Source organism: Sphingobacterium sp. DR205 (genome assembly GCF_011064245.1).
Lineage (GTDB): Bacteria > Bacteroidota > Bacteroidia > Sphingobacteriales > Sphingobacteriaceae > Sphingobacterium > Sphingobacterium athyrii.
This window is the reverse complement of record NZ_CP049333.1, coordinates 7,035,920-7,151,262: the sequence shown is the minus strand read 5'-3', so window position 1 is coordinate 7,151,262 and position 115,343 is coordinate 7,035,920. Positions and strand designations below refer to the sequence as shown.

Here is a 115,343-nt window from a genome sequence, read left to right as displayed (position 1 = left end):
CGCCCACCGAAAGACCAAGGTTTCCTGATCAACGTTAATCGGATCAGGGTCAGTCGGGACCTAAGGCGCACCCGAAGGGGGCAAGCCGATGGACAACTGGTTAATATTCCAGTACTCTTCATAACTGCGATGTGGTGACGGAGTAGTGACACTGCCGCGAACTGACGGAATAGTTCGTTGAAAGGCGTAGGTATTGGGGTTGTAGGCAAATCCGCAACTCTAGCTGAAACCCAATAGTACAGCAAAGCTCCGGTGGCGCTGATAGAGCAGGTAAACAGACTTCCAAGAAAACCCGCTAAGCTTCAGGTTATGAAGACCCGTACCGCAAACCGACACAGGTGGTCGAGGAGAGAATCCTAAGGTGCTCGAGTGAGTCATGGCTAAGGAACTCGGCAAAATGGCCCTGTAACTTCGGGAGAAGGGGCGCTGTCTCAGCGATGAGCAGCCGCAGTGAAAAGGCCCAGGCGACTGTTTAACAAAAACATATGGCTTTGCAAAATCGCAAGATGAGGTATAAGGCCTGACACCTGCCCGGTGCTGGAAGGTTAAGAGGGGATGTCATCGCAAGAGAAGCATTGAATCGAAGCCCCAGTAAACGGCGGCCGTAACTATAACGGTCCTAAGGTAGCGAAATTCCTTGTCGGGTAAGTTCCGACCTGCACGAATGGTGTAACGATCTGGGCGCTGTCTCAGCCATGAGCTCGGTGAAATTGTGGTATCGGTGAAGACGCCGATTACCCGCAACGGGACGGAAAGACCCCATGCACCTTCACTATAGCTTAACATTGAGATTGGGTACAGGATGTGTAGGATAGGCGGGAGATGTTGAAGCGGCTTCGCCAGGAGTCGTGGAATCAACCTTGAAATACCGCCCTTTCTGTATCCGGTTTCTAACTCGGCTATGTCCGAGGACATTGTTTGGTGGGTAGTTTGACTGGGGTGGTCGCCTCCAAAAAGGTAACGGAGGCTTTCAAAGGTAAGCTCAGTACGCTTGGTAACCGTACGCGGAGTGCAATGGCATAAGCTTGCTTGACTGTGAGACCAACAAGTCGAACAGGGTCGAAAGACGGACATAGTGATCCGGTGGTTCTGTATGGAAGGGCCATCGCTCAAAGGATAAAAGGTACGCTGGGGATAACAGGCTGATCTCCCCCAAGAGCTCATATCGACGGGGAGGTTTGGCACCTCGATGTCGGCTCGTCACATCCTGGGGCTGGAGAAGGTCCCAAGGGTTGGGCTGTTCGCCCATTAAAGTGGCACGCGAGCTGGGTTCAGAACGTCGCGAGACAGTTCGGTCCCTATCTGTTGTGGGCGTTGGAAGTTTGAGTGGATCTGACCTTAGTACGAGAGGACCGGGTTGGACAGACCTCTGGTGAACCTGTTATGCCGCCAGGTGTACGGCAGGGTAGCTACGTCTGGAATAGATAAGCGCTGAAAGCATCTAAGTGCGAAACTAGCCACGAGATGAGACTTCCTTATAGGGTCGTAGGAGATGACTACGTTGATAGGCCATAGGTGTAAAGGTTGAGAGACCAAAGCCAAGTGGTACTAATAGCCCGAAGCTTTCTCAAGCAGACAGACACTGTTGTCTTCCTCTTTAATTTTTGAAGTAATCTTTCAATATATATGTCATTATGGTTTAAGCTATAAGATGGGTATTTTCCTACAAAGGAATCTAACTACTAATATCTAACTACTTAATACTATAAAAAAACTTTAGGTGCCTATATCGGCGGTGTCTACCTCTTCCCATTCCGAACAGAGCAGTCAAGCCCGCCAGAGCCGATGGTATTGCCGTAACAGGTGGGAGAGTAGGTCGGTGCCTTTTTTTACACGGAAGCCCTTGCTGGAAACAGTCAAGGGCTTCTTTCGTTTAGTTCATATCTCCTTTCCAAAGGATCTTTTATTTGTCCCCCGGTTCTTTTATCTCCCTTTGCCGATACTATGCTTCCGGCCGATGTTCTCTATGAAGAAGCGCCGGGCGGGGAAACCTAGGGGAACAGGCTCGGAACTCCTGAGACCGGACGGTCACGTACTGTACACACTCAGCAGCCGGATAAACCGGCCGATGTTCTTTAAGAAGAGATATAAGATTATAATGGCTTTGAAAAACGTGTTCTATTATATTCTTCTATATCGATTGACATCTCATCAGCTTTTTTCTTGACCTACTATGGTGATCTCCCCCGAAAGAACGCCGACAATCTAGAAAGTGAAAGGTACAAAAACTAGGCTGTTCTTTTAGCTAAAGAGCCCAAGGGGCCTTATAATGGAATGTTAGAGAGCTTAAAAAGACCTTATCGCAAGGGAAGTTTTCTGTTTTCGGTATCGGAGAAACAATTCGGGCAAAGGCTACATGTTTTTATTAAATAAAGTAAAATAAAAGCCTAGTTTAAAAAACTAGGCTCTCTGAAGATATTCATAAAAATTAATCTTCTTCCGTATAGAAATCAATTAGGGAAGAAATATAGGGATCTTCCCAACCTTCAGCAATATTTTCGTAATCTTCATCTGGTATATTGGTTTGCCTAATCTCCAGTGATGTCCCTTTTTTGTGCTCATGCAACTTTAATGTAACAATTGAAGGGTGATCAGTTTCTCCAAAATACCATTCCTGTACGATTTTCGTAGAAGGTTCTAATTCCAGGAACCGACCTGCAATCGCCCCATCCCACAAGGAAAATTCACCATTTACTGTCGCATCTATCGATACAAGATCGCCAGTCCAAAGACGGGCTGTAATTTCGGTTGTTAAGGCGAGATACAGTTCTTCTGGTGTCGCCGGGATAATAGCGTATTTCTTGAGATCTTTCATGACACAAATTTACTCTTTCCCGTAATTTACTACTTATTTTGACTTCATTTTTATTTATATTAATTTTAGCACAAACTATTAGGACACATGAGTAATTTTCTGCCAAATTCATTAGTGAAAAAACTGGGGGTAAATCCATTATTCGATACTGAAGGATTTATTAGAGTACACGAAGAGGGCAAACGGGCAACGGCAATACGGTTAAATCCTCAAAAATTGAGGGAATGCCCCTTTTCCAGTAGCGGCATGGTACCTTGGTGCGAGAGTGCTTTTTATCTCGAGGAACGCCCCCTATTTACGCTTGATCCTTTGTTTCACGCTGGTGGCTATTATCCCCAAGATGCATCGTCTATGTTCATAGACCATATTATCCGTAAGTTGGAGATAAAAGCTAAGCCAGTTTATGCGCTGGATCTCTGTGCAGCCCCCGGGGGAAAGTCTACTTTGCTAAACAGTAGTTTACATCCTGAAAGCCTACTAGTTGCCAATGAGATTATTAAGACACGTGTCAATATCTTACAGGATAACTTAACAAAATGGGGAAACGTAAATACGGTGGTTACAAATAATGATCCTTCGGCTTTTGACCGATTACCGGGATACTTTGATCTTATGGTTGTGGACGCACCTTGCTCTGGATCGGGAATGTTTAGAAAGGATACGGATGCAATAGATGAGTGGTCGGAAGCGAATGTTAAACTTTGTAGTGAAAGACAACAACGAATATTAGCAGAAAGTATCGCTGCATTGAAAACAGGCGGATACCTCCTTTACTCAACCTGCTCTTATTCTGAAGAGGAAAATGAAGATGTAGCAGATTGGTTAATAGGGACGGGAGATTTTGAGTCAATAGAGATTGCAATTGATGATAATTGGGGGATCGAGCATACAAGGTCGGTTGAATACACAGCACATGGATACCGTTTCTATCCCCATAAATTAGGCGGAGAAGGCTTTTTTATTACTGTTTTGCGCAAAATAGCTGAGCAATCTACATTTAATAGGAAACGGATAAAACCGGAAAAATCAGACGTTCCGAAGGGAATTTTAGACCCTTGGATATCAGATGTGGATGAGTTCTTTCCGTTTATCCATCACGATGATCTTTATATATTCCCAAAAAAATATGAAAATGATTTGAAGTATCTCCAGAATGTGCTTTATCTAAAGAATGCTGGAGTCAATATAGGAAAGCTCAATCGAAAGGAACTGATTCCAAGCCACGCATTAGCATTAAGTAATGTATTGAACCCTGATGTGCAAAGCCTTGAATTTACACTCGAGGAGGCTCAAAATTACCTTAGGAAGGAAAACCTGACACTAGAGGTAGGCTCTCCCATTATTAAGGGCTGGGCCCTGGCAAAATATAAAGGGATGTCATTAGGGTGGATGAAAATCTTACCAAATAGGATCAATAATTACTATCCGAAAGAACTAAGAATTATGAACCTTTAGTAGAATAAGACGTGACCTATTCCTTGGAATTATAAGATCAATTTTCGAGGGGAATATGCTGCACAATGATCGAACAAATATCTTTTGCAACATCTTTCTTCGATTTCAAAGCAAATGTTTTGTTTTCGCCCAAACGATTGATGATTGTGACTTTGTTTGTATCTGTGGCAAATCCAGCACCTTGATCCTGCATGGAATTGAGCACGATAAAATCGAGATTTTTTCGAACTAATTTGTCTTTTGCATTCTCGAGTTCATTATTGGTCTCTAGAGCAAATCCAATTAGTAATTGATTTTTCTTCTTTTTTGCACCTAAAGTTGCTAGAATGTCGGTTGTTTTCTTCAAAGCGATAGAAAATTCATTTTCTTTCTTCTTTATTTTCTGAGATGCCACTTCGATAGGGGTATAATCCGCAACTGCGGCGCTCATGACAATGATAGAAGCATCGTCGAAATATTTTTCACAGGCGCCAAGCATTTCGGCCGCGGAAGTGACAGGGACGACTGTCATTTGTTGGGGATGTGGAAGTGCAGTAGGTCCAGAAACTAATGTGACATCGGCTCCGAGTTCCTTTAATTGTTGGGCAATGGCAAAGCCCATCTTTCCACTGGAATGATTGCCAATAAAGCGGACAGGATCTATGGCTTCATGGGTTGGTCCAGCTGATACGAGCGCCTTTAGACCCGATAGGGGACGTTTTTCGTCGGCAAAATCTGCTAAAAAGCGTAAAATTTCCTCTGGTTCGGCAAGACGCCCTTCTCCTATTAATCCACTGGCTAATTCACCTTTTTCAGGAGGTATGATTATATTGCCGTAAGTTCCAAGTTTGGCGATATTGGATTGTGTAGATGGATGTTTCCACATATCTAAATCCATTGCCGGAGCAAAGAACACTGGACACTTTGCCGATAAATATACTGCCATAAGTAGATTGTCACAGAGTCCGTTAGCCATCTTAGCGATGGTATTTGCCGTTGCAGGAGCTACGAGTATATAATCAGCTTCCAAAGCAATTTGCACATGATTATTCCATTCACCTGTGTTGGGTTGGTAATAGTCAATTAAAACTGGATTTTTGGATAGTGTCGAAAGCGTAAGAGGGGTAATGAAAGCTGTGGCTTCCTCAGACATAATCACTTTAACCCGGGCATCCGCTTTTATGAGCAGACGAATTAGATTTGCAATTTTGTATGCGGCAATACTGCCGCATACAGCAATTACAATATTTTTCCCAGCTAAAGCCATCGTTGAATTTGGGATTAGTCTTGCTCTTTCGAAGGATTTCTGTAGTACACTTTGTCGTGTAAAAACTCATCGATTGCTACCAAAGTAGGTTTGGGCATGCGCTCGTAGTGCTTAGAAATCTCTATTTGTTCGCGGTTTTCGAATACCTCTTCCAAGTTATCGTTGTTGCTTGCAAACTCAGCAAGTTTTCCGTTTAGTTCTTCTTTAATATCTACTGCAATTTGATTCGCGCGTTTAGAAATAACTACAATGGATTCATAGATATTGTCAGTTCCTTTGTCCAATTGTCTTAAGTCACGTGTAACTGTAGAATTTGGAATTGAATTGTTATTTTTTTGACTCATCTTTTTGGGTATTTTCTTTTTCTTTTTTCGCCTTTTGTTCTTTTATATAAGCTTCCTGCTCAGCAACCGCTTTGTTATATTCTTTCATGTGAGAAGCGGCTGTTTTAATTCCTTTTTCCGAATCTTCACGGATAGATTCCGCTTCTTTCATATGCTTGCTATTGGGATAAGCGCTAGCAAAGCTACGGTAATAATCCAATGTTTCGTCATACCTGCTTTCCTGTTTTTGCAGAATACTTTTCGAAGCGAAGATGTATTGTGCTTTTAGCGTTAAGAATTCGATTTCTTCAGCATATTTCGTATCAGGATATTCTTTTAGTACATTTTGTAACGCAATGACAGCAGCTCTATAATCATCATTCAATCCCATGTCATAATAGAGCCTAGCATTGGCAAAAGCCTTAAGCTCGAGTTTGTCCCGTAGTTTTTGGATAAGATCTGCAGCTTCTTTGGAGCGTTCAGATTCTGGATACAGGTTGACAAAAAGCTGTAAGGCATCTATTGCCTTCTTGGTGTTTGCCTGATCCAGTGTTGACCGAGGTGAATCCAAATAGTAACAATAGGCATGCATGAAACGACATTCTTCTGCCCGCGCGCTATTCGGGTAAACATCGGCAAAGTCCTTAAAGTGATATGCTGCTGAAGTATAATCTTTTAGACGGTAATTGGCAAAAGCCAAATAGTAGTAGATATTTTCTGCTTCAGCTTGTCCGCGGAATTTTGTCCGCAAGTCATCAAACAAAACTAATGCCTTTGTATATTTCTTTTTCTCATATAGTTTTACGGCTTCTTCATACTTTTGAGCGATATTATTGCTTGCGCGCAATTTCTCAAATTTACTCTTGCAACCGGTAAACACCAATAGAAACATCATGCCGGCACAGATAGCCGCTATACGCCTATTTAAAAACATTTTACAAAGATAAGTGAATTTGTTATACTAATCAATTAAATTTTACTGTGCAATATAGTTTAATAATTATTTGATCCCAAAAACAACATTTTTTATTAACATTCTTTAACTCGTTGAATGCAATTTAGTAGCAGTATTGTCATGATCTTGTTGTTTTTCTCTTGCGTAAGAAGAGGAAAAATACAGATTTTAAAATATTTGATTATCTTTACATATACAATCATTGAATTTAATAAAGAGTATGACTTTAAAAGAAAAAGTGGAGCAAGCATTGGATACCTTGAGACCTTATTTGGAAACTGATGGCGGAAATGTGAGTGTTGAAGAGATTACAGCGGATAATGTCGTGCGATTAAAACTATTGGGCGCCTGTGCTTCATGTTCAATGAGCATCATGACTTTTAAAGCGGGATTGGAGCAAGCGATCAAGAAAGCTGTACCGGAGGTTACTGCGGTAGAAGCAATCAACCTTACCGATCCGGATTCTCCTGATGCGACGATGCCTTCGGCCAATTAGTTTATCTATTAACACAATTTAACGGCTAACTCAGCTGGTTTTGTGTAAATTTGTTCTATGAAGTTGCTGATCCCTATATTATTAGTTCTATCTATATTTTTTGACTCTTCGGTTTTGAAAGCGCAAGAAAAGAAGATTATTCAATATTCCGGTATTGTAACTACCGTGGGATCTGGGCTTCCTGTTGGTTATGCCACAGTAACCAACTTATCTTTCCGTAATGAGGCCGTTGCTGCGAATAATGAGGGGTATTTTTCTTTTGTGGCTCACGTAGGGGATACAATTCGTTTTACTTCTGTCGGATTCGATCCGCTCACCATAACTATTCCTGAAGTTTCCGGAGACAAATACACGGCTAGTATCGTCATGCAAAATTTGGTAACTGAGTTGCCTATGGTAACCCCCTATCCTTGGGCAAGTATCGAAGAATTTAATATTGCATTTATGAATCTAGATGTATCTGAGGATAATATAGTGCGCGCAAGGAGATCGCTCTCCTATGAATCGTTGTCCGCCATGGCCGCTGTTGTACCTCGTGATGGCAATGAGATGCGTTCGATCAACAACGCTCAGAGTTTTAACACAATGAATAATAAAGTTATCAACCAGCGTTATGCAAACCCATTGTTAAATCCTTTTGCTTGGGGGAGTTTAATTCAACAGATTACGAAAGGTAGTCAAAGCCGTTCCAAAAGTACACGCTATTAATCCGTTGCTTTTAGTTTGTTCAGCTCTTTTACGCTCACTTTTGCAGAGAAATAGGACACTAACCCCGAAATACCGGTAACAGTAGTGAATACCAATGCATAGTCGCTCCATCTGCTGACCATGGGATAACTGTCTAAAATTGTGTTCGCTCCATCTTCAACTCGTATAATACCATAGGTCGACTGAATATAATTAAATATTGCGCCGATCAATAAACCCAAAACGCAACCGATAATTGCAATCATTAGTCCTTCATAAAAGAAAATACGTTGAATTAAACTGTTATTTCCGCCTAGACTTTTTAAGACTGTCATATCTTTTTGTTTGTCCAATACCAACATCGTCAATGAACCCACAATATTAAAAATGGCGATAACACTAATTAATGTTAAGATAAAAAACACAACCCATCTTTCTACACGCACGTTTTTATATAACGTTGGATTTTGTTCTTCGCGGTTCTTAACGATGTAATCTGTGCCTAACTTTTTTTGAAGATCTTGTTCAAATAATTTAATATTAGTACCGGTCTTCAGATAGAATTCAATGGATGAAACCCGATCATATTCACCGAGCACTTCTTTAGCAAATGAAATGGGTGTAATAATAAAATTATCGAAGTCCTGTTGATATCTAAGAACTCCACTGGGGCTGATAGCTCTAATATTAAACTCTTCTGCGGGATTGGAGCTGTTTTTGACTCCCTTTCTCGGTGAGTAAACCTGGATTAGTTCGGGTTCATTTTGCATTGATATACCAAGATTGGCCTGAACGCTTGCTCCAAGTATAGCTAAATTGGTCGAGTCATGCATGAGTCGATATGCTCCATCCACGAGGATACTATCGCCGATACTTTTATTGAGCGATTGAGGCTCGACTCCTTTTATCGTTGAAATATATTGTCGATTTGCATATTGGAGTAATACTTTTTCCTCTAACACTTCAGTATAATGAACTACATTTGGATCCTTTCGAAGCTCATTAAAAATCGGTTTATTTGTTGTAAAAAGCTTTCCTCTGTGAGGCTCTATTTTTATTTCGGGAGCGAATTTACTATACATAGATAGAATCAGCTCCTCCATGCCATTGAATGAGGATAGGAGTATAATCAATGCGGCACTACTTACCATAACTCCGATCACACTAATTGACGAAATGATATTGATTGCGTTAACCGATTTTTTTGAAAAGAGGTATCTTTTGGCAAATAGAAGAGGCAGGTTCATATCTTATCCTTGTATGAATGGATTGGAGTTCTTTTCAAATCCTATCGTTGTTGATGGACCATGACCGGGATAGACAACAGTATCATCAGGTAGCGTATAGAGTCTTTGTTTGATGCTATCCAAAAGTTGTTGATGGTTCCCTCCAGGGAGGTCAGTGCGGCCAATACTGTTGCGGAAAAGCACGTCCCCACCAATTAAAAATTTTTGTGCAGCAGAATAGAAGCAGATATGTGCAGGTGAATGACCGGGCGCTAGGATCACTTCCAATTCGTCATTGTCTAACCGGATGCTGTCTCCATCATTTAAAAATGCTTCTCCAATAGGAGAGATGTCATAACGGAATCCCATTTGAGGGGCATAGTTCTGAACCGCTACCAAAATAGATAGCTCACCCTCGTGAAATTTAGGGAGAAGACCAAACCGCTCATGAATGAAATAATTGCCCAATACATGATCAATATGACAATGCGTATTCAATAACGATTGGGGACTGAGATTATGTTGATCGACAAATGTCAAAAACTCCGTCTGCTCTTTTTCACCATACATCCCAGGATCGATAATAATGGCATTTCTCTGCTCATTATATAATACGTAAGTGTTTTCTTGGTATGGATTGAATGTGAATGTTCCGATCGTTAGCATAAGGTAAAATTACATTTTTTATTGTTCTCTAAATAGGGAAAGATTCGCTATTCCAAATTTCCCAATTCTTCTCTGCCTGAAGCAGTAACATTTCATACCCATTTTTAGTTCGAGCACCTTTTTCTTTGCCTTTCTTTAGGAAGGTTGTCTCTTCTGGATTATAGATAAGATCATAAAGCAAATGATGATCATTTATATATTCATAAGGTAAGTGGGGAAATTCTGCTATATTGGGAAAGGTGCCTACGGGAGAACAGTTGATAATTAATGTATAGTCAGCTAATATTGCGGCATCTAACTCATCATAGGTATAGTTGTCTATGTGTTTGGTTCTGCTTACAAGTTTGTATGCGATGCCCAATTGATCCAAAGCATAGATTACGGCTTTTGCCGCTCCACCGTTTCCTAGAATCAGGGCTTTTTTATCGTGAGGAACCAAAAGTGGTTTTAATGAAGCTTCAAAGCCATAAGCATCTGTATTGTAACCTTTAAGATGGGGCCTGCCATCAGATAGGTGCCGAATACGGATACAGTTTACTGCTTGTATGGCCTCGGCCTCTTCTGACAGTTCGTCGAGATAATCCATGACTTCTATTTTATAGGGAATAGTAACATTTACTCCATAAAAGTCCTTATTCGTAAAAATTGCAGGAAAATCTGTTATGCGTTCAATTGGATATAGATCATAATCTATATGTTCAATATGTTCCTTTTCAAATTTTTCTAAATAGTATTTCTTGGAAAACGAATGTCCTAGCGGATATCCTATCAGACCTAATTTTTTCATCGAATGGTTTAATACTTCTTTGAGCTTTACGCTCAATCTAATTGTATACCTTCAGTTATATCTGAAAGATTGACTAAGGGTATAGCTATGTTTCCTGTTTTAATTTTTTGGTTTTGTGTATTTTTTTACAATCTCAGTAATGATTTGATTTCCCTGTAATTGGGGGAGGTAATCAAAGAGAATGTAATGCTTTTCGGGATTTGTAGCTAAGCCTAATTCCAAAAAGTTTAAAGCTTCATTGTATTGTCCATTAGCAAATAGATAAGCCACTACACGATAGTATAATTCTGCTGCTTCAGGATTTTGCGTGATCGCATCCGACATCACATTGATGGCTTCATCCATTTTGCTCTGTTCGAATAAGATAGACGAATAATCGAGCCAAGCATCAATATCGGATGGATTTAATGCAACAACTTTCTTATAGGCTTCCTCAGCTTGATCAATTTGCTGTAGCTTATACCTTGCATCTGCGATGGCAAACCAGTAATCTGGATTTGTGTCTTCCAATTCCAAAGCTTTTTTGTAGAAATGAAGCGATTCAAAATAACGTTCTTCAAAATCCAGTGTAACTCCGATACCAAACCAGGCATCCGCTAGTTCGGCATCTAGCTTCACAGCTTTTTTATAGTAGTTTCGAGCTTCTTCCATTTGTTCGAGCTTTTCGTAGCATTCGCCTATTGCACAATAAGTGTCGGCGCTAGGCTGTTCATATTCGAAGGTTTGCTTATAGACATCCAAAGCTTCCTGATAGCGGTCTAAGTTGACAAGTGCATTCCCTTTGTTGAAATAAGCCGACGAGAAATCTTCTTTGATCAATATGGAATAGTCATAAGCGTCCAATGCTTCTTCGAATTTGCTGATTTTATGATACGAATTACCCAAATTGTACCAGGCATAATACGAATACGGATCTGAGTCAATATATTTTTTATAAAAAGATATACTTTCTTCCTGTCTGTCAAGCACATCATAGCAATAAGCCAGTTCATAGAGAGCTTCCTGATAGTCCATATTAAGTTCAAGTGCTTTCTTTAAATAGACAATAGCTTTGTCATAATTCATTTGCGCCTGAAAAATCATCGCAACATGAAAGTAGACTTCATCCTTATTGTCCAATAAGGGCAATGCTTTGAATAGCTGATCCAATGCTTCATCAAACTGTCCTATACTTCCCAGTATACCACCTCTAATCAAAAATATATCGCCTTCTGAAGCTTCCAGTAGTTCCGCTTTGTCCAGAGCTGCCAATGCATTCCGGTATTGCTGAATTGTTGAAAACAATTGGGCCTGCTTTAACAGAAAGGTAATATCAAAGGGATGTTGGCTTATCGCAAATTCTGTTACTTGTAAAGCCTTTACAGGGTCATTTTTTTCAGCGTAGTAGTCTATTATTCCTTCGAAAGCCTTGGAGTCAAAAAAATACTGATCCTCGTTTCGAAGCATTTCCTCATATCTGTCCACCGAGATTTTTCTTTCTTCGGGGTTTTCAAATTCAAAATCCTCTTCCATTCTCAAAAGTTTAAAACCAGTATTCTGTTCCTTAAATCAAAATACTAATTTCTTATCTAATTTGCTTGAATAAATTTTCCACAAATTGGATATCATCCACAAAGTTAAGGATAAATACTGTCAAAATAAAAAAGCCGGCTCTAGAGCCGGCTTTTAATATAATGGTATAAATTATATACGATTATTTTTTGATCTCAACACGACGGTTTTGAACACGACCTTCTTCAGTTGAATTAGAAGCAACTGGGTTTTTCTCTCCGTAACCGTTAGCAGTGATGCTTGATGAAGAAACACCAGCATTTACCAAATATTGTTTTACAGAGTTAGCACGGTCTTTAGACAAAGTCAAGTTGTAAGCTTCAGAACCTTCTGCAGATGCATAACCGTCTAAAGTTACAGATGAATTGTTATCACGTACTTCTTTAGCCAATTTGTCTAAAGTTGAGTATGATGAAGTCTGTAATACTGAGCTATCAAATTCAAATTGAATTGGCGCATAGTAACCGTTAGAAGTAACGTTGTTAACAACTGGCTCTGGGAATTTGATTGGACATCCTGAACCATCTACTGGAGTACCAGCTGGTGTGTTAGGGCATTTATCAAATTTGTCAGATACACCGTCACCATCAGCATCAGCACTTAATGTGTTAACAGTACCTTCTAAAGTGCTTACACGTTGTTTCAATGCTTCAACTTCGTTTCTCAATGAAGGATCTTTCAATTCATCATACATTGTAGCAACTGGGTTAGCAAAAGTCAAGTTTTGTTTGTCTTTTGAACCTAAAGTGAACTCTAAACCACCGTATACGTTAGCGAAACGTTGTTTCGTAGTAGTGTTTCTACCTGGTCCGTACAATAATGCTTCATCAGTGAAGTTCATTGTGTAACCTAAGTTCAACGCAACAACTTCAGATAATTTGAATTTAGCACCAACACCCACAGGAACGATCATACCTAAGCGGTACTCCTTATCTTGAGGTTCTGAAGGAGAACGATCTCCTAATACGTCTTCACCCCATTTTTGATTATAAACAACAGTTCCACCAAAATCATTGTTAGAGTACTGAATAGGATTGTAAGCGAATGCACCGATACCTACTTTAGCATAGAAATTAACTGCGTTTTCTCTTCTCAAGAAGTCAATAGTACCTAATTGGAACACACCGTTTAAGCTAGCCGCCCAGTTTACCTTTGTTTCTGCTGATTGAGCACGTCCTAATTTAGAGCCAGAACCAGCTTCAAAAGCAGGACCAGACTCATCGTGGTTGTAAGTTTTGATCTTACCACGGTTCGCTTCAACTTCTAAACCGAATAGGTGAGAGAATTGTTTACGTACTGTCAAACCATAGTACTCACCTACTTTGTTTTGGAAGTAACCAACTTTTTGACCAAAGTTGTTGTTACCACCGATAACAGCATTAGGAGTAGTAATACCGCCTTGAACTCCGATAGACCAAGTTCTGTATTGTGATCTACCACCGAATACTTGTTGAGCTTGTGCTGTATCAGCGAAACCTAAAGCGGCAACTAATGTAGCAGCAACAGCTGTTTTTTTAATTGTAGAATAGTTCATACTCTTGTTTTTAAGGTTATTATTAATTTTAATTGTTTTCAAACTTTAAATTCTCTTGTCTTAACACATGGAACAGTACAATTGCCGTGCCAAAGTCTTAAAATTATGTTAAATTTTTGTTTTTGCTATATTTTGCACTAAATTAAGTATTTAATGTGAAACAACAAAACAAAAATTCGGTACGAAAGTACCAAATTTTTGTTTTGTTTCAATAGCTTTAAGAAAAAAATTAAGAAATTCTTTCTAAAGTAAATAATGAACGATAACTAAAGACAGCCCGCCAAGCAATGCCGACACCGGAATTGTCAGTATCCAGGCCCATAATAAACTGATGGTAACACCCCAACGGACAGCCGATACACGCTTGACAACACCGACACCGATAATGGCACCTGTGATTGTGTGTGTTGTAGATGCCGGAATCCCGAAATGTTCGGTTATCCCTAAGGTAACGGCTCCCGCGGATTCAGCACAAACCCCTTCTAATGGTGTTACTTTCGTGATTTTCGTTCCCATTGTTTTCACAATTTTCCAGCCACCACTCATTGTTCCGGCTGCTATTGCTGCGTAACAAGTCAACGGAATCCATTCAGGCATATGTTCCGTGTTTTCCATATAGCCACCAGCTACCATGGCTACAAGGATAATACCCATTACTTTTTGTGCGTCATTACCTCCATGGGCAAAACTCAAACCCGCCGAAGAAACCAACTGTAGTACTTTAAACCATTTTTCGGCAACACTAGGACGGGAGTTTTTCGCCAAGTTGATTACTATGAGCGTAATGATAATGGATATGGTCATACCAATGATTGGGGCCAGAACGATGAAAGCGATAATTTTTAAAGTCGCATCGATATTAATGGCATGAATAGGATCTGCTCCAAGAATGAAAGCATAGGCCATTCCTGATCCCGCAAAACCTCCAATTAGGGTATGTGATGAACTCGATGGTACTCCGTAATACCAAGTAAACAAGTTCCAGCCAATTGCTGCGAGCAAGCCCGCAAAAATGACCTCAAGGGTAATATATTCTTCCAATACCGTTTTGGCAATGGTGTTGGCCACTTTATGGTCTGTAAAGTAGAAATAAGCAGCAAAGTTGAATATGGCAGCCCATAATACAGCCATTGCCGGTGTGAGAACTTTTGTTGATACAACTGTCGCAATTGAGTTGGCGGCATCATGGAATCCATTGATGTAGTCAAATGCAATCGCTAGGACAATCACAACAACGAGTAATGTTGACATCATAATCTCGTAGAATTTTTATGCACTAATGATCGAATGATTATGCGTTTTTAACTAGAATACTTTCTAAGACGTTAGCAACATCCTCGCATTTGTCTGTTGCATCTTCCATTGCGGATAATACCTCTTTGTGTTTGATCAATGAGATCGCATCTTTTTCAAATTCAAAAAGATCAGCCACCGCTTTGTCAAAAATATAGTCTGCTTTGTTTTCAACACTATTGATACGTACGCACGAATCAGTAATGTTGCGAATGTTTTTTAAGTCACGAAGTTCGTGGATTGCTTTTGAGACATGCTCCGTAGCTTCTACCAATAGATCCGCGATTTCGATCATTGGCTCTGTTGCTTTTTCTACTTTGTATAAATCCATTCTGTTGGCAGCGCCATGTATAAAGTCCGCTACATCATCCAATGAACTTGCTAGTGAGTGTATATCTTCACGGTCAAAAGGTGTTATGAAGTTTTTGCCTAGTTCCAAATGAATTTGATGGGTGATGTTGTCACCTCTGTGCTCCAAGTCTTCCATCTTGCGTGTGAACTCCTTCTTCTTCTCGGGATTGTTTGAGTTAACAATATCTTTTAACAACTGAGACATTTCGATCAAATTGTTGCCTGCTTGTTCAAACAAAGGAAAGAATTTTTTGTCCTTTGGAACGAAGTATTGAAAAATGCTATTTAAAGACATATCTTAAATTTATTTTTGCAAAAGTAACACCCTAATGTTAAGTTAATGTTAACATTGGTTTTGTTTAAACACAAAAGTGTCATCAATTGTTTAATCTCCGGTCTGAACTTTTTGTAAAGTAAAGCCAAACGTGGTTCCAATACCCTCGGTACTGCGGACATTAACATTTTGCTGATGGGCTTCAATAATATGTTTTACAATAGCTAGACCTAGGCCAGAACCGCCAATATCTCTCGATCGACTTTTGTCTGTTCGAAAGAATCGCTCGAATACGCGGCTCAGATTTTTTTCTTCAATACCATAACCATCGTCAGTGATTTCAATGAGCACTTGCTCAAATAGTGGAAAAATTTTGATTTTTGTGGTCCCTCCTTCCTTCCCATATTTCAGGGAATTGTCTATTAGATTATACAGCACCTGATGTACTTTGTTGCGGTCGGCTTTGACCCAGTGCGGTGTGCCAGCTTTAGGTTTAAACTCAATTTTGATATTGTGTTGTTTGGCCTTGTCTTCTAACGAATATGAGGTATCTTTAATCAGGTCTACAATGTCAAATTTTTCAATGTTCAAGACCATTTTCCCCGATTCCAATTTGGATATTTCATCTAAATCCTGAATGAGATAATTTAATCTATCAAGATTGCGGGCAGCTTTATCCAAGAAATTTTTTGCCATTTCCATATCCTCCTCCATTAATCCATCTTGCAGGGTTTCGATGTAACCCTGGGTGGCAAAGAGGGGTGTTTTGAATTCATGTGAGATATTGGATAGGAATTCACGCCGAAATTTCTCCTGAGATTTTAATTGTTCAATTTCATTTTTTTTATCTTTCGCCCAAGCTTTGACATCGTTCTCGGCATCTGTGATGGGATCTTCACTGACGTGTTCACCAATTGCATCTTTAAGGTCCTTGCCAAGCTTGAGGTTGTGAATTAGCTTATACATGGTATTGAGACGGCGATAGATGTATTTCTCGAACAGATAGTTGAATAGCAGAAAGCAGACCACAAGCGCAACAAAAAATATAATCAGCGCGGTCTGAAGATCGTGTTTATAATAAAAGCTGATGGTGGATATTGCGATACCAACGCCAGCGGAGTTTGCCAATAATAATTGTCTAAAATTCATCTGTTGAATAAAAAAGGCCCCTAATTGGAGCCTAAGTTACTTATTATGGTATTAATAAATTGTTAAAATTTTCCGATAATGGTCTTGGCCCCAGTAACTTTATCGCCAATATTCACATTGATTTCTGTTCCCAGCGGTAGAAATAGATCGACACGCGAACCAAATTTGATAAAACCGAACTCGGTTCCTTGAACAACCTGATCATTTTCTTTTACATACCAAACAATGCGGCGGGCTAATGCGCCGGCGATTTGACGAAAAAGAACTTCTCTTCCTTCTTTATCTTTCACCACGACAGTCGTTCTTTCGTTATCTGTAGAGGATTTTGGATGCCAGGCAACCAAAAATTTCCCCGGATGGTATTTGAAAAAAGTGACCAGACCACTGATGGGGTTTCGATTCACATGCACATTGACGGGAGACATGAAAATAGAGACCTGGATCCTTCTGTCATGAAAATACTCGTTTTCTTCGGTTTCTTCGATAACTACAACTTTTCCATCTGCGGGGCATAAGATTGTACCATCTTGTGGACTAACGACTTTCTTGGGGCTTCTAAAAAACTGGACAACAGTGATGAATAGGAATGCTGATAGGGCATATATAAACCATTTTACATACTGTGACGCATCATAATAATCCGCAACGGCATTGATGATAAAGATAATAAGTATAGCAATCGCTAAGGTGGTATATCCTTCTTTATGGAATTTCATATCTATTTATTTCTGCAAAGATAATTATTTACTCGAATTGTCGATTTCTCTTTCAATTTTAATTGAATGCGTATAGACCTTTCCATCACCTGCTGTTGCAATACTCCCAGAAACTTTAATCGTATCGTCCTGAGGTTGATCTTGTTTGTAGGTTGGAAAATAAAAATCTATGCTTTTGGCAATGCGATTCAAAATATTAAGATAATTTTCATTATCTGAGTTTACATTCAATTTGAGGCTCCGTAAATTGGCTATCCCTGTTTTCTTGACCTCAACATCATAGGAAAAGTTTAATTGACCGGTAACTTCAATTCCACTTTTATTGAAGCCATCGGTAAAGCGTTTGGCAAGAAACGTATAGAAATTTGAATAGTCATCAAAATTACAGGATTTACCCTGTAATAATTCTGCACGGACAAAATAATCGTAGGGCAAAATGCTCAACGACTGAAAATCTTCGCTTGGGAGTTCTCCATTATCATCGTAGGTTGCGGTGATTTTTCCATTGACAAATCGCTGTGTCATTGCGTAAATGGGTTGCTGCCCCACATTGTAAAAGTAGGTGTTCCAATTTCCCTGTGGTTTACCACCTTTTACTTTACCTTTGCGAAGATAAAAATCGTAACCAAATTCAGTGAAGCCTTCAAAAGGTATTGCAAATTCATAGTTTCCTTCACCTTCAACAACTTCCTGTTTTCCCCGGTTATCCCAGTAATCTTTGATGAAATAACCAAAATCACCATAAGAGATCGTCAATAATGGTTTGCCATCAGGATAATAATATTTCCAATCGCCAACAGGATAGTTATCTTTAAAATTTATCTCCCATTTCAGCACACCATTTGGGTGAAAAGCCTGAAATAAACCCTCCTTTTTACCATCTGTATAGTTTCCCACCAGTATGCGATCGCCATTGGGGGCAAAATCACGAAATTCCCCGTCGAAAATCTGTTTTGTGAAATCAAATTTGCTGACGCGTTCAATTGTTTTGAATTCGCAATCTTTTGTTGCCAGATAATAATATTTATCAAAATAGAAACGAATCAATCCCTGATCTAATTTTTCGTAAAATACGGGTTTACCTTCTTGTGCTAAAATAGATTTAAAGCAAAACGATGATAAAAACAACAGTATATAAATGAATTTTTTAGTCATAACAAAAATTAATGTGCCTCAAGCCAATTTTTACCTTCTCCGATTTCAACGACTAATGGGACCGTCGTTTTTATAGCATTTGTCATTTTGTCCAGAATAATGGTTTTGAATGCTTCGATTTCTTGTTTCGGAACATCAAAGACCAGTTCATCATGAACCTGCATAATCATTTTGCCCTTGAGTCCCTGTTGTTCGATTTCTTGTTGTATTGCAATCATGGCAATCTTGATTAGATCTGCTGCTGACCCCTGAATCGGTGCGTTGATTGCATTTCGTTCAGCAAATCCGCGAACCGTCATGTTTGCCGAATTAATATCTCTCAAATAACGTCTACGCTTTAAAATTGTTTCAACGTAACCTTTCTCTTTCGCAAATTCAACAGCATCGCTCATATACTTTTTTATACCCGTATATTGGTTGAAGTATTCATTAATAATGTCCGCTGCTTCTTTGCGTGAGATACCTAGATTTTGGGATAGACCAAAGGCGGATTGACCATAAATAATGCCGAAGTTGACTGCTTTCGCATTGCGTCGTTGTTCGGACGTTACTTCGTCGAAAGCCATGTTATAAACTTTCGCTGCCGTAGCACGGTGGATATCATGTCCTTGACTGAAGGCCTCCAGCATATTTTGATCTTTACTCAATTCCGCAATTAGGCGCAATTCGATCTGTGAATAATCGGCGGATAAGATCACATTGTCCGCTGAGCGGGGAATAAAGGCTTTTCTCACTTCCCGGCCTCTTTCCGTGCGAATCGGGATATTCTGCAAATTGGGATTGGTAGAGCTCAGGCGGCCAGTGGCTGCGACGGCTTGATTGTAGGATGTATGAATCAGACCGGTTTCTGGATTGATCAACTCCGGTAATGAATCTACATAAGTTGATTTTAATTTCTGTAATTGTCTAAAATTCAAAATATCCTGAACGATATCCGATTTGTGCGCTAAAGCTAATAGAACATCTTCACCCGTTTTATATTGCCCTGTTTTTGTTTTTTTTGCCTTTGGATCCAATCGGAGTTTATCGAACAGTATTTCACCTAATTGTTTGGGAGATGCAATATTAAAATTAACTCCTGCCTTTTCAAATATAGACTCCTCGAGATTGCGAATGTCCTGTTCTAAGATTTTTGAAAATTCACCGAGGGCAGGTACATCCACTTTTACGCCGTTACGCTCGATTTCGGCAAGTACGTAAACAAGTGGAAATTCGACATCCTGAGCTAATTGCAGCGTGTCTGTCTCTACCAGAAGTGGTTGAAATATGTTTTTTAGCTGCAAAGTAATGTCCGCATCTTCTGCAGCATATTCTTTGATTTTTTCGAAATCAACATCCCGCATATTTCCTTGCTTTTTCCCTTTTTCTCCAATGAGTTCGGTAATTGAGACTGGGGTGTAATTTAGATAGTTCTCTGCAAGTACATCCATGCCATGACGTGTATCAGGGTCAATGAGGTAATGCGCCAGCATGGTATCGAATAAGGTCCCCTGGACCTTAACACCATATCTTGCCAATAGGAGAATATCGTATTTTATATTCTGACCTATTTTTTCAATGGCTGGATTTTCAAGCACTGGTTTAAAAATGTCGACGATTCGCTGTGCTTCTTCCCGATTTGCTGGCGTAGGGATATAATATGCTTTTGCTGTTTCAAACGAAAAAGATAGTCCGACAATATCAGCGAGATTCGCGTCTAATCCTGTTGTTTCGGTATCAAAGCAAAAGCTGTCCTTTGTGGCTAGCTCCTTGGCAAGTTTTTCTTGTTCATCACGAGTATCCACTAACCTGTATTCGTGTGTCGTATTATGGATATTGTTTAGAACAATATTTTCACTAGATGCTTCTATTTCTATAGCTGTACTTGTGGTTATAGTTGTTGTCTGTACAGCAAATAAATCCATCTGCCCATTTACAGGAGCACTTTTCTCAAGGATGGAGAAATCTTCTCCAAATACTCTTTTCCCAAGCGTTCTAAATTCCAGTTCAGCAAAAAGCGGCTCGAGAATCTCTTTATTCGGATCCTCAAGTTCCAATGCTTTTTCGTTAAGTTCAACTGGAACATCCAATAGAATTGTTGCTAGTTTTTTTGAGATCAGCCCCTGTTCGGCAAAATTTTCGACATTTTCACGCATTTTGCCCTTAAGCTGATCCGCATTGGCTATAATGCCTTCAACGGAGCCAAATTCCTGAACAAGTTTCTTTGCCGTTTTCTCTCCGATGCCGGGAATTCCCGGAATATTATCTACAGCATCTCCCCATAGACCCAAAATATCAATGACCTGGCAGACATCGGTAACTTCCCATTTTTCGAGAATTTCTTTGACTCCTTGTACTTCAGCCCCATTGCCCATGCGTGCCGGTTTGTAAATAAAAATATTGTCCGAGACAAGCTGACCAAAATCTTTATCCGGTGTCATACAGTAGACTTGGAAGTTTTCTTGTTCTGCTTTTTTCGCCAATGTTCCGATAATATCATCCGCTTCATAGCCGTCCATTGTAATAATTGGAATATTAAATCCTTCAATCAGACGGTAGATATAAGGAATAGAGGCCGCAAGGTCTTCCGGCATTTTTTCGCGATGTGCTTTATAGGCTTCAAATTCAATATGGCGTGCGGTAGGAGCATCCGTGTCGAACACTACTGCTATATGAGAAGGTTGCTGATTTTTCAATACCTCCAATAGTGTATTGGTAAATCCCATGATTGCCCCTGTATTCAACCCTGTCGAGGTGATGCGTGGGGTCTTGCTCAATGCAAAATATGCTCTATATATAAGAGCCATTCCATCTAAAAGAAATAGTTTTTTCACAAAATTGAATTTTAGTCTCCTTACAAAGGTAAGAAATTCATCAAACCGTAAGTTTAATAAATTTTTCCGATTTTTGTGCTATGACACATTTAATGCAACAGGTTCTATGAGAGGATTGGTAACTAAGTCTACGGGTAGTTGGTATCAGGTTTTGGGCGAAGACGGCAAAAGATATGATTGCCGGATCAAAGGGAAATTTCGTACCAAGGGAATTAAAACAACCAACCCGGTAGCTGTGGGCGATTGGGTGCATTTTGATGTAGAGCCGGATCTTGAAAGTGCTGTCATTCGCGAGCTGGAGCCCCGTCGCAATTACATTATTCGAAAGTCGGTGAATCTTTCTAAACAAACGCAAATTATCGGAGCTAACTTGGACCAAGCCTTACTGGTGGTCACTTTGGCTTCTCCACCAACTTCTTTGGGTTTTATTGATCGTTTTTTAGTAACGACCGAAGCTTACGGCATACCAGCGGTGCTTATTTTTAATAAACTCGACCTTTTTAGTGATGAGGGGCTAGAGATATTGGCCGAGTATAAAGCTATTTATGAACGAATAGGTTATCTGTGTTATGAGGTGTCTGCCCTAACAGGAAAGAACATTGATGTTGTCAAGGGGTTGCTTCAGGATAAGATTACATTGGTTTCGGGACATTCCGGTGTGGGTAAATCCACATTGATCAACGCAATTGTACCTGAATATGGTCTGAAAACGGGTGAAATTTCAGACTGGTCTGACAAAGGCAAGCATACCACAACATTTGCGGAGATGTTTGATTTGCCATTTGGGGGAAAACTGATTGATACGCCCGGCATTCGCGAATTGGGGATTGTGGATATCGAAAAGCAAGAACTGTCCCATTTTTTTCCTGAGATGCGCGCGTTGATGAACCAGTGCCGATTCAATAATTGTAGACATATCAACGAGCCCGGCTGTGTTATTATGGGAGCCGTGGAGGATGGGGAGATTGAATCTTCACGTTACGATAGTTATCTCAGCATATATCATAATGAAGATAGTAGAGCTTAATACAGAAGAGGCTTCCACATATGGAAGCCTCTTCTGTATTTAAAAGGACGAGCGGGTTTATTTTATGGCTTGTGTTAGATTCAGGTAGTCCCTTAGATAGGTACATTCCTTTGAAGCCATATTGAAAAAAGGCGTGTCCTTATAATGCGTATTTAGCTCTTTAAAGTATTTATTCTGCAGCGAAAAGCGGTAGAACGGATTTTTCAAAGGGGAGTCATAGTATTGCCAGCGTGTTTCATCTGTATAAACAAAATCCTTCTGTTCACATTTTGCAAGCATGAAGGTACATTTGGCCTTAAATTCTTTATCTGCGCTCAGTGAACGGGCTTTGGAATACCATTCTTTTGCTGATTTTGTCTGTAAATAATTCCGTTGCCAGTGAATTGTTGTAGCGGCATGACTGTCTGAGGATGCCCAATCGTACGACACCAGGGACCAGGCATTTCCGTAGGTGCTGGTCTGATAAATTCCTGTAGCCATCTGAAAATAATAGTCTGCTTTCTTCTGATTGTTTTTTTCGCTTTTTATGGCATTTTCCAATCGCGCCATACGTTCAGCATATTTTAGCTTGGTTGTATTCTCTTTTCCGTATTTCTTGGGATAATCATTGATGGTGACGATGAATGGGCTGGGTATAACATTATTTTCATCTTCGCTGTACGAGTTCTTTATTTCTTTTGTTTTGTGGTCTTTAGGAAGCGTCTGTAGTGTTTTGGCGGCGTTTTGGAAGTCCAGTTCCCGTAAATATGCTGTCCCTAAAAGCTCGGTCAGATAGTCTCTATTGAAATGCTTGATATCCTCCAATAAAAAACGGGATAATGTGTTTTGCTGTGTGTTGTCGGACAATAAAGTTCTTATTTTTATTAATGTTTTGGGTGTAAGACTATTTTCCCAAAAGTGCATGGTGGACCATTGCATGTTGTCTTCAAGATAATCCTTTGCGACACCATAATTATAGAAAATATCTGCTTTAACAGCGGCTAAACTCGCCATGGCAGTATCCTGCGTGCTGAGATAGTGTTTGACGACGAGATTCTGGAGTATGTTTCTGGCGATTAAACTATAGTTGCTGTATTCGAAAGCACTATAGCTCCATTCGTTTTTCTTGCTTGAACTTTTACCGTCTTCTTTGGCCTTCTCTTCCAACCATGCCAATGTTTTGACAAGCTTTGGTTGGTCTATCTGTTTGCTGGTTTGCCAATCGGCTAACTGCGCAAGTAATGCCGTAATCTGATATTGATCTGCCAGCTTAGGGTTCAGATCACTTTCCTTGACCAGGGCAAGATATTTTTTTGCAAGATCATTTTCTTTGTTCATCCAGCTTAAATAGGCTGCAGTAATCAAGCCGAGCTGTGGTTGGACGTATTTTTTGTCTTGATAAAGGTTTAAAGCAAAATTACGAAGGGAATCCAAGTGTTGTTTAACCGTGTTTTTGTCCTCGTTTCGGGAATAATAATTATAGTTTTCGCCGTAGCCGATGTAAAACGACTCGTTCATGTCACCTTCTATTTTATTCACTTCTCTTCCTAGCAAAACGGCATTTACTGTATTGGCTGGATCAAGCTTATAACAGGCGTTTAAATATTTCATGGTGCGGTCTCCTGTACCGAAACCAATAATGGCGTTAATGTTAAAATTGTCGGCATCATTGGTTGCATATTGAAAAATTTCAGTATCGGAAGCTGTGATGTAATGAAAATTTGAGTAGGCCAAAACCCGTCTTTCGGGACTTGCTGTGAATAATTTGGAAAAAAGGTAGGCGGCTTTGGCTCCATCTCCATTTTTACGGACGGCGCCAGCATAGTTTGAAAGTGCCCAATTTAGAATCGCATCATTGCCTTTAATGGGCTGTAGGTATTTTTCATAAATTGCAATACTTTTCCCATATTCCTGACCGAATAGATATAAGCGTGCAGCCTGATAAGCATAACGCACAAAAAGAAAACTGTTTTTTTTATGCTTGTTGATCTGCGTTTCGGCGAGTTCAGCATATTGTACGATCTCTTTAAAATTCCGCGTATCGGGATCCCAGTAATTATGCTGAACATTTGTAATAGGCTCTTGCTTTTTTGTGAAAACAAAGTAAGCTCGCTCAGGCTCATGTTTACCATCAATTAAGGTTTGTACAAATGTATTTCCTTTGATGGAGTCAGGAAGATTACTCCAGGAAGATTTTTTTTGATTACTGACCAAATCAGCCGTCGCCGAATCGCTGCGGTACATTAATTGTTCAATATCATTTACATTTACTCCAGGCCCCAAGTGTTTTGCCCAAGCTTCGCTGTTAACGAGGCTTTCCTTAACTGGAGCTTCTTCAGTGTAGAGAAATTGATAAGGGATGTATTGAAATGCAGAAAACCCGTTGTCTTCAAGATTTGGAAGATAATAAGTCGTTTGGTTGTCATAGGGATCCACTTCGGGACCACAAGCGATATTTGTTGCAATTTCTCCAAAGAAGAATGCAATAGTAGTGCTAGAAAGCACGAATAATTTCCTGTAACTCGGCATTGTCATGATTTGCTAATGTAGCTTGATCTAAATGATAAAAAATAATCTGATGTTTTTTCCCTTTCAACTCTCCCCTCAAAAATTTTGCCGTTTGCAAAAGATCATTTTGTGTTACTTTCTCAAACCGCACGACATCTCCTTTTTTGAGGTTTGCTTTAGGGAGATCGACAGCCAAAATATATAAGTTGCTGTTCGGATTATGGGTAAATAGGTTTGTATTATTGATATCCTGCTCGCTAATATATTTTGAAATGCCGATGTAACTATTGTTTCTAAAGACCACAAACCATTGAAATAAGGGAAGAGCGATATCCATTTCCATTGGATAATTGCGTAGCGTACCACCTAAATAGGTATTTAGATCCTGTTGATTCAGGATAGAATTCTGGTTTCCGAATTGGCGCAAGTTGCCCATGTTGTAACACATTAATGTTGCTTTTTTTACTGGCGGGATACCACTTGTAACCGTGTTCTTAACCTGATGTAACCTTAATGTTGAGCTGACGACAATGCCTTTTAAATCAGGTAATTCTTGTAGGTACTTGAGCAGGTAGAAGAATTTGTCCCGTGAGGATTGAGTCCAGTCACAGTCCAGTTGCAATGCGTTAAATTCTTCTTTGCCGGCCTGCTTAATTTTTGCAGAGACAAAAGGTACAATTTTATTGGCTAAAGCCCTTATCTGTAAACTGTCCATTTCTGAAAAAATGCGTTGATTGATAAACACGACTGGTATTAACGCTTGTTCTTTAGGGACTGGCTGGGGAAAGGTAATGGGGCTAATCGGGACCGCCTGAACACCGGATGGGTCAAAGTCTATATCCATAATTCGTGTATATATGGATTTGGCTTTGACTTCTTTTAGTGCACGATGCTCCATGGTGTCAATTTTAAAGACCGTTTTCCAATAATAGAAGCCTGTTTCGGGGTTGGAATCTGAACAAGAATTGAATACAAGTAGCCAAAAAGGTATAAGAAATAAAAAATGTCGTGTCCGAAGCTGCATATTCGCTTTATTTAATAGTAGTTGAAACAAAAAGGGAATTGATCTTGTTTGCTATTCAATAAAATAAAGACTAAATTACAAAGAGATTGCGACTTTATGAAGCCTATTTTTAAGTGGATCATTGGAATTGTTGTGTTTATCCTTCTGGCTTTGACCGGAAGCATTATGTATTTTAGCAATAAATGGAAACCGCTGCTGGATACCAAAATAAAACAGTTGGTTTTGCAGGCGACAGATAGCTTGTATACGGTTCACTATGACGATATCCATGTTAATCTGGCGTTGGGGAATCTGACCATTGATAACCTTCATTTAATTCCTGATAGTATAGTGTATAAGAAATTGGAGCTTCTGAAAAAGGCTCCGGACAATCGCTACGCAATAGCCATCAACAAGCTTAAGATTAAAAGTTTTGGCATCCGTAAGGTGCTGATGGATAAAGAGCTTTTTTTACACGATGTTACTGTGGATACGCCCACTATACATGTTATCAATGAGCTGCATAGTTATAACGATACGGTAAGCCAAGGTCCTAAGAAACCCTTGTATGAGAAGATAAAAGATAATTTAAAGAAGATTCATGTTGAAGCTGTTAACTTGAATAATATAGATTTTAAATATACTCAGGTACAAAAGGGGGTACATCAGGACTTTGAAATAAAAAAAGTAAAAGTGCGGATTGATGACGTTCTTATTGATTCAACTTCGGAACAAGATAGACAGCGTTTTTATCATACGAAGATGATCGACATTGAAGTGCCGGGCTTTACTTATCAAACTCCGGATGGATTTTATAAAATCAATTTTGATAAGCTTAAGATCAATAGTAAAGAAAGAAATGTCCTTTTGACTAAAGTAGCTTACCAACCGACGTTAAATAAAGCGGCTTACTACAAGAAAAAAGGGGAAGGCGGGAGTTATGTTGTTTTTAAAATGGACACCCTTAAACTGACGGAGTTCAATTTTGGACAGCTTTCCAGAGATAAAAAGGTTTATGCACAAAAAGCATTTTTAAAGAATGGGCAACTTTCTATCTATAGCGATAAGCATTACAAAAGTTCTGCTACCCGGCAGATCGGAAATGCGCCACACATGAAATTGATGCGGATGTCAACCCGGTTGGGAATTGATTCGCTGATCTTGGATAATATTGGCATTTCTTATTCCGAGATGAGCGATAAATATAGCCAGATAGGAACTATCACTTTCAATCATACCTACGGTACAATATTGAATGTGACCAACGATTCGACAAAGTTGCTGAAACAGAAACTCATGCGGGCTAATCTGAGTACTAATTTTATGAATTCAGGAAAGCTCGTGACCAATTTTGTTTTTGATATGACCTCTAAAGTTGGGGCTTATACCTACAAAGGGAGTCTTGGACAGATGGATTTAACAGTTGTTAATAAAATGATTCGGCCACTGCTTAATGTTGAGGTTAAATCTGGTAACCTGAAACAAATCGTATTTGATGTCTGGGCCAATGATTATCGAAGCAAAGGAACGTTTAAAATGGATTACAATGATCTAAAGGTTAATATACTCTCTGAAACAGGTGACGACGGACGCAGGGAAAAGAAGGGCTTTCTTTCTTTCATGGTCAATCAGGTTTTATTCAATCCCGGCAACCCAGACCTGTATGGTAAATACACGATAGGGCATATCAACAAACATCGGGATCCCTATCATCCTTTCTTTAAAGCGATGTGGCAAAGTCTGCTGATGGGTATTAAGCAATGTGTTGGTTTAGGGCCAGAGCGCGAAGCAAAATTGATGAATACGGCTGATCGCGTTGAGAAGGTCGTGAACGGAGTGGAGAAAGCGAAGAAATTATTCTCGGGGATATTTAAAAAGCATAAAACTGCCGAAGAATTGCTAAAGGAGGAAAAAGAAGAGGAGGCAAAAGCTGCCGCCAAAATAGAAGAAAAACGAAAACGTGATCGAGAGAAGGCTGAAAGGGAATTGGAGAAAGAACCCCCGGGAGATTAGGGAGCGAAGATGTATTGAAAAGCATCGGCAGATTCCGTTTCACGTGAAAATAGCCTGCCCATTGGATGAGAAGATATAGATAGATTTTTGAATAAAGGCAAATTTATCTTAGTTTGCGGTTTATAATGGTAGATTCGATATTAAGTTTTGTTCGATTTGTTTTCAAATATAAAAACGGTCTAGTAGATAAGATCATGTTCTACGCCAGCATGATTTGTGCTGCAATTGTGATTTTCAACGTAGGTTATGTCACAGACCCGATATTGGGTATATTACTGGGCAAGACAATTCATTACTTATTTTTTGTGCTTTTTTTTATGATCGCGTTGCGGGAGTCATCATCCATTTATGCGCTGAAAAAAATTGCCGTCGAACATTACTCCGGACTGCTCATCCTGATTTATTTTATTTTTATTTTGATAGCCCGTTTCGCCGGAATTGAAGCACTAGCTGTCTTTTCCCGCGAGCAGTGGATTTACCTGGGTATTTATATTATTTTTATCGCTGAGCTCTCCAAAAGTACCCTCTTTTTCGATAATTTTTATTTTAATCCCACCATACTGTTTGTCATCAGCTTCCTCGTGCTTATCCTGATCGGGACAGTCCTATTGATGCTACCGCGAACAACAATAGAAGCTCCGCTCAGTTTTGTCGATGCCTTGTTTATGGCGACCAGTGCTGTCTGCATAACTGGATTATCCGTAGCAGATATTTCGACCAACTTTAGCATGTTTGGCCAGACCGTTATTATTGTATTGATACAAGTCGGCGGACTCGGAATTATGACCTTTACGGGTTTCTTTGGCTATTTTTTTTCTGGCGGATTCTCATTCAAAAACCAATTGATGTTTGGCGAAATATTGGGGGAAAATAAAGTGGCCTCGGTGATCAAAACCTTATTGACCATGATATTTATTACACTATTGTTTGAATTTCTAGGTGCGATATTGATCTTTAGTACCCTTGAAAAGACTAATTTCCCTAATATGGGGAGTATGATTTTCTTTTCGATCTTCCATTCCATTTCTTCATTTTGTAACGCTGGATTCTCTATTTTATCTGGCGGAATCACCAATGAGGCTTATAAGTTCAACTATCCATTTCAGCTGGCGCTCTCTTCGTTGTTTATTCTTGGTGGATTAGGCTTTGGAATTGTACTGAACTTCTATACCTACATTAAGGAGTCAATATTGCTTTGGTATCACCGTTTGGTTACGAAGAAAAATTACAAACATAAGGCGTGGAGCTTTAGTTTTAACTCCAAATTGGTATTGCTATGTAATGCGATTATTATTGTTGCAGCAACACTGTTCTTCTATTTTTTGGAACGCAAAAATACACTTTCTTTGGAAAAAGGTGTTGACGGTGAATGGGCAACATCTTTTTTTATGGCAAATGCTGCGCGTTCGGCGGGCTACAATAGCATCGATCTGAGTTTCGTCGGCGCGCCAACTATTTTTCTGATTATGGTATTGATGTGGGTAGGTGCTTCTCCGGGGTCTACTGGAGGTGGGGTAAAAGTGACGACAGTGGCGCTATCTTTTCTGAATATCATTTCTTTGGCAAAAGGAAAGGAATATATTGAAATTTTTAAAAGGAGAATAGCGAGTGAATCCGTGAATAAGGCTTTTGCGATTATTCTATTATCATTCCTCGTCGTTGGGCTGAGTTTTTTTGTTCTTATTTTTACCGATCCGGACAAAAGCATGAAGGATTTGCTTTTTGAATCCTTATCGGCATATACGACCTGTGGATTAAGTTTGGGCATAACTCCTTCCTTAAGCATGGGTGGAAAATTGATCATAGTCGTGACCATGCTGGTTGGTCGTGTGGGGATGTTGACTTTGTTGGTAGCATTTATAAAAAATACGACCCGTAGGAATATTATATTTCCGGAGGAAAAGATCCTGTTTTAATTTTGTTTGCTTATGTATAAAGAGACAAAAGATCAAAGGGTGTCTATTTGCAAAGCGATTAGACTTGCAAATAAAATAAATTTATCTTAGTTTGAGTTATGAAGTATATTGTTTTAGGGTTAGGACACTTCGGGCGTTCATTGGGCGTTCATCTTACTGAACTCGGTCATGAAGTAATCGGTGCGGATCGAAATCTAACTATTGTAGAGCAGCTCAAAGATAAGATCACGCATACAGTATGTCTAGATACAACAGACCGGGAGGCTGTATCTTCGCTGCCTTTAAAAGATGCTCATGCTGTCATTGTCGCCATTGGAGAGGATGAGGGGGCATCGCTCATGACAGTAGCACTCCTAAAGCAACTAAAAGTAAAACGTATCATTGGCCGTATCGTATCTGATCTGCAGAAGACAGTTTTGGAAGCTATGGAGATCAATGAGTATATCATGCCAGAGGAAGAAGCCGCAGAACGATTGGCAATGCGGTTGGACAATATTGATATCGTTGATTCATTTAAGGTGTCAGATCGGTATTCTATCGTAGAAACAAAGGTGCCACAGCGTTATGTCGGAATGACATTGCGGGAGGCCAATCTGACCAACCTTTATAAAATTATCGTACTGACAACAGTGCAAATTACAGAGACAAAAAAGGACGGAATCACCAAAGAACAAAAGGAAGCATCTGGTATTGCCACCTCTGAAACGGTAATGGCAGAAGGTGATATCTTAGTTGTTTTTGGCGAATTGTCCAATATTAATAAGTTAATTCAAAAAGGAGAATAAAATTATGTTATTAACAACAACAAGTATTATCGAGGGGCACCAGATCGATCGTTATCTGGGGATTGTTTCTTCAGAGGTTGTTCTTGGAGCCAATGCCATTAAAGATATGATGGCTGGTTTTAGAGATTTTTTTGGTGGTCGCTCTAATTCTTATGAGCGTGCATTTCAGGAAACCCGTGAGGCAGCATTGCGTGAGCTTGAAGACCGTGCTAGGGCGCTAGGGGCCGATGCTGTCGTAGGCGTTCGGCTGGATTTCCAGACTGTAGGAACAGGCGGAATGATGATGGTCGGGGCAACCGGAACTGCCGTTAAGATGAAATAAATCCAGATTGGCCCTAACTATAATTAGGGCCTTTTTTGCAAAAGGCGTCTCATTTCATTTTCAGGAACTGTCGTTAAGTAAGAAAATCGCGCCATTGGCCTTACACTTTCTGTGATCTTTTCTTTCTAGGATCAAGGGAGGCATATTTAATAGATTGGTCATAATTATAATTGTATATAAAAACAAATTTATCTAAGTTTGGCTTTTAAGACTTGTAAACAACCTAAGAGGATAAATGAAAAATTGGTTTAAGGTAAATTCAGCACATTTAATCGTTATTGCGCTATTCATTGTGCTCGTATTTTTTTATTTCACGCCCGTCTGGCAGGGAAAGACTCTTGCTCAATCGGATGTGGTGCAAGCTCAAGCTGGGCAAAAGGAATTATTTGACTATAAAGCCAAAGATGGGAAAGCTCCTATGTGGACGAATTCCATGTTTGGCGGAATGCCAACCTATCAGATCTGGCAAGCGAACGAAAATAACATCGGCACTTATATGCTGAAAGCCGTCAAATTTGTTTTTCCAAGCCCAATGGACACCGTGTTGTTTTATCTTTTGGGGGCCTATTTTCTTTTTAGCGTATTACGCATCAAACCCTGGCTCGCTGCGGTAGGCGCAGTGGCAATAGCCTTTACTTCATACAATTTTATTTATATTGAGGCGGGACATATCACCCGCGCCAATGCTATCGCCTTTATACCGCCTGTCATTGCAGCAGTGATCATGTGTTATCGGGGAAGCAGGCTTTGGGGGCCGGTGCTGCTGGCGTTATTTCTTTCCCTTGAAATTCGTGTCAATCACTTACAGACAACCTATTACTTGCTCATGGCATTGATGGTATATGTTATTTTTACCCTAATCGATGCGATCCGGCAAAAACAACTAAGGGAGTTTTTTATCGCCTCGGGGAGACAGGTGATTGCAGTGATCATTGCTTTAATGGTGAATGCTTCCATTTTGTTGCCCACCTGGGAGTATAGTAAGCTGAGTACACGTGGGCATGCTAATATTACAAAGGTCGATAACAATAGTACAAAAGAAAAAGGGCTGGATAAGGAATATGCTTATGAATGGAGCCAAGGTGTTGGCGAGAGCATGACTTTTCTGATCCCGAATGCTTATGGCGGAGCCACTGGAGGTCAATTGGACGAGAAGTCGCATGTGGCCAAATTCTTTATGGAAAGAGGAGGTGCATCGGCAGTTCAGGCTGGACAGATGGCGCAAGGAATGCCTACTTATTGGGGCGATAAACGTTTTACATCAGGGCCTTGGTATTTTGGGGCTGGCGTTTTCTTCTTGTTCATTCTGGGACTTGTCATTGTTAAAAACAAATTCAAATGGTGGATATTAACAACCACTGTATTAGCATTGCTTTTGTCATTCGGAAGGAATTTTACATTGGTTTCGGATTTATTCTTTGATTATTTCCCAATGTACAATAAGTTTCGGGCCGTGGAATCCATCCTCGTTCTCGTTTCAATTACAGTTCCGCTCATGGCTGTCATGACGGTAAATGAATTGCTAACACGGGCTAAGGAAATTCCAAACCTGGATAAGAAAGTGCTGTATACTTTTGCTGGTGTCGGCGGAGTTTGTCTGCTGATCGGTTTGCTGCCGGATCTATTCTTGAACTTCAGAAATGCTGGTCATAATAATTTAATAGAGTCGTTCACACGGGAGATCGGTGATAAATCTTTTGCGACAGAGCTGGCAAATCAATTGGTTTTGGACCGTAAAGATATCGCAAGTAAAGATGCTTATCGTTCCTTTGTTATTGTGTTGCTTACATTCGGGGCTGTTTGGTTTTACCTCAAAAGGAAGGTCAGTGAAGGGGCGTTATTGGGGACTTTGCTTGTCTTGTTCCTATTCGATCTGTGGAGTGTAGATAAACGCTTTTTGAATGATAAATCCTTTATGGAAAAGGGAGCGACTACACAGCAGGTATTCCAGCAACGTGAGGTTGACCAATTGATCTTAATGGATAAAGACCCAAGTTATCGCGTCCTTGACCTGACAACAGATCCATTTTCTGATGCACGTCCTTCCTATTACCATAAATCATTAGGCGGTTATCATGCTGCTAAATTAATGCGTTTTCAGGAAATCTTGGAGAATCAATTCAACGGAGCGCTCAACGAAGATGTGCTGGACATGTTTAATGTGCGTTATTTGATCACAACAGATCCTCAAAGCCAGTCACAGCGTATCGTGAGACGGAGCACAGCAGCTGGGAATGCATGGTTTGTGGACAAAATAACCTTCGTAAAAGGAAATGCGGAAGAAATGCAGGCGATCAGCTCTTTTGATCCGCGTAAAGAAGCGTTTGTGAATCAACAGTACCAGAATGAAATCAAAGCAAAAACGTCCAGCTCGGCTACAACAGGGGAAATTAAACTGACATCGTACCATCCTGATAAAATGCAGTACGAATATACGGCTACCAATGACGCATTTGCGGTATTCTCTGAAGTTTTTTATGATAAAGGATGGAAGGCGTATGTCGATGGAAAAGAAATACCAATTATCCGTGCAGATTATTTGCTGAGAGCTTTACAGTTGCCATCAGGAACACATAAAGTCGAATTTATCTTTGATCCGGAATCACATAAGATGGGTAATCTTTTGACTTTAATATCGTCGATTATCCTTGGATTAGGCATAGTGGCAGCAGCATATTTCTCGTTACGGGAGACAAAAAAAGAAACAGCTGCATAGCAAGCTGTTTCTTTTTTTTAAGGTTGAAGCTTTAGAATAATTTGAGTTGTGGATCAGTTATTCTAAAGCTTTTTCTATGATGCGGTGTTGACCCGTATTCAAGCACCGCAGTCCGGTGTCTTACAGTCGGATAGCCTTTATTATTAAGCCAATCGTAAGCGGGATAATCCGAAGCAATATTGTCCATATACTCGTCACGGTAGGTTTTTGCTAAGATAGAAGCGGCTGCGATAGAAAGATATTTTCCGTCCCCTTTGATAATGCAGGAATGGGGAATTGACAGATAAGGAATAAACCTGTTCCCGTCCACAATAATATATTCTGCTTTTATCTGTAGCATATCCAAGGCTTTGTGCATGGCGAGATAGCTGGCATTGTGAATATTGATGCGGTCTATTTCTTCCGCTGAGACACTCGCCACAGCATAGGCAAGTGCTTCCCGTTCAATAATAGGACGCAATGCCATCCGTTTTTTTTCGCTTAGTTTTTTCGAATCGTTGAGAAGCTCGTGATGGTAATCGGCAGGGAAAATTACTGCTGCCGCAAAGACCGGTCCTGCCAAGCAACCTCTGCCTGCCTCGTCACATCCGGCTTCAACCTGTTGATCTTGATAATATGATAGTAGCATCTTTTTATTCTGTAAATGAACGAAAATACAAATAAAATTAGAGTTATGCATTGTAACTTCTGTGTGAATAATGCCCATTTACATTAATTAACACTAATAATCTCTTCTTTTGTAAAGATATTGAATGTGCTGATGAGCATGGACCGGGGAGGAATGGGTTAAATGAAAACAGGAGCATTCGGTCAAGAATTTGTCAATTATAGAAATATAAAAATAAGTATTATGAGAGGCTTCATGCTTTTTTTGTTGAGTATGTTAACAGGATGGACCGTATATGGTCAGACGAGAAGCGTACAAGGAATGTTGAAAGACGATAAAAATCGCGTTATTGCGGGAGCAACAGTTAAGTTGACTTCAAAATTGGATTCCATGACCGCAGGTTCAAATATGGCCGGGATTTTCACTTTCGATAAGATCAAGGCAGATACATTTAAGATTACTGTTTCTAATTTAGGCTTTGAACGTTTTGAAAAAGAGTTCGGCTTTCCGAAGGGAGAGGTAAAATACATTATCCCAAGTCTGACTTTACAACAGAATTCTCAAATGCTTGAGGAAGTCGTTGTGGATGGCGTGCCGACGGTAGTTGTGAAAAGTGATACCCTGGAGTACACGATGAAGGACCTGAAGTTACGTGATGGATCCGTTGCTGAAGATGCGTTAAAAAAACTACAGGGCGTGGAGGTGGATAAAGATGGTAATGTCACTGCTCAGGGAGAATCGGTGAAACGGGTGCGGATCAATGGTAAGGACTTCTTTGGTGGAGATGTAAAAACCGCCACGCAAAACCTTCCTGCCAATATTATCCAAAAAATGCAGATTATCGATGACTACGGGGACATGGCCAATATCACAGGAAATAAGAATGGCGATTCCGAAAAAGTATTGAACATTCAGATTGATCCTAAATATAACCAAGGTCACATGACGACACTCCGTGCAGGATATGGTACTGAAGACCGTTATCAGGCAACAGGAATGTGGATGGGAATGCGCGAAGGCGAGCAGATCTCCGTTCTCGGAAATTTAAACAATACCAATGCACCTCTTTTTGATTTCAACACAACAGGAGGCGGAGCCCGACGCGGGCAGGGTGGTGGTGGACGTCGTGGCGGCGGTATGTTTGGTGGCTCAGACGGTCTCACTAAAATAGGCTCTATCGGACTTAATTTTCGGAAGGATTTTTCGGATAAATTGACAGCCTATGGTAGCTATAGTTATAGCCATAGCAATAATACAACCCTTTCCCAGCGATATATTGTGAATGCAACGCCGGGCCGGACACAAGCAGATAGTGTCGATGCGAATTCAAATACCATTGGCGGCAATCATCGTTTTGAGGCAAACGTAGAGTGGAAGCCCACCGCGAAGGATTACATTAAGATTGTGCCACAGTTTGGTTATGATGACGGGAATAATAATTCGATAACCAATTCGATTACTTATTTAAGTAATGTTTTGGATAATAAACAGGAACTAACAACTGGAACAAACTCCACAGCGCCAAGGTTTGGGATCAGTGGTTTGTATAACCGTAAACTGAATGACAATGGACGTAACTTGTTTTTCAATTTCAATTACAATAATGCCAAAACAGATAAGGATGTAAATCAGATACTTGATAGGTATATTTCCGACCCATCCAATATCAACCAGCCCATGAGTAACATTTACCAACGTACGGTTCAGGATGCGCTCAATAAGAGTTGGAATGCAGGAGCTTCGGTAAATTATACCGAGCCTTTATCCAAAAATGGCAAATTGGAGGTGACCTATGATTTCAACAAAAATAAATATGACAATAATATCAGTCAAAAAGGTTACGATAAAGATAGCAGTAGTATTGAAAACGCATTTGAAAATGCGAAGTTAAACCTTGATTATAATTATGACTATGCTTTTACAACCCATAAAATCGGAGCGAATTATTTGTTTAGCAATGACAAAGTGACCTACTCGGTGGGAGTCGCTGGACAACCATCCCAATTGAGGGGATCAGCGATTAATTCGGGCGAAATTATTCCGATTTCCCGTAACAACATGAACTGGATGCCAATTGCTCGTTTTGAATATAAATTCTCCCGTCAATCCAATTTAAGCGTCAACTACTCCGGATCGCCAACAGAACCAAGTGTATCTCAAATTTTGCCATATAATCTGAGTACAAGTTCAACAAATATCGTGTACGGTAATGCGAACCTGAATCCAGAATTTAATCACGATTTGAAACTACGATTCCGTAAAAACGACTTTCAAAAGGGTAATAATTTCTTTGTATTCCTCAATGGATCATTAGCTGATAATAAGATTGTTAGTTTAAACAAATCGTATTACGGTCCTATTCAGAAGGATCCCACAACAGGAAAAATTGATTCGGCATTGATCTCAGAGACGCGTTATCTGAATGAGACGGGGGATCGTCCGTATGCGATCAATTCATTTTACCACTACGGTAAATCCTGGAAAGAAAAAACCTTCAATGTGATGTTGATGGGGGGTATTTCGGTGAATAAAACAATTGGCTATTCTTCGATCGATGAAAATGATAATATCGGACAAAAAAATGTAGCCCGTAATTTCGTCTTGACTCAAGGACTAATGTTTCGTTATAATCCATCCGAAAATCTGGAAATTAATCCGGGTGTTCGTTACCAATTTACACATACAGAAAATAGCTTATTACAGCGAAATAGCGATATTCAGACGTGGACACCAACATTAATTGGTTCATATAATATTTTGAAGAACACAATCTTTGGCGCCGATCTTTCGAAGTCTTTCAATCAGGGCTATGGTCAGGGGTTGTCCTCCAATCCGTTCATTATCAATACCTATGTAGAACAAAGATTCTTGAAAGATCAACGTGGGACATTACGTTTGCAAGCATTTGATTTGTTAAATCAGCAAACAAATCTTTCTCGTACTGTAGATGGCTTCCTAACGACAGATAGTCGTACCAATCGTTTGGGCCGTTATTTTATGGTCTTGTTTACGTATAAGTTCCAGAAATTCGCGATGGGTAATCCCGAAGGGGAAAACAGATTTCCGGGTGGAATGCGTCCACCGCGTATGTAAATAATAACAATCTTATAACGAATAAAAGACGGTCATAGTGATTTCACTATGACCGTTTTGCATTTAAAAATCCCTAGCTTTGCAAAAACAAGCGCGAAATGATTAAGTTTGATGAATTAAAAGTAGGAGATATTCCAGCCATTGTAACAATGATGGAAGCATTTTATGCCATCGATGGGTACGATATCGACCGCAAGACAACGATTGACAATTTTGATCTTTTCGTTAATGACCCTCAACTTGGACAAGCTTGGTTGATTCGCAAAGGAGAAGATATTTTGGGTTATATGATCGTCGCTTATTTCTTCAGTTTTGAATTCAAAGGAAGAGTCGGGCTTCTCGATGAACTTTTTGTGGGCGAAAAAGCCAGGGGGATGGGGCTTGGAAAATTAGCCGTCGATTTTGTAACTTCCTACCTGGAATCGAAGAATTGTAAAATGATCTTGCTGGAAGTCGAGGAACATAACGAGCGGGCCATTCATCTGTATAAGAAAAATGGTTTTGCTTTTCACCCGCGCAAATTTATGCGTAAACACATCAATTAGAGAAATTTCATAAACTGAATGGAGTACGAAATCATTAGACTTTCAAATGGAATCCGTGTGGTATTCCAATATCAAAATTTGCCGGTAACCCATGTGTGCATGGTCATCAATGCGGGCTCCAGGGACGAATCGGAGGGTAAATTTGGGGTTGCGCATTTTATTGAACATCTTTTATTTAAACGAACTGAGAAACGCTCAACGCAGCAGATTATCGATCATCTGGAGTCTGTCGGTGGCGACCTGAATGCTTACACCACAAAAGAATATACCTGCGTCCATGCATCTGTACTACAGCCGTATCTCAACCGGGCACTGGACCTATTTGAAGATATTTTCTTTCATTCTACTTTTCCCGAAGTGGAAATGGATAAAGAAAAATCAGTTATCGTTGATGAAATGGCTTCTTATCTGGATAGCCCGGAAGAATCCATCGTCGACGATTTTGAGGATCTCGTGTTTAAAGACTCGGGTTTAGGGCACAATATATTGGGACTTGAAGATCAGCTTTTAGCCTTGCAGAAGAATGATATTACAGACTTTATGCGCTCAAACTACGATACGCATGAGATGGTGATCGGTATTACAGGTAATTACAGTCTAAAAGAGGTCGAGAAGTTGCTGCATAAGGTCTTTGGAGGGATAGGACAACATGCAATTTCACGTTCCAGAAATGATGTAAAACCAATTACTGCGCAGCATCTTGAAGTCCCCAAGCCCATTAATCAGGTGCATTATATGCTCGGGTCATTGGCTTACGACTATCGTGATGAGCGCAAAACGGGCCTGTTGCTTTTGAATAATATGTTGGGAGGGATGGGAATGGGGTCGATCCTCAACCTTTCTATTCGGGAAAAATACGGGATTGCCTATACCATCGAATCCAATTACACCATCTTTTCAGATACAGGATTATTTAGCATCTATCTAGGGACCGATGAGGAAAAGGTTGAAAAAGCTAAAAAGCTCGTATTTAAAGAGCTACATAAAATGTGTGAGCAGCCACTTTCCGAAATCAAATTGAAGAAAGCAAAGCAGAAATTTATTGGCCAAATTGCCCTGACGGAAGAAAATAGAATGAGCATGATTATTTCGGCGGCGAAGAATGTGATGGATTATGACCGTGTTATCTTATTGAATGAGGTAATCGAGAAAATACAACATTTAGATCGCACAAATCTTTTGGCGATTGCACAAGACGTGTTTGATCCCCGGAAGATGCTGTCGTTGAGTTTTGTTCCGGAAGATTAATATTTGATAGAATTCTATATATTTGCGGTTACAGTAATTCTTAAATATGAAACCGAGCTTGCGAGCTCTCATCAGCCATTAAAGAAAAAATATAACAGATGAAAACAGCATATGTATTTCCTGGTCAAGGAGCCCAATTTGTTGGGATGGGGCAAGACCTGTATAATTTAAATGAAGAAACAAAAGCTTTATTCGAGAAAGCAAATGATATTTTGGGATTTCGTATCACGGATATTATGTTTTCCGGTACGGATGAAGAATTGAAACAGACCAATGTAACGCAACCTGCGATTTTTTTGCATTCTGTTATTTTGGCGAAAGCATTAGGCGACTCTTTCCAGCCAGACATGGTTGCAGGACATTCCTTGGGTGAGTTTTCGGCATTGGTGGCAGCTGGTGCTTTAAGTTTCGAAGATGGATTGAAATTGGTATCCCAGCGTGCAAATGCCATGCAAAAAGCTTGTGAATTGCAACCTTCAACAATGGCGGCGATTTTAGGATTGGAAGACGCCATCGTAGAAGAGATTTGTGCTAAAGTGGATGATGTTGTTGTTGCAGCGAACTACAATTGTCCGGGACAATTGGTGATCTCAGGATCAATCGAAGGTGTCGATAAAGCCTGTGCCTTATTGACTGAGGCTGGAGCGAAGAGAGCACTAAAATTAAATGTTGGTGGTGCATTCCACTCTCCCTTGATGGAATCCGCTAAAGTGGAATTGCAAGCAGCGATTGAAGCTACGGATATTCTATCTCCGAGATGTCCAATTTATCAGAATATTGATGCGCAGCCACAAACGGAACCTGCTATTATTAAGCAAAATTTGATCGCACAGTTGACTGGGGCTGTTCGTTGGACACAGACTGTACAAAATATGCTCGCGGATGGTGCCACAGCATTTGTGGAAGTTGGTCCGGGAAATGTCTTGCAAGGTTTAGTAAAAAAAGTAGATCGTCAAGTATCAACTTCAGCAGCTTCTGTAACAGCTTAATAATTTGTCGTAACTAAAAATTTAAAGGGGCAGTTCACCAACTGGCCCTTTTTTTATATTTAAAAGCCAATAGCACTTTCTTGATAAAATTTAGATTAAAGGAACATCAATAGCTGACTTTTAACGGTGCTCGTACGGTTCTTCTTCGGTGATTGTACGGTGCTGGTTCGGTCATGAGCGTATAGGATCCGTGTTATATCCGATTAATATTCGTCTCTTAACCAGGTATTAGCAGAACTTAATAAGGTATTGTGGGGCTATTTGTCCTTAAACATGCTATAGTGATCTTTCATGACTTGTAAAACGAAATCATTCGGGGTCATCTTTTCGGGATGTTTAACCTCCATAATTGTTTCTAAACGTTGAACCAGGGCGGTCAGTATGCCTACATCCCGTCTGTCAAATGCAGTTTGATAAACATCTTTGATCACATTGGCGTCTTTGTCGCTTAACTTGATGACCTGAGGAAACAAAATAGGATGATTTTCAAAAGTTTCCTCATAGATGGTATCGCTGAGCTTCAGACCGGGTTTCAAACTAATGACAGATGTTTCTCCGGCAATATCCCCAATACGCTGACCATGTTTGGAGAGGACAATTGAGGTAATTGCAATACCGCCCATTGTCATCCATATATCGACGATTGATAAGGTCCAGCGGGATAGGTATTGATAAAAATCAGCGCGTGAACCATCAAGCTTCACGACTTTAATTTTCATAATCTTTTTACCGATAGTTTGTCCGCCGAATGCTGTTTCAGTAATTAAGGTATAAAAAAATGCGGGTAATGTCATTCCCATTATAATACCATAGAAAAGATAGGGGTCGCTGCTTGTGATATTTAATGCATCTAACAGAAACATACAAAAGAAAAAGTAACAGACAATAATAAAGTAATCAATGGCAAATGCGATCATCCTCGAACCTAGGCTAGCAAGATTATACTGGATTTTTACATTTTGTGCTGTGTTTATCTCAAGCTTATTCATATATTTGGTTTAGCCAGTTAAAAAAATTAATGAGAGAAGCATCATTTGTAGAACGAAATAAAGAAAAATGGACGTTAATTGAAAATAATTTGTCAATTAACATACAGGTAGACCCAGATGAATTGGCATCGAACTATATTGAGCTAACAAATGATCTGGCTTATGCGCAGACATTTTATCCCAATAGTAAGGTACGAAATTATTTAAATGAACTTGCTGTAACTGCACATCAAAAAATCTATAAGGATCGAAAGGCCTCCAATAGTAAATTCAAGTCTTTTATCAACGAGGAGATTCCACAGGCAATTTGGTCAATTCGTAGGCAGCTTTTTTATTCCCTATTGATTTTTGTTCTTGCATCAGCGATTGGCTTCCTTTCGGCGATGTACGATATAGATTTTATTCGGCTTATTTTGGGAGATTTTTATGTAGATTCCACCATAGAGAGTATTAAAGCTGGTGATCCTGCGGCAGTTTATGGTAAAGGAAGTAATTTTGGATCAGCGATCTGGATTACAATCAATAATGTCCGTGTGGCTTTTATGGCTTTTGCTTTTGGGCTATTTTTGAGCATTGGTACGGGCTATATATTGTTTAGCAATGGCATTATGTTGGGCGCTTTCCACCAGATGTTTTTTCAATATGGTGTGATGGGAAAGGCTATGTCGGCGATCTGGATCCATGGCACGATTGAAATTTCTGTGATTATTGTCGCTGGAGGATGTGGGCTTGCAATCGGAAATAGCATTTTGTTTCCCAAATCTTATACCCGGATGGCTTCTTTTGTTCAGACAGCAAAGACATCCATGAAAGTATTGGTCAGTACGGTACCATTTTTTATCGTCGCTGGTACATTAGAAGGTTTTGTAACAAGATATTATAGTGTATCTGTTTGGCTCAGTCTATTCATCATACTCCTGTCATTGCTTGCAATACTATTTTTTTATGTTATTAACCCCTATCGATTAGCAAAACGATTTCAATGGAAGTAGATTTTGAATTTCAGAAAGAACGAAAGATAGGTGATTTTGTCCAGAGCTTTATTGATCTTTTCAAATTGATCTATAAACATTTTGTGACGACCATATTTGGGTTGTCTGCATTACCCCTAGCAGCAATAGCATTGGTATACTATTTCCTTTCTACAAAAATTACGTTCTCTGCACACAGTAGTTCATTTGAAGATATTGATGGATTTACCTGGGCGGCATTATTGATCATGGCCCTCATTGCGCTGGGATTATACGTATATGGAATTTCTATCGAATACTTTATTCTGCTGAAAGAACGTAAAAACACATTGTTCACAGGAAAGGAGGTCCTACGAAATTTTAGGACAAATATAGGCAAGTATTTTATGTTCTTATTTGCGATGATCTTGGCTTTGATCGTTGTTTTTATACCTCTCGCCATCGTTGCGGTAATCTCGGCATTTATCCCGTTTATCGGAAGCTTTGCAATTGGTATATTAATGTCAATGGTAGGAATTTGGTTATTTAGTTCGTTCTTATTTTATCGTGAAGGTTATTCAGATTTGGGGAGCTGTTTTACAGATGCTTATGTTATGCTGAGCAAAAAATTGATCCAATATGGTGTAGCGGCATATATCGTCAATTTTATTTTCCAGATGGCTGTTATGATGATCTCTGTAATTCCTTTAATAATTGTTTCGCTGATATCTTACAATTTTTTGGGGATGGAAGCTGCATTCTTTGATTCATCCTGGGGTAAATTACTGATGACTTTGGGCGGGATGTTTATTACCCTATTTACATTATTTTTATATATGTCCGGTGTCTTGGCCAACGGCATAATTTACGAAACGGCCAAGGATCTCAAATTCGGGGAACGCATTTACGGGATGATTGATCAGATTGGAGGTGGAAATGAATAGGCTACTATTCTTTTTTTCCTTTGTATACATGCTTTCATTAAGCGCCTGTGATCCCAAACCGCAAACTGAGGATTCGGAAACGTATACAGCAGACTCGGTGGCTGTGGATTCTGCCGCCCTCGCAACAGATTCTGCTACGGTGGATTCCGTTACGATGGCTAAAGCAGCGGATAGTAAAGATGACCTCTGGGATCCGCATTTATTTGATTCTATTCCTAAATATAGCCAAGAACGCGCTTTTAAGATGGATCCCTATCCGGAAATTATCAGGCGATATGAGCGTGATGATTTTGTGTATTCTGAGAATATCAAAGATAAAATAAGTGTATTGCAACGTATCTTACAACGTATTTCGGAATGGCTTGGGGATATCATGCCGGATAATCCGTATAAATTTAACAAAGAATTTGGTTATGTATTTGCCTTCTTGGCGTTAATAGCACTGGCTTTTGTACTTTATAAGGTATTATACAATAAAAACCAGTATTTCATTAAACATGAGCAGGAAGCAGACGATTTGGATACATTGGCATATGTGGAAAGAAATTTGATGAACAGTGATCTCAGTCAGTATATTAGGGATGCTGTCGCGCAAAAAAATTATGCACTGGGAATTCGTTACCTACAATTATTGAATATTCAAAAGCTGGCACAAGCAGGTTATATTAAATGGAAGCATAGTAAAACAAATGCAGAATTTGCGAATGAGGTCCAAGATAAGAATTTGCGTGCGGGCTTCGAGGAATGTACCCGGGTATTTGACTACGTTTGGTTTGGACAATTTGAATTAAAAGAGTCCGACTTTAGTCATTATGAACAACTGTTTAACCAATATCAAAATCAAATTAAATGAAAGGGTCAGTAAAATTTGGATTGATATTGCTGGGAGCTGTTTTGCTACTGATTGGCGTCATCGATATGACGAGTAAGAAACCGATTATTTGGGATCGAACTTTCGATGCAAAAGATAAAAATCCTTTTGGAGCCTATGTGCTCCGGCAAGAATTAAAGCATATAATTGATCAGCGCAATGTCGATGTCAAGCGCCCGCTCTATGAATACCTGGATAGTACACAGGGAACCGCAATGAATCTGCTGTTTTATACCTCGTATTTTTCCTTGGGTGAAGCCGCGGGTAATAAGTTACTTGACTATGTGTCCCAAGGGGGAAAAGCAATGATTATTGCGGAAACAATTGACTATACTCTTTTGGATTCCCTAAACATAAAAGTGAAGGATTTTTATGGCTACAAGAAAGGTGTTGATATTAAAAGTCATTTAAGAGTGAAGCTGACCAACGATAATACTAAAATTCATTATGCTAAATCGGACTTAAGTGAGGTTTTTAGTAAATTGCCAAAAAATGCGACTATTCTAGGGGGAATCACTTATCAAGATTATTTATTACCTAATTTCGTCGAAGTGAGGGTTGGTAAAGGTCGGCTTTACCTACATTTGACCCCCGATTTATTTGGCAATTATTATTTACTGAACTCAGCTTCTCAATATGCTTATGCTGCCAAAGCATTGTCATACTTAAACGATAAACCGATTGCTTGGTATGATTTCAAGGCGAATATAGATCAATATCGCACTCCATTGCGGGTTTTATTGACCAATGAGGGGTTACGGCAAGCTTGGTATGTGCTATTGGGGGGACTTATTCTTTTACTTGTGTTTAAGAGTAAAAGAGAACAGCGTGCGGTGGCGATTGTCAAACCGGAGCCGAATCTTTCCAAAGAATTTTGTGAAACAATTGCGACCTTATATTATGAAAACGGCACGCCGGGCAATATGGTTGATAAAAAAATAGATTATTTCCTGCACGACCTTCGGAGCCGTTTTCATATGGATACACTGGAGTTAAGAGAAAATGGGTTCTGTGAAGAATTGGCTGAGCGTTCAGGTGTTCCACTTACTGAAACACAACAGCTCATTGGGTTAATAATTCGAATGCAGGGAACACAAGTGCACGACTTGACCGAATTAAGACAGATCAATGAAATTATAGAAGATTTTAAACATAAAGCAAAAATGATATGAGTGATTTCGATAAATATATATCTTTTGAAAACCGAATTGATATATCGGGTTTATATGAAAAAATGACTCAGGTAAAGTCGGAGGTAAAAAAAGTTATTGTAGGACAGGATCAATTGATTGATATGTCATTGATTTCGATTTTGGCATCCGGACACTCTTTAATAGAAGGATTACCGGGTGTTGCGAAGACTTTATCTGCAAAATTAATTGCCAAGACAATCAGTAGTGACTTTAAACGGATTCAGTTCACCCCAGATTTGATGCCTTCAGACGTGACCGGGTCATCTATTCTGGATCTAAAGAGCAATGAATTTGAATTTCGCAAAGGGCCGATTTTCGCTAATATTGTTTTGATTGACGAGATCAACCGTGCTCCTGCGAAAACGCAGGCCGCGCTTTTTGAAAGTATGGCAGAGCATCAGGTTTCGGTCGATGGAAATACCTATCTCTTGCCTGTTCCATTTATAGTTTTCGCTACACAAAATCCCATCGAGCACGAAGGAACTTATCGTTTGCCTGAGGCGCAGTTGGACCGTTTCCTTTTTAAGATCAATGTGGATTATCCGGAACTTGAGCACGAATTGGAAATTTTGAAGGAGCATCATGCACAAAAAGCATCAAACAAAGAGGATCAAGTTGGCAGTGTGGTTTCGGCGGAAGAGATTTTCTCTTTTCAGCGTCTGATCAAATCAATTTTTGTACATGACGAACTGTTAAATTATATTGCTCAGGTGATCATAAAAACACGTACCAATCCGAGCTTAACTTTGGGGGCCTCACCGAGGGCTTCTATTGCGCTGCTGGAGTCGTCCAAAGCATCTGCTGCGTTGAGCGGACGAGATTTTGTGACGCCCGAGGATATTCGAAGAGTGGCTGCTGCGGTATTAGGTCATCGGGTCATGTTGACTCCTGAGCGAGAAATGGAAGGCTTTACAACGGCTTATGTTATAGATCAAATCATTAATTCGGTAGAAATTCCAAGGTAATGGGGAAAATAAAGCAGCTCTTTCTGACCAATCAGTTTTTCTATTCCTTGTTGGGAATAGCGACGTTCTTTGCGATTTCTTTTTTTATGAAGGGATTGTTTACTGTTGCATGGATTGTGTTTTGGCTGTGGCTGGCGGTATTGATTTTTGATTTCATTGTATTATTCTCAGGCAAAGGACGTGTCGAAATCACAAGGATTTATCCTGAGAAATTATCCAACGGCGATGAAAATCCGATGAAATTAATGATCAATTCCTTTTACCCGTTTCCTACTTCCATCGAAATCTTGGAAGAATTTCCGATACAGTTGCAGATACGGAACAATGAATATTTTACCCGTTTGTCCGCATATCAAAGTACTGAAATTTCTTATTTGATGCGACCAACGCAAAGAGGTATATATGAGTTTGGCAGATGTATCGCACTTGTGAAGCGGTTTGGGTTCTTTAAAAGAAGGTTTTTGACCAATCAGGCGCAGCAGATCCCCTGTTATCCGTCATATATTCAATTGAGGAAGTATCAGCTTTTGGCGACGAGCAATAGACTTAATGAATTAGGAATAAAACGTATCCGTCGCATTGGCTCGGCCATGGAGTTTGATCACGTCAGGGAATATGTTCAGGGGGATGATTATCGACACATGAACTGGAAGGCTACAGCGAAGATCAAAAAATTAATGGTCAATCAATATGAAGAGGAAAAATCACAACCGATCTATTCATTTATAGATTTGGGGCGGGCTATGCGAATGCCTTTTGATGGTCTCACATTACTGGATTATGCAATCAATGCATCATTGGTTCTTTCAAATGCGACAATATTAAAGCAGGACCGTGCTGGATTGTTGACTTTTTCGAAAGAGGTGAATGTGTTTATACCTGCCGAAAAGAGAAATAACCAAATGCTCAAGATTTCGGAAGCACTATATCAAGTGACCACAAACTTTGAGGAACCTGAATATGGCAAACTCTATAGTTATGCAAAAGCGCATATCAATAAGCGCTCGCTGATCTTTCTCTATACAAATTTTGAGACATTAGACTCTTTAAGAAGGCAGATGAATTACCTTTCTATGTTAAACCGGAGTCATATCATTGTTGTCATTGTCTTCAAAAATGTTGAAGTAGAAGATTTAGCCAAAAGTGCTCCGAAAAAGACCATCGAAATCTATAACCAGATCATTGCTGAGAAATTTATCTACGAGAAACAGCTTATTGTGCAAGAGCTCATCCGCAATGGATTTCAGACGATCTATACTGCACCCGAAAATTTAACGATCAACTCAATCAATAAATATTTGGAGATAAAAGCACGCGGACTTATTTAATGATGGAAGTATCTTTGACCATGACTTTCGTCCAAAAATGCTGATATTTTTCGATCGCTTTCAGGTGGATCGGGTGTGTTTCGTATACAGTGATATCTTTAAGGTCCTTGAATGTGACAATCAATGTATAGTCAAAGCTATTATCAACAACTGCTCGCGCATTTGTCGGTGCTGGAATGCCATAATTGAGCGTTTTGATCGTGTCAATTTTGCGGAGTTCTTCAAAGAAACCGACAAAATCCTTTTTATCTTTTTCACTGATATCTTCCTTCAGCCAAAAATTAACAACATGAATAATTGTGCTGGGGTGCAGGTCATTATCTGACTGCGCCGGATTTGCCCATGTGGGTGCGGTGACGAGCACCATAGGTGCAAGTAAAAAATTGCGTCTTTTCATTGATGATACGGTTTAGAACCATTAAGGTACAAAAAAAGAGATACATTTCTTGCATCCCTTTTTTTATTTTAGTAGCTAGTCCTTATAGACCGAACTCTTCTTTTACTTTTTCGATGTAGTCCAATTTTTCCCAAGTGAATAATTCGACCTCGATTTGTTTCTTTTCTCCAGTGGAACTTTCAAATTCTTTCGTTACTTTTCTTGGAGTTCGTCCCATGTGACCATATGCTGCAGTCTCGGAATAGATTGGATTTCTTAAACCAAGACGAGTCTCGATACCATAAGGAGTCATATCAAATAGATGCGCTATTTTATCAGCAATCTGACCATCTGTGAGATTTACTTTGCTTGTGCCATAGGTGTTCACATAAATACCCATTGGGTCTTTTACGCCAATTGCGTAGGAGATCTGAACAAGGATTTCGTCCGCTACACCCGCCGCAACTAGATTTTTGGCAATATGACGGGTCGCATATGCTGCTGAGCGATCCACTTTTGACGGATCTTTTCCTGAAAAGGCACCGCCACCATGGGCACCTTTACCTCCGTACGTATCAACAATGATCTTCCGGCCAGTAAGCCCTGTATCGCCATGTGGCCCCCCGATAACAAACTTACCTGTGGGATTGATATGGAATTTAATCTCATCATTGAATAACAGCTGAAGCTCTGGCTTCAATTGTGCCTTTACGCGAGGGATTAAGATTGTTTTGATATCCTGCGTAATCTTGTCCAACATGACCGGTTCGGTGTCGAAGTCATCATGCTGTGTAGAAATTACAATGGTGTCAATTCTTTTTGGTTTGTGGTCATCACCATATTCCAAGGTTACTTGTGACTTGGCATCCGGACGTAAATACTGTATTTCATTGTTTTCCCGACGCAGCTCTGCTAGCTCATATAAAAGGCGGTGGGAAAGATCCAAGGCTAAGGGCATGAAGTTGTCCGTTTCATTGTTGGCATAACCAAACATGATGCCTTGATCACCAGCTCCCTGCTCTTGTCTTGTTTTGCGGTCCACACCCTGATTGATATCTGCAGATTGCTCATGGATTGCAGATAACACACCACAAGAATTTGCTTCAAACATATATTCAGACTTTGTGTAGCCAATTTTTTGGATAACAGAGCGGGCTATTTTCTGCACATCTAAGTAGATGTTCGATTTAACTTCACCAGCGAGAACGACCTGTCCCGTCGTTACCAAAGTCTCAATAGCAACACGTGAATCTTCATCCCATGCTAAAAAATTGTCTATTAATGCATCTGAAATTTGGTCCGCTACTTTGTCCGGATGCCCTTCAGAAACAGATTCTGACGTAAATAAATAAGCCATGCCTTACGTAATTTTAATATTGGATTTGCGCTAGAAATGAAATAACAGCAAAGTGATAAGAGCCGTGATAGCGAAGGGTTTTTAGCACTTTTTTACTGTGGTTGCAATCTCCTTGTCGTTGCTTTGTGTAGGCAACAGCACGCAAATCAGTCCACATTCTATTTTTTGTTGCGACAAAGCTACGATACTTTGTGGGATATTTAAAATCAAATTTGTCTTTTAATTTTAAAAGACTTAAAAAGCGACGCTAAAACGGTACAAAGATTACATTATTTTAAGAAATTGGTAATTTCCGTTATCTTTGGATATGTCAGAACGTAAACAAATATTGTTTGTTATTAACCCTATTTCAGGAGGAAAACGTAAAACGTCCTTTAAAAAGCAGGTATTGGATGTGCTGGATTTGCAGAAATTTGATCCTACATTTCAGCAAACTGCAAGACCCAACCACGCTTATGAAATCGGTTTGCAGGCCGTTCAGGAAGGATACGATGCGGTGATCGCAGTGGGTGGAGATGGAACGATCAACGAGCTGGGGTCTGCTTTAGTCGGTTCAGGCATACCCTTGGGTATTATTCCGGAAGGATCTGGTAATGGTCTGGCACTCTACTTAGGTATCCCGATGAATGAAGCTGCGGCTATCCGCCGTATAAACCGTTTTGAATCTATAGAAGTTGATTGTGGTGTTATCAATGACCGACGTTTTTTTAATATAGCGGGACTCGGATTTGATGCATCGGTGAGTGAAAATTTTGCCAACGAAAATATCCGCGGTCCATTGGGCTATATGAAATCTGTTTTTAATGTGCTGAGCAAATACCAGCCAGCGCATTATAAATTAACGATAGATGGAAAAGTCTACGAACGACAGGCCTTTATGATCAGTGTCGCCAACTCGCCCCAATATGGGAATAATGCTTATATCGCGCCACAAGCTTCGGTCAACGACGGCATATTGGATGTTTGTATCGTGCATAAGTTCCCTTTATATATCTTACCAAAAATGATTTTTCACCTATTTAATAAATCCGCGGATCAGTCAAGTTATGTGGAGATCATCCCAGGTAAGAATATTGAAATTGAGGTAGATGCGGTGTCACCGGTGCATGTGGATGGAGAACCCCTAGAACTTGGTGATAAGCTAAATATTTCCATTATGCCAAAGGCGATAAAAATTATTTGTTAAAATCATGAGTAAAAATAAGAAACAGTCTTACGAAGGCGTTGTATATTCAACGGATGATAGTTTTAACTACCAGCTTGCCGATCTTTTTCAGGAAGCGGAGACATTACCTGTCAACCAGCAGAACCTTAAAGTGCAGCTTGACCGCAAAATGCGGAAGGGCAAAGTTGTTACCCTGGTCACGGGTTTTATAGGACAAGCAGAAGATCTGGAGGCCTTGGGTAAATTACTGAAACAAAAATGTGGAGTGGGGGGTACGGTGAAAGACGGAGAAATTGTTATTCAGGGTGAATTTAAGCAAAAGATCTATGATTTGTTACTTAAGGAAGGGTATCGGGTGAAATTAGTTGGTGGTTAAACAACTATATCTGTGTGAATTATAGCAAATCTAATGGGTTGTTTATTAGGTGAATATGACAAAGAATAAACAGAGTTATTTATCAGAAAACATGAGTAATCACTTACTTTTTGTCGCTTAAAATCCTCGTTTTTCTTGCATATCAAAAAAAAAATGGTTTTCATTGTAAAATAATTATTGCTAATAAGCGATTTAGCTGATGGTAATAAGGATTATATACGGGAACTGCTGAGAAAAATGACACCATTGGATGGTGTATTCAGTTTGAAAAAACAAATTTGATTTTTTTTATATATTTGAGATGAATATTTTAAATTTGACATTAAATATTAAATTTGCTTTGCAAAATTGACTTCAAAAGCGAATAAGAGTGCATATAATTTAAACAACATTATATATTTAAACAACAGTAAAAAACTAAAAATTAGAAAAATGGCAAACGCACCTAAAACTGCTGCAAAACAAGAGAGCAACAACGGAGGATCTTTCTTTGCTCAAGCTGCAATCATCATCTGTTTCATCGTGGGTTTCTGTGTATGGAAATTTGTGATGGGAAATCCGACTAACTTCGTTGACAACAACCCTGAAAATGCTCCTAACCCAGGTAACTACTTAGGAATGGTTTACCATGCTGGGGCTATCGTACCTGTTTTGCTTGGTTTATTCTTAATGGTTTGGGTTTTCTCCGTAGAACGTTTTATCGTTATCAACAAAGCTTCTGGTACTGGAAACGTTGGAAACTTTGTAAGAAAAATTCAATCTTTGATTAATGGTGGAAACATCGATTCAGCTATCGCTGAGTGTGACAAGCAAAAAGGTTCAGTTGCAAACGTAGTTAAAGCGGGTTTATTGAAATACAAAGCCGTATCAGCTGACGTTAACGTTGACACTGAAAAAGCGACTATCGCAATTCAAAAAGAAATCGAAGAAACTACAGCATTAGAAATGCCAATGTTAGAGAAAAACTTAAACGTAATCGCAACATTAGTTTCTATCGGTACATTATGTGGTCTATTAGGTACAGTAACAGGTATGATCAAAGCCTTCTCGGCGTTGGCAACCGGTGGTGCTCCAGATTCAGCTAAATTAGCAAACGGTATCTCTGAGGCCTTGATCAATACAGCAACAGGTATCGCGACTTCAACATTCGCTATCGTATTGTATAACATCTTTACTGCAAAAATCGATAAATTAACTTACTCTATCGACGAAGCTGGTTTCTCAATCGTACAAACATACGCTGCAAACCACAAATAAGAACTGTGATGAAAATTTTTGATTTTATTTTATGGAAATCAAAAATCTAAAGCATCATAGGATAGAAGATTGAGTTTAATTAATTTAAAAAGAAGAATTTAAAATGGGTAAAGCAAAAGTAAAAAGAGCCAGTACGTCTATCGACATGACAGCGATGTGTGACGTATCGTTCTTGCTGCTTACGTTCTTCGTATTAACGGCGACAGCGCGCCAACCGGAAGCATTGACGGTGGATACCCCAGCATCAACTACGAAAGATAAATTACCTGACTCTAATGTAGGTATGATTACGATCGGTGATGGTGGAAAAGTTTTCTTCGGAACGACGGATCAACAGGTTCGCGTAAAAGCACTAGAAAGAATGTCTGCAAAATACGGCATTGGCTTTTCGCAAGAGGACTACGATCATTTCAAACTGATGGAGAACTTTGGTGTACCAATGTCTAAGTTGAAAGGATTATTGGCTCTGGACGGCAGCAAGCGCACTGAAAAAGGTGTACAAACGGGTATTCCGATTGACAGTACAGAAAATACCTCTAACGAGTTGTACTACTGGGTGCAAAACACACGTTTAGCTGCTGAAGAAGTAAATAAAGAAAAGGAATCATCGGACAGGAACTTTGTTCACCCGGGCCCTTTGAAGATTGCTATCAAAGCTGATGCAAATGAAAAATATCCTTCTGTAAACCAGGTGATCGAAACATTGCGTAATCAAAAGCAAAACAAATTCAGTTTCATCACTGGCATGCGTGCTGAGGAAAAATAATTGACGATTTAATAAGAACAAAAAATGGCAGAATTAAATCAGGATAGTGGTAAAAAAGGCAAAGGCGGGAAAGTTCGGTCCAAGAAAAATGGTGGTAAGGTCGACCTTACAGCCATGGTGGATTTGGCCTTCCTATTGATTACCTTTTTCATGTTGACCACATCTTTAAATAAACCACAAGCGATGGACGTGGCGATGCCAGATAAAAATAAAGTTAAGGATGAGCCTCAGCCGGATTTATTGACAGCTGATAACCGTTCATTGACACTTTTATTGGGATCTGATAACAAAGTCTCTGTGATTTACGGACAAGTAAAAAATCCGATCGAAGGACCAACGACTGTTGGTTACGGAGCTGACGGTATTCGCAAGGTATTGCTGGAGAAAAAAGCCTATGTACCACGCGTTGCTGGCGGTAAGGATTTGATCGTTATCATTAGACCGAGTGATAAAAGCACGCAACGTAACCTAGTTGATATTCTTGACGAAATGAAAATCGTTGATATCAAACGTTACATGATTGCTAAAATCAGTCCAGAAGAAGTGGAGGTTTTAAAACGTGATAATATCTACAATGATTAATCATTTTTAGATAGCACGATAAAGTATAAAAATATGATAGGGTCAAAATTAGATATTTTTAAGAAAGAATGGCTTGAGGTCGTTTTTCAGGGACGTAACAAAGAATACGGAGCGTATGAGCTGCGTAAACTTGCCCCTAAAGCGACTAATAGAGGATTGCTTGTCGTTATCGGCGTAGTCGTTCTTGCCAGCCTTCTTCGTCTTTTCGGAGATAAAATTTTTCCGAAGAAACCTGTTGAAGCACCTCCTGCAGTAACAGAAGTTACCTTGGAAGACCTTGAAGAGATCAAACCACCAGAACCACCAGAAGAGGAGCCCCTTCCACAAGAACCGGAAGAGAAACCTCAGCAAGTGGCTATGGATGTGCCAAAAGAGGATTTGATTCGTTTTCCTGAGCCAAAAGTAGCTCCCGCAAATAAAGTTGTGGAAGAAGTTGCTTCTCAGGAAGAGTTGAAAGATCCAAACAAAACTCCGGCACGCATCACTTTGAAAGGTAGTCCTACAGGTACTTCGGTAGCACGTGGTGAGTTTGGTTCGAAGAAACAAGACGGTGGAATCACTGGTGTTTCAAAAGGAGATCCAAACGGTGATCCAAATGGAGATAAAATCTTTACGGCGGTAGAGGTGAATCCAGAACCAATTGGAGGTATGAAAGCGTTTATGTCATGGATTTCTTCTAACTATGATTATCCGCAAGCGGCATTAGAAAATGGAATCAACGGTGTTGTGGAAGTTTCTTTCGTCGTGGAAAGAGATGGTAGCTTGACAGATATCAACGTAAAACGCGATTTGAAATATGGTACGGGAGATGCAGCTGTTAAGTTGTTGAAGAAAGCTAAAAAATGGAAACCAGGTATTCAAAATGGTCGTCCAGTTCGTGTAGCTTACACCCTGCCAATTCGTTTGAATACTATTCAAAATTAGAATGACAGATTTTAATTCGAATAATAATTCTAATTATAGACAGAAATCGCCTTTAAAGCGATTTCTGTCTATTTTAGGACTATTTATGTTTGGTTTTTATTTTGTTTTGGGCCTACTGATTATTTTTTGGGATAATTTTCCCATTGAGATTAATCCGACATACAAAACAGTCTTTGGCGTTGTATTGATCCTCTATTCTTTTATGCGGTTTGTACGACTTTGGCAAAACAATTTTAATTAGCGGCTGGCGCTCTTTTTAATTTCAATTAACTCTCTTCAAAAATTAAACTATTCTTTTATTTTAATTGTCTAATTATATGATGTATCGTATGAGAAAATATAGTGTAATTCTTGTAATGCTTGGACTTTGTGCAGGATTATTTCAATCTTGCAAAGACAGGACCAAGGAGAAAAAGGAGAGTGATGATATTCTAACGGGCAAACTGCCGGTGTTAGTCGATCAGACGTTATTGCCGATCATTAAAGAATCTGCTGATGTATTTGAGAGTTCTTATCCGAATTCTAGCCTTGAGCTGATGGCCAGGCCAGAAATCAAAACGGTCAATGCTTTGCTGGCGGATTCTGCTTATGTGGTCGTATTGACTAGAAAGCTCACCGCTCAGGAAGATGAATACTTTAAGAAGCGTGGTATTCAACCTAAAATTTTCCAGATGGCATCCGATGCTGTGGTATTAATCAATAATCGGAGTAGTGCTGATACTATAATGTCTCAAAAGAACGTTAAGTCTTTGTTGGAGGGTAGTGTAAGTGGCCAACGGTTGGTTTTTGATAATGCCAATTCAAGTACTTTACGTTTTTTAAAGGATTACTATAAGTTGGAGAAAATTGATCCAAAGGCTATTTCAGCGATGAAAGACAGCGAGGATGTGATGAAGTACATCAGTGAAAATGCTAATGCTGTGGGTGTTATCGGATATAATTGGTACTTGAAAGCAGTTGAAAAAAATTCGCAATTATTGGATAAAATTCGTACATTGAGCATCGAAAATGTTAGTGCGGGGGCAGACAAGGCACATTTTTATAAGCCATCACAGTCAACCATAGCCGACGGAGTGTATCCGTTCATAAGACCGGTTTACATTATGAACTATCAGCCCAACATGGGTTTGGGCCTAGGCTTCAGTGCTTTTTTGACAGGAGATCGCGGCCAGCGGATCATATTAAAAGCGGGATTAGTTCCTGCAACAATGCCCGGACGTGAGATCATTATTAGAGATGAGAGTTATATTAAATAGATAATAAATAGTACAAAAATAGATTATGACAAACAGTAAATTATTATTTAGTCTTTTATTGGCTGGGTCTGTGGGCACAGTAAGTGCACAGAGTTTGAAAGATGCTAGAGCAGCCATCGAGGCTGAAAACTATGGTAAAGCGAAAACTATTCTTCAACAGTTAGTGACTAAGCAACCTAAGAATGGAGATAATTATTTCTATTTGGGTCAAGTTTATTTGGTAAACGACAGAGCAGACTCTGCCGCTGCAATTTTCAACCAAGGTTTGACTAATGATCCAAAAGCGACAATTAACAACGTAGGTTTGGGTTATGTTGACTTACTGAAAAAAGATAAAGCTAGTGCTGAATCCAAGTTTGCTTTGGCAACTGCAAAATTAGGTAAAAAAGATTACGAGCCATTATTGGAAATCGGTCGTGCATATATCAATACGCCAGAGCCAGACTATGCGAAAGCTTTGGAATATCTGACACAAGCGAAAGCAAAAAATACCAAGGACATCGCCATTCCTTTAGCTTTAGGTGATGCGTACCGTGGATTGAGAGAAGGTTCGTTAGCGTATACCAGCTATGGTGACGCAATGGATATTGATCAAAATTCGGTTAAAGCCAAAGTTGGTCAGGCAATTATCGTTCGTGGCGCACAAGCCTATGACGAGGCTGTAACTCAATTGGAAGCGATTGTTGCTGAAACACCGACTTATGCACCGACTTATCGCGAGTTGGCTGAAACGTATTACCAATGGTCGAAAATGCCTGGAACGACAGATGAAAAATATGTTGAGTTGAACAAAAAAGGTGTTGAGCAATACAAAAAATATTTGGAAGTAGCGGGTGACAATACGTTGGAGGCAAAAATTCGTTATGCCGATTTCTTGGTTTATGCACGTCAATATGACGAGTTGAAAACTGTATCGGAAGAATTGGCTAAAAATCCTTCCATAGATCCAAAAATCTATCGTTATTTGGGATATATCGCTTTTCAAAAATCGAAAGATTATCCAAAAGCATTGGAATATTTGAACCAAATGTTCTCCAAAATGGAGAAAGACCGTGTGATCCCTCTGGATTATATGTACCTAGGTATGGCTGAGATTGCTACTAACAGTCCGAAACCTGCTGCTCCGGCTGCTGGTGCGGATAGTACAGCAACGGATAGCACGGCTGTAGCGGCTGCTCCAGTTTTGACTCCGGAAAACACAGCAAATATCCAAAAAGGTATTGCAAACATTAAGAAAGCGATCGAAGGAGATAAAGAATTGTTGGGTGAAGTTGCTGAATTGGCATTTGCGAAATACCAAGAGCAAGAATTACAGACTGCAATATCTTTATTCGGACTTGTAGGTGAGTATAAAGATTCTCCTTACTACTTCGATTCGCACTATTACGCTGGTGAGGGTAGCTACCAAATTGGTTTCAAAAAAGATACTCAAGCGAAAGATGCTGAAGGAAACTATGTTAATCAAGATTTAAGAAATCAAGCTATTGCTGATTTTGGTAATGCTCAAAAGGAGCTTACAATCATTGAAACTACCGATAATAAAGAGGCACAAGATAAATACTTAGTGAATGCGTTATATTACAAAGCATTTTCAGCTTTGGGAGCGGATGATATGGCGCAGCCAAAAGGTGATTTTGTTGCTGCATTCCAAAAATTGATTGATACAATTAATCAAAGAGGTACGCAAGAGAAAAATAAAGCATATTTGGTAGATGGTTATACTTACATTGGTCTTTTTCATTACTTGAAGCAAGATACAGTGAAAGCAAAGCAAGCCTTCCAGAAAGTATTGGAAATTGATCCTGCAAACGAGGATGTTAAAGGATACTTAGACGCTTTGAAATAAGCTTAACTGAAATCATTCTAAATTAGGCGCAGATCGTACGATCTGCGCCTTTTTTGTTTTGATTTTAGTCATGGAATCTCTATATTTAAAGACAGTTACCAATATAAATTTTGATTGAGATGGAGCACGCCAATAGTATGCCGATAGATTACATACCTATATTAATACAGCTCATTGTAGCCGTAGGTTTCGGGGTAGGTACCATTATTATTACACATCTTATAGGGCCAAAAGTCCGGACGGAAAATAAGCTCGGGGCGTTTGAGTCCGGTGTAGAAGTCGTCGGAAATGCTCGGCAGCCTTTTTCAATTAAGTATTTTCTGGTCGCGATCCTGTTTGTCATTTTTGATGTTGAGGTTATTTTCATGTATCCATGGGCCGTCAATTTTAGAGAAATGGGCTTTCAGGGCTTGATCGAGATGTTTATTTTCATGGGATTGCTCTTATTGGGCTTTATCTATGTCATTAAGAAAAAAGCTTTGAACTGGGACTAAACAGTCCTGAAACGATTGGCTACAAGGGCCGATTGTACTTAAACCTTATAAATCGTCTTTTCATGAGTGATATAAAATTGGCAGAAGCTCCTCCGGGAGTAGAAGGCGCAGGATTCTTTGCGACAAGTTTGGATAAAGCGATCGGATTGGCACGTGCAAACTCATTGTGGCCCCTGCCTTTTGCCACATCCTGCTGTGGTATCGAATTTATGGCTACGATGGGTTCTACTTACGATTTGGCTAGATTCGGTGCAGAACGGCCAAGCTTTTCTCCACGCCAGGCAGATATGCTGTTGGTCATGGGAACTATTGCAAAGAAGATGGCTCCTGTCCTGAGACAGGTCTATGTGCAGATGGCGGAGCCCCGTTGGGTGATTGCAGTGGGGGCCTGTGCTTCCAGTGGCGGGATCTTTGATACCTATTCTGTGTTACAGGGTATTGATGAGATTATTCCTGTGGACGTTTATGTGCCAGGTTGTCCTCCTCGGCCCGAGGCTATTTTGGATGGTGTATTGCGCTTACAGGATATCGTTAAAAATGAGTCCTTAAATAGGCGAAATACACCCGAATATAGGGCGCTATTAGAAAAATACGGTATACATACAAATAAATAAAGGATGGAGAACAGTTTTTTATTGGAGAAACTCCAAGGAAATTTTCCGGCAAAGATTGTAGAAATTCCAGATGCGCATCATTTATTGACCATTCTTGTGGATGTCGAAGATATCACCGCTGTGCTGCGCTTTCTGAAGTTGGACAATGAATTACAGTTTATTCATTTAACAGACATTACTGCGGTACATTATCCGCATCTGGAGAAAGAGTTTGCTGTTGTCTATCACATTCATAGTTTGATTCACAATATCCGTATACGAGTAAAAGTGTTTTTATATGGTCCAAATCCGGAAATACCAACAGCTACGGTTGTTTGGAAAGGGGCGAATTGGATGGAGCGTGAGACGTATGATTTTTTTGGTGTAAATTTTATAGGACATCCGGATTTGAGAAGAATCCTGAATGTTGACGATATGGATGTGTTTCCGATGCGAAAGGAATATCCTTTGGAAGATCCAAATCGAGTAGATAAGAAAGATTTGTATTTCGGCCGTTAATTTATATGATATGAGCGAGTTTATAAGCAAGATAACATCTAATCAGCCAGTTTTCGAGGATAATGATCCACAGGATGAGCTAATCACCCTGAATATTGGCCCTACGCACCCCGCTACACATGGGGTATTCCAGAATGTGGTGCAGATAGATGGGGAGCGTATCGTCAGTGGTGTTTCCACTATAGGCTATATTCATCGTGCTTTTGAAAAAATTGCTGAACACAGACCCTTTTATCAGATCACTCCACTCACGGATCGTTTAAATTATTGTTCAGCACCCATTAACAATATGGGCTGGCACATGACGGTTGAAAAACTGTTGGAAATCGAAATTCCAAAGCGCGTGCAATATATGCGGGTCATTGTGATGGAGCTTGCTCGTATAGCTGACCATATCATTTGCAATGGAATTTTGGGTGTCGATACAGGGGCTTTTTCTGGTTTCTTGTATGTGATGCAGGAACGTGAATTTATCTATGAGATCTTCGAAGAAATCTGTGGCGCGCGGCTGACGACAAATATTGGTCGTATTGGCGGATTTGAACGTGATTTCAATGCTGTTGCCTTTGAGAAAATCCGTGAATTTTTGAAACGCTATCCCCCGGTATTGAAAGAGTTTGAGGAAATGTTTGTGCGTAACCGGATTTTTATAGAACGAACTTCGGGTGTCGCTGCCGTTACTCCGGAGGAGGCATTGGATTACGGTTGGTCCGGACCAATCCTAAGGGCAACAGGTGTAGACTATGATATTCGGGTACAAAACCCCTACTGTTCGTATGAAGAGTTTGATTTTGATGTGCCTGTCGGAGCAACGGGGGATGTATATGACCGATTTATGGTCCGGAACGAGGAAATGTGGCAATCACTTCGCATCATTGAGCAAGCGTTGGAAAAAATAGAGAAAGAACCTAAAGGTGTGTTTCATGCGGAGGTGCCCGATTTTTATCTGCCACCGAAAGAACAGGTTTATACCAATATGGAAGCGCTGATCTATCACTTTAAAATCGTCATGGGTGAAGTAGACACACCTAAAGCTGAAGTATATCATTCGGTAGAGGGAGCAAACGGCGAACTGGGATTTTATTTGATTCATGATGGCGGACGTTCGCCCTATCGTCTTCACTTTAGACGACCTTCTTTTGTCAATTATCAAATGTTTGCTCCAATGAGCGCAGGTATGTTGATTTCTGATGCGATTTTAAATATGAGTAGTCTTAACGTTATAGCAGGAGAATTAGATGCTTAGTGTAAAACAACATAATGAAAATGTAACGTTTTCTCAGGAACTATTGGCCAAGTTTGGCGAAGTAGTGAGCCGTTATCCGGAAGGGAAGCAAAAATCAGGTCTATTACCCATTTTGCATTTGGTCCAAGCTGAATTTGGTTGGGTTAGCGCCGATGCAATGGATCAAGTAGCTGTTTATCTCCATATTTTACCTATTGAAGTCTATGAAGTTGCAACTTTCTATACGATGTTTCTGCTGGAACCCAAAGGTAAATATGTCCTGGAGATCTGCCGTACCGGCCCTTGTTGTTTAGTTGGCGCAGAGCGGATCATGGGACATTTGGAGCAAAAGCTTGGCGTAAGAGAAGGTGAAGTGACGGCGGATGGGCTTTTCTCTTGGCGTGGTGTGGAATGCCTTGCTGCCTGCGGATTTGGTCCCGTTCTACAGATCGGGCCGGAATATACCTTTTATGAGAATTTGGATGAAGCTAAGGTGGACGAATTGATTGATAATTTAAAAGCTAAAACAGAATAATATGGCACGTAAACTTTTGTTGACACATATCGATGTTCCCGGCATCAATACCTTTGAGGTTTATCGTCAAAAAGGGGGCTATGTTGCTGTTGAAAAAGTAATAAAAACAATGTCTCCCGAAGATGTGGTTGAGGAGGTGAAAAAATCTGGACTACGTGGTAGAGGTGGCGCAGGCTTTCCGACAGGAATGAAATGGTCTTTTCTGGCCAAGCCAGAGGGGGTGCCGCGTTATTTGGTCTGTAATGCGGATGAGTCCGAACCGGGTACATTTAAGGACCGTTATTTGATGACACATATCCCACACGCATTGATCGAGGGGATGATTGTGTCCAGTTTTGCCCTTGGCGCAAATACATCTTATATCTATGTGCGCGGTGAAATGATGCCGCAGATCAGAATCTTGGAACGTGCCATTGCTGAAGCAAAGGCGAATGGATTTTTAGGTAAGAATATATTGGGCTCTGGCTATGATCTGGAGATTTATGTCCAACCGGGTGGTGGTGCATATATCTGTGGCGAGGAAACTGCATTATTGGAGTCTTTGGAAGGAAAACGGGGCAACCCTCGTATCAAACCTCCGTTCCCCGCTATAGCCGGATTATATAATTGCCCTACAGTAGTGAATAACGTAGAGTCTATTGCGGCAACCGTTCCCATTATTAACTTGGGCGGAGAAGAGTACGCAACCATCGGTGTCGAGCGTAGTACAGGGACTAAATTGATTTCAGCCAGTGGTAATATCGTTAAACCTGGTGTCTATGAAATTGAACTGGGGCTATCGGTAGAAGAATTTATCTATTCGGATGAATACTGTGGAGGTATCGCTAATGGGAAGCGGATGAAGGCTGTTGTGGCCGGTGGTTCATCAGTCCCCATTCTGCCAGCAAACCTTATCCTGAAGACAGCTGCTGGAAATAGCCGTTTGATGACTTATGAATCCTTGTCCGACGGTGGTTTTCAAACAGGGACCATGCTTGGCTCGGGTGGTTTCATCGTATTTGACGAGGACCAATGTGTTGTTCGTAATACCTGGAACTTTGCCCGGTTCTATCACCATGAAAGCTGCGGACAATGTTCGCCCTGCCGTGAAGGAACCGGATGGATGGAAAAAGTGTTGCATAAAATTGAAAGTGGACATGGGGCTATGTCCGATATTGACTTGCTTTGGGATGTACAGCGTAAGATCGAGGGAAATACAATCTGCCCATTGGGTGATGCGGCGGCTTGGCCCGTAGCTGCAGCGATCAGACACTTTAGGGATGAATTTGAATGGCATATACTACATCCGGAGGAGTCACAAACAAGAAATTACGGATTGGCGCATTATGCGGATCCACTACAACCAATTGTATCATAATAAAAGCTGTAACGATAAATTATAACTATCATGGCAGAAGCGGAAGATGTAAAGTTTAAGGTCACAATCGACGGTATACCAGTAGAGGTCGTGCCGGGGACAACCATATTGAATGCTGCAAGGCAAATTGGTGGGGACATCGTTCCACCGGCTATGTGCTATTACTCTAAACTGGAAGGGAGTGGTGGGAAGTGTCGTACTTGTTTAGTTAAGGTCTCGAAAGGCTCTGAGAAGGATCCTCGGCCGATGCCAAAACTCGTGGCCTCCTGTCGAACGACTGTTATGGATGGCATGGAAGTGCAAAATATTACTTCGCCGGAGGTGGTCGAGGCCAGAAAGGGTGTCGTTGAGATTCTTTTGATCAATCATCCGCTGGATTGTCCGATCTGCGACCAAGCCGGAGAATGTAAGTTACAAGATCTAGGGTATGAACATGGCAGCGCCGATACACGTTATGAGTTTGATCGCCGAACATTTGAACAAATTGATCTGGGTGACAAAATCCAATTGCATATGAACCGCTGTATCCTATGCTATCGTTGTGTTTATGTGGCCAACCAGTTGACGGATCAACGCGTACATGGTATTTTGGGCCGTGGGGATCATTCGGAGATATCTACTTATATCGAAAATATCATTGACAATGATTTTTCGGGAAACGTGATTGATGTCTGTCCGGTTGGTGCGTTGACCGATAAAACTTTCCGGTTCAAAAATCGGGTCTGGTTTACAAAACCGGTAGATGCACATCGTGATTGTCCAACTTGTTCGGGCAAAGTGACATTATGGTACAAGGGCGAAGAAGTTATTCGGGTGACGGCGCGGAAAGATGAATTTGGCGAGGTGGAAGAATTTATTTGTAATACCTGTCGTTTTGACCAGAAAAAAACAAGCGATTGGATCTTGGATGAACCGACAGAAATTGATCCACAGTCTGTTATTTCTGCCAATCATTATGAACTATTTAATCCGCCAAAAGTGGTGAAGGAAAATCCGATACTTCAGCAGCAAAATCGCGAACAGCTGGCTAGAACTGAAAAATTGAAATAAGCACAAATCATGGAGTGGTCTTTTGTTATAGAAAAATTAATATTGGTGTCTGTGATCTTCGTCATTACTCTGGTAATTGCGATGTACTCAACACTTGCCGAGCGTAAAATAGCAGGTTTTATGCAGGATCGCTATGGTCCGGATCGGGCTGGTATATTTGGTCTCCTACAGCCATTGTGCGATGGTGGAAAGTTCTTTTTTAAGGAAGAGATTATTCCTGCCGGTGCACATAAGGTGCTCTTTATTGTCGGGCCGACCATTGCAATCATTACGGCCTGTATCAGTTCGGCAGTTATCCCTTGGGGACAGGAATTACAGATTGGCGATCGTATGGTCTCACTGCAGGTGGCAGATGTCAATGTTGGTATATTGTACATGTTTGGTGTCATCGCATTGGGCGTATATGGCATCATGCTGGGCGGATGGGCGTCCAATAATAAATTTTCGTTAATGGGCGCGATTCGTGCGGCATCACAAAGTATCAGTTATGAAATTGCCATGGGACTTTCCATTATCGCATTGTTGATGGTGACGCAAAGTCTCTCGCTTAAAGAAATTGTAGCCCAACAATCGGGTTTTGTCAATTGGAATATCTGGGCACAGCCCCTCGGATTTATTATTTTTATGGTCTGCGCATTTGCAGAGTGTAACCGTGTTCCATTTGATTTACCGGAATGTGAAACGGAATTGGTCGGCGGTTATCATACAGAGTATTCTTCGATGAAATTGGGCCTTTATATGTTTTCGGAATACATCAATATGTTTGTGTCCTCGGCATTGATGGCGTCACTCTATTTCGGAGGGTACAACTTCCCTTTTATGAATGACCTTGGGCTGTCTGCAAATTGGATCACAGTTATTGGTGTCATTGTATTCTTCCTGAAAATATTTGGATTTATCTTTTTCTTTATGTGGGTACGTTGGACTTTGCCACGGTTCCGTTATGATCAATTGATGAATCTGGGCTGGAAGATGCTGATTCCACTGGCCATTGCCAATATTGTACTTACAGGGGTATTCACATTGATAAAAGATACTTATTTCTCATCATAATAAGAAAGGATTTTTATGCAACTAAGCAATCGTAAGAAAGTAATCGAACAAAAACCAATGACCTTTTCGGAAAAAATTTATTTTCCGGCAATTGTCAGGGGGTTGCGGATTACATTGAGACATTTTTTTAAGAAAATCCCCACTGTCAAATATCCTGAGGAAATAAGACCTTATTCGAAGAATTTTAGGGGACAACATTCGTTAAAGCGGGATGAGGAGGGACGCGAGCGCTGTACAGCATGCGGATTATGTGCGTTGTCATGTCCTGCGGAAGCAATTACAATGACTGCTGCTGAACGTAAAAAGGGTGAAGAACACCTTTATCGTGAAGAGAAGTATGCGTCGGTTTATGAAATTAACATGTTACGTTGTATTTTCTGTGGTCTTTGTGAAGAAGCCTGTCCAAAAGAGGCCATTTATTTGGACGGCCCACATGTGACAGCAGATTACTTACGTAAGGATTTTATCTATGGGAAGGATAAGCTGGTCGAGCCGACCTTTGATATTACCAAATTAAAGAGCTAATTCAAGAAATTATGACAGTATTTTATTTAGTAGCCTTCTTGTCTATTTTCTTTGCGCTGATGACCATCTTTACGAAGAACCCCGTGCATAGTGTATTGTATCTGGTCATTACCTTTTTCACATTTACAGTGCATTACATTTTATTGAATGCTCAGTTTTTGGCTGTGGTCAATTTTATTGTCTATATGGGGGCGATCATGGTACTCTTTTTATTTGTACTTATGTTGCTCAATTTAAATAAGGATACCGAACCGATGAAGTCCAATCTGGTCAAATTTATGGGGGTAATTGCGGGCTGCTGCTTAGTGGTCACCTTTTTTGGAGTGTATCGTGTGTTTGAGATCTCCAACCCTTTGACAGTCGTTAATCCTGAAATTGGACTGGTAAAAAATCTGGGCAAGGTATTGTTTAACGAATTTTTGCTTCCTTTTGAGCTGTCTTCTTTATTATTATTGACAGCCATGATCGGAGCGATATTATTAGCTAAGAAAGAACCTAAACAAATCTAATGGAAACAGTTGTTCAACAGTTGCAGGGCGTACCAATAAATCATTATTTGATTTTTTGCACTATTATTTTTGCTATTGGTGTGGTCGGTGTGCTTATCCGTCGTAACGTAATCATTATTATGATGTCCATCGAATTAATGCTTAACGCTGTCAACCTGCTGTTAGCAGCTTTTTCGGTGCAGCATGGTGATTCATCAGGGCAGGTGTTTGTCTTCTTCATTATGGCTCTTGCGGCTGCGGAGGTCGCAGTCGGCCTGGCTATTATTATTATGGTATATCGGAATACGAAGTCTGTGGATATCGATTCCTTAAATAAACTTCGTTGGTAGAACTTAAGAAATAAATACGATGAGTGAATTAATTTGGTTGATTCCCCTTTTGCCCTTGATCGGGTTTATAGTGAATGGATTGGGCAGAAATGCATTTTCCAAAGGTATGATCGGCGCTTTGGGCAGTGCCGTGGTGCTTATTTCTTTTATCTGCAGTTGCATCCTTTTTTCTGAAGTATATCAATCAAGACAGGCGGGACAGGCAGGAATTATCGAACAACATGTATTTGACTGGATCTCTGTAGGAAATCTCAAAATAAGTCTTTCCTTTTTAGTGGATCCATTAAGTGCAATTATGTTGTTGATTGTCACTGGTATTGGTTTCTTGATCCATATTTATTCCATTGGGTATATGCATCACGATAAGGGATTTGGTAAGTTTTTCGCCTACTTGAATCTATTTATTTTCTTCATGCTATTGTTGGTGTTGGGTGCTAACTATCTGGTCATGTTTATTGGCTGGGAAGGTGTAGGCCTCTGTTCTTACCTGCTCATTGGATTTTGGTATAAAAACACTTCGTATGCAAATGCTGCGAAAAAAGCATTTGTGATGAATAGAATTGGTGATCTAGGATTCTTGTTGGCGGTATTTCTGATATTGGGAACTTTTGGTTCTCTCGAATTTTCTACAGTATTTGCGGGGGCGAAGAATTTTGCTGCGGGAGACATCGCTGTCGTGAGCATCACCATATTGCTCTTTATCGCCGCAACGGGTAAATCAGCACAAATTCCCTTGTTTACTTGGCTACCGGATGCTATGGCTGGCCCTACACCTGTATCGGCCTTGATACACGCCGCAACCATGGTGACAGCAGGTATCTATATGATCGCACGGTCAAATGTATTATTCGTACTTTCACCGATTACCCTACAACTGATTTCCATCATTGCAATTTGTACCGCCTTGCTGGCCGCAGCTATCGCATTAACACAAAATGATATTAAGAAAGTACTGGCTTATTCGACAGTTTCACAATTGGGCTATATGTTTCTTGGCCTTGGTGTAGGGGCTTTTACAGGAGCATTCTTTCATGTATTGACCCATGCATTCTTTAAAGCTTTACTCTTTCTCGGTGCCGGATCAGTGATTCATGGGATGAGTGATGAACAAGATATGCGAAAAATGGGTGGATTGAAGAAAGCAATGCCGATCACTTATATGACCATGCTTATTGGAACGATTGCAATCGCGGGTATTCCACCGTTTTCCGGATTTTTCTCCAAAGATGAGATATTAGCTCATGCTTTTGCAGCCAATCCGCTCTTATGGGGTCTCGGATTTTTGGGCGCGTTAATGACAGCTTTCTATATGTTTAGAATGCTATTTATGACGTTCTCTGGTACGTTCAGGGGCACAGACGATCAAAAACATCACCTGCATGAATCACCCAAGAGTATGACTGTCCCTTTAATGGTATTAGCAGTGCTTTCTGTTGTTGGTGGAGCGATCAATTTACCGGCAGCGCTAGGTGGAAACCACTGGCTGGAAGATTTTCTGGCACCGGTATTTGCCGAGGGAAAGGCATTGGTGCCTGCTGCACATCATTTGGAGCATAGTACCGAATATATGCTGATGGCGGTTTCTGTAGTCGGTGTACTCATTATGGTTGCCCTTGCTTACAATATTTACGTCAAACGTCAGCAGACACCGGAGGGAGATGAAGTTCCGCGTGGTTTTCTGGCAAATCTTTCCTACCATAAATTTTATGTGGATGAACTATATGATGCGGTTATTGTACGTCCGATCAACTGGCTGTCGAGTTTCTTTGGCAATGTGGTGGATCAACGTGGGATCGACGGGATCGTCAATGGCGCTGGTAAAGCGACATTTGATACTGGAAAAGTGCTCCGCCTGTTGCAAAATGGAAATGTTGGCTTTTATTTATTGATGATGGTAATTGGAGTGATTGCTATTTTCATTTATGGATTTTTGAGTCTTTAATATTTAGTATAATCGATGGATAACCTTTTTCTACTTATTTTATTGCCGTTAATAAGCGCATTGATTTTAGCGCTATTAAAGACTAATGCCGCAAAGTTAATCGCGTTGATTTTATCACTAGTGTCGCTGGCATTGACTATTCCGTTCCTGTGTCAATTTGACCCAAATGGCGGAATGCAATTTGAAAAAAATTGGGCGTGGATTTCGGCATTACATATTCATTTTCACCTCGGGATAGATGGGATTAGTTTACCGTTGATCTTGTTGACCAATGGATTGATGCCCTTTATTATTGCAACTACTTTTGCTAAAAACTATAAAGGTAATTTTTATGCCTTGATGGCATTTATGCAGGCGGGATTACTGCTTGTATTTATGGCATTGGATGCTTTTACATTTTATGTTGGTTGGGAGATCGCGTTGATTCCGATTTATTTTATCTGCGCGCTTTGGGGCGAAGGTGACCGTATCCGGGTTAATCTAAAGTTTTTCATTTATACCTTTTTGGGAAGCCTTCTGATGTTGATCGGGATTCTTTATCTCTATCAGCAAGTGCCTAACCATGATTTTGAGTGGACTTCCTTTATCGCGTTGGAATTGGAAGATAATACGCAGCGTTGGTTATTTTGGGCATTTTTTATTGCGTTTGCGATTAAGATTCCCATTTTTCCATTTCATACCTGGCAACCCAATACCTACACAAATGCTCCGGCGGCAGGCACGATGTTATTAGCTGGTATTATGTTGAAAATGGGGGTATATGGTTTGATGCGCTGGCTATTGCCGGTGGTTCCTACGGGAGTAGCATTGTATGGACAATTTGCAATGATCCTATGTGTCATCGGAATTGTGTATGCTTCTATCATTGCCATAAAACAGGATGACGCCAAGCGGTTGATCGCCTATTCCTCTATTGCACACGTTGGGCTGATCAGTGCGGGGGTTTTCTCTTGGAATACGAATGGCCTAAGTGGGGCAACGATACAAATGTTAAATCATGGTATTTCAGTTGTCGGTCTTTTTTATGTGCTGGATATTGTACAGCAGCGTACACAGACACGACGCCTGTCTGAACTTGGCGGAATAGCAAGCAAAGCGCCAAAACTGGCCATATTTTTCATGATTATCTGTATGGGCGCTGTGGGATTGCCGTTAACGAATGGTTTTATTGGTGAGTTTCTGCTGTTGAAAGGTGTATTTCAATATGGATTCTGGTTTGCAGTTTTTGCCGGATTAACGCTGATATTAGGGGCTGTGTATATGCTTCGTCTTTATCAGCAGACGATGTTGGGAGAAACAACGGACAGGACGATACAGTTTGAGGATGTAAAAGGACGAGAGATCCTTGTATTGGGTTTGATCTCTTTCTTGATTCTCTATATCGGTATATTCCCGAATTTCCTATTGAATCTTTCTGCGGGTTCTGTGGAAGTTTTAAGTACATTTTTAGGCAGATAAATAGATATATCAAATTGTATGGGAGCTATAATTACACTTTCAATATTAGCATTAGTTGTTCTTTATCTTGGTTTGTTCAAGGCAAAAACACTGCTTCTACCTGTTTCTATCCTTGGATTCTTGATTGCCATTGGTTTCTTGTTGAACGACTGGACAATAGACAAGGGACCACTTTTTAGCGGGATGGTCCATTTTGATCATTATGCGATTGCTTTTTCGGTCTTATGTATTGCTGTTACGTTGTGTATATTTATTATCTCAAAGGGCTATTTTGATGAAGGTGGGCAAGTGGCGGAATATTATTCATTATTGATATTTTCATTGACAGGAGCTGTTCTGGTAAGCAGCTATCATAATTTTTCCATGCTCTTTTTGGGTATTGAAATCATGTCTGTCGCACTTTATATTTTGGTAGGTATCCGTAAACGGGATAAAGCGTCAAATGAGGCGGCACTGAAATACTTTTTGATGGGGGCATTTTCCACCGGATTTTTATTATTTGGGATCGCTTTATTGTATGGAGCGACAGGTTCATTTGATTTGGAGGAGATAAAAGCATATGTTGTAAACAACCCCAATACGATCTCACCTTTATTTTATGGTGGTATCTTATTGCTGATTGTTGGTCTCACCTTTAAAGTTGGTGCGGCACCATTTCACTTTTGGACACCGGATGTCTATGATGGAGCACCTATCTTGATCACAAGTTATATGAGTACTGTCGTCAAAGTGGCTTCTTTTGCGGGGTTATTACGGTTGTTTAGCTACAGTTTACTTCCTTTACAAGATTTTTGGACACCAGTATTCCTGATCATCGCGATTATTACCTTGTTTGTCGGAAATATTTCCGCTGTCATGCAATCTTCTTTCAAGCGTATGCTGGCGTACTCCAGTATTTCTCACGCAGGTTACATGCTGTTCGCCATTATAGCGGTCGGGGCTACTTCAGCCAATAGTATTTTCGCTTATGGGCTAGCGTATTCACTCGCGACAATTGTTGCGTTTACTGGGTTGATCCTTGTCAAGAAGACAACGGGATCAGAGCATTTTGAAGCATTTAACGGATTAGGAAAGCGAAATCCAATGCTGGCATTTGCAATCACTGTAGCCATGCTTTCACTTGCAGGTATTCCATTAACCGCAGGGTTTATTGGTAAGTTTATGATGTTCTCATCAGTCATGGAGAATTACCATATTGTGTTGTTGGTGTTAGCGGTTATCAATGCCGCAATCGCAGTCTATTATTATTTGAAAGTGGTGGTTGCGATGTATTTTAGAGACAGCGAAGAATCCTGTGTAAATGTGCAATGGAATTACTCATTCATTCTATTGCTTGCGGTTGGATTGACCATCCTTATCGGCGTATATCCAGACTGCCTTTTAAAGTTAATATAAAATTTCTGTTAAAATACTTGTTGTTTATTAAAGCATAGCGATATCGTTATGCTTTTTTTATATTTATTGGTATAACTCTTGAATACAAATTGTATATTGTAAAAAAGAAATCCTATCAGTTTGAAGATGGTGTTTAAAGTGTGTGTTAAATCTTTTTCAATAAGCTTTTTTAGTGTGTTAGTGTTCCTGCTGTTCGGGGGGGAAGTGGTTGCGCAAGAATTTCTTCGCGGTAAGGTTGTTGATGCACAGACGGGCAAGGGAATTGCACGCGTATCGATAAACTGGGTCGGCGAGGAGGGGGGAGGTATTAGCGATACGCTTGGCTACTTTAAGATTCAGGATATAAAACAACATCGGCAATTGACATTTGGGGCAGTGGGATATGAGCGAAGAACGATAGACGTACACCGGGGCGCTGATACGTTGATGACTGTCCGGTTGACGTCGAAAGACAATACGCTGGATATGGTTGTCATCAATCGAAAAAATAGGAAACCAAAGGATCCTGCGATTGCGCTGATAGAACAGGTCATTGCCCATCGTCCGCAAAATCATTATACCCGTATCCCCGAGATCCGTTTTGATGAGTACGAGAAGACGCAATTTGGCTTTGTGAACCCAGAAGATAAAGCAAAAAAAGTTCCAAAGCCTTTTCGGTTTCTTTTTGAAAATATTGACTCGACGGTATTTCGAGGCGTAACGATAGCTCCCTTCTACATGGAAGAAAATTATGCAAACGTCTATTCATCGCATGATCCTAACCGGAGTAAAAAGATTGTCACTAGCCACAATCAGACAGAACTAAATCCCCGTTTTTTCAATAACGACAATTGGCAGACCCGTTTCCAGACCATACTTCGGAATGTCGATCTCTACGAAAATAATATACAGATCGCAAATAAGGGGATTTTGAGTCCGATCGCCACAGGCGCCACCACCTTTTATAAATACCATATAGAGGATACCGTCCAGATAGCTGGTAAAGACTATATCGAACTTCATTTTGAGGGTAAATCCAAGATTGATTTACTTTTCTACGGTGTTCTCCTTATCTCAGACGATACGCGGTTTGCTGTTCAACAGGCCACATTGAATATTGGAAAGGCGGCAAATATCAACTGGATCAATGATGTACAGATCGATTTAGGCTACAGTGAATTTAAAAACGGTAGTATGATTCCGGTACATACCGATTTAAAGATATTGTTTGGTGCAAGTAAATCGGATGTTTTATATGGACGTAGGGAAACGAAATACCTAGGACACCGGACAGACTCGATCTCGAATGATAACTTTGCGGGTGTGCCCGTTGAAAAAAGATACCTGCTTCAATCCGCGGCAAAGGTTCCGATGATTCAAGTCAGACCTGCACCGCTGAGCAAAGCTGAATTGGAGGCCTACCAGAAAGTGGATTCCGTTCAGAATATGCGCTCCTTCAACCAGTTGGTTGCTTTGGGGTACCTATTGGCAAAGGGCTATTACAATGCCGGAAAATTTGAATTCGGACCGTTGGAGTACCTCTATAGCCGGAATAATTATGAAGGTAACCGTATCCGGCTGAGTGGCCGGACGACACGCCTGTTTTCCGAAAAGGCATTTATAGAAGGGTATACCGCTTATGGCGATAAAGACAAGGAGATAAAATATTATCTAAGTACAGCATTTACCCTAAATGGCGAGCGTATTGTCCAGTTTCCAGCAAACTACCTGCGCTTTACTGTACAGCACGATGTCATGGAGCCCGGTCGTAATCTAGGCTTTCTAAAAGGCGACGGATTTTTCCGATCTTTTGGAAAGAATAGGCCAAATAAATGGCAATTTAATGATTTCTACCGTCTTGATCATCTGATTGAGTTTGGTAACCATGTCAGTATCGGCACAGCATTTACGCATACCCGCAGACAGCCAAGGGGTGATTTATTTTACATCAATACGCTACCCAGCCCCGATACCATCCGTAGGGTAAATACAAACGATCTACAAGTCATCCTACGCTGGGCTCCAAACGAGGATTTTACCTACCATAACCTGGATCGTGGTACAGTAGAAAATAAATACCCGATTTTTACACTTCAATATAACAGGGGACTGAAAGGCTTTTGGGGAGCAGATTATAGTTATGATGCCTTACGGTTCAGTGTGTTCAAACGGATGTTTTTATCTCCGGCCGGACAGGCAGATTTTGAGTTTTCCGGAGGAAGGATCTGGGGTAAACATTTGCCGTATACCCTATTGGAGCTCCCCGATGTCTCCAAAGATAAAGCAGGGCCGCTGGTCAACTTTGATTTGATGGCCACTTCAGAGTTTGCATCTGACCAGTTTTTAAAATTGACCTATCATCATAACTGGAACGGGTTTTTCTTTAATAGAATCCCTTTGTTCAGAAAACTGAAATGGCGTGAACTGACAGGTTTTAAAGCTTTTTATGGAAAACTGAGCGATGTGAATAATCCTTTTGTAACGCCTGAAAATATTCAATTTGAAGCCGATAAAAATGGTATTGTCCAAACAAAAGCCCTGCGCAATAAACCCTATGTTGAAGGTTTGGTCGGTGTGGATAATATCTTTAAATTGCTTAGATTAGAGTATAAAAAGAGATTGAGCTACAAAGGTGGAGAAGGGGTGCCTTCAGATACCTTTACAGCGTCCATAAATTTTAATTTTTAGCTTTATGACTCAATATTCGAATTTAAAATATGAGGTTAAAGATAGCATCGGCTATATCCTAATAGATCGCGAACCTCAAATGAACGCCCTGAATCAGGAGACACTTGATGAATTACAGGAAATTTTTAAGCACTTCAATGCAGATAGCCATGTCCGTGGTATTATATTGACGGGAGCAGGCCAGAAAGCATTTGTCGCTGGGGCGGATATTAAGGAGTTTACTGACTTGTCAGTTGTTCAGGCACGTTGGTTAAGTGAGCGCGGTCATATCATCTTTACAGATCTTATTGAGGGAGCGCCAAAACCCGTTATTGCGGCCATCAACGGCTACGCTTTAGGTGGTGGACTTGAGATGGCGCTGGCTTGTCATATGCGTATTGCTTCTGAAAATGCAAAAATGGGACTTCCTGAAGTTTCGTTGGGACTGATTCCGGGTTATGGTGGGACACAGCGCTTGCCCGCTTTGATCGGAAAGGGGCAAGCTATGCAGATGATTTTGACCGGCGATATGGTTGATGCGCATAAAGCCTATGAAATGGGGCTGGTGAACGAAGTGGTTCCACAGGAAAAGCTGATTTCGCGTGCCGAAGAAATACTTCGGAAAATATTTACACGTTCACGTGTCGCGGTTGCCAACGCCATAGATGCCATCAATGCGGCTGCGGACAAAAAGCGGGATGGTAACAAAGTCGAGATGGATGCGTTTGGACACCTGTTCGGAACAGAAGATTTTAAAGAAGGGGTTTCGGCTTTTCTGGAGAAGAGACCACCCAATTTTCCACTATAATACAGGCCGTCTTACAGCATTAGAAAGATAGAAAGCTTCTCAAATTAATGGGAAGCTCTTCTTTTGTCCAAGACTTTACTTAGGCAGTAATAACTTCGAAACAGCGATGATCCCTGCTATCTTGGAGGCAATCGATCGGGAATTTAATCCAACCTACTTTTGATACATCCTGCGATAATCTTGAGGAGACATCTTCATCTCTTTGGTAAAGGCCTTAGAAAAATGAAAGGGATCATAGAAATGCAGCTTGAAAGCGATCTCTTTAATTTTAAGCAGCGTAAATTGCAAATATGAACAGGCTCTTTGCATGCGCAATTGATTGTAGTATACCATGGGCGGATAAGAGGTCTTCTGTTTGAATAAGTTGATCAAGTGCGATTTTGAATAGTTAAAATGTGAAGCAATCTCGTCCAGACTAATGTTATTTTCCAGATTGTCCTTCATAAACAGGATGATATCCTGAATGATATTATCTACTTTAATCGGATTACTTTCTTTGTATTGCGTCGCATATTTGATGGATGCCAAAAAATATTGAAAGCAAAAACTTGTGTATTCTAAATTTTCTGGGCTATAGCCCATTTCCAGATTTTGGTATATACTTTCAAATAACTGAAGTCGGTCGTTGTGCTTGTTTGTGTGGTTATCATTCATGTGATTGATCTGTCCGATGATATTTTCAAAAAGAGATGCTTCAGTACCTTGAAAGTGGATCCAATAAATACTCCAGGGGTCGTTGGCTCTGGAACCATAAGAATGCGTTGTGTTTTTAGGAATGATGTAAAGATCATTTCTGGAGATATTATAAGTTATTTCATCCTGTTTGATCCACCCATGGCCGTTTTCGCAATAAATCAAAATATATTCTGCACAGCCTTCCTGACGGTCACGATAATGCTTTTTTGCATTCGGATAGTAGCCAATATGTGTGATGTGTAATTTTGAAGTAATTGCATTGGAAGCTTGGTAGTTGCACACGGAATAAGGGAGTACAATTGCCTTCTCACCTTTGAATCCTTCTGCCATCACATCCGTATCTCTATTCATAAATCAGGGAATTTGGTATATGCTATAAAAATAGTAATATTTTACATGTTTATCGTGTTCACTTACATGATTTACATACAGTATTCCACTAATTTTACGTCAATAAATCTAAATATGTAAATTCTTATGCAAAAGACCACGACAACGTATTTGCTGTTAATCACTTTTGTGGCCGCTATTGGTGGGTTTCTTTTTGGCTACGATTGGGTTGTCATTGGAGGGGCGAAGCCTTTCTATGAGGCATATTTTCATTTGGAGTCTGCTCCTGCACTTCAGGGTTGGGCGATGTCGTCAGCAATTGTAGGCAGCTTTTTCGGTGTATTGCTTTCGGGAGGTCTGGCAGATCGTTACGGTCGAAAGCCACTGATTTATATCGCGGCGATTCTTTTTATTATCTCTGCTGTAGGAACAGGTATGGCTGCCAACCTTAGTCTCTTTATTATTTATCGTGTGCTGGGTGGGATAGGGATAGGTGTGGCTTCTAATCTCGCGCCGATGTATATAGCGGAGATAGCGCCCGCAGAAAGCCGCGGAAAATTTGTCTCCATCAACCAACTGACGATTGTACTGGGGATACTTGCAGCACAGATTGTCAATTGGTTGATTGCAAAGCCCGTGTTGCCCGAAGAAGTTATAGCCACAACATGGAACGGACAGCAGGGCTGGCGGTGGATGTTTTGGGCGGGAGCGATTCCGGCGGTTATTTTTTTATTGCTGCTTTTCCTGATTCCGGAAAGTCCTAGATGGTTATTCAACAAAGGACGACATGAAGAGGCCCGACAGATTTTTTTACGGATGGGTGGTGATTATTATGCCAGCAAAAGTATGGCTAACATGGAAGTTAACGATACGGATCATAATAGACTAAAGAAAAAGAACCTATTTCGGGGTAAGTTATTAAGGCTTTTGTTTCTAGGAAGTTTTATTGCGGTCTTTCAGCAATGGTGTGGCATCAACGTGATCTTCAATTATGCACAGGAGATTTTTACAGCTGCGGGATACACGGTGTCGGGGATGCTTTTCAATATAATTATAACAGGCGTGATCAATGTCATATTTACCTTCGTAGGCATGTATATGGTCGATAAGGTTGGACGCCGCGCATTAATGTTGTTCGGTGCTGCAGGACTTTTCGGTATTTATGCGGCTTTAGGTGCTTGCTACTATTTCAATTGCAGCGGCATCTTTGTACTTCTCCTGGTATTAGCTGGAATTGCGGTTTATGCAATGACATTAGCGCCGGTAACTTGGGTTATCATTGCTGAAATTTTCCCTACGGCGGTTAGAGCGCAAGCGATGGCTATAGCGACCTCGCTGTTATGGATCGCATGTTTCGTCCTTACCTATACCTTTCCGATGTTGAATCAAAGCTTGGGTGCAGCGGGCACATTTTGGCTATATGGAATAGTCTGCTTGATTGGCTATGTCTTTTTGTGGGGACAATTGAAGGAGACCAAAGGTAAAAGTCTCGAGGAGATTGAACAGGAATGGTCGGATGAAGCGATAACACCCTAAATTTTGCAGATAGTTGCCCTTTTTAATTATTAAATCAACTTAAAGTATATAATCTAATAGCTATTTACAACATGACAGAATTGACACGTTACCTGATAAAATCCACAGTCAATCAGCGCGGTATAGTAAAAGTTTGGGCGGAATCTGTGGCGATACCGACCTACGCGGTTGGCGCGATGGAGAAAAATCCGATTTTTGCTGAAAAACGTGTGTACCAAGGTAGCTCCGGTGTGGTATATCCCTATCCCATTATCGAAAAAATTAGCGACGAGAAAAAGGACAAGGTCTATAAGGCACTATTTTTAGAAAATGAATATATCAAGGTAATGATTCTGCCTGAACTCGGTGGAAGAATCCATATGGCCTACGATAAGGTTAGAGAACGACATTTTGTCTATTATAATGAAGTGATCAAACCAGCACTGGTCGGGCTCACAGGTCCCTGGATTTCCGGCGGGATCGAGTTTAATTGGCCTCAGCATCACCGCCCGACGACCTTTATGCCAACGGAATATTTAGTTGAGCATAATACGGATGGCAGTGTGACGGTATGGTGCAATGAAATCGAACGTATGTTTCGGATGAAGGCCATGCAGGGATTTACACTTTATCCCGACAAAGCCTTTATTGAAATAAAAGTGCAGGTCTACAACCGCACTGCGTTACCACAGACTTTCCTCTGGTGGGCCAATCCGGCTGTTGTCGTCAATGATGATTATTATTCTGTTTTCCCACCTGACGTAAATGCCGTGTTTGATCATGGTAAAAGAGAAGTTTCAACATTCCCGATAGCAACAGGAACTTATTATAAATACGATTATTCCGCAGGAGTTGATATCGCACAATACAAGAATATTCCTGTTCCGACCTCCTATATGGCCATCCAGTCAAAATATAATTTTGTGGGCGGTTATGAAGCCGGAGATACCAATGCGGGGATGTTACACGTTGCAGACCATCATATTTCTCCGGGAAAGAAACAATGGACATGGGGGAACGGTGATTTTGGTTTGGCTTGGGACCGGAATCTGACAGACGAAAATGGCCCTTATATCGAATTAATGGCTGGTGTGTATACTGACAATCAGCCCGATTTTGCCTGGTTGCAGCCTTATGAAGTGAAATCATGGTCGCAATATTTTATGCCCTATGCAGCTGTGGGGCATGTGAAGAATGCAACGAAAGATCTTGTCCTCAATATGGAGGTCCATCAACAGTGTGCTCACATTATCCTATACGCAACAGCGGTATTTGAAGGGCTTCATATTGTTTTGAGGGATAAGCAAGGGAGAGTTTATCTGGAAGAAGAGATCTATTGTTCCCCTCGGGATATTTATAAACAAACTGTTTCTGATTTACCGGGTAATCCCTTTGATTTGATCCTTTCCGTTTATGATAGCAATGGTAATGAAATGTTGCAGTATCAATTGGAAAAGCAAAGGGATAGTAGGGATATCCCCGAACCCGCACGGGCTGTTTCAGCACCGGAATCCGTTCACTCGACGGAGGAGTTATTCCTGGCAGGACAGCATCTTGAACAATACCGGCACGCTACCTATAATCCAATGGATTACTATCTTGAGGCACTGAAACGAGATCCGCATGACGCACGGTGTAACAATGCATTGGGAGCTCTATTATTAAGAAGTGGAAAGATAGCCGAATCCATACCTTACTTCCGTACCGCAATAGCAAGGCTTACCGAACGGAACCCAAATCCTTACGATGGCGAGGCCTATTATAATCTAGGCTTAGCTTTACAATTATCCGGTGAACTGGATGCAGCCTACGCCGCCTTTTATAAGGCAACCTGGAATGCCGCCTGGCAGGATGCGGGGTATTTTGGTCTCGCACAAATAGATTCAAAACGCGGACAATGGGATGCTGCGCTGGAAAAAATAGAACGTTCAATAAACCGAAACTGGAAACACCATAAAGCCCGGCAATTAAAAACCTCGATTTTGAGAAAACTGGGGCGGGTAGATGAAGCATTGGGTTACATTAAAGATTCGCTGGAAATAGACCCATTCAATATGGGCTGTCAATTTGAATGGTATCTGCTGACAAAGGACAAGACTGTTTTGACGCCTGTTCTAGATTTATGTAAAGTAAATATACAAAGTGTGGTAGAATATGCGCTGGATTTTGCGCAGGCTGGGCTGTATGAAGAAGCCATCCAGTTATTGGAAAAAACGATCGACGATCCGCAAACAGTATATCCAATGATATATTATGCGTTGGGCTATTTTAGTGCATGTATCGGACAAAATGATCAAGCAAAAGTCTATTATGACAAAGCTCGTATCATGGACCCGACTTATTGCTTCCCAAATCGGTTGGAAGAGATCCTTATACTTCAGGATGCAATTCTGTACAACAATGACGATGCAAAAGCCTATTACTACTTGGGGAATCTATGGTACGGGCGGAGACAACATCAAGATGCAGTGGACTGCTGGGAGCAAGCCATACAATTGGATCAACAGTATCCTACCGCTTTTCGAAATTTGGCTTTGGCCTATTATAATCGAATGGACAGGAAGGAGGAAGCCGTTGCTTTGTTGGAAAAAGCATTCGCATTGGATGAGACCGATGCCCGACTGCTGATGGAATTGCACCAGCTCTATAAGAAACAAGGGTACAACTATGAGGAGAGACTGGCGCTATTGGATCGCTATGCAGACCTTGTGGTTAGCCGAGATGATCTTTTCTTGGAACGGATTACACTTTTCAATCTCCTGGGGCGATACGAAGAGGCTAGACAACTGCTGGCTTCCCGACAGTTTAAACCTTGGGAAGGTGGAGAAGGAAAGGTGTCCCGTCAATATACAATCTGTCATCTGGAATTGGCCAAGGAGCGTTTAAAAGTCAACGACCTCAAGCATGCACTTGCACTGCTTACAGCCATTGACAGCTATCCATATAATCTTGGTGAGGGTAAACTGATTACGATGGAGGAGAACGATATTGATTACTATAAGGGCATTTTATACCGTTCAATGGGAAATGAGGCGGAAGCAACAGCCTATTTCATCAAAGCTACACAAGGGGCTCAGGAACCTCAGCAGGCTCTCTTCTATAATGATCCGCAACCTGACAAGATATTTTTTCAAGGTCTGGCCTGGCGTGAACTCAAACAAGAAGAGAAAGCTCAACAATGTTTCCAAGGTCTAATTGATCATGGTAAAGCCTACTTGGACAGACCTTTTAAAATTGATTATTTTGCCGTTTCATTGCCCGATATGGATATCTGGGAGGACGACCTTGACCTTAAAAATAGGATTCATTGTCTATATGTAATGGGCTTAGGGTACCTCGGAAGAGGAGATTTGCCTTTGGCTAAGGGCCATCTTGCACAGGTGCGGGAATTAGACCCCAACCATCAGGGTTGTCTATCTATCTTACGTTCTTATTTGGAGGAAGTCATCCTAAATAATTAATTTCAGACATGTATCGTTATCTCATTTTATTGTTTGCTCTTTTACAGAGTTACTGCCTTTGGGCGGTCGAAGGGGATCAGCTCAATCTTGCTGGTCAGTGGAGTGTACAGCTTGACCCAGAGGATGTGGGTGTGAAGAACGGGTGGACCAATAGGTCTTTCGCAACATCCATCAAACTGCCGGGGACAACAGATGACGCGAGACTGGGAACTGCGAATAGCCTAGCTCCGGCGCTCACTAAACCTCAGCTTTCCCATCTGACGAGAAAACATCGGTATGTGGGCGTAGCTTGGTACACGAAAGAGCTATCTATCCCGCGGGGCTGGGTAGGTAAGGAAATGATCCTAAAATTGGAACGGATTATATGGGAATCCACGATCTGGATTGACGGCAAAGAAGTTCCCCAAAAACAACGAAGTTTGGTAAGTGCACATGAATTTTACTTAAGCTCGTTTCTAAAGGCCGGAAAAAAGCATCGTCTGACTATTCGCATTGACAACCGAAAGAAAATGGCGATTAGTGTCGATGATATGGCACATGCCTATACAGACCATACCCAGATTATGTGGAATGGTATCATCGGTTCCATGTATATTGAAGCCTTGGATAAAATTCATGTCAAACAGTTAAGTACTTTTCCGGTTTTGAGCGCAAAGCGAGTAGATCTAAGTATAGTACTTTCGAATAAAACGCAAAAAAATACTCGTAGCACGCTCAAGGTGAGGGTTAGAGGCAAAGGCGACAAGACGTTCCTTCCGGCGGTGGACAAAGAGATTTTGCTTAAGCCGGGAGATTCCAGTATACAACTCAGCTATGATCTGGGGTCGGATATGCGGGCATGGAACGAATTTTCACCAAATCTCTATGAAGTAGAAGTAGTGTGTCATTCGACTGAGGGCACAAATGTAACAAGTGCCTCTTTTGGAATGAGGGAGCTGTCAAAAAAGGGTACGGCAATGAACATCAATGGACAACCTCTTTTTCTTCGCGGGACATTGGAGTGCAATATTTTCCCGTTGACCGGGCATCCACCCATGGAAGAAGCTGGGTGGCTGAAGGTATTTACGACAGCCCGGCAATGGGGACTCAACCACTTAAGGTTCCACTCCTGGTGTCCCCCGGAAGCTGCTTTTACTGTGGCTGATGAACTTGGGTTCTATCTGCAGGTTGAATTGCCGATCTGGGAAAATAATGTGGGTAAAGATGATGCGGCTTTAGGTTTTCTATATGAGGAGGCTGACAGGATGATCAAACAATACGGTAATCATCCGTCGTTCTGCTTTTGGAGTATGGGGAATGAATTGAGCGGTGACTTTGATGCCCTTAACACACTTGTAAAACATATAAAAGAGAAAGATCAGAGACACCTCTATACAGCGACATCATTTACTTTTCAACAAGGACATGGAATTTCCGGCGAACCTTTTGACGATTTTCTGATCACCCAGTGGACGGCAAAAGGATGGGTGCGAGGGCAGGGCGTATTTAACAGTGAGCCGCCGGTTTTTAATAAGAACTACATTGCTTCATTGGAAGGTGTTTCTATTCCAGTTGTTACGCATGAGATCGGGCAGTATGCCGTTTACCCCAATTTGGATGAGATTAAAAAGTATACAGGTGTATTAAAGCCGTTAAACTTTATTGCTGTAGCCGAAGATCTCAAACGCAAAGGCCTATTGCATAAAGCTAAGGCCTATACAATGTCTTCAGGCAAGCTGGCCGCAATCCTGTATAAAGAAGAGCTGGAACGTGCGCTGAAAACACCGGGCATCAGCGGTTACCAATTACTGGATCTCCATGATTTCCCTGGCCAAGGTACCGCATTGGTGGGACTGTTAGATGCCTTCTGGGATAGTAAAAATATCCTTTCGGCAGCTGAATTCAGACAGTTTTGCGCCCCTGTGGTGCCCCTGCTTCAGTTTTCCAAAGCTGTATATACGAATGATGAAGTATTTGACGGGGTTGTAGACATCAGCAATTATGGTGCTGTCACATTGAGCGATCAGTTGGTGGAGTGGTCTATGAAAGATGGGGCAAAAACTGTTGCAAAAGGTCACTTTCAAACAGTCGTAGGTCAGGGGTACAATGGGAATGTAGGCCGCTTTGAAGTACCACTTCAAGCCATACAGCAAGCCAAAAAGTTGACACTTCATATTAATCTCAAAGGCACGAGCTATGAAAATCACTGGAATATATGGGTTTATCCCAAAGAAAATCAAAATGATTTTACTGAAGTAAGCTATACAAGGGAGCTGGACGACGCTTTACGGCTGTTGCAGGCTGGCAAAAAGGTTCTTTTAAATCCTGACTGGAAAAAAATTACAGGTATTGAAGGTAAATTTGTCCCAGTATTCTGGAGTCCGGTACATTTTCCGAAGCAGGCCGGAACAATGGGGTTACTCTGTGATCCAAAACATCCAGTGTTTGGTAGTTTTCCAACAGATGGGCATACAGACTGGCAGTGGTGGGATCTGCAGATCAACTCCACAACAATGGTCATAGATCAGATCAAAGGTGGAAAAGCCCTTGTCGAAATGATAGATAATTTTGCAAACAATAGAAAACTGGCTACACTCTTTGAGGGTTCGGTGGGGAAAGGTAAACTGATGGTGGCGTCATTTGATCTGGCGACTGATTTAAACAACAGGCCCGTCGCAAGACAGATGCTGCAATCCATACTCACCTATATGAATAGTTCGAGGTTTGCGCCAAAAGTTATCGAAAATCCTGAGGTATTACAAAAGATTCTGCAATATAAAGAGCCGCAGGAAAAGGCAGCTCCGAAAGCTATTTATTAAATATTATTTGGTTTATTTTCTAGTCACTATGGCGGTCTGTTCGTTTTAATGGTCGATTTTGACTGTTGTTCATACTATTCTTTTGTTTCACTCGTTTTTAAGAGAACCACATTACTGTCTTTTCTTAAGTTAACAGAAATAAAAAAAATGACGAATAACGAGTTAAGAGCACTTGCTGAATGTTCACGTAGGGGCGATATAACAGGGATAGCGCAAATTTTTGCCTCGGCAACCAACAAAGCTGAATTTCAGGACTACGAGTTGAACGGCACCGTCAGCCAATTGATCAGATCACAGCACTATGACGTGCTGGACGAATTTATTGATAAGGGGTTTATTTCAACAGACCTTTATGATTATGATCGCTTTAGTTCAACCGTTGTCACTACCTTGTTAAAGCCGCAGATTTCAACGGAAGAACAGCTGGAAGCTTATTTAGCCTGGTTTAAGGGGTATCTGGAGCGTATAGATGATATTAATGAAGAGGTCGCCGGCACCACCTTATTTGAATATGCAATACAGGAAAATGTCAGCATAGCATTGTTGAAAGCCATTGCCGAAGCTGGAGCTGATTTACAGCGCATGGATCAATATGGACAGACGCTGCTTTTTAAAGTTTGTAACCTCCGTATGCAATCTGCGGATCGCATTGTGGAGCTGGTGGACTGGTTGTTATTTGAGGGTGTCGATCCCAATATCAGCAATGTCGAGCAGAAGACAGCTTTGCACATGGCTGTCGATACCATAAAAATGCCCGCCGTGGTCAAGTTACTGGATGCAGGTGCAGACCCTGGACTGAAGGACTGGCATGGTGAAAGTGTTTTTCATTATGCCGCCACAAGACAGTTCAATCCAGAGTTATTGGAATTGCTTCTAAATTATGGGGTGCCAGATTTCCATAGTACCACTAAACAAGGGGAGAATCTGCTTAATGCTTTCCTGCGCACAATGCATACGGACAGTGACCAAAATTTAAAAATTCTTTCTATGCTATTGGAGCATGGTGCAGATTTTACCGAACCTTCGCTCTGGTATCAGAAAGAAAAGACCGGAGTCGACTGGTTGATAGAGAAGTCCGCTACCGTGTTGCAAGATGTAATATCAAAAGGATATTTGGATGTAAACTATATTGATAATGAAGGGAACACACTCCTACATAAGGTCTGTCAAGAACAAATCAATTACGATGAAAACAAAGCACGGGATCTATACAAGAAAGTGAAGTTTTTAGTAGCTGAAGGAATTGATCCTCAGATAGAAAATAGCAAGGACAAAAAAGCGGTTGATTATGCCATGGAGGACAATCTCAAGGTAAAGACCGTGGAGTGGTTATTAAAGCAATAAATAAAAAGAAAATTCATGTCTCAATCATTTATAGTTGCATGCGAAGGGGGGAAACGCAAGATTGCTGAAATCTTATTGGAAAAGAACCAAGTCGATGTGTCGTATACGGATGAATTAGGTCGAACAGCATTACATTATGCAGCTCATCGCGGATATTTGGATCTGGTAAAAAAGTTGGTCGAGTCCGGTGCGGCGGTGGATTATGAAGACCATCGCGGTGAGACACCATTGTATTTTGCCCTGCTACAAAAGCAGAAGCAAACCGCGGCTTATTTACTTGACAAAAACGCCAATATTCATATCAATGACTTCTTGGGCAATAGCTTATTACATATTACCGCACGGACCGGACAGCAGGAGATGGCTGAGAAACTGATCGCTGCAGGATTGGATGTAAATGCATTGAACAATGATGCGGAGTCGCCTTTGTTGTTGGCTGCGCAGGCAAAATATCCCCCTGTCGTTCAATTGCTGGTGTCACAAGGAGCCAATTTGGACATCACCGATAAAGCAGGCAATACCGCACTCAACATTGCAGTAGCATTAGGGTCTGTGCCCATTGTAAATATGTTGTTGGATAATGGCGCCGCAGTCAACACGTTGAACGATCTAAGCGAAGGTCCCTTGCTATTAGCCGTGAAAATGGGGAATCGTGTGCTCGCACAGAGATTACTAGAACAAGGCAGTGATATTTTTGCTGAGTCTGCCGAAGGGATCTCTCCAGTTTGGTACGTCTGTAATAGCAATCAAAAGGAGCTACTGGCGTTGTTTTTGGAAAGAGGGCTTTCTGCGGATTACGCTCGCCCTGTAGATTCATTTGATGGGAAAGATGGAAAGTATATGGAAAAGCTGATCGAGCGCACTGGTGGACGTACATTTATTCTTGGATTTGAACCACATTACGCGGGAGAAACATTATTACAGACTGCTACGAAAATGGGTTATCTGTCTTTGGTAAAACAGCTGTTGGATAGTGGTGCGACTATAGACAAACAGGATGCCTCCGGTAATACAGCTTTGCACTTTGCGGCAGCATATGGGAAAAAAGATGTATTGCGTTATTTGCTTTCAAACGGTGCGCTGACTGATATTTCTAATGTTCTTGAGCAAAAGCCAATAGATTATTCCAATATGCAGGGATTTAATGAGATAACAAGATTATTGATAGACTTCGGTGCGAAAACAAACGCAGTGGATGATGGTCCCATCAGTGCAGGTGCCAGCATAGCACCACCAGCTTCGCCGATGGATATGGGACTGAAAAAACAAGCTTTGTTTGATTTAAAGGATCTGCTGGATGCCGGAATTATCAATCAAGAAGAATTTGACCAGGAAAAAGCGAAGATATTGAAGGCCTGATCATCATCGCTATTATTGCGTGTACATAGAAACAAAAAGACCTGCAAATTTTACATTTGCAGGTCTTTTTTTGTAGCCCGTAGTGGAATCGAATCCTAAGAAAATGTGGGAAAGGACACCGTCTTAACAGCTGAAACAAAGATAGACCATCCGAGGGAATAAGAGGTTTTTCTTTTGACCAAGACACAGCTTACTAGCTGCTTCCCTCGCCTCCTATGTATTTGTAAGGGATAAATGCATTTAATGCGCCTGACTGCAATAATAATGGGATCGTAAAATAAAAGTTGAGCACACTACACCATTATTTGTCACCACGTTTAGCAATCAGTTTTTGCGCTTAAAATACTAAAAAAATTAGTAATTTTAGTACTTTTTACTTATATTTATAGCTATAACCAATAACATAATTATGAGTAAAAGAAACTTATCGAAATACATTGATATTCTATCGGATTTCGGCTGGAAATTATATTTTGGCGAGCAGAATAAGGAGAATCTTATCAATTTTTTGAATAGCCTTCTGGAGGGCGAACACGTCGTCAGGGAGCTTACCTACAGCAATGTCGAGGAAGACGGAGATCTTCCCAGTGAACGTAAAATAATATTTGATTTAAGATGCGTAGGCGCAGAGGGAGAGGTGTTCCTTGTGGAGATGCAGCTGCAGAGTCAGGACTTTTTCTTTGACCGTGCGGTGAGCTATACTTCGCGGACGATCAGTAAACTGGGAAAGAAGGGGCGCGCTGGTAATAATTATGAATTGCCGCCGATATATTTTGTTGCGGTGCTGGGCTTTTGTTTAGATCCCGAAAATCGGGGAAAATATTACTACAGCGGCAAGATCATGGATGAGTTTGATAATGAACTGCTATACCCCAAATTGAGTTATAAGCTACTTGTGCTGCCAAATTTCGATAAATCTCGGACTGAGTTAACGACGGTTCTGGATCAATGGATGTATCTTATGCGGCATCTGAATGAGTTCGATGAGCTACCTAAGTATTTGGATAAAAGAATTTTCTCCCGTATCTTTGAGATAGGAGAACTGGCAAAATTAACGTCAGAGGAGAAGATGTCGTATATATCCAGCTTAGAACAGAAACGCATCTATGATGCAACCCTCGCACACGCCGAAAAAAAAGGTATTCAGAAAGGCATTGAGAAAGGCAAGCGCGAAGAAGCTATTGCCATTGCCTTGGAATTCAAAAAGATGGGGATTCCGATCGCGGATATTGCCCGTGGCACAGGACTTTCTGTAGAGGAGATCGAAAAACTGAAATAATATAAGTTTTAGCGTTTATAATAATTTATCGAGAGCTGTTTCTGAAAAGGTAGGGCACTGAAAAAGTAGACATAAAATAGTCTATAAAAAGATAAGCGGATGAACAGATCATAAGATGTTCATCCGCTTCATTTTTTAGCGGCATATTATTTTTTCCTCTAAGGTCGACTTTGGTATGTTTTTTGAGTCTAGAGAGCGTTTTCTACTTTCGAAAAGGATTTTTCAGAAATGAGACTCTCAAATCTAGAATTTGAGTATTCTTTTTAGATTTACTACGAATATAGCCAGTGCTCCTTGCATTTTCATGTTTTCCAGGCCGTAGGAATCCGCCCTGTCATATCCATGAACATTCTTTAACTCGCTGTTTTTTGCTTCAATTTTATATCTATGCCTCGACTTTTCCCTGAAGTATTCGCTCTGCTGAAACACCTCCTGTTCTATATGCTCATCTGTTCGTATAGAGACTGAATATGTTTTGCTTTTAGCTTCCGGTTTGTAGCATCCATCCCTTAGTGGGCATACCTTGCATTTTTCGACATCGAAATAATACGTCATTGTCTGGTTGCACCGGTGTATCTTTTTACCCTGCACTCGCTTGTACATTGCCAGATGCCCTGCTGGACAGACAAACATATCTGCATCCTTGTTATAGTCAAACTTTTCTTCCTCTTTTCTGGCACCATGGGTGATTGCAGGATTTATCTTGGCTACAATTTTGATTTTATTGCCTTGTTGGTCTTTAAGCTTCAGGTTTTCCTTTCCAGCATAGGCCGCATCACCTATGATGGTATCTACCTCCATTCCGTTGGACCGGGCCTGATTCAATAGTTTTGGTAGTTCAGGACCATCCCCCTTTTCTCCTGAGGTAACAACTGCTGCTGCTATGATACGCTCTTCTGTCATTGCCAAATGCGTCTTATAACCAAAAAAACTACTGTCTGCGGTCTTGTGCCCAACTCTGGCATCCATATCTTTGGAAATTATATAGTTCTCCTGGGTATCTTCAACGGTCTCTTTTAGCAGGTTTAGTTTCTCCTTTACAGCTGGAATTTCGCTTAAAGTCGTATCAGACTCAATCAGCTTTTGAAGCGCCTTACAATATGCTATTTCTTTCTGGATATCATTTGACTCATTTTTCTGAGGCATTTGATCCTTGAAATCCTCATCCATCGAATATACAGCCTTACGCAGTAATTTTGAACGTTGTCTGAGCACCTCAAGTGGGGAATATGGATTCGACCGGGAAAGCGAATGGGTCGAATCAACGATGATGGACTTGGATTTGATAATACCTTTTTCCAATGCTATGGAAACGGTTTTCCCTATCAATAAATTCAACAGATCCATATCCTTAAGCCGCAGTTTACGGAACTTCGTCAGAGAGCTGGAGTTGATGACATCCTCTTCAGGTGACATCTCCAAAAAATATTTAAAGGACATATCGTAACGGGAGCGCTCCACAACATCAACATCTGAAACGGTGAATATGGTTTTCAACAACAGATATTTGAACATCCGGACAGGGCTTTCTGCAGTCCGCCCATTATTTGAACAATACTTATCCAAAAGCTCATTATAAATGAAACTAAAATCTATCATTTCATTGATCTTGCGAAGTAGATTGTCTTTAGGAACAATCAGATCGTAGAGCCTGGAATATTCACTAAGTTGGATTTTTTGTTGTTGAACTAACATTGGATGAACATAAAATACAACTATAAGATACAAAAAAAGGAGTGGAAAATCTAAGATTTTCCACTCCTTTTTTTGTTAAAAGCTTTAAAGGACTTTTTCAGTGCCCTCCTGAAAAGGGAATGGCTTTTTTGTTTATTCTCCCCAGATTTTACGCAATACCTGCACCTCCTTTACAAGTAAGGCTGTATTCTTCAAGAGGATACTATATTGCTCGTAAAGTTGGCTGTACTGTATGAGATATTTATCTAGAAGATCATATACGTCGGTCAGCACACGTAGAAATTCCTGTAGATCGTGATCCAAGGAAACGACGTCTACCTGCATGTCCTCGTAATGGTCAAAAACAGTCTTCAGTACTTCAAAATTCAATGGGTCAATCGGTTTTTCCCCTCGGAAATAGGTGTCTGTAATGATGATATATTCTTTTTCCAAGGTACCGATGCGGTCGTAGAACTTAACCAGGTTGTGATGCAACTCGATAACGGAGTTGTAGTAGTTGCGCAATTCTACCTGATAGTTTGGCTCCATGTCCAGATAGGGATTTTCTTTGGATAGATCAACGTTTTCCTTATAGAAGTCCAATAGACTTTGTTGTTCCATTCTATCGTCGTCCAGTATCTGCAGATCAATCAGTGTTAATTGGCACTCACTTTTTTCTTTTTCAAACAGCTGTTTCATGCGCCACACCTGATCGTGTGCCAGCCTGTAATTATTTAACGCTTGGGCTTCGTGGTTCAGCGGGAATCCGTTTTCGCGAAAGCGGTAGCTTATTTTTCGAAGGGGGTGGTCTATGGTCTTGGTTTTCATTTGTTTAATTCATCGTGCATTAGCCTGTCTAAAACTCGCATTTGCTTGTTGTCCGTTCACTCAGGGTTATCGCCGGTATTCAACTAAATATAAGGATTATTTGGGAGATTAAAGAATTCCTATCTGGTCTCGATCCCCCATAAGAAGATCAAGACCGGACAGGAAAAGGTGTTACACTACAGCACAGCGAACAATCTCGCTATAATTTGGTGTAGGTGTAGACCCGAGATAAGTCACCCTGAACTCATACTCCTGTAGATACTCGAGCGCTGTGATAGCGAGACGAGATTTTGTGCTCAATACAGCTGTCCATTCGTTCATGCTGTTTGCTTTTCGGTACTCAAACTGATAGAGTCGGCTGTGTTTCCAAGGGGCTACACGCAGCTGTACAGTATTCGTGCCGGGGTGCGTCACCAAGGCGCGGAGGTCATTGGGTTTGGGAGACTGTCCGACGCTGGTGCCGGCTGCATTTTTGTTGAGCATAAATCCAGCGGCCAGGATCACTGTGGGATCACCTTTTGCTGCACTCTCGATATGGAGAGATAGATCATAAAGGGCTTGCTTTAAGATCGTAGCCTGTTGGTTTTTGTTCGCTACCTGACGAATATCCCGAAATGAAGCTTCGGTTTTCAAGTCCGTGTAATCGGCCAGTGCGGCTTCCAGTACAGTAATCTTGTCTGCAACCTCAGGAAAAAGTGTCGCATTTTCCTTTGAGCTTTTGATGACATTTGTCGCATATTGAATCAACGTTGATTCAGTGCTTGTTTTTGAGTGTAAGATTGGCTTTGCCATAATAAATGAATAATTTGTTTATAATAATTTAATTAATGACTCAAAGGTAATACAGCGGTTGTCGTACTAGGGGGGCTAATCGGGTCAACTTTACGTCCGACATGGGATAGTTGTGAACCGATAGACCCTGTCGGCTGGCATTTTGACTAAAAATCTATGTTTGAAGACAATGGAACGGGATTTTTTGGTGAGTGTTTGCTTACCGTTTCGTATACGTTTTGGAGCAAAACGTATACGTTTTTCCTCATTTTATCTACGTTTTGAAGTGATCTTCATGCGAAATGGAACAAAATGGAACTGTAATGGAGCATCCTGTATCCTTATTGGGCCAAACCATAAGCACTCTGTCGCACAAGAGATCCGTTATGTGCGAGAACGGCAGCGCGCGGGAGCAGCTTAGTTCTGTTTCGGCACATAACGTTAGCGATTTACTCCAATATAGATGCAATTTGTCGCAACCTATATACGGGGCGGGGCATTTCGATGGCAAGTTGGAACGGAGCGACCCGAGGATAGGCCATCATACTCATGATTCGGTATAAAGCGCATGCATTTGCTGTTAAAATAGCTTCTTTACATGTAGGCTCTTTTGATAGTCCAGTGGACTGATTTGAAATCGTTTGATAAAAAGACGTTTGAAATTTTTAGGGCAATGGAAATTTAAAGCGTAGGCAATGGTTGCCACTGGCTTGTCGGTGTTCCGCAATAATTTTTTTGCTTCCTGTAATCGACATTCGGAGATCAATCCCGCAATTGTATATTGTTTGTTATGAAAAGCTCGGGTCAATTTGCTGCGGCTTACATAGAGCGCGTCCGCTATTGATGCTATACATAATTGATCATCATAAAAATTATTGCGGATATAGGCCACCGCTTTATGGAAGAGTTGTCGTTCGTGATCTTCTGTTTCAGCGGAGGGCTCGAATTTCATGCCTTGAAATACGGACTGGAATAAGCGCGTATTCCAATTGGCTAATTGGTAGTAAGTACTAAAAGGTTTGAACTGTATCTGGAGGAGGCTATCCAATATGCGCTTCAATTTGGCATGGAGTAACATTTGTCCATGCACGAAATGCTGCGTTTGGGGATCTTGCGTATTCGATAGCGCTTTCAACTGCGGATATTCTGCCGATAAGCTAGGCCATGTTTTGCCATCTATCCCTACGAGCAACATCCAGTTGCTCCCTTGCTGTAGCGCAAGATCGTGCCATTCGATATAGGTTTGATAAAAAAGTACGGTATCTGTGGGGATCAGAAAATCAGCTTCCAATTTCACCTTTAGTCCTGTACGCATATTAATAAGCAGCCAAAGGTAATTTGGCGTGGATAGGACCTTTAGGGGCAAGTGCGATTCTAATCTAGTATTTCTGAATTCAAACCAACAGAAATGCTGTCCTTTATAGCTCCGGTAGTCTGGGGACGATGGGGTTGGTAGAAAAGCTAAGAATCCGTTGTACGTTTCGCTTATCGTAGCGTTATATTGGTCAGGGAAATGGACAAAATCACTTTCAGACATTTCTAGGTCGATTGGTTTTCATTAAATATAACCAAAAGCTAAGAAAAATACAATGATTTGATCATGCTGCCAGCCTATCTTTTGATTTTGTGAAAATTGCTCGTTTCTAGGCCTAAATGGCCGTTAATCGGCCGTTTCTGCACCTAATTGGCCAATTGGTTACTTAATGGGTTATACAAGGCTATTACGTTATGTGGAATTCCATTCTTTTTTATTTCAGCATAGCCATATAACGGTATATAAAATCAGGACTTTTGAGGCTCTCCTTTCCATATTTATTGATCTGGTCAGCATATTGCATCAGCGAACCGCAACCTGCTCTATTAAAGAGCTTGCGCAGCCCCTTATCGCCTGCAATATCGTAAAGTAAAAAAGCGTCCATGCAGTCTATCATCAGGTGCTTCCTGTCGAGCAATTTCAGGTTGGTCATCTCTTCAAGTTTGTTGCCCTCCGGTGTTCCCGAATTGGTCAGAAACAGGAAAGTCCGGATCAGCCATTTGTCCCGTTGGAGCGATATGACAAAGTAGCCTATCTTGTGGGAGGCGAGATAACATTCCAGCAGTACATAGTCTTTTTTTACAATGGTTCGGGCGGCTCCTTCCCGTATGACATATCCGATATAAGCCTGTACATATCCCCTCCAAAACACCGCACGTTCTTCAAAGCGGTCCAGTGCATGCTGCTGGGCATAGATTGGAAGCGGTATATCGTCATCAACATTGGTCAGTCCCAGCTGGCTCGGCCTGATAGAGATCCAGTCAAATTCATCTACTTTGACCGGGGAGGGAACTCCCATACGGACAATTATCCTTTTCTTACCGTCTATATTCTGTAAAGTTGTACTATGGGCCAGTCGGTGAATATAGATCTCATTGGTCCCGCCGAATTGCTCAATGGCCATCCGGTCAAAACTGAACCGTACAGTGCCCCTGTAAAAATCATAGAGCTGTAAATCATTGATACTCATGATCTGTATAATATTCGTGCGCTGCTGACTGAACCACTCTGTCGTGGTAAAATAAGGTGCGAACACTTCCCGTAACTTGGAAAACCCTTTGATCCGTGTACCCACCCTGTACTGTATATAATGAAGCAGGACAAGTGTATCGGTCAGAAAGCGTGCATAGGAGATCTTTTCGCCCAATAAGGTTTCGATATATTGACCGCTGAGCAGTTCGGCCAATGTCTGCTTATAATTTTTGAGCTCCTCTTCATTCATGACACGTTTACCACGTACGATGACCTTGATATCGGGATATCTATATAGGTATAACAGCCGGAGGCTACTTTCAGGAAGAAGTTCGAAATATCCCTTACCAACCATTTTCACACAGATAGTGCGCAACCGATGATAGAATACCTGACGGCGGGCCTGTTCCTTTTGGCTATAATTGGTCTTTCTATGGCTGGATTTAGTCATACTCTTCTCATTTGGCATAAGAACCCTGGCAAAGGAAGAGATTTTTTCTCCACCGATGGAGGATATAAGTAATTACTAAGTTAATAAAAATAAGCCATATGGACAATAATTTGGTGCTGGAATATCGGTCTAATTGTGGGCTATTTTACTAATGCATGCTTACTATCTGGACAGCACCAGCAGTACAGGTTCTCGTTCCCATATGCCAGGTTGTGGCTACATTTATTGCGTTCAATACGATATGCCTTCAGCCCGCTTTGCTTTTTGCTTGAATAGGCAAAAGAAATTTTTTTGAACGGAAAGCAATTCAATGATCGGTTGACAGATTCACTTTTACATCAGATCAATACCCTTCATCCGTTGAGAACTTGATACCGCCCTGCAGGGCAAATAGTAGGAATAATCTGTCTGTATCTATTCTGAACCTAAAGGGGAACGATGCCATTGTATGGAACTGGATAAGTTCTATATGATATTTTTTGAGGACAAGTTTTTCGCGGACTACTTCCGTTTCCGGGAAAAGATAGCAATGGGATGAACTGGCAGATTTTAGTACAGTTCCACTCCAGCTTATCGGATTGGCTGCCCTGTCCAAATGTTCAATAAGCTCGACGACATTAACGATGTCATCACCTTGTCCCAAATTCCTGTCGGATGTTTCTTTCCGCTCCCGAGTCGGTGATCTTCATGGTGGTCATAATCGAGGGTTTCTTCCAGTTCTTTGATAACGAAGGCCTTCTTATGCCATGGTACCTAGTGTTACATGCACTGATAAACGTCGAGGCTCTCTAGGGATAGGAGGGGAAAATAGATTGGTAACTTTATATCATAATGAGACGCAAACATAACGGAATGAGACCTCAGGATATTGTTATCCTAGTTAAGATTGCAACCATACTTAGTGATGACTGGCAATTAAAGGATCTTGCCAGCTCGCTATATATTAGTAATTCAGAAATATCTGAATCATTGGAAAGAAGAGCCTATGCTGATCTGATCGACTTTAACAAACGTAATGTTCGTAGGGGAAACTTTCTTGATTTCCTAATTCACGGAATGAAATACGTATTTCCTGCCCAGGCGGGAAATTTGGTAAGAGGCATTCCAACAGCACATTCACATCCATTTATGCACAAATTTATAAGTAGTGGGCAGGCTTATGTATGGCCGTCTGCTTTAGGAAACATACTGGGACAGGCAATAGAACCATTCTATGCCAATCAGGTAAAAGCGATAGAGGACGATGAGCAACTTTATCGTTTGCTCGCCCTACTGGATGTGATCAGGGTAGGAAAGGTCAGAGAGAAAGTAATCGCAGAGAAGGAGTTAACAGCAACATTATCAGCTTATGTCAAATCATATTAAAATTGTGCGGATCAAGGCCGTAAACAATGCACTGAAAGAATTGCGTGACCAGGTGGTTTTTGTAGGAGGATCTACAATCTCCTTATATGCCGACCGGCCAGTACTGGAAGTCAGGCCGACAGACGATATTGATGTTATCATCGAGTTGCTCAATTACAGAACGTCAACAGCTGGAAGAACGCCTTAGAGAAATAGGATTTACAAATGATGTGGAATCGGGTGTGATCTGTCGTTTTAAGGTCGAGGGAATAATTGTCGATATCATGCCAACAGATGACCCGTCCATAGGTTTCAATAATAAATGGTATCCAAAGGGATACGAGTATGCCGAAAACTATCTGCTCGATGATGGTCAGACGATCAGGATTCTGACAGCGCCATATCTTTTGGCAACAAAGCTTGAAGCATTTAAAGGCCGAGGTGGTGGAGATGGTAGAATGAGCCATGATTTTGAAGACATCGTTTTTGTACTTGAAAATAGAAGAAGTCTATGGCAGGAAATAAGGGGATGTGATAGGGGAATTGAACCCTATTTACACTAATCTATTTATCAGTAATTTACAAACCTTCTATTTCCCTACTCACGAATGACTCACTGGTTTGACATACGTTTTAGCTGCAGGTTCTTTATTATTTAATATAAGAAAACCAGTTCTAATATTAGTCAAGTATACATTATTATTTTCGAATACCAAAATTATCTAGATTAAGATTAGGTTCTTCATTTTTTAAAAATTCTAGAATATTTATTCAAACTAGACTCCCTTAAGTATAGGCATTTTTAATTGTTATCTCTATTTACTCTTTGATAAAATTTTTTTATAAAAATCTCAAATTAAAAGTAACAGTTCAAAGATTCTTTAATTTTAAATACTTCGGTTTTATCGTGGGAGCTTAGACGTATGTAACACATCCATTTTATCTATATCATATTTTTCTATTTAAATAGATCAAGAGGAAGACCAGTTAAAATAATAACAATAACGACACTCAGAATAAAAGCGAGTTTCGTCATTTTGTCAAATCCTACTTTTTTAATAAGAAATATTGACCCTACAATTGCCATTAAGGAAACAAAATATACAATTGCGATTGCACGATTTATTAAAGATGCTATTTCCGTTGTGACATGCCATATTTTCGCAATCTCTTTATAAGGATTTTCGGCATACGGATTAATATTGCCATAAAACCCAGTCGATTGAACTTTTAGAATAACAGTCTCTAAACCTAAAAAGGGCCAAACTAACCATCCTATAAGTTGTAACAGACAAAACCAAAAACACAAGTAAAAATATAATTTCATGAATTCATTTTGTTATTAATAATTAGAGTAAAAATAATTTAGTTACAGTTAGTTGAAAGATCACTGAGGGGTCTCTGCCCATCCATGACTGCTTTAACCAAAGACCAATTAGGTCTATGCACTAAAGGTGTATTTATTGTTGCATTGCCTTTATTTTGGTTTACAAAATTAGCTATTTTTCCTTGAAAAGATGACCATAATATATCAGCCTGAGTAAATGGAGTTTGTGCAATTTCTTGTAGCAGTGTTCCATCCCAGTTGGTAATTCTATCAACCCCCCTAGTGAAAAAAGTATAAGATCCGTCTGAATTCTGTTGATAGCCAAAATCTCTATTGCCACTTACGGGGTGATCTTGGTATTTTGGATCATTTATCGTTGTAAAAGTCCAGCCTGTTGATGTACTTTTTGAAACTATTACAGAGCCATTATCTGGGCCAGGTATGTCAATACCTATTATTGCCCCAAGTGGATTTGGAGAATTCCACAAATCGTTATCGTTCACACCATAATAATTATATGGGGTAAATTTAGAACGATTTTGATCTACGAATCCATTAATATTTACTCTTATCATTTGTAAGAAATTCTCCGCCGACATCTGCTCATTACCAACTGTAGGTAATTTGTTTACATTTACGGAAAAGTAATCCATATTTACCACGGAACTGTAAGCGTTATCAATGTTCTGAATACGAGCTATAATTGGACTGTTGAGTCCTGGTACAATATGAGGAGATGCAGAAAGCTGATTCAATCTATCAATTATAGCTCCAGAAGGAGTAAATTTGGCAGTAGAAATCCAATTTTGAATAACACTACAAGGAATTTCTGAAATTAAAACATAGGGATTTCCGGCTATAAAATTTAAAAATGTAGGTAAAGGAATTGGATCGTTGCCAGTTCCTGGAGCTCCTGGAGTTCCTGGTTCTGGATTTCCTGGAGTTTCCGACCCTGGAGACGGGCCTATTGTGTTATTAAAATGATTTCGTATATAAACCTCCATATTACCATTACCTAGACATGGTTGTCTAGTAATAGGTCCATAACGAATCCATTGAGATATTGTATTGAACTGGATGAGTTCTATATGATATTTTTTGAGGACAAGTTTTTCGCGTATTACTTCCGCTGTGGGGAAAAGATAGCGCAGGGATGATCCAGCAGATCTCAGCACAGTATCGCTCCAGTCCACCGGATGTGCGCCGGTATCCAGAACCTTGAGGGGCTCCATGGAGAATATAAGATCAAAATGGTCCGTCATCAATACAGGGAATTACCGTTTTTATACTATTATAGATTGTTATGTAACCAAGAGGTTAATAAATATAGCGTGTTACATTTCACAAATGCAAATTTTTTCGATGAAAGGACGTTTTACTGCTATAAACTGCACGATTCCCTCGATATCTGTAATTTATGGATTGGTGTTTACGCTATCAGAAAGTACCGCTTTTTACTTTCAAAAGCAATTTGGGTAATTAGGGAAGTTAAAATTAGGAGGGCTATTTTCCAAGCTCCTTGACAAAGCCCGATATTTCGCCAAGGGATTTCCGTCCCAGCCCATCCATGACGGCCAGTTGGTCATACGTACAGGCCATCAGATCGGCAACTGTTATTATCCCATGCCTGCGAAGGGCACTTATGGTCTTTCCGCTGAGCTCCTGCCGGAAATAGAAGAGGTCGCTCTCAAGGACCATCTCATGGATATATTGGTTATCGCCCAACAGCCTATGCAATTTCAGGGAAAGGTTCCGAAGTGAGGTATAATCCATCTTGCGAAGATCTAACCTGGTTTTAACGCCATCCAGATAGATGTCAATTTCGTGTTCTTTCATGGTTATTCAGATTGCCTGGTTCAGTATTTATGGTCATACTAGTTTTGAATTTCACCCCCTTCAAAACTTCATATTTTAAATTAGATAAATCTGAATAATAATTCCAAATTTATTCGACCAATTACCATTTGACCATGCCCAAATGTTTAATTAGCTCGACGACATTAACGATGTCATCGCCTTGTCCCAAATTCCTGTCGGGTGTTTCTTTCCGCTCCCGAGTCGGTGATCTTCATGGTGGTCATAATCGAGGGCTAGTTCCAGTTCTTTGATAACGAAGGTCTTCTTATGCCATGGTACCTAGTATTACATGCACTGATATACGTCGAGGCTCTCTAGGTATCCGATAGGGAGGGGAAAATAGATTAAGCATGAATTAAATCCGATTTTGATAATTGGATCTTTCAATTAATCATATAGCTGATCTTTAGGTAGGTACTATAATAGGGCCTTTTTCATTTCTTATGTTGTATATGCGAATTAAGATTGAGGGGAGTCAATTAGTGGCCCCATAGCACAAATCACAGATCAGTAAAAACCGGATCTTTTCCGTTCTTCAGGGTCAAACTCTTAAGTGAACCGGTACCTTTGAAAAAAATACCAAAACCGTAAAGTTTGGTATTTCCATCAATCACATTATCGCCGCCTTTTGAGCGGCAACGAGATGTATTGTATTCTCCGTTCAAATTATGTGCAACTTTTATCTTATTCCATAAAATTGAGGTCCGCTATCAGATATGCCCTACCAAAATTTTCTTGGTCATGTGTAACTGTTGCTGTTATTGATCTCCATTTGGATGGAAGAGGAGAGCGATTGTTATTGTATAAAAAGTTTTCTTTGTTAAATTGCCAGATTTCCTCTAGCTTACTTCCTATCAGCGGATCTTTATAGGTCAATTCTATTTCATCTCCTGTCTCAAGCCAATGTATAAATTTCTCTCCTTCTTTCCGAAGGATAACCAAATTTGGACCCGGAACGACAGAACGCACCAGTGATAATCGGAAAGATTCATCACCTAGATATCTTTCCTCACTGATAATTCCGTTAAATATAAGGGAGTGTCCCGGACCACCATCCATCATAATTGGTCCTTTATATGCGGACATGCGGGCTTTGATTTTATAATTGTAACCCGGTTTTCTACCTGTGAACGAAGATAGTGGTAGTTCTGAAGCCTCGTTGTAAGGAAGTAAAAGGGGAACGTCTCCAATAGCTCCGTACTTATGATCTACTAATAATTCGACCTCCTGACCATCTTTTAAATTAAAGCGTCCATACCCCTCCTCTTTTGAACACGCCATAAAGAGAAATGTCAATAGTAAAAAGAAATATTTCATATCATTTTTAATTTAGGTGTTACTCTTGATTCGCTATGGTATAACGCTATCTTTCATTGGAATGCTACATGGCAATTATTATCCGGTCTATTAAATAAATCCTTTAAATCACGCCATCCTCTGGAAAATAACGCTCTTATCTTTGGTTACTATTGGAGCTGTGGGCCCAGTCCAAAATCTGTCTTATGGCAGTCTTGATCCGATCTATCTTAGTTGAAGGATCTATCTCGCAGATCATACTGTTTGTGTTTACCGAATGCAGAGCCATCTAATTTATGGCTGATACCAGAGATTTAATCACAATCGAAGAGCCTGAAACCATAAAATTTTCTTATGTAGGGGAAAATATTATTTTTATTCCTATTTTTAACCCTAATATAGATCAATTATAATCAAACATGAAAAAGTTAAACCTGCTGTATTTCTGCGTATTTGCACTATTTTTCGGCTGTTCAAAATCAGAACCTAAAACTTTTGAATACTGGAACAACCTGGTTAATGAAAAGCTCGAAGAAATAAACAGACTGGTTCAGTCCGTTCCTTGCACGGACGCCGGAGATTTTGAAATAGTAAGAAAGGGAGGATATTATCTGGTCCATCCATCTGTCAGGACAGAATTTGACCGCCTTCAGGTGCAATTAGAAGGGCTTGAAAAAGAAAGAAACATTGCGCAAACTAGAGAAGGTTGGATCGGAAGCCCACCTCCAATGATACCCAGCCATCCGGTAAGAAAAGTCTGTGAGAATGGAAAACCCAAACTTTTGTAATGTCAAAGACCTTTCCATAGAAGAAATCAATACGGAGATTCCCATGAGGTATAAAGAAATAGTCAATTTTTACAAGGATGCTTCCTGCACTGACCCAAATCAGTGGTTCGGACGATATATTTTTTCAGATTGTAAACTGGAGGCTGTGGCTATACATAAAACGATCCGAAATGAGGAAATAATCTCGAAAGTGGATATATACAATCAGATGATGGTACGGAAGTTTCAGTCCGAGAAGCCCAACTGTGGAGGAGATCTTCGTTTCGAGCGTGTTTTTGAGATTCTACCAGCACAATGTGAGGACGGAAAACCAGTAGTTTCCGTAGCCAGATAAAAAAGTGTTTGGGGTAAGACCTTGGACCCTCACTTTAGATTCTTTCAAGCGCCCTTCCCGGACCAACCGATCAACAGAAAGTACGTATGCAGTTATGCCTTTCCTTCCATATCAATTCCAATAGGATCTACTCACCATCCCACAGAAAGAGTACAGGAGATCCCGATTTCCGGATAAAAGGACCTTGTCACGTATGCACTTGATATTTTCAAGTACCTGATCCATTGTAGCTGCCCTCGGACGGAAGCCCATGAATTTCGATAGCTTCCATTCTTCGAGCATCCGATGTAACCGGAGCAGCGGATAGCCCGGAAAACGTACAATATCAGGATCGGCACTCCTCAATTCATTGAGTTCTGTCTTGAGCACGATCTGGTACCAGCAAAGCGTTTCGGTATCGATCCTGTCCAGATACCCAGGAAGTTTGGACAGATAGCGTATTTCAAGTAGGAGGAGTGCATGGTGGTCATCCTCGATATAGGCCCGGTTTATTTCGCATTGTATCTTCTCCCACCCTTTGCGGAACAGCACGGAATATTTTTCCAGTCCTTGACATAAGCGGGCATAAACGCTTATCGTATCAACCGATCGGATCGGGTAGACCTTTGCTTCCGCAATCCGGTCGGTCTCTGAAGAAGAGCAATGCTGAAGGATATTGGGTTTTGAATATTCGGGTGATTCCAGAGCTCCTTCACGATCCTTCATCAGTTCCAGATAGATCATGTCGGAAATACTCTCTTTAAATCCCAAAAGTCCGAACGACCGGAGAAAATCAGTCTGGGGTCCTGTTGGTTTGGCCATTTCAAAAGCAGAGGAGACCAGGGCAAATATGCACAGGCGCACCCAGTCCCGGTCTTTCGCTGACATGGGTACGGAATTAATTCTGTCAGCGAACAGTTTGGCGGTGCCGTAATGAAAGTCAAGAAGTGTATCCCTTAGTTCAGGTTCCGGTCGTAACAGATAAGGGTCCAGAACGGCATGGATCATCGAGGCTGCCCAGTCGAAGTGATCGAGTTTTGGGACGATCTTACCCCGTAGGTATAGGAACCTTTCTACCAGCCTTGACCTGTCCAGGCCCCTCATCCTTTCAAGGTGTATTTTGTAATAATATTCTTCAGATCTAAGGTAACTTTCCTTCTCAAAACGGTTAAACGGAAAGGTATAGAGCATCCTTTCGATCGATGGCCGGCTCTTTTTCTTTTTCCCTCCATAGTAATAGGTCAACAGGCTCATACAGGCGAGAAAGAATTCGTCACCCGAAAAAGAGTGGCTCCGGATTCTCTCAGCGATGTCCCTTACATGGACTTTGGTTTCCTTTGTCAATCTGGTGCTATGGAAGTCAGTTGATACGGGCATGCCCGGCAGACCGGCCTTCCAAAAATGGATCTCTTCTCCGTCGATGTTTAGACCGGGTACCGTCGTGTCATCATAGAAGATGTCCAGCGAACTGTATTCCCCCGGAAGAAGGTGCTGCACTACGGTCTGGTCGCCCTGCCAGAACAGCTGGCATTCGCCCTCCCGGCTCCTTCCGGTCTGGTGTTCTCCAAACTGGAAGTCAATATTTCCGGCAAATTGGATATTCAGGGTCAGTACAGGCCTGTTGGGCACGGAAAAGAGCTGGACCTCTTTGTGGACGGTATACCTGGAAAAGCGGAAATGGCATGATGAGTCACATGCGGAGAGTATCTCTATGACACAGCTGTCGGATTTCTGGACAGACTCAGCGATCCGACAACCTTCATGTACAGTCATATTGTCCGGACCGAGAGCAAAGGGGGGAAGGATAGGCTTTTCCCCCAGGTCTGCAAAAATGGATCTGGCGTATCTTATCCTGCTATTCATATTGTTATTCTTTACATGATTCGACTATCCGCCGACACATCCAATATCAATTACTTTGTTCGAGTAAATGATATTGACCAATCACCTGTCCTCAATGGGGCCTGCCACAATATACCAAAAAATTAGCGTCATATGAAACATTATGTCCACCCCGTGGAGTCCCGTGGAATCAAAAGAGCGTCCGCATTAGGGAAATGTCCAGTATAAACTATGTTTCGTATGGGTAAAACGTCATTTGGTCAAACTATCTCAATTTTCTGAGAAGAATTTCTTGCAGTACTATTATGATAAAGATCCGCTTACTTCATTTAGAGAGGAGGAACTTCGGGACCTACATAATAAACTTGAACATGCTGAAACAATAATAGCAAAGAATGATCTAATTATAGAGAATCAAGCTAAGTACATAAAAGAGTTAGCAGAAAAAATAGCTTTTCAGCACTCCCTTTTAATTTTTATCTTTGTTATGTAGCAATCATTTCGATTTGTTATATTATCTTACGTACTATTCAAAAGATGAGCAGAATCAGAATAAAAAAACAATGATCTACTTCAGCAGATCATTGACAAACAACAAGAAAATGATCGTCTAAGACGGGAAGTAGAAGAATGTAAACGCAAATTAGGCAAAATATAATGAACCGAATAAAAATAGAATCACTAGGACCGATCCAACATGCTAACATCAATTTTGGTGATCTGACTCTTTTTGTCGGTCCCCAAGCAAGTGGAAAAAGTATCCTCTTGCAGATGATAAAGCTAATGGTCGATAAAGATCATATTCGAAGAACTACCGAACAATATGGATATGTTTGGGGAAGTTCAATTGAAGCGGTAATAGACCGATATTTTGGCGAAGGTATGTCCGGTATCATTAATCCAGAAACTAAATTCTTTCTAGATGGGGAATCGTTTCCTATTAATAATCTACTGAATTCTAATGGTTCCAAAGACGAGACACTGTTCTACATTCCTGCTCAACGAGTTATCTGTCTCCAAAACGGATGGCCACGTTTCTTTACCGATTATGAAGATTCTGTTCCTTATGTCCTAAGGCACTTTAGTGAAACTTTAAGACAATATCTTGAAAGCAGTACGAACCAAAAGAACAGTACAATTTTTCCGCAAAAGGACGGATTGGAAAATACCATACAGGAATCCTACAATGACAGTATATTCCATGATGGCGTAATTACGCTAGATCGAACAGTCAAAAAACGCTTTAAATTAAATATTGGCAATTCAAGTATTCCCTACATGGCATGGAGTGCAGGGCAAAAGGAATTTATGCCCTTGCTATTGAGCTTTTACTGGCTAAGTCCCCAACCTAATTCAAAACGGAAAGATCAAATTAAATATGTGATCATCGAAGAACCAGAAATGGGCTTACATCCGCAGGCTATTGAATCGGTAATCTTACAAATACTTGAGCTTTTGTCCCGAAACTATAAAGTAATCGTCTCCACGCACTCTCCGGTTCTATTGGAATTTGCCTGGGTTTTCAAATACCTGAAAGAGGCCAAGTCAGATGGTGAACTTCTTTCAGAACTCTTCGGTATAAGAGATTCAGGCTCAAATGCATTCAAAGATATTTTGAGAGAAAAAGCAATTAATACATATTATTTTGACCGTATTAATAATCAGGTAGAAATTAAAGACATATCTAGCCTTGATGCAGGAAGTGATGACATCTCAATCGCAGAATGGGGCGGGTTATCCTCTTTTAGTTCGAAGGCTTCGGATATTATTTCTCGAACAGTAGCTCAGAAAAATTAAATAGTTTTGTTCATGACTTTTAAAGAAGCCGTTGAAGGTACGCCCGAAATTGCAACTTGCCTCCAAACTGGCCTAAAGGCCCTAGGAGGGAACAGTAAAAAAATAACGATGAAACATACGTCCCTTTGCGAGGGAAGTGTTGATATTGACACCTGTGTTTCAAAACTTTATCCAAGTAGTAATCGATGGGATTATTGCTTTTCGTACAATGGTGAAGTCTTTTTTGTTGAGGTTCATAGCGCAATTACCTCAGAGGTCTCAACAGTATTGAACAAATTAACCTGGTTAAAAAAATGGTTGAGAGATTCGGCGCCTGAACTTGACAACTTAAAAGCACAAAGTCGGGCTCCTTTTTATTGGGTACAATCCTCAGGGTTCAGTATCCTTCCTCAATCAAAACAATTTAGGTCAGCCGTACAGGCAGGAATAAAACCGATTTCAAAACTAGTCCTATGATTCTCCGATTCTAAAAGCAGTTACTATGCAATATCGTTGCTGCTTATACGAAAGGGGCTAGCATGCGATCCTATCTAAATATTAAATGAATGATCATCTTCCTTCGTAAAAAAACTAGTTTAATAAATCTCGTTTTTGAAGAAATTTCAGATGAAAAATTGTAGACACAGTTTGTGGCCAAAATTCCATGTGGCGACACAAATTTAATTTTTCAGCGCAAAGGACTTCTTCCGATCAGGATTCCAATAAGTGTAATAACCATTTTGACCTTATGTATAGGCATAATTAATTTTATTGGTCACTAGACCTAACCAGCCTTTTATCCTCGTTACCGTCTTTTGGTGAAGCGTTTTCCCATTTCATTTCCTTAGTGTTCAATTTTATTATCCGATACTGTTCCGTATAGATTTTGTTCTCATCATAAAGTGTGACTAAGGTCTTATCATGGCTCAGCACATAGGTTCTATGGATAGATGTGTCTTTATTTGAAAGCGCATCATAGATATTTTTGGTACAGGTCATATCAGAGTTGAACCTGTAGGTAACGGAGCCGTCGACTGCCATTCTGGGGTCATCATTTGCCACTGTCCATTTACCGATAAGATTGTCAATCGCTATTTTTTCATCTTTTTTGCAAGAGGCCAGAATTAGAGCAATGATAGCTGGGAATAAAAATCTGTAAATTTGTTTCATAACTTATGGGTTATTTAATTTCGATATCAAAAGAACGGATTAATTTTATGATCTGCTATACTAGAGCTCGATTTGTCAATAGATTTCTAACTACACCTTGTGACTTCCGGTCCTGTTGTCTTGGCTTTAGGCCTTATCTCTTTTTGTTTATATCTTAGTAATTAAAAGCGTGCCGATGGATAATAGATTTACCGACATCATACAACTCATACAAGAATCCCGGAGCAATGCCATAAGGGCGGTCAATATCGAGCTTATTAACCTATATTGGAATATAGGTGCTTATGTAAGGCAAAAGTTATCTGTTGCCGAATGGGGAGATAAAACGGTAAATGAATTATCGGATTTCATTCAGAAGAATAATCCTGAACTGAAAGGCTTTAACCGTGCGGGGCTTTATAGAATGATACAATTTTATGAAACCTATGCCGACACCAAATTTGTCGCCACAGCGTGGACACAAATACATAATACTGAAAACCAGGAAGCTAAAATTGTCGCCACAGTGGGGCGACAATTACAATCAAAGCGTCAGGACATCAGAAAAACCATTTTGGCACAGTTGAGCTGGTCACACCACCGCACAATCTTTTCACGTTGCAAAACCGAGGAAGAACGGGAATTTTACCTACGTATCAGCATCAAATAAAATTATAGCGTTCGGGAACTTGACCGCCAGATTAGCGCAAGTCTTTTTGAGCGTGCAGTGCTGGGCAAAGTAAACATTGTATCATTGCCCGAAGAATTTTCCCAAGATATTACGAATGCTTTCAAGGACAGTTATGTTTTTGAATTTCTGAACCTACCTGAGCCATACAATGAAAACGATTTGCAGAAGGGCTTCATCAAACAGATGAAAAACTTTATTCTGGAACTGGGTAGGGATTTCATCTTCATTGATGAGGAATACAGAGTACAGGTGGGTAACAGCGATTTTTATATCGACCTTTTATTTTTTCACCGAGGTCTGCAATGCCTGGTAGCTTTTGAGTTAAAAGCTGAAAAATTTAAACCCGACCATTTGGGGCAGCTTAATTTCTATCTGGAAGCATTGGACAGGAACGTAAAGAAACCTCACGAAAACCCTAGTATTGGGATCTTGCTCTGCAAGGACAAGGAAGACGAAGTTGTTGAATTTGCATTGAGCCGTTCACTTTCGCCTACACTGGTTTCGGAATACCAAACACAGCTGCCAGATAAAAAGTTGCTTCAACAAAAATTACATGAGCTTTTTGAGAATAATGGTACAACTTAAGAAAGGTTTACAATATAGGACGACGATCGGACAGATCTGCTATTCATTTATTATATTACTGTTGATTGCATGTTCACCTTCTCAAAACAGTAATAAGCTCGGGAAGACGGATAGCTCTTTGAGAACTGACTCTATCACAGGAGACAAGTCTTTGGAGGCAGGTTCGGATCACCAGTTAGCGGCTGAGCGGGCATTGACGGAACTATTGGCCCACTGGGGTACGAATATTGGAAAGATGGCCTACCCCGATTATTATGGAGGCGCATATGTTAGTGAAAACGGTCAGTTAACCGTTTATATCAAACAGGACAATGAACAGATCAAACAGGAAGTCATCGGTATTGCCGGGACAAAGGACATTGCGTTCAAGTGTTTTGACTATACCTATCTGACAGAACTGATGGGCCGTCTCAATGACTTTGTACGAAGTAAAAAAGACCCGAAATTGATTGAAAATATCTCTACATTTTCACTGTTGGAAAAGGAAAACAAAATCGAGGTTGGGCTTTTGGATTGTAGCCCCGAGAAGATCGGGGAATTCCGAAAGTCTGTTCTTGATTCTCCGGTACTTTCCTTTAAAGAATCGGGGAAAGTACAACTGGAATAGGAAAGAGCGATCGCGACATTTGCATCTACGGCAGATCCCTGCAGGTTTGCGGCAACACTACACTCCCCATACGATCGCACCAATAACGCTTGGAAATTTTCTCCCCAATATCGGTGATCCTTATACCCTATTCTTTGGAACGTAGCGTTTCTTTTTTCACTGTTAGGCCACTAAAAGAGCGGGCGACAAGAGGTGTCAAGGGCGCACGAAGTGCGTTCGATATACCCTTGACGACTCTTGACAGGCTGGTCTACCTTTGCCAGAAGCGGTGAAAAAGGAAAAGCAGTATTGTACTATTATTCCATATCTACCATTACACAGAAACTATCTTTTCAATGGAGACTGACACGCCATTATCGTCTATAATTTCTACCTTTTCTTTTTTTCTTTTTTCGGGGTTCCTGTTCCGAAACGATATTGATTCCTGAGGGGACAGGTTCGAGAAGGGTCTCAAACAATCCTCCAATTCCCTCAGTGACCACTTTGAGCATGTCGGTTGAGTTAGCGTAAGTGCCCTGTGATTCTTTATTTGCGAGTTCAGTGGGAAATTGCCCGTCCCATTCGATTTCCTTTTGCGATGTGAGGAGCAGATCCATCTGCGCCCTTTGTATAAGGCTTCCATTCTTTAAGATATTTGCATGTGCAAGCGTATCTTTCAATTCCCGGTCGAAACCGAATTGTTTGTCGAAAAGGGTTTCGCCGGACTGTTTGAACGCCATTCGGTCAAACTGCCCCATCTTTTTGGAATGTTCGGCATTGCGGCCCTTTGAGCTGTTCATCGGACTGAGCTTGTACCTTCCCGTTATGTCCTTTCGGCTCACGATGACCTGGATATGATACTGCATGCCTTCTTTTTTATCACCTCGCTTTTTGAGCCCCTGCTTTACCTCTTGGTCCTTATGGGAATAATACCGGAAATCCTCGACCTTGGCGAACCAGAGCAGGTCCCTGTTGCTGTTTATCCCATCACGTTTAAAATTGCGTGCATATTCGTCCATGACATTTTCGGTATAGAGCTTCAATTGCTCTTTCATCCCGATATCGCCGTACTGTGCTTTTAGATGGGCTAGTTCCTTCTGACTGGGGCTGATGTTGATGAGAAAAAACTTCGCTTCATGGTTTCCCAGCTTTGACCTGTTGCCGTCGAGTGCCCTTCTCACTTCGTATGCCTCCACATCCTGACGTTGGCCATTGAACCACTGTTCAGGTTCGTTCCTGTTTTCCGTACGGTTCTCCTTTTCGAGGTAGTGGACTAGCTTACCGCTGCCCCCTTTGTTTTCGGCTTCTTTTCTGTCCGTTATATTGATGTACATAAGATTTGTTTTCTTTTGCTATAAGAGATCTATCTGTTTTTTTACACTGCGCACCAGTTCTTCCTTTTCTTTCGCCGAGGTCATCATCCCGAAACCGTCCCTTATACGGATATAGTTCTCCAGAATGTACCGAAACTGCTCCTTCAATGATTCCTTGGTCGCAAGACTTTCCGAGATACCATCCAAGGAGCCTATTGCCAACTGTATGATATCTGTAAGTCTTTTTTGCCCGTCGAGCATGTCCCTATCTACTTCCAGTACGACCTTGTTATGTTTCTGCTGACCGTTAAAAAAATCAACGATATTCTTCTGGCTGCGGGTCATACGGTCAACTTCCCTTTTGATGGGGATCAGTAGATCATTCTCCTGTGTCCTGATAAACCCGATGTAATCTTTATGTTGTTTGAGCAAAGTATTCTTGAGCAGTTCGTCGTTGACGTCGAGCGGATCTTTCTTACTCCGATGGAAATAGTCCACCATCTGGGCAAAGACCAAACGTTTTGGCCTCCCTAGTTTCAGTGCGATCCTGTCCATCTTTACCGCGGTCTGCCTGTCGAATTTGATCGTGCTCAGTGTTTCTGTTCTCTTGGTATTCGCTTCCATTGAACCGTTTTTAGTCGTTTACCATTTATCTATTGGTCTACATATCTAGCTATATAGATATATCGAACCCTGCCTAGGGTTCCATTTTCTTTTATTTTGCCGCTTACAGCGGCCACGGGAACCCCTGGAGGGTTCCCGAAAAGCCCTTTACGGCACCGTAAAGGCAAGCAGGTGAGGCTCTGCCCAACCTCCGCTTGCTCCGATTTTCTCTGGAAAATTGGACCTTTTTGACCCGCAAGGGTCAAGGACAGTGCGGTGGAAAAGCGACCGTCGAAGGACGGTCTTCGTTCCCTATCATCATCAGAAGCAGCTCTGTGGGTATCCCCACCCACCGCTATTCGGAGAGTGGGAGCAATAAAGGAAAAAGAGGTTGCACTAAGCCAGCTAAAGAGCCTATTAGCCGTATTGCCTATTAGATATCGGGATATATGGAGTGCTATATTGCTACAGGGCTGTATATCTGGATATATAGAATAACCATGGGTATTACTACCTGTATCATGAAAAGATGATGTCATGATTCCCTTATATTTTGATAAGGAGAACAGAAAAAGCAAACTAGGCAGTACCGTTCTGCTTTCGAAGAAGAAAACAGAAATAGTGTAGTATATTGTCAAACTGCGCAATAGGATTGTGGGTGGAAAATCAGTTTGGATAGCTCCTGAATATTGGTTAGCCAAGGTCATTATCCACCTCCTTTCCTGCTTTTGAAAGTGCTTCCCGAATTGCCTGATTGGAGAAGAATACCTTCCGGCCTATTCTGTGAGGCACCAGTATGCCTGCCTTCTCCCAGTAGTGCATGGTGGAGTATGCGATCCCTAATAACTTTCGGGTCTCGGATCTTGTCCTGTAACCAATTCCTGATTGATCTTGTTGTGTTTGCTTTTCTTTACTTTCACAGGATAGGACTTCCCTAACTGCTGATCTGACCTCGTTGGATAGAAGCTCCTTGAACTCCGAATCCGAATAACTTGTAAGTATCTGTGCCATACGAAATACGTTTGTATAGCACAATGTTCAGGGGGATTCATTGAGGGATTGGTCACTATTTAAATCAGGTATCAAAAGATTCACCTTGGTCTAATTCGATAGAGGTCAAGAATGTGGAAGGATAAAATCTGACAATGGTAACACTGAATTGCACCATACAAAAAAATGAACTTCTTAAATGAATTTTTGAAGAACCGGAAAAAATAAATTAAATTTAGATAGCTGGTTGACTTTTACCCCAAGAAGTTTCAAAGATATGAACAGACCGATAAAATTTAATCTAGATTCACTGGAGATCTGCAAAAGTAGCAAGGCATTAACAGATAACATTACATTCAAAATTCCATTTGCTGATTCTCAAAATCACGAATTCATTGGAGGAAATGTGGCGTTCCAATGGTACAGTAATTTTCTGTACTTCATGGAACTTATGGAATTGTATTCTGACAAACAGGAAACAATACTATGTGAGGTCCTTGAACCTTCATTGATTATGTTCTTTATGTTCGATGGAGAGTCTGAATTCAGTATGCTCGAAGGCGATATCCTAAACCGTCCTGTTAGGGGGGCATATTACGCAACTTTGAACAATCGGGATGTATATAGGGCAACGTTTGAGCCGGGCAAGAATATTATCCTTTATATCTCCCTAAGGATGGAATGGATCCTGAGAGAGGAACTGGCATTACCAAATCTGAATAAATTTCTATCATTTTCCTTAAAGAGCGGAGGTTCGGTAGCATATATGGAAAAACTTTTTATGAGCCGCTCCCTTGCAAAAGAACTCATCAGGATTTGGCATGTATTCCCCCTGGAGGACAATGACCTCGAATCGACCCTCCTCCCCATGATCAAGAATATCCTGAAAATATATGATAGGGCCCAAGACTACCGTATACATCTATCTGAAATGTCCAACGAGGAAAAAATTCACGAAATCAGAGGATATCTCAGGGCCGGTTGTCTTTCTTCTAAGATTACGGATATTCAAAGCCTATGTAAACGATTCTTCATGACCGAGCGGACATTGAGGCGACTATTCTATAAACTTGAGAGAAAGACGATCATCGATTTTGTGACAGATCACCGACTTGAACATTCAAAAACTCTCCTCATCCAAAAAATACTTCCAGTGAAGGAGATTTCTAAACGATGTGGTTTTGCCAGTTCCAATTATTTCTGTAGACTATTTAAGAAAAAATACACTTTCACCCCAAAAACATTCCGCCTGAGAATGGCCCTTAAATAGATCCTATTCTTCTTAAAGAGCCTAGGCTACATCACCTGCTATGCTGTTCTCCTTTATTAATAGCACAATTCGGCCAATTATTTCAATAATAATATTTTTTTGTCCGAATAGTGATATAATTTGATGATAATTTTGATTGTAATATCTCTGAGTTGTAAACGGATCAGCATTCTATATATGCGGGATTTTCGGAGAATTACTAATCAATAAATTATGAAAAAGAAGACAATTTTTAATAAAAGGTCCCAGCTAGGGGTAAATAGTATGATTCTTTTGAGTTTAGTTTTCCTAACGACGACATTCTCCCTAAATGCGTTTTCTCAAAAACTTACCTTCACTTTCGATGCATCGGGAAATCAGATAAAACGGGTATGGGTATGTATTAATTGCCCTACGCTTAATGTTTCAAATTCTGAGAGCATTGCATCGGGAGACAAGTTACAGGCGGATATAATAGAAATTGGAAGTGGCTATAGCCTCCACCTCAACAGAAAGAAAAAAATAATACAGATTCATTCAGAAGATTTAAGTCACAGTATTATTCCAGTACTTTCCCTTGAGAATTTCTCGGATAAAAGAAAAGTTACTATTAATTCCTTTAAAAAGGAAGACTATGTTGAATTTTCTACAGATAAACTAAGTCCCGGAACCTATCTCCTTCGTATTTCTGTTGGAAAAGATAAATGGATGGAACTAATTATAGAAAAAGTAAAGGAGGCCTAACATGAAAAGATTGATATTTTTAGTGTCATTATTTTGTGCGATCACTATTGATTGCATTTCACAGAACAGAATCCAGACTGATACAATAGGTTTAAATAAAAGTAATTCGTCAAATTTAATTTTATTGGATACGATCGTTAAGGTTAATGCAACTTTCCCTTCAAAGTTCTCAATAGATACTCTTAAAACGGTAGTATCAGAATCCTCTCCATCAACAAAGGCTTCAAAATCAGGGTTACAAGTTTTAGCTGCGACTTTGAGTCCGGGAAGAACAGAAGTTAATTTAGATGTATCTGCAACTGGATCGACAAACTACACTATACCCTTTATAATTCCTCCGGGTATTGACGGGTTTGTACCAGAACTAGGCTTAATCTACAATAGTCAGAGTAGCCGGGGAACCGCCGGATACGGATGGAATGTTTTTGGGCTGTCTTCTATATCTAGAGTTGGGGCTGCCAGGTACTCTGATGACCGGGTTGGGGGTGTCAATTTTGACCTTAATGATAGATTTTCCTTGGACGGTCAGAGACTGCTGCTAAAGAGCGGATCTTATGGTGGAGACGGTGCGGAATATCAGACTGAGCAGTATTCCAATATAAAGATAATTTCAAGAGGGGTATCTTCTTTTGGAGCTTCATTTGGGCCAGCATATTTCGAAGTGTTTTATCCAAATGGTACAAAGGCTTTTTATGGACAAAATATTAATTCGAGATCCAGATTACAATATGGCCTCACCTACATGGAAAATTCACAGGGAGTCCGCATCAGTTACGAGTATACAACCTATAATAATAATCTTTTTATAAGCAAAGTCTTATATGGAAGTCGAGGTACGGGAACTGCCCTAAATAGGGTAGAATTCAGCTATGGTTCAGCTAGCAGGGCTGAACAGAATTATGTTGCTGGCACAGGTTTTTATTCAGATAAAAGGATCAGTAAGATCAGCGTTGTTGCAAATGGCACCAATTATCGACATTATATTCCAACTTATTCTACAGTAAGTACACTCGATTATGATCGAATGACCGAGATCCAGGAATTTGACGGTACTGAATCCAATGCTTTTGCACCGGTTAGATTTGAGTACCACAACACAACAAATATGCTTACTTCATCAGTTATCTCAAATTTAAGTCTGACGGGCATTGCAAGTAATAATTCTAAAGTAATATCTGCTGATTTTACGGGGAATGGCAGCATGGATTTTCTACTTTATCCTAAAGTAGGTTTGCAGTCACCTAATAAATTCTATGCTTTTTATGATCTGGACCCCGGATCACCTTATATGCAACTTGGATACGAAGTAAATACAGGTTATTTTCTAGATATATTTCCTGCAACATGGTTGAGCCATGAAAACAAGATACTGGCAGGACAAGGGATGCTTTTACTTAAGAATACCGGAGCCAACAGCTATAAATTCGATATTTATTCTTCGGGTACTGTAACTCCTGTTTATTATCAATATTCCAAATCCATAAGTGATCTCCCTTTGGCAGGAGGATACTATTCTGAATGTGACCGCCAAGATCATGCAGGAGTGCCAAATAACTTTGAATTTGTTTCCGGGGATTTTAATGGTGACGGTTTAACAGACATAATAATGATCGGAAGAGATCAGCAGGTTATAGTGGATGAGTATCGTGATGCGGGCGGTGATCCTCCCTGTGTAAAAGTATACGGAAATTCAGGATCTGTTGTTGTATTTGTCAATATGGATCGTCGTACTCCTTCCGGTTGGAATCAGGTCGGAATGCTGTATTCTTCTTTTGTCTATGGGGACAAACTCTACACGGCAGATTTTAATGGCGATGGAAAGACCGATATTTTGCATGTAGAATATGGCAGAATGTTTGTATATACTCTCAACGATAACAATTCGTTTGAACTGTTATGGCAAACATCGGATTCCAGAATAACAAATGACCCTAATAAACCAATTCTGTTAGGAGATTTTAACGGCGATGGAAAAATGGATGTCATGTTTGCAACCGGATATAGTAATCTTTTTGCAACCTTCATGTGTACAGGTAAAGGGTTTATTAAGCATGAAAAGAATGAACCTTTTACACACACTCAAAATACGTGGGACGGTTCAAATACCATGAAGCAATATGTATTGGTTCCCACTGATGTAAATGGTGACGGAAAAACGGATATTATATTCAGTTCAACAACTACCTATAATTCAACTTCGACAGGAAACATAGCCGTAACAATTTACCATAATATTGGGATAGATGTTAGCAATAGACCAATTTATGGAAATTCGGTTTCCAGTAATAGAAGCACAACTGTCCGGCATAATCCCATACCGATATTTTTGAACCCGGATCAGCAAAATCCTAATCTTGAATATGGCTATATTAGTGATAATGCAATTTCATTGTTCCGCTCTGACAAAGATATGATGAAAGAGGGACATCTAACGACTATTTTTCACGATGGTGTAAATCATTACATTGACTACGCGAGATTAATGGAAGGTGCAAATGGAAACGGACTACCACTTTATAATTCTTCTTACGATCAGACATTCCCTTATATAGACATTCATTTTGCTCCTCAGTTGTATGTTACCAGTGCAATTGCCAGAGATGCAGCAGGACAAGTTGGCTTGCAGACCTTTGGTTATGCGAAGGCAGTTACAAATGCTGACGGTCTGGGATTTCTTGGGTTTGGGGAAAATATCCGAAGCAATGTACATACGGGGGCATCTGACGTTAACCGTACTTACACTATCGGTATTCAGAGCCCGCAATTGCGCGGAGCAAATCTCCGTACTTTTGTCTCAAAGAATAGCTATATAAACAATACGATTAAGAATATGGCTGTATCCAATCCCCCTCCTGCGGGTGGTGCTCCTGATGGAGCTACTCTCAGCGATTATATCAGCCGGGAGGATCATATCTATCAGACAAGCGTATTGGCTAACAAAACATTCATCAATGTACCTATTGCCTTTTCATTAAAGGACAAACTTTTAGGGACCTATAAGAATCAACGTTTCACTTATGATGGATATTACAATGTGACCTATCATAAAACTGATGTTAATGGTCAGGGATCAGAAAGATCAGCCCAAACTTATTTAAATAGTACCGGAGCAACTTATTATATCGGGAGGTTGACTAACCAAAAAGATACAACACAGGTAGGCACAGAGATCTATACAGCAGAAAAACAGCTTGTATATACCGGTTATCTCCCAACTCAGGTAAAAAATAAAGGACATAACACATTGTTTATTACTCAGAATCTAACTTATGATGCCTTTGGTAATATAACAAAACGTATTACAACTACTCCGGCAGACGGTTCACGTACTGAAACTATGGTGTATGATGCAACAGGAAGATTTAAGACGAAATATACTGATCCAGATGGATTATTTGAAAATTTTGTAAATAGTCCGGTATCTGGCATGTTAACCTCATATACCGATAAATATAATAGAAATACCACTTACACTTTTGATAGCTGGAACAGGATCAAAACCACAACTGATTATTTAGGAAAAGTTAAAACAAATACCTATACCAAGGATATGTTTAATACTATAATAACTGCGTCGGGAGATGACGGATCGTCATCCATCACTACGATAGATCAGCTTGGACAGAAAATAGAGCAGCGGGATAAAACTGTTCTTGGAACTTTTGAGGGCCGGTCCTGGAAATATGATGTATATGGAAGGGAATATCAGGCTAGTGAACTTTCACAGCCAGGTAGCTATACCCTTTGGAATACATTGTCATTTGATAGTTATGGACGTATCTATCAGTCTACAAAATATACGGGAAGGGTTCAAACATATAGTTATAGTGGATTGAACATGACCGTTAATGACGGCGTAAAAGCCGTTACAACTTCCCGGAATGCTTTCGATATGGTCACAAGCCTACAGGATCCAGGGGGAACAGTTAACTATACTTATTTTGCAAACGGTAATCTCAAAACTGCTGATTTTGGCGGAAGTATTCAAACAATTGAACAGGACGGATGGGGACAAAGAACAAAACTAATAGACCCAAGTGCTGGGACTTACC

Annotated in this window: 100 protein-coding genes and 2 rRNA genes (2 of these 102 running past the window's edge); 65 read left to right on the top strand and 37 right to left on the bottom strand. The window is 40.5% G+C overall.

Annotation, left to right across the window (positions count from 1 at the left end):
• Together G6053_RS30105 and rrf are read left to right on the top strand one after the other, a co-directional pair.
• Positions 1-1,571, top strand: a 23S ribosomal RNA gene (locus G6053_RS30105); it begins 1,314 nt to the left of the window's first position.
• 145 nt (positions 1,572-1,716) lie between these two features.
• A 5S ribosomal RNA gene (gene rrf / locus G6053_RS30100) occupies positions 1,717-1,828 on the top strand.
• A gap of 600 nt (positions 1,829-2,428) precedes the next feature.
• Here rrf and G6053_RS30095 read toward each other — a convergent pair.
• On the bottom strand, positions 2,429-2,815 hold the full coding sequence (locus G6053_RS30095; protein WP_108634557.1) for an SRPBCC family protein: 387 nt from the start codon (positions 2,813-2,815) through the stop codon (positions 2,429-2,431).
• A gap of 87 nt (positions 2,816-2,902) precedes the next feature.
• On the opposite strand from G6053_RS30095, the gene G6053_RS30090 reads away from it, so the two are divergent.
• Positions 2,903-4,270, top strand: coding sequence for an RNA methyltransferase (locus G6053_RS30090; RefSeq protein ID WP_165309482.1), 1,368 nt, complete (start codon positions 2,903-2,905; stop codon positions 4,268-4,270).
• 37 nt (positions 4,271-4,307) lie between these two features.
• Here the strand turns inward: G6053_RS30090 and coaBC are convergent, their stop codons facing one another.
• From coaBC to bamD, 3 genes are read right to left on the bottom strand one after another with little or no spacing between them, the layout of a single operon-like run.
• On the bottom strand, positions 4,308-5,516 hold the full coding sequence (gene coaBC / locus G6053_RS30085; protein WP_165309481.1) for a bifunctional phosphopantothenoylcysteine decarboxylase/phosphopantothenate--cysteine ligase CoaBC: 1,209 nt from the start codon (positions 5,514-5,516) through the stop codon (positions 4,308-4,310).
• Positions 5,517-5,530: 14 nt separating this feature from the next.
• Positions 5,531-5,860, bottom strand: a complete 330-nt coding sequence (locus G6053_RS30080; protein WP_028070932.1) for a DNA-directed RNA polymerase subunit omega — start codon at positions 5,858-5,860, stop codon at positions 5,531-5,533.
• A complete protein-coding gene (gene bamD, locus G6053_RS30075) occupies positions 5,844-6,773 on the bottom strand; it encodes an outer membrane protein assembly factor BamD (RefSeq protein WP_104383443.1) in 930 nt (309 codons plus the stop codon). The genes G6053_RS30080 and bamD overlap by 17 nt, the downstream gene beginning before the upstream one ends.
• A 241-nt stretch (positions 6,774-7,014) precedes the next feature.
• On the opposite strand from bamD, the gene G6053_RS30070 reads away from it, so the two are divergent.
• A complete protein-coding gene (locus G6053_RS30070) occupies positions 7,015-7,290 on the top strand; it encodes a NifU family protein (RefSeq protein ID WP_104383444.1) in 276 nt (91 codons plus the stop codon).
• Positions 7,291-7,347: 57 nt separating this feature from the next.
• Positions 7,348-7,998 (top strand): carboxypeptidase regulatory-like domain-containing protein, encoded by a 651-nt coding sequence (locus G6053_RS30065; RefSeq protein WP_108634560.1) that lies wholly within the window; start codon positions 7,348-7,350, stop codon positions 7,996-7,998.
• Here G6053_RS30065 and G6053_RS30060 read toward each other — a convergent pair.
• The 11 genes from G6053_RS30060 to polA form a co-directional block, all read right to left on the bottom strand.
• Complete coding sequence (locus G6053_RS30060) at positions 7,995-9,224, bottom strand: FtsX-like permease family protein (RefSeq protein WP_165309480.1); 1,230 nt, start codon at positions 9,222-9,224, stop codon at positions 7,995-7,997. The two genes, G6053_RS30065 and G6053_RS30060, sit on opposite strands and share 4 nt — an antisense overlap.
• Positions 9,225-9,227: 3 nt before the next feature.
• Positions 9,228-9,869, bottom strand: coding sequence for an MBL fold metallo-hydrolase (locus tag G6053_RS30055; protein ID WP_165309479.1), 642 nt, complete (start codon positions 9,867-9,869; stop codon positions 9,228-9,230).
• Between the two features lie 28 nt (positions 9,870-9,897).
• Positions 9,898-10,656 carry a shikimate dehydrogenase gene (locus G6053_RS30050; protein WP_165309478.1) on the bottom strand — a complete coding sequence of 253 codons (759 nt, stop codon included), beginning with the start codon at positions 10,654-10,656 and terminating at the stop codon, positions 9,898-9,900.
• A 99-nt stretch (positions 10,657-10,755) separates the two neighbouring features.
• Positions 10,756-12,168 (bottom strand): tetratricopeptide repeat protein, encoded by a 1,413-nt coding sequence (locus G6053_RS30045; RefSeq protein WP_108634564.1) that lies wholly within the window; start codon positions 12,166-12,168, stop codon positions 10,756-10,758.
• A gap of 181 nt (positions 12,169-12,349) precedes the next feature.
• Positions 12,350-13,741: an OmpA family protein gene (locus G6053_RS30040; RefSeq protein ID WP_165309785.1), complete on the bottom strand. Its 1,392-nt coding sequence runs from the start codon at positions 13,739-13,741 to the stop codon at positions 12,350-12,352.
• Between the two features lie 243 nt (positions 13,742-13,984).
• Positions 13,985-14,995 (bottom strand): inorganic phosphate transporter, encoded by a 1,011-nt coding sequence (locus G6053_RS30035; protein ID WP_108634566.1) that lies wholly within the window; start codon positions 14,993-14,995, stop codon positions 13,985-13,987.
• Between the two features lie 37 nt (positions 14,996-15,032).
• Positions 15,033-15,680: a DUF47 domain-containing protein gene (locus G6053_RS30030; RefSeq protein ID WP_108634567.1), complete on the bottom strand. Its 648-nt coding sequence runs from the start codon at positions 15,678-15,680 to the stop codon at positions 15,033-15,035.
• Positions 15,681-15,770: 90 nt separating this feature from the next.
• Entirely contained in the window at positions 15,771-16,808 is a 1,038-nt protein-coding gene (locus G6053_RS30025) for an ATP-binding protein (protein WP_165309477.1), read from the bottom strand.
• A 62-nt stretch (positions 16,809-16,870) separates the two neighbouring features.
• The gene (locus G6053_RS30020; protein ID WP_108634569.1) at positions 16,871-17,524 is read right to left on the bottom strand and encodes a phosphatidylserine decarboxylase family protein; all 654 of its coding nucleotides are present in this window, start codon (positions 17,522-17,524) and stop codon (positions 16,871-16,873) included.
• A 24-nt stretch (positions 17,525-17,548) separates the two neighbouring features.
• Entirely contained in the window at positions 17,549-18,679 is a 1,131-nt protein-coding gene (locus G6053_RS30015; protein WP_108634570.1) for a hypothetical protein, read from the bottom strand.
• An 8-nt stretch (positions 18,680-18,687) separates the two neighbouring features.
• Entirely contained in the window at positions 18,688-21,492 is a 2,805-nt protein-coding gene (gene polA, locus G6053_RS30010) for a DNA polymerase I (RefSeq protein ID WP_165309476.1), read from the bottom strand.
• A gap of 106 nt (positions 21,493-21,598) precedes the next feature.
• Between polA and rsgA the strand changes: the two genes are divergently transcribed.
• Complete coding sequence (gene rsgA / locus G6053_RS30005) at positions 21,599-22,519, top strand: ribosome small subunit-dependent GTPase A (protein WP_165309475.1); 921 nt, start codon at positions 21,599-21,601, stop codon at positions 22,517-22,519.
• A gap of 57 nt (positions 22,520-22,576) precedes the next feature.
• Here rsgA and G6053_RS30000 read toward each other — a convergent pair whose 3' ends face one another.
• Both G6053_RS30000 and G6053_RS29995 read right to left on the bottom strand, forming a co-directional pair.
• Entirely contained in the window at positions 22,577-25,033 is a 2,457-nt protein-coding gene (locus G6053_RS30000) for a hypothetical protein (protein WP_165309474.1), read from the bottom strand.
• Entirely contained in the window at positions 24,993-25,904 is a 912-nt protein-coding gene (locus G6053_RS29995) for a hypothetical protein (protein ID WP_165309473.1), read from the bottom strand. Before G6053_RS29995 ends, G6053_RS30000 begins: the two co-directional genes overlap by 41 nt.
• Before the next feature lie 222 nt (positions 25,905-26,126).
• Between G6053_RS29995 and G6053_RS29990 the strand changes: the two genes are divergently transcribed.
• The 5 genes from G6053_RS29990 to G6053_RS29970 all read left to right on the top strand — a co-directional run bounded on the left by G6053_RS29990 (position 26,127) and on the right by G6053_RS29970 (position 33,761).
• Positions 26,127-28,022 carry a hypothetical protein gene (locus tag G6053_RS29990; RefSeq protein WP_165309472.1) on the top strand — a complete coding sequence of 632 codons (1,896 nt, stop codon included), beginning with the start codon at positions 26,127-26,129 and terminating at the stop codon, positions 28,020-28,022.
• A 125-nt stretch (positions 28,023-28,147) separates the two neighbouring features.
• On the top strand, positions 28,148-29,938 hold the full coding sequence (locus G6053_RS29985; protein ID WP_241254885.1) for a potassium transporter TrkG: 1,791 nt from the start codon (positions 28,148-28,150) through the stop codon (positions 29,936-29,938).
• Between the two features lie 98 nt (positions 29,939-30,036).
• Entirely contained in the window at positions 30,037-30,723 is a 687-nt protein-coding gene (locus G6053_RS29980) for a TrkA family potassium uptake protein (RefSeq protein ID WP_108634575.1), read from the top strand.
• 4 nt (positions 30,724-30,727) lie between these two features.
• The gene (locus G6053_RS29975) at positions 30,728-31,045 is read left to right on the top strand and encodes a YbjQ family protein (protein ID WP_104383460.1); all 318 of its coding nucleotides are present in this window, start codon (positions 30,728-30,730) and stop codon (positions 31,043-31,045) included.
• 235 nt (positions 31,046-31,280) lie between these two features.
• Complete coding sequence (locus G6053_RS29970; protein ID WP_165309471.1) at positions 31,281-33,761, top strand: YfhO family protein; 2,481 nt, start codon at positions 31,281-31,283, stop codon at positions 33,759-33,761.
• Between the two features lie 31 nt (positions 33,762-33,792).
• Here G6053_RS29970 and G6053_RS29965 read toward each other — a convergent pair whose 3' ends face one another.
• Entirely contained in the window at positions 33,793-34,389 is a 597-nt protein-coding gene (locus tag G6053_RS29965; protein ID WP_165309470.1) for a ribonuclease HII, read from the bottom strand.
• A 222-nt stretch (positions 34,390-34,611) separates the two neighbouring features.
• On the opposite strand from G6053_RS29965, the gene G6053_RS29960 reads away from it, so the two are divergent.
• The 4 genes from G6053_RS29960 (at position 34,612) to fabD (ending at position 40,243) form a co-directional block, all read left to right on the top strand.
• Positions 34,612-37,461, top strand: a complete 2,850-nt coding sequence (locus tag G6053_RS29960) for a TonB-dependent receptor (protein ID WP_165309469.1) — start codon at positions 34,612-34,614, stop codon at positions 37,459-37,461.
• Positions 37,462-37,559: 98 nt separating this feature from the next.
• Positions 37,560-38,006, top strand: a complete 447-nt coding sequence (locus G6053_RS29955; protein ID WP_108634579.1) for a GNAT family N-acetyltransferase — start codon at positions 37,560-37,562, stop codon at positions 38,004-38,006.
• Positions 38,007-38,024: 18 nt separating this feature from the next.
• Positions 38,025-39,254, top strand: coding sequence for a pitrilysin family protein (locus tag G6053_RS29950; protein WP_108634580.1), 1,230 nt, complete (start codon positions 38,025-38,027; stop codon positions 39,252-39,254).
• Positions 39,255-39,352: 98 nt separating this feature from the next.
• Complete coding sequence (gene fabD, locus G6053_RS29945; protein WP_165309468.1) at positions 39,353-40,243, top strand: ACP S-malonyltransferase; 891 nt, start codon at positions 39,353-39,355, stop codon at positions 40,241-40,243.
• 257 nt (positions 40,244-40,500) lie between these two features.
• On the opposite strand, the gene G6053_RS29940 is transcribed toward fabD, so the two are convergent.
• Positions 40,501-41,232 carry an RDD family protein gene (locus G6053_RS29940; RefSeq protein ID WP_108634582.1) on the bottom strand — a complete coding sequence of 244 codons (732 nt, stop codon included), beginning with the start codon at positions 41,230-41,232 and terminating at the stop codon, positions 40,501-40,503.
• Between the two features lie 29 nt (positions 41,233-41,261).
• Here G6053_RS29940 and G6053_RS29935 point away from each other — a divergent pair, with 29 nt between their 5' ends.
• From G6053_RS29935 to G6053_RS29910, 6 genes are read left to right on the top strand one after another with little or no spacing between them, the layout of a single operon-like run.
• Positions 41,262-42,224: a stage II sporulation protein M gene (locus G6053_RS29935; protein ID WP_165309467.1), complete on the top strand. Its 963-nt coding sequence runs from the start codon at positions 41,262-41,264 to the stop codon at positions 42,222-42,224.
• Positions 42,215-43,126 carry an ABC transporter permease gene (locus G6053_RS29930; RefSeq protein ID WP_165309466.1) on the top strand — a complete coding sequence of 304 codons (912 nt, stop codon included), beginning with the start codon at positions 42,215-42,217 and terminating at the stop codon, positions 43,124-43,126. The genes G6053_RS29935 and G6053_RS29930 overlap by 10 nt, the downstream gene beginning before the upstream one ends.
• Positions 43,127-43,154: 28 nt before the next feature.
• Positions 43,155-43,979, top strand: coding sequence for a DUF4129 domain-containing protein (locus G6053_RS29925; protein ID WP_165309465.1), 825 nt, complete (start codon positions 43,155-43,157; stop codon positions 43,977-43,979).
• Positions 43,976-45,169: a DUF4350 domain-containing protein gene (locus G6053_RS29920; RefSeq protein ID WP_108634586.1), complete on the top strand. Its 1,194-nt coding sequence runs from the start codon at positions 43,976-43,978 to the stop codon at positions 45,167-45,169. The genes G6053_RS29925 and G6053_RS29920 overlap by 4 nt, the downstream gene beginning before the upstream one ends.
• Positions 45,166-46,155: a MoxR family ATPase gene (locus G6053_RS29915; RefSeq protein WP_165309464.1), complete on the top strand. Its 990-nt coding sequence runs from the start codon at positions 45,166-45,168 to the stop codon at positions 46,153-46,155. Before G6053_RS29920 ends, G6053_RS29915 begins: the two co-directional genes overlap by 4 nt.
• Positions 46,155-47,483 carry a DUF58 domain-containing protein gene (locus G6053_RS29910; RefSeq protein WP_108634588.1) on the top strand — a complete coding sequence of 443 codons (1,329 nt, stop codon included), beginning with the start codon at positions 46,155-46,157 and terminating at the stop codon, positions 47,481-47,483. Before G6053_RS29915 ends, G6053_RS29910 begins: the two co-directional genes overlap by 1 nt.
• Here G6053_RS29910 and G6053_RS29905 read toward each other — a convergent pair.
• Together G6053_RS29905 and metK are read right to left on the bottom strand one after the other, a co-directional pair.
• Entirely contained in the window at positions 47,476-47,880 is a 405-nt protein-coding gene (locus tag G6053_RS29905; RefSeq protein ID WP_206531839.1) for a Dabb family protein, read from the bottom strand. The two genes, G6053_RS29910 and G6053_RS29905, sit on opposite strands and share 8 nt — an antisense overlap.
• An 82-nt stretch (positions 47,881-47,962) precedes the next feature.
• Positions 47,963-49,216: a methionine adenosyltransferase gene (metK, locus tag G6053_RS29900; RefSeq protein WP_108634589.1), complete on the bottom strand. Its 1,254-nt coding sequence runs from the start codon at positions 49,214-49,216 to the stop codon at positions 47,963-47,965.
• A 307-nt stretch (positions 49,217-49,523) separates the two neighbouring features.
• On the opposite strand from metK, the gene G6053_RS29895 reads away from it, so the two are divergent.
• From G6053_RS29895 to G6053_RS29780, 24 genes are all read left to right on the top strand, one after another.
• Positions 49,524-50,402 (top strand): diacylglycerol kinase family protein, encoded by an 879-nt coding sequence (locus G6053_RS29895; protein WP_108634590.1) that lies wholly within the window; start codon positions 49,524-49,526, stop codon positions 50,400-50,402.
• Positions 50,403-50,406: 4 nt separating this feature from the next.
• Positions 50,407-50,757 carry a translation initiation factor gene (locus tag G6053_RS29890; protein ID WP_165309463.1) on the top strand — a complete coding sequence of 117 codons (351 nt, stop codon included), beginning with the start codon at positions 50,407-50,409 and terminating at the stop codon, positions 50,755-50,757.
• A 432-nt stretch (positions 50,758-51,189) separates the two neighbouring features.
• Positions 51,190-52,014 (top strand): MotA/TolQ/ExbB proton channel family protein, encoded by an 825-nt coding sequence (locus tag G6053_RS29885; protein WP_108634592.1) that lies wholly within the window; start codon positions 51,190-51,192, stop codon positions 52,012-52,014.
• 103 nt (positions 52,015-52,117) lie between these two features.
• The gene (locus G6053_RS29880) at positions 52,118-52,780 is read left to right on the top strand and encodes a biopolymer transporter ExbD (RefSeq protein ID WP_108634593.1); all 663 of its coding nucleotides are present in this window, start codon (positions 52,118-52,120) and stop codon (positions 52,778-52,780) included.
• A 24-nt stretch (positions 52,781-52,804) separates the two neighbouring features.
• Positions 52,805-53,362: a biopolymer transporter ExbD gene (locus G6053_RS29875; protein WP_104383478.1), complete on the top strand. Its 558-nt coding sequence runs from the start codon at positions 52,805-52,807 to the stop codon at positions 53,360-53,362.
• Positions 53,363-53,395: 33 nt separating this feature from the next.
• Positions 53,396-54,286 (top strand): TonB family protein, encoded by an 891-nt coding sequence (locus G6053_RS29870; RefSeq protein WP_108634594.1) that lies wholly within the window; start codon positions 53,396-53,398, stop codon positions 54,284-54,286.
• A 329-nt stretch (positions 54,287-54,615) separates the two neighbouring features.
• Positions 54,616-55,542, top strand: coding sequence for a substrate-binding domain-containing protein (locus G6053_RS29865; protein WP_165309462.1), 927 nt, complete (start codon positions 54,616-54,618; stop codon positions 55,540-55,542).
• A 25-nt stretch (positions 55,543-55,567) separates the two neighbouring features.
• Entirely contained in the window at positions 55,568-57,388 is a 1,821-nt protein-coding gene (locus tag G6053_RS29860) for a tetratricopeptide repeat protein (RefSeq protein WP_108634596.1), read from the top strand.
• 119 nt (positions 57,389-57,507) lie between these two features.
• Positions 57,508-57,882: an NADH-quinone oxidoreductase subunit A gene (locus tag G6053_RS29855; RefSeq protein WP_108634597.1), complete on the top strand. Its 375-nt coding sequence runs from the start codon at positions 57,508-57,510 to the stop codon at positions 57,880-57,882.
• Positions 57,883-57,944: 62 nt separating this feature from the next.
• Positions 57,945-58,496, top strand: a complete 552-nt coding sequence (locus G6053_RS29850) for an NADH-quinone oxidoreductase subunit B (RefSeq protein WP_104383484.1) — start codon at positions 57,945-57,947, stop codon at positions 58,494-58,496.
• A gap of 3 nt (positions 58,497-58,499) precedes the next feature.
• Positions 58,500-58,994 (top strand): NADH-quinone oxidoreductase subunit C, encoded by a 495-nt coding sequence (locus tag G6053_RS29845; RefSeq protein ID WP_108634598.1) that lies wholly within the window; start codon positions 58,500-58,502, stop codon positions 58,992-58,994.
• Positions 58,995-59,004: 10 nt separating this feature from the next.
• Complete coding sequence (locus G6053_RS29840) at positions 59,005-60,240, top strand: NADH-quinone oxidoreductase subunit D (protein ID WP_181390567.1); 1,236 nt, start codon at positions 59,005-59,007, stop codon at positions 60,238-60,240.
• The gene (locus G6053_RS29835; protein WP_165309461.1) at positions 60,233-60,754 is read left to right on the top strand and encodes an NAD(P)H-dependent oxidoreductase subunit E; all 522 of its coding nucleotides are present in this window, start codon (positions 60,233-60,235) and stop codon (positions 60,752-60,754) included. Before G6053_RS29840 ends, G6053_RS29835 begins: the two co-directional genes overlap by 8 nt.
• A gap of 1 nt (position 60,755) precedes the next feature.
• A complete protein-coding gene (nuoF, locus tag G6053_RS29830; protein WP_108634600.1) occupies positions 60,756-62,111 on the top strand; it encodes an NADH-quinone oxidoreductase subunit NuoF in 1,356 nt (451 codons plus the stop codon).
• A 30-nt stretch (positions 62,112-62,141) separates the two neighbouring features.
• Positions 62,142-63,161 carry a 2Fe-2S iron-sulfur cluster-binding protein gene (locus G6053_RS29825; protein WP_165309460.1) on the top strand — a complete coding sequence of 340 codons (1,020 nt, stop codon included), beginning with the start codon at positions 62,142-62,144 and terminating at the stop codon, positions 63,159-63,161.
• Between the two features lie 9 nt (positions 63,162-63,170).
• Positions 63,171-64,214, top strand: coding sequence for an NADH-quinone oxidoreductase subunit NuoH (gene nuoH, locus G6053_RS29820; protein ID WP_108634601.1), 1,044 nt, complete (start codon positions 63,171-63,173; stop codon positions 64,212-64,214).
• Between the two features lie 15 nt (positions 64,215-64,229).
• Positions 64,230-64,739 carry an NADH-quinone oxidoreductase subunit I gene (locus G6053_RS29815; protein WP_108634602.1) on the top strand — a complete coding sequence of 170 codons (510 nt, stop codon included), beginning with the start codon at positions 64,230-64,232 and terminating at the stop codon, positions 64,737-64,739.
• A gap of 11 nt (positions 64,740-64,750) precedes the next feature.
• Entirely contained in the window at positions 64,751-65,248 is a 498-nt protein-coding gene (locus G6053_RS29810) for an NADH-quinone oxidoreductase subunit J (RefSeq protein ID WP_108634603.1), read from the top strand.
• Positions 65,248-65,577, top strand: a complete 330-nt coding sequence (nuoK, locus tag G6053_RS29805) for an NADH-quinone oxidoreductase subunit NuoK (RefSeq protein ID WP_108634604.1) — start codon at positions 65,248-65,250, stop codon at positions 65,575-65,577. Before G6053_RS29810 ends, nuoK begins: the two co-directional genes overlap by 1 nt.
• Before the next feature lie 19 nt (positions 65,578-65,596).
• Positions 65,597-67,519, top strand: a complete 1,923-nt coding sequence (gene nuoL / locus G6053_RS29800; RefSeq protein ID WP_108634605.1) for an NADH-quinone oxidoreductase subunit L — start codon at positions 65,597-65,599, stop codon at positions 67,517-67,519.
• Positions 67,520-67,534: 15 nt separating this feature from the next.
• Positions 67,535-68,977, top strand: a complete 1,443-nt coding sequence (locus G6053_RS29795; protein ID WP_165309459.1) for an NADH-quinone oxidoreductase subunit M — start codon at positions 67,535-67,537, stop codon at positions 68,975-68,977.
• Between the two features lie 18 nt (positions 68,978-68,995).
• Positions 68,996-70,372 (top strand): NADH-quinone oxidoreductase subunit N, encoded by a 1,377-nt coding sequence (locus G6053_RS29790; protein ID WP_108634607.1) that lies wholly within the window; start codon positions 68,996-68,998, stop codon positions 70,370-70,372.
• A gap of 174 nt (positions 70,373-70,546) precedes the next feature.
• Positions 70,547-73,039 carry a DUF5686 family protein gene (locus tag G6053_RS29785; protein ID WP_165309458.1) on the top strand — a complete coding sequence of 831 codons (2,493 nt, stop codon included), beginning with the start codon at positions 70,547-70,549 and terminating at the stop codon, positions 73,037-73,039.
• 4 nt (positions 73,040-73,043) lie between these two features.
• Complete coding sequence (locus G6053_RS29780; protein WP_108634609.1) at positions 73,044-73,826, top strand: enoyl-CoA hydratase-related protein; 783 nt, start codon at positions 73,044-73,046, stop codon at positions 73,824-73,826.
• A gap of 153 nt (positions 73,827-73,979) precedes the next feature.
• Here G6053_RS29780 and G6053_RS29775 read toward each other — a convergent pair whose 3' ends face one another.
• Positions 73,980-74,873, bottom strand: a complete 894-nt coding sequence (locus tag G6053_RS29775; protein WP_108634610.1) for an AraC family transcriptional regulator — start codon at positions 74,871-74,873, stop codon at positions 73,980-73,982.
• A 126-nt stretch (positions 74,874-74,999) separates the two neighbouring features.
• On the opposite strand from G6053_RS29775, the gene G6053_RS29770 reads away from it, so the two are divergent.
• The 6 genes from G6053_RS29770 (at position 75,000) to G6053_RS29745 (ending at position 86,608) form a co-directional block, all read left to right on the top strand.
• Positions 75,000-76,388 carry a sugar porter family MFS transporter gene (locus G6053_RS29770; RefSeq protein ID WP_165309457.1) on the top strand — a complete coding sequence of 463 codons (1,389 nt, stop codon included), beginning with the start codon at positions 75,000-75,002 and terminating at the stop codon, positions 76,386-76,388.
• A 71-nt stretch (positions 76,389-76,459) separates the two neighbouring features.
• A complete protein-coding gene (locus G6053_RS29765; protein WP_165309456.1) occupies positions 76,460-79,828 on the top strand; it encodes a DUF5107 domain-containing protein in 3,369 nt (1,122 codons plus the stop codon).
• 8 nt (positions 79,829-79,836) lie between these two features.
• On the top strand, positions 79,837-82,626 hold the full coding sequence (locus G6053_RS29760) for a sugar-binding domain-containing protein (RefSeq protein ID WP_165309455.1): 2,790 nt from the start codon (positions 79,837-79,839) through the stop codon (positions 82,624-82,626).
• Between the two features lie 147 nt (positions 82,627-82,773).
• Positions 82,774-83,970 carry an ankyrin repeat domain-containing protein gene (locus G6053_RS29755; RefSeq protein WP_165309454.1) on the top strand — a complete coding sequence of 399 codons (1,197 nt, stop codon included), beginning with the start codon at positions 82,774-82,776 and terminating at the stop codon, positions 83,968-83,970.
• Positions 83,971-83,985: 15 nt separating this feature from the next.
• Complete coding sequence (locus G6053_RS29750; RefSeq protein ID WP_165309453.1) at positions 83,986-85,329, top strand: ankyrin repeat domain-containing protein; 1,344 nt, start codon at positions 83,986-83,988, stop codon at positions 85,327-85,329.
• Between the two features lie 409 nt (positions 85,330-85,738).
• Positions 85,739-86,608: an Rpn family recombination-promoting nuclease/putative transposase gene (locus G6053_RS29745; protein ID WP_165309452.1), complete on the top strand. Its 870-nt coding sequence runs from the start codon at positions 85,739-85,741 to the stop codon at positions 86,606-86,608.
• Between the two features lie 243 nt (positions 86,609-86,851).
• Here the strand turns inward: G6053_RS29745 and G6053_RS29740 are convergent, their stop codons facing one another.
• The 3 genes from G6053_RS29740 to G6053_RS29730 all read right to left on the bottom strand — a co-directional run bounded on the left by G6053_RS29740 (position 86,852) and on the right by G6053_RS29730 (position 89,902).
• On the bottom strand, positions 86,852-88,303 hold the full coding sequence (locus tag G6053_RS29740; RefSeq protein ID WP_165309451.1) for an IS1182 family transposase: 1,452 nt from the start codon (positions 88,301-88,303) through the stop codon (positions 86,852-86,854).
• A 132-nt stretch (positions 88,304-88,435) separates the two neighbouring features.
• Positions 88,436-89,110: a hypothetical protein gene (locus G6053_RS29735; protein WP_165309450.1), complete on the bottom strand. Its 675-nt coding sequence runs from the start codon at positions 89,108-89,110 to the stop codon at positions 88,436-88,438.
• Between the two features lie 171 nt (positions 89,111-89,281).
• Entirely contained in the window at positions 89,282-89,902 is a 621-nt protein-coding gene (locus tag G6053_RS29730) for a hypothetical protein (RefSeq protein ID WP_165309449.1), read from the bottom strand.
• 160 nt (positions 89,903-90,062) lie between these two features.
• On the opposite strand from G6053_RS29730, the gene G6053_RS29725 reads away from it, so the two are divergent.
• Complete coding sequence (locus G6053_RS29725) at positions 90,063-90,302, top strand: hypothetical protein (protein WP_165309448.1); 240 nt, start codon at positions 90,063-90,065, stop codon at positions 90,300-90,302.
• Positions 90,303-90,461: 159 nt separating this feature from the next.
• Here G6053_RS29725 and G6053_RS29720 read toward each other — a convergent pair whose 3' ends face one another.
• From G6053_RS29720 to G6053_RS29710, 3 genes are all read right to left on the bottom strand, one after another.
• Positions 90,462-91,418: an AraC family transcriptional regulator gene (locus tag G6053_RS29720; protein WP_165309447.1), complete on the bottom strand. Its 957-nt coding sequence runs from the start codon at positions 91,416-91,418 to the stop codon at positions 90,462-90,464.
• A gap of 211 nt (positions 91,419-91,629) precedes the next feature.
• On the bottom strand, positions 91,630-92,838 hold the full coding sequence (locus G6053_RS29715; RefSeq protein WP_165309446.1) for a hypothetical protein: 1,209 nt from the start codon (positions 92,836-92,838) through the stop codon (positions 91,630-91,632).
• Positions 92,839-93,181: 343 nt separating this feature from the next.
• On the bottom strand, positions 93,182-93,481 hold the full coding sequence (locus G6053_RS29710; RefSeq protein ID WP_165309445.1) for a hypothetical protein: 300 nt from the start codon (positions 93,479-93,481) through the stop codon (positions 93,182-93,184).
• Between the two features lie 188 nt (positions 93,482-93,669).
• Here G6053_RS29710 and G6053_RS29705 point away from each other — a divergent pair, with 188 nt between their 5' ends.
• The 3 genes from G6053_RS29705 to G6053_RS29695 are packed head-to-tail and all read left to right on the top strand — an operon-like array spanning position 93,670 to position 94,745.
• Positions 93,670-94,203 carry a hypothetical protein gene (locus tag G6053_RS29705; protein WP_206531838.1) on the top strand — a complete coding sequence of 178 codons (534 nt, stop codon included), beginning with the start codon at positions 93,670-93,672 and terminating at the stop codon, positions 94,201-94,203.
• Positions 94,187-94,390, top strand: coding sequence for a hypothetical protein (locus G6053_RS29700; RefSeq protein WP_165309444.1), 204 nt, complete (start codon positions 94,187-94,189; stop codon positions 94,388-94,390). The genes G6053_RS29705 and G6053_RS29700 overlap by 17 nt, the downstream gene beginning before the upstream one ends.
• Positions 94,335-94,745, top strand: coding sequence for a nucleotidyl transferase AbiEii/AbiGii toxin family protein (locus tag G6053_RS29695; RefSeq protein WP_165309443.1), 411 nt, complete (start codon positions 94,335-94,337; stop codon positions 94,743-94,745). The genes G6053_RS29700 and G6053_RS29695 overlap by 56 nt, the downstream gene beginning before the upstream one ends.
• Positions 94,746-95,140: 395 nt before the next feature.
• Here G6053_RS29695 and G6053_RS29690 read toward each other — a convergent pair whose 3' ends face one another.
• From G6053_RS29690 to G6053_RS29675, 4 genes are all read right to left on the bottom strand, one after another.
• The gene (locus tag G6053_RS29690; RefSeq protein WP_165309442.1) at positions 95,141-95,509 is read right to left on the bottom strand and encodes a hypothetical protein; all 369 of its coding nucleotides are present in this window, start codon (positions 95,507-95,509) and stop codon (positions 95,141-95,143) included.
• Positions 95,510-95,547: 38 nt separating this feature from the next.
• Positions 95,548-96,771: a hypothetical protein gene (locus G6053_RS29685; RefSeq protein ID WP_165309441.1), complete on the bottom strand. Its 1,224-nt coding sequence runs from the start codon at positions 96,769-96,771 to the stop codon at positions 95,548-95,550.
• Positions 96,772-97,012: 241 nt separating this feature from the next.
• Entirely contained in the window at positions 97,013-97,345 is a 333-nt protein-coding gene (locus G6053_RS29680; protein WP_165309440.1) for a DNA-directed RNA polymerase subunit alpha C-terminal domain-containing protein, read from the bottom strand.
• A gap of 705 nt (positions 97,346-98,050) precedes the next feature.
• Positions 98,051-98,683, bottom strand: a complete 633-nt coding sequence (locus G6053_RS29675) for a hypothetical protein (RefSeq protein ID WP_165309439.1) — start codon at positions 98,681-98,683, stop codon at positions 98,051-98,053.
• 398 nt (positions 98,684-99,081) lie between these two features.
• Here G6053_RS29675 and G6053_RS29670 point away from each other — a divergent pair, with 398 nt between their 5' ends.
• Positions 99,082-99,450, top strand: a complete 369-nt coding sequence (locus G6053_RS29670; protein WP_165309438.1) for a hypothetical protein — start codon at positions 99,082-99,084, stop codon at positions 99,448-99,450.
• Entirely contained in the window at positions 99,428-99,784 is a 357-nt protein-coding gene (locus tag G6053_RS29665; protein ID WP_165309437.1) for a hypothetical protein, read from the top strand. The genes G6053_RS29670 and G6053_RS29665 overlap by 23 nt, the downstream gene beginning before the upstream one ends.
• 111 nt (positions 99,785-99,895) lie before the next feature.
• Here G6053_RS29665 and G6053_RS29660 read toward each other — a convergent pair whose 3' ends face one another.
• On the bottom strand, positions 99,896-101,626 hold the full coding sequence (locus G6053_RS29660) for a hypothetical protein (protein ID WP_165309436.1): 1,731 nt from the start codon (positions 101,624-101,626) through the stop codon (positions 99,896-99,898).
• Between the two features lie 636 nt (positions 101,627-102,262).
• On the opposite strand from G6053_RS29660, the gene G6053_RS29655 reads away from it, so the two are divergent.
• On the top strand, positions 102,263-103,402 hold the full coding sequence (locus tag G6053_RS29655) for an AAA family ATPase (protein ID WP_165309435.1): 1,140 nt from the start codon (positions 102,263-102,265) through the stop codon (positions 103,400-103,402).
• A gap of 12 nt (positions 103,403-103,414) precedes the next feature.
• Positions 103,415-103,858 (top strand): hypothetical protein, encoded by a 444-nt coding sequence (locus G6053_RS29650; RefSeq protein WP_165309434.1) that lies wholly within the window; start codon positions 103,415-103,417, stop codon positions 103,856-103,858.
• 291 nt (positions 103,859-104,149) lie between these two features.
• Here G6053_RS29650 and G6053_RS29645 read toward each other — a convergent pair whose 3' ends face one another.
• On the bottom strand, positions 104,150-104,551 hold the full coding sequence (locus G6053_RS29645) for a hypothetical protein (RefSeq protein ID WP_165309433.1): 402 nt from the start codon (positions 104,549-104,551) through the stop codon (positions 104,150-104,152).
• Positions 104,552-104,726: 175 nt separating this feature from the next.
• Between G6053_RS29645 and G6053_RS30715 the strand changes: the two genes are divergently transcribed.
• The 3 genes from G6053_RS30715 to G6053_RS29635 all read left to right on the top strand — a co-directional run bounded on the left by G6053_RS30715 (position 104,727) and on the right by G6053_RS29635 (position 106,413).
• A complete protein-coding gene (locus tag G6053_RS30715; protein WP_206531837.1) occupies positions 104,727-105,200 on the top strand; it encodes a DUF1016 N-terminal domain-containing protein in 474 nt (157 codons plus the stop codon).
• A gap of 84 nt (positions 105,201-105,284) precedes the next feature.
• Complete coding sequence (locus G6053_RS30710) at positions 105,285-105,806, top strand: PDDEXK nuclease domain-containing protein (RefSeq protein WP_206531836.1); 522 nt, start codon at positions 105,285-105,287, stop codon at positions 105,804-105,806.
• On the top strand, positions 105,775-106,413 hold the full coding sequence (locus tag G6053_RS29635) for a hypothetical protein (RefSeq protein ID WP_165305119.1): 639 nt from the start codon (positions 105,775-105,777) through the stop codon (positions 106,411-106,413). Before G6053_RS30710 ends, G6053_RS29635 begins: the two co-directional genes overlap by 32 nt.
• 353 nt (positions 106,414-106,766) lie before the next feature.
• Here G6053_RS29635 and G6053_RS29630 read toward each other — a convergent pair whose 3' ends face one another.
• From G6053_RS29630 to G6053_RS29620, 3 genes are all read right to left on the bottom strand, one after another.
• Positions 106,767-107,726: a DUF5712 family protein gene (locus tag G6053_RS29630; protein WP_165309432.1), complete on the bottom strand. Its 960-nt coding sequence runs from the start codon at positions 107,724-107,726 to the stop codon at positions 106,767-106,769.
• An 18-nt stretch (positions 107,727-107,744) separates the two neighbouring features.
• On the bottom strand, positions 107,745-108,329 hold the full coding sequence (locus G6053_RS29625; protein ID WP_165309431.1) for a BfmA/BtgA family mobilization protein: 585 nt from the start codon (positions 108,327-108,329) through the stop codon (positions 107,745-107,747).
• A gap of 672 nt (positions 108,330-109,001) precedes the next feature.
• Positions 109,002-109,319, bottom strand: coding sequence for a hypothetical protein (locus tag G6053_RS29620; protein ID WP_165309430.1), 318 nt, complete (start codon positions 109,317-109,319; stop codon positions 109,002-109,004).
• 256 nt (positions 109,320-109,575) lie between these two features.
• Here G6053_RS29620 and G6053_RS29615 point away from each other — a divergent pair, with 256 nt between their 5' ends.
• From G6053_RS29615 to G6053_RS29605, 3 genes are all read left to right on the top strand, one after another.
• Positions 109,576-110,568 carry a helix-turn-helix transcriptional regulator gene (locus tag G6053_RS29615; RefSeq protein ID WP_165309429.1) on the top strand — a complete coding sequence of 331 codons (993 nt, stop codon included), beginning with the start codon at positions 109,576-109,578 and terminating at the stop codon, positions 110,566-110,568.
• A 213-nt stretch (positions 110,569-110,781) separates the two neighbouring features.
• Positions 110,782-111,291 (top strand): hypothetical protein, encoded by a 510-nt coding sequence (locus G6053_RS29610; RefSeq protein WP_165309428.1) that lies wholly within the window; start codon positions 110,782-110,784, stop codon positions 111,289-111,291.
• Position 111,292: 1 nt separating this feature from the next.
• Positions 111,293-115,343, top strand: partial view of an FG-GAP-like repeat-containing protein gene (locus G6053_RS29605; protein WP_165309427.1) — the 5' portion only. 2,408 nt of this gene lie beyond the right edge of the window; the window shows 4,051 of its 6,459 coding nt (coding positions 1-4,051); it begins with the start codon at positions 111,293-111,295; its stop codon lies beyond the right edge, outside the window.

What these genes read in the sequence shown, in the direction of transcription:
- G6053_RS30095 (WP_108634557.1), bottom strand. Translation starts at nt 2,815, where the DNA reads ATGAAAGATCTCAAGAAATACGCTATTATCCCGGCGACACCAGAAGAA.
- G6053_RS30090 (WP_165309482.1), top strand. Translation starts at nt 2,903, where the DNA reads ATGAGTAATTTTCTGCCAAATTCATTAGTGAAAAAACTGGGGGTAAAT.
- coaBC (WP_165309481.1), bottom strand. Translation starts at nt 5,516, where the DNA reads ATGGCTTTAGCTGGGAAAAATATTGTAATTGCTGTATGCGGCAGTATT.
- G6053_RS30080 (WP_028070932.1), bottom strand. Translation starts at nt 5,860, where the DNA reads ATGAGTCAAAAAAATAACAATTCAATTCCAAATTCTACAGTTACACGT.
- bamD (WP_104383443.1), bottom strand. Translation starts at nt 6,773, where the DNA reads ATGTTTTTAAATAGGCGTATAGCGGCTATCTGTGCCGGCATGATGTTT.
- G6053_RS30070 (WP_104383444.1), top strand. Translation starts at nt 7,015, where the DNA reads ATGACTTTAAAAGAAAAAGTGGAGCAAGCATTGGATACCTTGAGACCT.
- G6053_RS30065 (WP_108634560.1), top strand. Translation starts at nt 7,348, where the DNA reads ATGAAGTTGCTGATCCCTATATTATTAGTTCTATCTATATTTTTTGAC.
- G6053_RS30060 (WP_165309480.1), bottom strand. Translation starts at nt 9,224, where the DNA reads ATGAACCTGCCTCTTCTATTTGCCAAAAGATACCTCTTTTCAAAAAAA.
- G6053_RS30055 (WP_165309479.1), bottom strand. Translation starts at nt 9,869, where the DNA reads ATGCTAACGATCGGAACATTCACATTCAATCCATACCAAGAAAACACT.
- G6053_RS30050 (WP_165309478.1), bottom strand. Translation starts at nt 10,656, where the DNA reads ATGAAAAAATTAGGTCTGATAGGATATCCGCTAGGACATTCGTTTTCC.
- G6053_RS30045 (WP_108634564.1), bottom strand. Translation starts at nt 12,168, where the DNA reads ATGGAAGAGGATTTTGAATTTGAAAACCCCGAAGAAAGAAAAATCTCG.
- G6053_RS30040 (WP_165309785.1), bottom strand. Translation starts at nt 13,741, where the DNA reads ATGAACTATTCTACAATTAAAAAAACAGCTGTTGCTGCTACATTAGTT.
- G6053_RS30035 (WP_108634566.1), bottom strand. Translation starts at nt 14,995, where the DNA reads ATGATGTCAACATTACTCGTTGTTGTGATTGTCCTAGCGATTGCATTT.
- G6053_RS30030 (WP_108634567.1), bottom strand. Translation starts at nt 15,680, where the DNA reads ATGTCTTTAAATAGCATTTTTCAATACTTCGTTCCAAAGGACAAAAAA.
- G6053_RS30025 (WP_165309477.1), bottom strand. Translation starts at nt 16,808, where the DNA reads ATGAATTTTAGACAATTATTATTGGCAAACTCCGCTGGCGTTGGTATC.
- G6053_RS30020 (WP_108634569.1), bottom strand. Translation starts at nt 17,524, where the DNA reads ATGAAATTCCATAAAGAAGGATATACCACCTTAGCGATTGCTATACTT.
- G6053_RS30015 (WP_108634570.1), bottom strand. Translation starts at nt 18,679, where the DNA reads ATGACTAAAAAATTCATTTATATACTGTTGTTTTTATCATCGTTTTGC.
- rsgA (WP_165309475.1), top strand. Translation starts at nt 21,599, where the DNA reads ATGAGAGGATTGGTAACTAAGTCTACGGGTAGTTGGTATCAGGTTTTG.
- G6053_RS30000 (WP_165309474.1), bottom strand. Translation starts at nt 25,033, where the DNA reads ATGACAATGCCGAGTTACAGGAAATTATTCGTGCTTTCTAGCACTACT.
- G6053_RS29995 (WP_165309473.1), bottom strand. Translation starts at nt 25,904, where the DNA reads ATGGAGCATCGTGCACTAAAAGAAGTCAAAGCCAAATCCATATATACA.
- G6053_RS29990 (WP_165309472.1), top strand. Translation starts at nt 26,127, where the DNA reads ATGAAGCCTATTTTTAAGTGGATCATTGGAATTGTTGTGTTTATCCTT.
- G6053_RS29985 (WP_241254885.1), top strand. Translation starts at nt 28,148, where the DNA reads ATGGTAGATTCGATATTAAGTTTTGTTCGATTTGTTTTCAAATATAAA.
- G6053_RS29980 (WP_108634575.1), top strand. Translation starts at nt 30,037, where the DNA reads ATGAAGTATATTGTTTTAGGGTTAGGACACTTCGGGCGTTCATTGGGC.
- G6053_RS29975 (WP_104383460.1), top strand. Translation starts at nt 30,728, where the DNA reads ATGTTATTAACAACAACAAGTATTATCGAGGGGCACCAGATCGATCGT.
- G6053_RS29970 (WP_165309471.1), top strand. Translation starts at nt 31,281, where the DNA reads ATGAAAAATTGGTTTAAGGTAAATTCAGCACATTTAATCGTTATTGCG.
- G6053_RS29965 (WP_165309470.1), bottom strand. Translation starts at nt 34,389, where the DNA reads ATGCTACTATCATATTATCAAGATCAACAGGTTGAAGCCGGATGTGAC.
- G6053_RS29960 (WP_165309469.1), top strand. Translation starts at nt 34,612, where the DNA reads ATGAGAGGCTTCATGCTTTTTTTGTTGAGTATGTTAACAGGATGGACC.
- G6053_RS29955 (WP_108634579.1), top strand. Translation starts at nt 37,560, where the DNA reads ATGATTAAGTTTGATGAATTAAAAGTAGGAGATATTCCAGCCATTGTA.
- G6053_RS29950 (WP_108634580.1), top strand. Translation starts at nt 38,025, where the DNA reads ATGGAGTACGAAATCATTAGACTTTCAAATGGAATCCGTGTGGTATTC.
- fabD (WP_165309468.1), top strand. Translation starts at nt 39,353, where the DNA reads ATGAAAACAGCATATGTATTTCCTGGTCAAGGAGCCCAATTTGTTGGG.
- G6053_RS29940 (WP_108634582.1), bottom strand. Translation starts at nt 41,232, where the DNA reads ATGAATAAGCTTGAGATAAACACAGCACAAAATGTAAAAATCCAGTAT.
- G6053_RS29935 (WP_165309467.1), top strand. Translation starts at nt 41,262, where the DNA reads ATGAGAGAAGCATCATTTGTAGAACGAAATAAAGAAAAATGGACGTTA.
- G6053_RS29930 (WP_165309466.1), top strand. Translation starts at nt 42,215, where the DNA reads ATGGAAGTAGATTTTGAATTTCAGAAAGAACGAAAGATAGGTGATTTT.
- G6053_RS29925 (WP_165309465.1), top strand. Translation starts at nt 43,155, where the DNA reads ATGCTTTCATTAAGCGCCTGTGATCCCAAACCGCAAACTGAGGATTCG.
- G6053_RS29920 (WP_108634586.1), top strand. Translation starts at nt 43,976, where the DNA reads ATGAAAGGGTCAGTAAAATTTGGATTGATATTGCTGGGAGCTGTTTTG.
- G6053_RS29915 (WP_165309464.1), top strand. Translation starts at nt 45,166, where the DNA reads ATGAGTGATTTCGATAAATATATATCTTTTGAAAACCGAATTGATATA.
- G6053_RS29910 (WP_108634588.1), top strand. Translation starts at nt 46,155, where the DNA reads ATGGGGAAAATAAAGCAGCTCTTTCTGACCAATCAGTTTTTCTATTCC.
- G6053_RS29905 (WP_206531839.1), bottom strand. Translation starts at nt 47,880, where the DNA reads ATGAAAAGACGCAATTTTTTACTTGCACCTATGGTGCTCGTCACCGCA.
- metK (WP_108634589.1), bottom strand. Translation starts at nt 49,216, where the DNA reads ATGGCTTATTTATTTACGTCAGAATCTGTTTCTGAAGGGCATCCGGAC.
- G6053_RS29895 (WP_108634590.1), top strand. Translation starts at nt 49,524, where the DNA reads ATGTCAGAACGTAAACAAATATTGTTTGTTATTAACCCTATTTCAGGA.
- G6053_RS29890 (WP_165309463.1), top strand. Translation starts at nt 50,407, where the DNA reads ATGAGTAAAAATAAGAAACAGTCTTACGAAGGCGTTGTATATTCAACG.
- G6053_RS29885 (WP_108634592.1), top strand. Translation starts at nt 51,190, where the DNA reads ATGGCAAACGCACCTAAAACTGCTGCAAAACAAGAGAGCAACAACGGA.
- G6053_RS29880 (WP_108634593.1), top strand. Translation starts at nt 52,118, where the DNA reads ATGGGTAAAGCAAAAGTAAAAAGAGCCAGTACGTCTATCGACATGACA.
- G6053_RS29875 (WP_104383478.1), top strand. Translation starts at nt 52,805, where the DNA reads ATGGCAGAATTAAATCAGGATAGTGGTAAAAAAGGCAAAGGCGGGAAA.
- G6053_RS29870 (WP_108634594.1), top strand. Translation starts at nt 53,396, where the DNA reads ATGATAGGGTCAAAATTAGATATTTTTAAGAAAGAATGGCTTGAGGTC.
- G6053_RS29865 (WP_165309462.1), top strand. Translation starts at nt 54,616, where the DNA reads ATGAGAAAATATAGTGTAATTCTTGTAATGCTTGGACTTTGTGCAGGA.
- G6053_RS29860 (WP_108634596.1), top strand. Translation starts at nt 55,568, where the DNA reads ATGACAAACAGTAAATTATTATTTAGTCTTTTATTGGCTGGGTCTGTG.
- G6053_RS29855 (WP_108634597.1), top strand. Translation starts at nt 57,508, where the DNA reads ATGGAGCACGCCAATAGTATGCCGATAGATTACATACCTATATTAATA.
- G6053_RS29850 (WP_104383484.1), top strand. Translation starts at nt 57,945, where the DNA reads ATGAGTGATATAAAATTGGCAGAAGCTCCTCCGGGAGTAGAAGGCGCA.
- G6053_RS29845 (WP_108634598.1), top strand. Translation starts at nt 58,500, where the DNA reads ATGGAGAACAGTTTTTTATTGGAGAAACTCCAAGGAAATTTTCCGGCA.
- G6053_RS29840 (WP_181390567.1), top strand. Translation starts at nt 59,005, where the DNA reads ATGAGCGAGTTTATAAGCAAGATAACATCTAATCAGCCAGTTTTCGAG.
- G6053_RS29835 (WP_165309461.1), top strand. Translation starts at nt 60,233, where the DNA reads ATGCTTAGTGTAAAACAACATAATGAAAATGTAACGTTTTCTCAGGAA.
- nuoF (WP_108634600.1), top strand. Translation starts at nt 60,756, where the DNA reads ATGGCACGTAAACTTTTGTTGACACATATCGATGTTCCCGGCATCAAT.
- G6053_RS29825 (WP_165309460.1), top strand. Translation starts at nt 62,142, where the DNA reads ATGGCAGAAGCGGAAGATGTAAAGTTTAAGGTCACAATCGACGGTATA.
- nuoH (WP_108634601.1), top strand. Translation starts at nt 63,171, where the DNA reads ATGGAGTGGTCTTTTGTTATAGAAAAATTAATATTGGTGTCTGTGATC.
- G6053_RS29815 (WP_108634602.1), top strand. Translation starts at nt 64,230, where the DNA reads ATGCAACTAAGCAATCGTAAGAAAGTAATCGAACAAAAACCAATGACC.
- G6053_RS29810 (WP_108634603.1), top strand. Translation starts at nt 64,751, where the DNA reads ATGACAGTATTTTATTTAGTAGCCTTCTTGTCTATTTTCTTTGCGCTG.
- nuoK (WP_108634604.1), top strand. Translation starts at nt 65,248, where the DNA reads ATGGAAACAGTTGTTCAACAGTTGCAGGGCGTACCAATAAATCATTAT.
- nuoL (WP_108634605.1), top strand. Translation starts at nt 65,597, where the DNA reads ATGAGTGAATTAATTTGGTTGATTCCCCTTTTGCCCTTGATCGGGTTT.
- G6053_RS29795 (WP_165309459.1), top strand. Translation starts at nt 67,535, where the DNA reads ATGGATAACCTTTTTCTACTTATTTTATTGCCGTTAATAAGCGCATTG.
- G6053_RS29790 (WP_108634607.1), top strand. Translation starts at nt 68,996, where the DNA reads ATGGGAGCTATAATTACACTTTCAATATTAGCATTAGTTGTTCTTTAT.
- G6053_RS29780 (WP_108634609.1), top strand. Translation starts at nt 73,044, where the DNA reads ATGACTCAATATTCGAATTTAAAATATGAGGTTAAAGATAGCATCGGC.
- G6053_RS29775 (WP_108634610.1), bottom strand. Translation starts at nt 74,873, where the DNA reads ATGAATAGAGATACGGATGTGATGGCAGAAGGATTCAAAGGTGAGAAG.
- G6053_RS29770 (WP_165309457.1), top strand. Translation starts at nt 75,000, where the DNA reads ATGCAAAAGACCACGACAACGTATTTGCTGTTAATCACTTTTGTGGCC.
- G6053_RS29765 (WP_165309456.1), top strand. Translation starts at nt 76,460, where the DNA reads ATGACAGAATTGACACGTTACCTGATAAAATCCACAGTCAATCAGCGC.
- G6053_RS29760 (WP_165309455.1), top strand. Translation starts at nt 79,837, where the DNA reads ATGTATCGTTATCTCATTTTATTGTTTGCTCTTTTACAGAGTTACTGC.
- G6053_RS29755 (WP_165309454.1), top strand. Translation starts at nt 82,774, where the DNA reads ATGACGAATAACGAGTTAAGAGCACTTGCTGAATGTTCACGTAGGGGC.
- G6053_RS29750 (WP_165309453.1), top strand. Translation starts at nt 83,986, where the DNA reads ATGTCTCAATCATTTATAGTTGCATGCGAAGGGGGGAAACGCAAGATT.
- G6053_RS29745 (WP_165309452.1), top strand. Translation starts at nt 85,739, where the DNA reads ATGAGTAAAAGAAACTTATCGAAATACATTGATATTCTATCGGATTTC.
- G6053_RS29740 (WP_165309451.1), bottom strand. Translation starts at nt 88,303, where the DNA reads ATGTTAGTTCAACAACAAAAAATCCAACTTAGTGAATATTCCAGGCTC.
- G6053_RS29735 (WP_165309450.1), bottom strand. Translation starts at nt 89,110, where the DNA reads ATGAAAACCAAGACCATAGACCACCCCCTTCGAAAAATAAGCTACCGC.
- G6053_RS29730 (WP_165309449.1), bottom strand. Translation starts at nt 89,902, where the DNA reads ATGGCAAAGCCAATCTTACACTCAAAAACAAGCACTGAATCAACGTTG.
- G6053_RS29720 (WP_165309447.1), bottom strand. Translation starts at nt 91,418, where the DNA reads ATGTCTGAAAGTGATTTTGTCCATTTCCCTGACCAATATAACGCTACG.
- G6053_RS29715 (WP_165309446.1), bottom strand. Translation starts at nt 92,838, where the DNA reads ATGACTAAATCCAGCCATAGAAAGACCAATTATAGCCAAAAGGAACAG.
- G6053_RS29705 (WP_206531838.1), top strand. Translation starts at nt 93,670, where the DNA reads ATGAGACGCAAACATAACGGAATGAGACCTCAGGATATTGTTATCCTA.
- G6053_RS29700 (WP_165309444.1), top strand. Translation starts at nt 94,187, where the DNA reads ATGTCAAATCATATTAAAATTGTGCGGATCAAGGCCGTAAACAATGCA.
- G6053_RS29695 (WP_165309443.1), top strand. Translation starts at nt 94,335, where the DNA reads ATGTTATCATCGAGTTGCTCAATTACAGAACGTCAACAGCTGGAAGAA.
- G6053_RS29690 (WP_165309442.1), bottom strand. Translation starts at nt 95,509, where the DNA reads ATGAAATTATATTTTTACTTGTGTTTTTGGTTTTGTCTGTTACAACTT.
- G6053_RS29685 (WP_165309441.1), bottom strand. Translation starts at nt 96,771, where the DNA reads ATGACGGACCATTTTGATCTTATATTCTCCATGGAGCCCCTCAAGGTT.
- G6053_RS29680 (WP_165309440.1), bottom strand. Translation starts at nt 97,345, where the DNA reads ATGAAAGAACACGAAATTGACATCTATCTGGATGGCGTTAAAACCAGG.
- G6053_RS29675 (WP_165309439.1), bottom strand. Translation starts at nt 98,683, where the DNA reads ATGAAATATTTCTTTTTACTATTGACATTTCTCTTTATGGCGTGTTCA.
- G6053_RS29670 (WP_165309438.1), top strand. Translation starts at nt 99,082, where the DNA reads ATGAAAAAGTTAAACCTGCTGTATTTCTGCGTATTTGCACTATTTTTC.
- G6053_RS29665 (WP_165309437.1), top strand. Translation starts at nt 99,428, where the DNA reads ATGGAAAACCCAAACTTTTGTAATGTCAAAGACCTTTCCATAGAAGAA.
- G6053_RS29660 (WP_165309436.1), bottom strand. Translation starts at nt 101,626, where the DNA reads ATGAATAGCAGGATAAGATACGCCAGATCCATTTTTGCAGACCTGGGG.
- G6053_RS29655 (WP_165309435.1), top strand. Translation starts at nt 102,263, where the DNA reads ATGAACCGAATAAAAATAGAATCACTAGGACCGATCCAACATGCTAAC.
- G6053_RS29650 (WP_165309434.1), top strand. Translation starts at nt 103,415, where the DNA reads ATGACTTTTAAAGAAGCCGTTGAAGGTACGCCCGAAATTGCAACTTGC.
- G6053_RS29645 (WP_165309433.1), bottom strand. Translation starts at nt 104,551, where the DNA reads ATGAAACAAATTTACAGATTTTTATTCCCAGCTATCATTGCTCTAATT.
- G6053_RS30715 (WP_206531837.1), top strand. Translation starts at nt 104,727, where the DNA reads ATGGATAATAGATTTACCGACATCATACAACTCATACAAGAATCCCGG.
- G6053_RS29635 (WP_165305119.1), top strand. Translation starts at nt 105,775, where the DNA reads ATGAGCTTTTTGAGAATAATGGTACAACTTAAGAAAGGTTTACAATAT.
- G6053_RS29630 (WP_165309432.1), bottom strand. Translation starts at nt 107,726, where the DNA reads ATGTACATCAATATAACGGACAGAAAAGAAGCCGAAAACAAAGGGGGC.
- G6053_RS29625 (WP_165309431.1), bottom strand. Translation starts at nt 108,329, where the DNA reads ATGGAAGCGAATACCAAGAGAACAGAAACACTGAGCACGATCAAATTC.
- G6053_RS29620 (WP_165309430.1), bottom strand. Translation starts at nt 109,319, where the DNA reads ATGGCACAGATACTTACAAGTTATTCGGATTCGGAGTTCAAGGAGCTT.
- G6053_RS29615 (WP_165309429.1), top strand. Translation starts at nt 109,576, where the DNA reads ATGAACAGACCGATAAAATTTAATCTAGATTCACTGGAGATCTGCAAA.
- G6053_RS29610 (WP_165309428.1), top strand. Translation starts at nt 110,782, where the DNA reads ATGAAAAAGAAGACAATTTTTAATAAAAGGTCCCAGCTAGGGGTAAAT.